Annotated in this window: 103 protein-coding genes and 4 pseudogenes (1 of these 107 running past the window's edge); 58 read left to right on the forward strand and 49 right to left on the reverse strand. The window is 54.6% G+C overall.

Annotation, left to right across the window (positions count from 1 at the left end):
- A partial coding sequence (locus CTZ24_RS21440) for a transposase (protein WP_208723593.1) occupies positions 1-278 on the forward strand: 278 nt, incomplete at its 5' end.
- Between the two features lie 27 nt (positions 279-305).
- Here the strand turns inward: CTZ24_RS21440 and CTZ24_RS21445 are convergent.
- A pseudogene (locus CTZ24_RS21445) lies at positions 306-663 on the reverse strand (Fic family protein); the annotation flags it as partial.
- Between the two features lie 272 nt (positions 664-935).
- On the opposite strand from CTZ24_RS21445, the gene CTZ24_RS21450 reads away from it, so the two are divergent.
- The gene (locus CTZ24_RS21450; RefSeq protein WP_244634072.1) at positions 936-2903 is read left to right on the forward strand and encodes an acyltransferase family protein; all 1968 of its coding nucleotides are present in this window, start codon (positions 936-938) and stop codon (positions 2901-2903) included.
- A gap of 342 nt (positions 2904-3245) precedes the next feature.
- On the opposite strand, the gene CTZ24_RS21455 is transcribed toward CTZ24_RS21450, so the two are convergent.
- The 3 genes from CTZ24_RS21455 to CTZ24_RS21465 all read right to left on the reverse strand — a co-directional run bounded on the left by CTZ24_RS21455 (position 3246) and on the right by CTZ24_RS21465 (position 6460).
- On the reverse strand, positions 3246-4706 hold the full coding sequence (locus tag CTZ24_RS21455) for an MFS transporter (protein ID WP_208726437.1): 1461 nt from the start codon (positions 4704-4706) through the stop codon (positions 3246-3248).
- A gap of 80 nt (positions 4707-4786) precedes the next feature.
- Positions 4787-5479 (reverse strand): RraA family protein, encoded by a 693-nt coding sequence (locus CTZ24_RS21460; RefSeq protein WP_208726439.1) that lies wholly within the window; start codon positions 5477-5479, stop codon positions 4787-4789.
- Between the two features lie 3 nt (positions 5480-5482).
- On the reverse strand, positions 5483-6460 hold the full coding sequence (locus CTZ24_RS21465; protein ID WP_208726441.1) for a hydroxyacid dehydrogenase: 978 nt from the start codon (positions 6458-6460) through the stop codon (positions 5483-5485).
- A 493-nt stretch (positions 6461-6953) separates the two neighbouring features.
- Between CTZ24_RS21465 and CTZ24_RS21470 the strand changes: the two genes are divergently transcribed.
- From CTZ24_RS21470 to CTZ24_RS21495, 6 genes are read left to right on the forward strand one after another with little or no spacing between them, the layout of a single operon-like run.
- Positions 6954-7352: a DoxX family protein gene (locus CTZ24_RS21470; protein WP_208726444.1), complete on the forward strand. Its 399-nt coding sequence runs from the start codon at positions 6954-6956 to the stop codon at positions 7350-7352.
- A gap of 49 nt (positions 7353-7401) precedes the next feature.
- On the forward strand, positions 7402-7878 hold the full coding sequence (locus tag CTZ24_RS21475) for a GlcG/HbpS family heme-binding protein (protein WP_208726446.1): 477 nt from the start codon (positions 7402-7404) through the stop codon (positions 7876-7878).
- Positions 7879-7893: 15 nt separating this feature from the next.
- Positions 7894-8550 (forward strand): sugar dehydrogenase complex small subunit, encoded by a 657-nt coding sequence (locus CTZ24_RS21480; RefSeq protein ID WP_208726448.1) that lies wholly within the window; start codon positions 7894-7896, stop codon positions 8548-8550.
- A 26-nt stretch (positions 8551-8576) separates the two neighbouring features.
- Positions 8577-10169 (forward strand): GMC family oxidoreductase, encoded by a 1593-nt coding sequence (locus CTZ24_RS21485; RefSeq protein ID WP_208726450.1) that lies wholly within the window; start codon positions 8577-8579, stop codon positions 10167-10169.
- A gap of 3 nt (positions 10170-10172) precedes the next feature.
- A complete protein-coding gene (locus tag CTZ24_RS21490) occupies positions 10173-11567 on the forward strand; it encodes a c-type cytochrome (protein ID WP_208726452.1) in 1395 nt (464 codons plus the stop codon).
- Between the two features lie 45 nt (positions 11568-11612).
- Positions 11613-12080, forward strand: a complete 468-nt coding sequence (locus CTZ24_RS21495; RefSeq protein WP_208726454.1) for a GlcG/HbpS family heme-binding protein — start codon at positions 11613-11615, stop codon at positions 12078-12080.
- Between the two features lie 35 nt (positions 12081-12115).
- Here the strand turns inward: CTZ24_RS21495 and CTZ24_RS21500 are convergent, their stop codons facing one another.
- Both CTZ24_RS21500 and yefM read right to left on the reverse strand, forming a co-directional pair.
- On the reverse strand, positions 12116-12370 hold the full coding sequence (locus tag CTZ24_RS21500; RefSeq protein ID WP_208726456.1) for a Txe/YoeB family addiction module toxin: 255 nt from the start codon (positions 12368-12370) through the stop codon (positions 12116-12118).
- Positions 12367-12618: a YoeB-YefM toxin-antitoxin system antitoxin YefM gene (yefM, locus tag CTZ24_RS21505; protein ID WP_208726458.1), complete on the reverse strand. Its 252-nt coding sequence runs from the start codon at positions 12616-12618 to the stop codon at positions 12367-12369. The genes CTZ24_RS21500 and yefM overlap by 4 nt, the downstream gene beginning before the upstream one ends.
- Before the next feature lie 217 nt (positions 12619-12835).
- Between yefM and CTZ24_RS21510 the strand changes: the two genes are divergently transcribed.
- Complete coding sequence (locus CTZ24_RS21510; protein ID WP_208726460.1) at positions 12836-14776, forward strand: methyl-accepting chemotaxis protein; 1941 nt, start codon at positions 12836-12838, stop codon at positions 14774-14776.
- A 41-nt stretch (positions 14777-14817) separates the two neighbouring features.
- Here the strand turns inward: CTZ24_RS21510 and CTZ24_RS21515 are convergent, their stop codons facing one another.
- Positions 14818-15810, reverse strand: coding sequence for a class I SAM-dependent methyltransferase (locus tag CTZ24_RS21515; RefSeq protein ID WP_208726462.1), 993 nt, complete (start codon positions 15808-15810; stop codon positions 14818-14820).
- Positions 15811-15868: 58 nt separating this feature from the next.
- On the opposite strand from CTZ24_RS21515, the gene CTZ24_RS21520 reads away from it, so the two are divergent.
- Positions 15869-16813: a helix-turn-helix domain-containing protein gene (locus CTZ24_RS21520; RefSeq protein WP_244634073.1), complete on the forward strand. Its 945-nt coding sequence runs from the start codon at positions 15869-15871 to the stop codon at positions 16811-16813.
- Here the strand turns inward: CTZ24_RS21520 and cybB are convergent.
- A complete protein-coding gene (cybB, locus tag CTZ24_RS21525; protein ID WP_208726464.1) occupies positions 16805-17344 on the reverse strand; it encodes a cytochrome b561 in 540 nt (179 codons plus the stop codon). The genes CTZ24_RS21520 and cybB overlap by 9 nt on opposite strands.
- A gap of 80 nt (positions 17345-17424) precedes the next feature.
- The gene (locus CTZ24_RS21530; protein ID WP_208726466.1) at positions 17425-17919 is read right to left on the reverse strand and encodes a MarR family transcriptional regulator; all 495 of its coding nucleotides are present in this window, start codon (positions 17917-17919) and stop codon (positions 17425-17427) included.
- A 105-nt stretch (positions 17920-18024) separates the two neighbouring features.
- On the opposite strand from CTZ24_RS21530, the gene CTZ24_RS21535 reads away from it, so the two are divergent.
- From CTZ24_RS21535 to CTZ24_RS21545, 3 genes are all read left to right on the forward strand, one after another.
- A complete protein-coding gene (locus CTZ24_RS21535; protein WP_208726468.1) occupies positions 18025-19179 on the forward strand; it encodes an MFS transporter in 1155 nt (384 codons plus the stop codon).
- A 72-nt stretch (positions 19180-19251) separates the two neighbouring features.
- Positions 19252-19758, forward strand: a complete 507-nt coding sequence (locus tag CTZ24_RS21540; RefSeq protein WP_208726470.1) for a DUF1543 domain-containing protein — start codon at positions 19252-19254, stop codon at positions 19756-19758.
- A gap of 64 nt (positions 19759-19822) precedes the next feature.
- A complete protein-coding gene (locus CTZ24_RS21545) occupies positions 19823-20242 on the forward strand; it encodes a nucleotide triphosphate diphosphatase NUDT15 (RefSeq protein WP_208726472.1) in 420 nt (139 codons plus the stop codon).
- Here CTZ24_RS21545 and CTZ24_RS21550 read toward each other — a convergent pair.
- Both CTZ24_RS21550 and CTZ24_RS21555 read right to left on the reverse strand, forming a co-directional pair.
- Positions 20219-20680, reverse strand: coding sequence for a GNAT family N-acetyltransferase (locus CTZ24_RS21550; RefSeq protein ID WP_208726475.1), 462 nt, complete (start codon positions 20678-20680; stop codon positions 20219-20221). The genes CTZ24_RS21545 and CTZ24_RS21550 overlap by 24 nt on opposite strands.
- A 38-nt stretch (positions 20681-20718) precedes the next feature.
- On the reverse strand, positions 20719-21141 hold the full coding sequence (locus CTZ24_RS21555) for a DUF2000 domain-containing protein (protein WP_208726477.1): 423 nt from the start codon (positions 21139-21141) through the stop codon (positions 20719-20721).
- Positions 21142-21278: 137 nt separating this feature from the next.
- On the opposite strand from CTZ24_RS21555, the gene CTZ24_RS21560 reads away from it, so the two are divergent.
- The 3 genes from CTZ24_RS21560 (at position 21279) to CTZ24_RS21570 (ending at position 24090) form a co-directional block, all read left to right on the forward strand.
- Positions 21279-21755, forward strand: a complete 477-nt coding sequence (locus CTZ24_RS21560; protein ID WP_208726479.1) for an Lrp/AsnC family transcriptional regulator — start codon at positions 21279-21281, stop codon at positions 21753-21755.
- Positions 21756-21837: 82 nt separating this feature from the next.
- A complete protein-coding gene (gene rluF, locus CTZ24_RS21565) occupies positions 21838-22710 on the forward strand; it encodes a 23S rRNA pseudouridine(2604) synthase RluF (protein WP_208726481.1) in 873 nt (290 codons plus the stop codon).
- A 228-nt stretch (positions 22711-22938) separates the two neighbouring features.
- Positions 22939-24090 carry a glycosyltransferase gene (locus CTZ24_RS21570; RefSeq protein ID WP_208726483.1) on the forward strand — a complete coding sequence of 384 codons (1152 nt, stop codon included), beginning with the start codon at positions 22939-22941 and terminating at the stop codon, positions 24088-24090.
- Here CTZ24_RS21570 and CTZ24_RS21575 read toward each other — a convergent pair.
- Positions 24087-24956, reverse strand: a complete 870-nt coding sequence (locus tag CTZ24_RS21575; RefSeq protein ID WP_208726485.1) for an aldo/keto reductase family oxidoreductase — start codon at positions 24954-24956, stop codon at positions 24087-24089. The genes CTZ24_RS21570 and CTZ24_RS21575 overlap by 4 nt on opposite strands.
- Positions 24957-25052: 96 nt before the next feature.
- Between CTZ24_RS21575 and CTZ24_RS21580 the strand changes: the two genes are divergently transcribed.
- The gene (locus tag CTZ24_RS21580; RefSeq protein WP_208726486.1) at positions 25053-25961 is read left to right on the forward strand and encodes a LysR substrate-binding domain-containing protein; all 909 of its coding nucleotides are present in this window, start codon (positions 25053-25055) and stop codon (positions 25959-25961) included.
- Positions 25962-26058: 97 nt separating this feature from the next.
- Positions 26059-27243, forward strand: a complete 1185-nt coding sequence (locus CTZ24_RS21585; RefSeq protein ID WP_208726488.1) for a pyridoxal phosphate-dependent aminotransferase — start codon at positions 26059-26061, stop codon at positions 27241-27243.
- Positions 27244-27376: 133 nt separating this feature from the next.
- Here CTZ24_RS21585 and CTZ24_RS21590 read toward each other — a convergent pair whose 3' ends face one another.
- The 4 genes from CTZ24_RS21590 to CTZ24_RS21605 form a co-directional block, all read right to left on the reverse strand.
- The gene (locus tag CTZ24_RS21590) at positions 27377-28849 is read right to left on the reverse strand and encodes a pyridoxal phosphate-dependent decarboxylase family protein (RefSeq protein WP_208726490.1); all 1473 of its coding nucleotides are present in this window, start codon (positions 28847-28849) and stop codon (positions 27377-27379) included.
- 14 nt (positions 28850-28863) lie between these two features.
- A complete protein-coding gene (locus CTZ24_RS21595; RefSeq protein ID WP_208726492.1) occupies positions 28864-30249 on the reverse strand; it encodes a diaminobutyrate--2-oxoglutarate transaminase in 1386 nt (461 codons plus the stop codon).
- A 211-nt stretch (positions 30250-30460) separates the two neighbouring features.
- Positions 30461-31216, reverse strand: coding sequence for a prepilin peptidase (locus CTZ24_RS21600; protein ID WP_208726494.1), 756 nt, complete (start codon positions 31214-31216; stop codon positions 30461-30463).
- A gap of 170 nt (positions 31217-31386) precedes the next feature.
- Positions 31387-31596: a hypothetical protein gene (locus CTZ24_RS21605; protein ID WP_208726495.1), complete on the reverse strand. Its 210-nt coding sequence runs from the start codon at positions 31594-31596 to the stop codon at positions 31387-31389.
- Positions 31597-32062: 466 nt separating this feature from the next.
- On the opposite strand from CTZ24_RS21605, the gene arnB reads away from it, so the two are divergent.
- The 7 genes from arnB to arnF are packed head-to-tail and all read left to right on the forward strand — an operon-like array spanning position 32063 to position 39412.
- Positions 32063-33199: a UDP-4-amino-4-deoxy-L-arabinose aminotransferase gene (arnB, locus tag CTZ24_RS21610; RefSeq protein ID WP_208726497.1), complete on the forward strand. Its 1137-nt coding sequence runs from the start codon at positions 32063-32065 to the stop codon at positions 33197-33199.
- Between the two features lies 1 nt (position 33200).
- Complete coding sequence (gene arnC / locus CTZ24_RS21615; RefSeq protein WP_208726499.1) at positions 33201-34184, forward strand: undecaprenyl-phosphate 4-deoxy-4-formamido-L-arabinose transferase; 984 nt, start codon at positions 33201-33203, stop codon at positions 34182-34184.
- Positions 34181-36160 (forward strand): bifunctional UDP-4-amino-4-deoxy-L-arabinose formyltransferase/UDP-glucuronic acid oxidase ArnA, encoded by a 1980-nt coding sequence (gene arnA / locus CTZ24_RS21620; RefSeq protein ID WP_208726500.1) that lies wholly within the window; start codon positions 34181-34183, stop codon positions 36158-36160. Before arnC ends, arnA begins: the two co-directional genes overlap by 4 nt.
- A complete protein-coding gene (gene arnD / locus CTZ24_RS21625; RefSeq protein WP_208726581.1) occupies positions 36160-37056 on the forward strand; it encodes a 4-deoxy-4-formamido-L-arabinose-phosphoundecaprenol deformylase in 897 nt (298 codons plus the stop codon). Before arnA ends, arnD begins: the two co-directional genes overlap by 1 nt.
- A gap of 6 nt (positions 37057-37062) precedes the next feature.
- On the forward strand, positions 37063-38712 hold the full coding sequence (arnT, locus tag CTZ24_RS21630) for a lipid IV(A) 4-amino-4-deoxy-L-arabinosyltransferase (protein ID WP_208726503.1): 1650 nt from the start codon (positions 37063-37065) through the stop codon (positions 38710-38712).
- Positions 38709-39041: a 4-amino-4-deoxy-L-arabinose-phosphoundecaprenol flippase subunit ArnE gene (gene arnE / locus CTZ24_RS21635; RefSeq protein WP_208726505.1), complete on the forward strand. Its 333-nt coding sequence runs from the start codon at positions 38709-38711 to the stop codon at positions 39039-39041. The genes arnT and arnE overlap by 4 nt, the downstream gene beginning before the upstream one ends.
- Positions 39038-39412 (forward strand): 4-amino-4-deoxy-L-arabinose-phosphoundecaprenol flippase subunit ArnF, encoded by a 375-nt coding sequence (gene arnF / locus CTZ24_RS21640; protein ID WP_208726507.1) that lies wholly within the window; start codon positions 39038-39040, stop codon positions 39410-39412. Before arnE ends, arnF begins: the two co-directional genes overlap by 4 nt.
- Positions 39413-39415: 3 nt before the next feature.
- Here the strand turns inward: arnF and CTZ24_RS21645 are convergent, their stop codons facing one another.
- On the reverse strand, positions 39416-40039 hold the full coding sequence (locus CTZ24_RS21645) for a helix-turn-helix transcriptional regulator (protein ID WP_208726509.1): 624 nt from the start codon (positions 40037-40039) through the stop codon (positions 39416-39418).
- Positions 40040-40128: 89 nt separating this feature from the next.
- Between CTZ24_RS21645 and CTZ24_RS21650 the strand changes: the two genes are divergently transcribed.
- Both CTZ24_RS21650 and CTZ24_RS21655 read left to right on the forward strand, forming a co-directional pair.
- Complete coding sequence (locus CTZ24_RS21650; protein WP_208726510.1) at positions 40129-41097, forward strand: threo-3-hydroxy-L-aspartate ammonia-lyase; 969 nt, start codon at positions 40129-40131, stop codon at positions 41095-41097.
- A gap of 17 nt (positions 41098-41114) precedes the next feature.
- Positions 41115-42257: an alanine racemase gene (locus tag CTZ24_RS21655; RefSeq protein WP_208726512.1), complete on the forward strand. Its 1143-nt coding sequence runs from the start codon at positions 41115-41117 to the stop codon at positions 42255-42257.
- A gap of 11 nt (positions 42258-42268) precedes the next feature.
- On the opposite strand, the gene CTZ24_RS21660 is transcribed toward CTZ24_RS21655, so the two are convergent.
- Positions 42269-43426 (reverse strand): alpha-hydroxy acid oxidase, encoded by a 1158-nt coding sequence (locus CTZ24_RS21660; RefSeq protein WP_208726514.1) that lies wholly within the window; start codon positions 43424-43426, stop codon positions 42269-42271.
- 212 nt (positions 43427-43638) lie between these two features.
- Positions 43639-44649, reverse strand: coding sequence for a GntR family transcriptional regulator (locus CTZ24_RS21665; RefSeq protein ID WP_208726516.1), 1011 nt, complete (start codon positions 44647-44649; stop codon positions 43639-43641).
- A gap of 324 nt (positions 44650-44973) precedes the next feature.
- Here CTZ24_RS21665 and CTZ24_RS21670 point away from each other — a divergent pair, with 324 nt between their 5' ends.
- The 9 genes from CTZ24_RS21670 (at position 44974) to CTZ24_RS21710 (ending at position 53020) form a co-directional block, all read left to right on the forward strand.
- Positions 44974-45849: a polysaccharide deacetylase family protein gene (locus CTZ24_RS21670; protein ID WP_208726518.1), complete on the forward strand. Its 876-nt coding sequence runs from the start codon at positions 44974-44976 to the stop codon at positions 45847-45849.
- 105 nt (positions 45850-45954) lie between these two features.
- Positions 45955-47319 carry an MFS transporter gene (locus tag CTZ24_RS21675; RefSeq protein WP_208726520.1) on the forward strand — a complete coding sequence of 455 codons (1365 nt, stop codon included), beginning with the start codon at positions 45955-45957 and terminating at the stop codon, positions 47317-47319.
- A gap of 9 nt (positions 47320-47328) precedes the next feature.
- Positions 47329-48105: an SDR family NAD(P)-dependent oxidoreductase gene (locus CTZ24_RS21680; RefSeq protein ID WP_208726522.1), complete on the forward strand. Its 777-nt coding sequence runs from the start codon at positions 47329-47331 to the stop codon at positions 48103-48105.
- Between the two features lie 9 nt (positions 48106-48114).
- On the forward strand, positions 48115-48861 hold the full coding sequence (locus tag CTZ24_RS21685) for an SDR family NAD(P)-dependent oxidoreductase (protein ID WP_208726523.1): 747 nt from the start codon (positions 48115-48117) through the stop codon (positions 48859-48861).
- An 11-nt stretch (positions 48862-48872) separates the two neighbouring features.
- Complete coding sequence (locus CTZ24_RS21690) at positions 48873-49157, forward strand: hypothetical protein (RefSeq protein ID WP_208726583.1); 285 nt, start codon at positions 48873-48875, stop codon at positions 49155-49157.
- Between the two features lie 9 nt (positions 49158-49166).
- A complete protein-coding gene (locus tag CTZ24_RS21695; RefSeq protein ID WP_208726525.1) occupies positions 49167-50189 on the forward strand; it encodes a CobW family GTP-binding protein in 1023 nt (340 codons plus the stop codon).
- Between the two features lie 4 nt (positions 50190-50193).
- On the forward strand, positions 50194-51387 hold the full coding sequence (locus tag CTZ24_RS21700; protein ID WP_208726527.1) for an ABC transporter substrate-binding protein: 1194 nt from the start codon (positions 50194-50196) through the stop codon (positions 51385-51387).
- Positions 51388-51549: 162 nt separating this feature from the next.
- Positions 51550-51801, forward strand: a complete 252-nt coding sequence (locus CTZ24_RS21705; protein ID WP_208726529.1) for a helix-turn-helix domain-containing protein — start codon at positions 51550-51552, stop codon at positions 51799-51801.
- Positions 51791-53020 carry a type II toxin-antitoxin system HipA family toxin gene (locus CTZ24_RS21710; RefSeq protein WP_208726530.1) on the forward strand — a complete coding sequence of 410 codons (1230 nt, stop codon included), beginning with the start codon at positions 51791-51793 and terminating at the stop codon, positions 53018-53020. The genes CTZ24_RS21705 and CTZ24_RS21710 overlap by 11 nt, the downstream gene beginning before the upstream one ends.
- 157 nt (positions 53021-53177) lie before the next feature.
- Here CTZ24_RS21710 and malG read toward each other — a convergent pair whose 3' ends face one another.
- Genes malG through malE form a run of 3 tightly spaced genes read right to left on the reverse strand, consistent with a single transcriptional unit; the run spans position 53178 to position 56861 of the window.
- Complete coding sequence (gene malG / locus CTZ24_RS21715; RefSeq protein WP_208726532.1) at positions 53178-54068, reverse strand: maltose ABC transporter permease MalG; 891 nt, start codon at positions 54066-54068, stop codon at positions 53178-53180.
- Positions 54069-54077: 9 nt separating this feature from the next.
- Positions 54078-55610, reverse strand: a complete 1533-nt coding sequence (gene malF, locus CTZ24_RS21720; RefSeq protein ID WP_208726534.1) for a maltose ABC transporter permease MalF — start codon at positions 55608-55610, stop codon at positions 54078-54080.
- Positions 55611-55670: 60 nt separating this feature from the next.
- Positions 55671-56861: a maltose/maltodextrin ABC transporter substrate-binding protein MalE gene (gene malE, locus CTZ24_RS21725; RefSeq protein WP_208726536.1), complete on the reverse strand. Its 1191-nt coding sequence runs from the start codon at positions 56859-56861 to the stop codon at positions 55671-55673.
- Positions 56862-57225: 364 nt separating this feature from the next.
- Here malE and malK point away from each other — a divergent pair, with 364 nt between their 5' ends.
- The 3 genes from malK to malM all read left to right on the forward strand — a co-directional run bounded on the left by malK (position 57226) and on the right by malM (position 60682).
- Positions 57226-58335: a maltose/maltodextrin ABC transporter ATP-binding protein MalK gene (gene malK, locus CTZ24_RS21730; protein ID WP_208726538.1), complete on the forward strand. Its 1110-nt coding sequence runs from the start codon at positions 57226-57228 to the stop codon at positions 58333-58335.
- Between the two features lie 43 nt (positions 58336-58378).
- The gene (locus CTZ24_RS21735) at positions 58379-59680 is read left to right on the forward strand and encodes a maltoporin (RefSeq protein WP_208726541.1); all 1302 of its coding nucleotides are present in this window, start codon (positions 58379-58381) and stop codon (positions 59678-59680) included.
- 84 nt (positions 59681-59764) lie between these two features.
- Positions 59765-60682, forward strand: a complete 918-nt coding sequence (malM, locus tag CTZ24_RS21740; RefSeq protein WP_208726543.1) for a maltose operon protein MalM — start codon at positions 59765-59767, stop codon at positions 60680-60682.
- A gap of 128 nt (positions 60683-60810) precedes the next feature.
- On the opposite strand, the gene malQ is transcribed toward malM, so the two are convergent.
- Both malQ and malP read right to left on the reverse strand, forming a co-directional pair.
- Positions 60811-62841, reverse strand: a complete 2031-nt coding sequence (malQ, locus tag CTZ24_RS21745) for a 4-alpha-glucanotransferase (protein ID WP_208726545.1) — start codon at positions 62839-62841, stop codon at positions 60811-60813.
- Positions 62842-62849: 8 nt separating this feature from the next.
- On the reverse strand, positions 62850-65237 hold the full coding sequence (gene malP, locus CTZ24_RS21750; protein WP_208726547.1) for a maltodextrin phosphorylase: 2388 nt from the start codon (positions 65235-65237) through the stop codon (positions 62850-62852).
- A gap of 278 nt (positions 65238-65515) precedes the next feature.
- Here malP and malT point away from each other — a divergent pair, with 278 nt between their 5' ends.
- The 4 genes from malT (at position 65516) to CTZ24_RS21770 (ending at position 71522) form a co-directional block, all read left to right on the forward strand.
- Positions 65516-68218 (forward strand): HTH-type transcriptional regulator MalT, encoded by a 2703-nt coding sequence (gene malT, locus CTZ24_RS21755; protein WP_208726549.1) that lies wholly within the window; start codon positions 65516-65518, stop codon positions 68216-68218.
- A 126-nt stretch (positions 68219-68344) separates the two neighbouring features.
- Positions 68345-68668, forward strand: coding sequence for a DUF3302 domain-containing protein (locus tag CTZ24_RS21760; RefSeq protein ID WP_208725604.1), 324 nt, complete (start codon positions 68345-68347; stop codon positions 68666-68668).
- Positions 68669-68672: 4 nt separating this feature from the next.
- Entirely contained in the window at positions 68673-69809 is a 1137-nt protein-coding gene (locus tag CTZ24_RS21765) for an HlyD family secretion protein (protein ID WP_208725605.1), read from the forward strand.
- Positions 69810-70124: 315 nt separating this feature from the next.
- A complete protein-coding gene (locus CTZ24_RS21770) occupies positions 70125-71522 on the forward strand; it encodes an ISNCY family transposase (protein WP_208725606.1) in 1398 nt (465 codons plus the stop codon).
- A 122-nt stretch (positions 71523-71644) separates the two neighbouring features.
- On the opposite strand, the pseudogene CTZ24_RS21775 reads toward CTZ24_RS21770, so the two are convergent.
- A pseudogene (locus CTZ24_RS21775) lies at positions 71645-72343 on the reverse strand (IS3 family transposase); the annotation flags it as partial.
- On the opposite strand from CTZ24_RS21775, the pseudogene CTZ24_RS21780 reads away from it, so the two are divergent.
- Together CTZ24_RS21780 and CTZ24_RS21785 are read left to right on the forward strand one after the other, a co-directional pair.
- Positions 72341-72910, forward strand: a pseudogene (locus CTZ24_RS21780) (ISNCY family transposase); the annotation flags it as partial. The pseudogenes CTZ24_RS21775 and CTZ24_RS21780 sit on opposite strands and share 3 nt — an antisense overlap.
- 393 nt (positions 72911-73303) lie before the next feature.
- Positions 73304-74314: a glycosyltransferase family 9 protein gene (locus CTZ24_RS21785; RefSeq protein ID WP_208725607.1), complete on the forward strand. Its 1011-nt coding sequence runs from the start codon at positions 73304-73306 to the stop codon at positions 74312-74314.
- Here CTZ24_RS21785 and CTZ24_RS21790 read toward each other — a convergent pair.
- From CTZ24_RS21790 to CTZ24_RS21805, 4 genes and pseudogenes are all read right to left on the reverse strand, one after another.
- Entirely contained in the window at positions 74304-74648 is a 345-nt protein-coding gene (locus CTZ24_RS21790; RefSeq protein WP_244634055.1) for a DUF1493 family protein, read from the reverse strand. The two genes, CTZ24_RS21785 and CTZ24_RS21790, sit on opposite strands and share 11 nt — an antisense overlap.
- On the reverse strand, positions 74648-75709 hold the full coding sequence (locus tag CTZ24_RS21795) for a glycosyltransferase family 9 protein (RefSeq protein ID WP_208725608.1): 1062 nt from the start codon (positions 75707-75709) through the stop codon (positions 74648-74650). Before CTZ24_RS21795 ends, CTZ24_RS21790 begins: the two co-directional genes overlap by 1 nt.
- Positions 75710-76176: 467 nt before the next feature.
- A pseudogene (locus tag CTZ24_RS21800) lies at positions 76177-76473 on the reverse strand (PcoE/SilE family metal-binding protein); the annotation flags it as partial.
- Between the two features lie 212 nt (positions 76474-76685).
- Positions 76686-77204: a hypothetical protein gene (locus tag CTZ24_RS21805; RefSeq protein WP_244634056.1), complete on the reverse strand. Its 519-nt coding sequence runs from the start codon at positions 77202-77204 to the stop codon at positions 76686-76688.
- 281 nt (positions 77205-77485) lie between these two features.
- Here CTZ24_RS21805 and fliD point away from each other — a divergent pair, with 281 nt between their 5' ends.
- Complete coding sequence (fliD, locus tag CTZ24_RS21810) at positions 77486-78898, forward strand: flagellar filament capping protein FliD (RefSeq protein ID WP_208725609.1); 1413 nt, start codon at positions 77486-77488, stop codon at positions 78896-78898.
- A 46-nt stretch (positions 78899-78944) separates the two neighbouring features.
- On the opposite strand, the gene CTZ24_RS21815 is transcribed toward fliD, so the two are convergent.
- The gene (locus CTZ24_RS21815; protein WP_208725610.1) at positions 78945-81305 is read right to left on the reverse strand and encodes a glucose/quinate/shikimate family membrane-bound PQQ-dependent dehydrogenase; all 2361 of its coding nucleotides are present in this window, start codon (positions 81303-81305) and stop codon (positions 78945-78947) included.
- A 318-nt stretch (positions 81306-81623) separates the two neighbouring features.
- On the reverse strand, positions 81624-82265 hold the full coding sequence (locus tag CTZ24_RS21820) for an HD domain-containing protein (protein ID WP_208726588.1): 642 nt from the start codon (positions 82263-82265) through the stop codon (positions 81624-81626).
- A 115-nt stretch (positions 82266-82380) separates the two neighbouring features.
- Between CTZ24_RS21820 and CTZ24_RS21825 the strand changes: the two genes are divergently transcribed.
- Positions 82381-83361 (forward strand): GlxA family transcriptional regulator, encoded by a 981-nt coding sequence (locus CTZ24_RS21825; RefSeq protein WP_208725611.1) that lies wholly within the window; start codon positions 82381-82383, stop codon positions 83359-83361.
- Here the strand turns inward: CTZ24_RS21825 and CTZ24_RS21830 are convergent.
- The gene (locus tag CTZ24_RS21830) at positions 83291-84214 is read right to left on the reverse strand and encodes a LysR family transcriptional regulator (protein WP_208725612.1); all 924 of its coding nucleotides are present in this window, start codon (positions 84212-84214) and stop codon (positions 83291-83293) included. The genes CTZ24_RS21825 and CTZ24_RS21830 overlap by 71 nt on opposite strands.
- Before the next feature lie 117 nt (positions 84215-84331).
- Between CTZ24_RS21830 and CTZ24_RS21835 the strand changes: the two genes are divergently transcribed.
- Positions 84332-85114, forward strand: coding sequence for an alpha/beta fold hydrolase (locus tag CTZ24_RS21835; RefSeq protein WP_208725613.1), 783 nt, complete (start codon positions 84332-84334; stop codon positions 85112-85114).
- Positions 85115-85137: 23 nt separating this feature from the next.
- On the opposite strand, the gene CTZ24_RS21840 is transcribed toward CTZ24_RS21835, so the two are convergent.
- Complete coding sequence (locus tag CTZ24_RS21840; RefSeq protein ID WP_208725614.1) at positions 85138-85647, reverse strand: GNAT family N-acetyltransferase; 510 nt, start codon at positions 85645-85647, stop codon at positions 85138-85140.
- A 63-nt stretch (positions 85648-85710) separates the two neighbouring features.
- On the opposite strand from CTZ24_RS21840, the gene CTZ24_RS21845 reads away from it, so the two are divergent.
- Positions 85711-86289 (forward strand): XRE family transcriptional regulator, encoded by a 579-nt coding sequence (locus tag CTZ24_RS21845; RefSeq protein WP_208725615.1) that lies wholly within the window; start codon positions 85711-85713, stop codon positions 86287-86289.
- A gap of 1 nt (position 86290) precedes the next feature.
- Here the strand turns inward: CTZ24_RS21845 and CTZ24_RS21850 are convergent, their stop codons facing one another.
- The gene (locus CTZ24_RS21850; RefSeq protein WP_208725616.1) at positions 86291-87406 is read right to left on the reverse strand and encodes a metallophosphoesterase; all 1116 of its coding nucleotides are present in this window, start codon (positions 87404-87406) and stop codon (positions 86291-86293) included.
- A 292-nt stretch (positions 87407-87698) separates the two neighbouring features.
- Here CTZ24_RS21850 and CTZ24_RS21855 point away from each other — a divergent pair, with 292 nt between their 5' ends.
- Complete coding sequence (locus tag CTZ24_RS21855; RefSeq protein WP_013511579.1) at positions 87699-88499, forward strand: MetQ/NlpA family ABC transporter substrate-binding protein; 801 nt, start codon at positions 87699-87701, stop codon at positions 88497-88499.
- Positions 88500-88543: 44 nt separating this feature from the next.
- On the opposite strand, the gene CTZ24_RS21860 is transcribed toward CTZ24_RS21855, so the two are convergent.
- From CTZ24_RS21860 to zinT, 5 genes are all read right to left on the reverse strand, one after another.
- On the reverse strand, positions 88544-89857 hold the full coding sequence (locus CTZ24_RS21860) for an MFS transporter (RefSeq protein ID WP_208725617.1): 1314 nt from the start codon (positions 89855-89857) through the stop codon (positions 88544-88546).
- A gap of 286 nt (positions 89858-90143) precedes the next feature.
- A complete protein-coding gene (locus CTZ24_RS21865; protein ID WP_208725618.1) occupies positions 90144-91541 on the reverse strand; it encodes a cytochrome c in 1398 nt (465 codons plus the stop codon).
- On the reverse strand, positions 91538-93193 hold the full coding sequence (locus CTZ24_RS21870; RefSeq protein WP_208725619.1) for a GMC family oxidoreductase: 1656 nt from the start codon (positions 93191-93193) through the stop codon (positions 91538-91540). Before CTZ24_RS21870 ends, CTZ24_RS21865 begins: the two co-directional genes overlap by 4 nt.
- A gap of 28 nt (positions 93194-93221) precedes the next feature.
- Positions 93222-93788, reverse strand: coding sequence for a sugar dehydrogenase complex small subunit (locus CTZ24_RS21875; protein ID WP_208725620.1), 567 nt, complete (start codon positions 93786-93788; stop codon positions 93222-93224).
- A 323-nt stretch (positions 93789-94111) separates the two neighbouring features.
- A complete protein-coding gene (gene zinT / locus CTZ24_RS21880) occupies positions 94112-94762 on the reverse strand; it encodes a metal-binding protein ZinT (RefSeq protein WP_244634057.1) in 651 nt (216 codons plus the stop codon).
- Between the two features lie 523 nt (positions 94763-95285).
- Here zinT and CTZ24_RS21885 point away from each other — a divergent pair.
- Entirely contained in the window at positions 95286-95591 is a 306-nt protein-coding gene (locus CTZ24_RS21885; protein WP_013511572.1) for a YdgH/BhsA/McbA family protein, read from the forward strand.
- 75 nt (positions 95592-95666) lie between these two features.
- On the opposite strand, the gene efeB is transcribed toward CTZ24_RS21885, so the two are convergent.
- The 5 genes from efeB to CTZ24_RS21910 all read right to left on the reverse strand — a co-directional run bounded on the left by efeB (position 95667) and on the right by CTZ24_RS21910 (position 103355).
- Entirely contained in the window at positions 95667-96929 is a 1263-nt protein-coding gene (efeB, locus tag CTZ24_RS21890; protein WP_208725622.1) for an iron uptake transporter deferrochelatase/peroxidase subunit, read from the reverse strand.
- A gap of 3 nt (positions 96930-96932) precedes the next feature.
- A complete protein-coding gene (gene efeO / locus CTZ24_RS21895) occupies positions 96933-98147 on the reverse strand; it encodes an iron uptake system protein EfeO (protein ID WP_208725623.1) in 1215 nt (404 codons plus the stop codon).
- Positions 98148-98160: 13 nt separating this feature from the next.
- Positions 98161-99762 carry an iron uptake transporter permease EfeU gene (gene efeU / locus CTZ24_RS21900; protein WP_208725624.1) on the reverse strand — a complete coding sequence of 534 codons (1602 nt, stop codon included), beginning with the start codon at positions 99760-99762 and terminating at the stop codon, positions 98161-98163.
- Positions 99763-100221: 459 nt separating this feature from the next.
- Positions 100222-101229 carry an ABC transporter substrate-binding protein gene (locus CTZ24_RS21905; RefSeq protein ID WP_208725625.1) on the reverse strand — a complete coding sequence of 336 codons (1008 nt, stop codon included), beginning with the start codon at positions 101227-101229 and terminating at the stop codon, positions 100222-100224.
- A 14-nt stretch (positions 101230-101243) separates the two neighbouring features.
- A complete protein-coding gene (locus tag CTZ24_RS21910) occupies positions 101244-103355 on the reverse strand; it encodes a TonB-dependent receptor (RefSeq protein WP_208725626.1) in 2112 nt (703 codons plus the stop codon).
- 173 nt (positions 103356-103528) lie between these two features.
- On the opposite strand from CTZ24_RS21910, the gene CTZ24_RS21915 reads away from it, so the two are divergent.
- From CTZ24_RS21915 to CTZ24_RS21925, 3 genes are all read left to right on the forward strand, one after another.
- On the forward strand, positions 103529-104599 hold the full coding sequence (locus CTZ24_RS21915; protein ID WP_208725627.1) for an ABC transporter substrate-binding protein: 1071 nt from the start codon (positions 103529-103531) through the stop codon (positions 104597-104599).
- Positions 104568-105281, forward strand: coding sequence for a substrate-binding domain-containing protein (locus CTZ24_RS21920; RefSeq protein WP_208725628.1), 714 nt, complete (start codon positions 104568-104570; stop codon positions 105279-105281). Before CTZ24_RS21915 ends, CTZ24_RS21920 begins: the two co-directional genes overlap by 32 nt.
- Before the next feature lie 352 nt (positions 105282-105633).
- Positions 105634-107733, forward strand: coding sequence for an FUSC family protein (locus CTZ24_RS21925; protein ID WP_208725629.1), 2100 nt, complete (start codon positions 105634-105636; stop codon positions 107731-107733).
- Between the two features lie 87 nt (positions 107734-107820).
- On the opposite strand, the gene CTZ24_RS21930 is transcribed toward CTZ24_RS21925, so the two are convergent.
- Complete coding sequence (locus CTZ24_RS21930; protein WP_208725630.1) at positions 107821-108705, reverse strand: LysR family transcriptional regulator; 885 nt, start codon at positions 108703-108705, stop codon at positions 107821-107823.
- 98 nt (positions 108706-108803) lie between these two features.
- Here CTZ24_RS21930 and CTZ24_RS21935 point away from each other — a divergent pair, with 98 nt between their 5' ends.
- Complete coding sequence (locus CTZ24_RS21935) at positions 108804-109319, forward strand: GNAT family N-acetyltransferase (RefSeq protein ID WP_208725631.1); 516 nt, start codon at positions 108804-108806, stop codon at positions 109317-109319.
- Here the strand turns inward: CTZ24_RS21935 and CTZ24_RS21940 are convergent.
- Positions 109290-110192 carry a LysR family transcriptional regulator gene (locus tag CTZ24_RS21940; protein ID WP_208725632.1) on the reverse strand — a complete coding sequence of 301 codons (903 nt, stop codon included), beginning with the start codon at positions 110190-110192 and terminating at the stop codon, positions 109290-109292. The two genes, CTZ24_RS21935 and CTZ24_RS21940, sit on opposite strands and share 30 nt — an antisense overlap.
- Positions 110193-110291: 99 nt before the next feature.
- Between CTZ24_RS21940 and CTZ24_RS21945 the strand changes: the two genes are divergently transcribed.
- Positions 110292-110798, forward strand: a complete 507-nt coding sequence (locus CTZ24_RS21945) for a phenolic acid decarboxylase (protein WP_208725633.1) — start codon at positions 110292-110294, stop codon at positions 110796-110798.
- On the opposite strand, the gene CTZ24_RS21950 is transcribed toward CTZ24_RS21945, so the two are convergent.
- Positions 110795-111436: a TenA family protein gene (locus CTZ24_RS21950; RefSeq protein WP_208725634.1), complete on the reverse strand. Its 642-nt coding sequence runs from the start codon at positions 111434-111436 to the stop codon at positions 110795-110797. The genes CTZ24_RS21945 and CTZ24_RS21950 overlap by 4 nt on opposite strands.
- A 2-nt stretch (positions 111437-111438) precedes the next feature.
- On the reverse strand, positions 111439-112281 hold the full coding sequence (locus CTZ24_RS21955; RefSeq protein ID WP_208725635.1) for a BtpA/SgcQ family protein: 843 nt from the start codon (positions 112279-112281) through the stop codon (positions 111439-111441).
- Between the two features lie 24 nt (positions 112282-112305).
- On the opposite strand from CTZ24_RS21955, the gene CTZ24_RS21960 reads away from it, so the two are divergent.
- The gene (locus tag CTZ24_RS21960; protein ID WP_208725636.1) at positions 112306-113184 is read left to right on the forward strand and encodes a PfkB family carbohydrate kinase; all 879 of its coding nucleotides are present in this window, start codon (positions 112306-112308) and stop codon (positions 113182-113184) included.
- Between the two features lie 16 nt (positions 113185-113200).
- Here CTZ24_RS21960 and CTZ24_RS21965 read toward each other — a convergent pair whose 3' ends face one another.
- A complete protein-coding gene (locus CTZ24_RS21965) occupies positions 113201-114148 on the reverse strand; it encodes an ABC transporter substrate-binding protein (RefSeq protein ID WP_208725637.1) in 948 nt (315 codons plus the stop codon).
- Positions 114149-114441: 293 nt separating this feature from the next.
- Between CTZ24_RS21965 and CTZ24_RS21970 the strand changes: the two genes are divergently transcribed.
- A protein-coding gene (locus CTZ24_RS21970; RefSeq protein WP_208725638.1) for a LacI family DNA-binding transcriptional regulator crosses the window boundary here: on the forward strand, positions 114442-115343 show its 5' portion. It continues 121 nt past the right edge of the window; the window shows 902 of its 1023 coding nt (coding positions 1-902); the start codon lies at positions 114442-114444; the stop codon falls past the right edge of the window.

The following is a 115343-nucleotide window of genomic DNA, read 5'->3' on the forward strand; positions in this document are numbered from 1 at the left end:
GTGTGGTACCGGTGGAAAAAACGTCCGGGAGCTCAGTCAGGGGGCGTGCGCGGATGTCAAAAACAGGCCCGGCAGACGTAAGGGCGAAACTGTATATGGCGGCGATCGTAGCGATCAGGTGGAATGCCCCGGCGAAGGCGCTGTACCAGAGGCTAATCGCGAAGGGCAAAGCCAGCAAGGCCGCGCTTGGAGCGGTGATGCGCAAGCTGGTTCATCAGTGCTTCGGGGTGCTGAAAACGCGGATGAAGTGGGATGAAAATTACGCAGCTACCGCTTGACGTTCAAGACGGTAGCTACGTTTGGTATCAATCTGAATATTTTATCTGATAACGGGTGCTGCGACCGCCTCCTGGCAACCTTTCCAGACCTAAATTCGGTGGCACGATGAACCAACCAAAAAAGCGCTTTATTTTGCGTGCGCGTTACTGCATGCAATGCCTGTTCAAGGCTGTCATTCAACACTTCCAGAAACCACACAAGCCAGGATGTGACATCCATTCCTCCGCGCTGCGTCTCTTGCAGGATACGGTAATAGTCGGAGCGTCGTGCCAGAATTGATGCTGACATGGCATACAAACGAATACTTTGGCTATCCGACTGTGCCAGTGCCAAATCGGTTAATGCACGGGTAATGCGCCCATTCCCGTCATCAAAGGGATTTATGGCGCAGGAAGGGCGATAGGGCAGCAGGGGCGCGATGGGGAACATTGCGGCCTTTTCCGATTATCTCCTCACAACTCATGATGTGAAAAAAATCACCGCCGCGCCGTATTATCCATCGCCATCTGGTTTTGCTGATGAAATCTTTAGATAAAACTCAGGAATTCAGTTCCGGCAAAAATAAACCCACGGAAACAAAATGAAATAACTCTCTTGCTTCGCATCGGTGGCAAATTTACGATTTTAAAATACACAAATTGTATGGACGATTCCGTATGAATTTCCGTGCTGATATTAATGGCCTGCGTGCTTACGCCGTGATCCTGGTGCTGCTGTATCACGTTGGTGTTAGTGGTATCAGCGGGGGATTTCTTGGCGTGGATATCTTCTTTGTCATTTCTGGTTATTTAATGACGGGGATTATTCTTTCGCGCTTGCAACAGCAAAGGTTTTCGCTGTCAGGTTTTTATGCATCCCGTTGTCGCCGTATTATTCCTCCGCTGATGGCGATGTGCGCCATCTTGCTGATGGTGGGTTATTTCCTGATCCCGCCCGATGAATATAAAACCCTCTCCGGGCATATTGCCGCCAGCCTGAGCTTTATTTCTAACCTCGTTTATTTTAAAGAAGCCGGATATTTTGATGCCGGTTCGATGTATAAATGGCTGCTACATACCTGGTCGTTAAGCGTAGAGTGGCAGTTCTATCTGCTGCTACCGCTGGCGCTGATGTTTACCGCCCGTTATCTGCGGCGTCAGTTTGGCTGGGTGATGGCAATGGGTGCGTTGCTGTCATTTACCCTGGCGCTGGTGGTGACGCATTTGCATGACACCCTGGCGTACTTTATGTTGCCAACCCGCGCATGGGAGATGCTGGCGGGGGGGCTGGTATATCTGGCACCCAACAGTCGGCTCACCGGGCAGCGTTGGGTGATATTGCCTGCGCTGTTGGGGTTAATTGCCAGCGCGATGTGGATTGATGCAGGAACCACATGGCCTGGCGTGATGACCCTCATCCCGGTAGTGCTGACCGCGTTAATTATTCACGTTACAGCGAACGATAGTCCGTTGCTTAATAACCGCGTGGTGCAAGCTATTGGCAAAGCATCCTATTCCATTTATCTGTGGCATTGGCCGTTGTGGGTGTTCTGGCATCTGGCGGATTTGCCGGTAACACCGGTCAGCCAGGCCGTGTTGATCGCCTTGTCGTTGTTGTTGGGTGGATTATCCTGGGCGCTGGTTGAGAATAAAGTGGGTTTACTCAGTGCAACAACACCAGTGGCCATAGGGAATGCCGCGTTGGTACTGCTGGCCGCCCTGTTAATTGTCGCACAACAGGGATTTCCGGCCCGCGCCCCACAGAGCGTTAGCCAGATTAGTCAATACGCAAAACAACGTTTTACCGCTGCGCGTGGGTGTCTGGTGGTGAACAGTAAACAGTCACCGCAATGTACTTTCGGCGAGGGCAATGAAGTTAATCTGGTAGTGTTGGGCGACAGCCATGCTAATGCGCTTTTATCTTCGGTGGTCGCCAGCGGTAATGCAGCCTCTGATGCGGTGGTATTTATCGCGCAGTCGGGTTGTCCGACGGTGCCGGATATTAACCGACCGGGACGACCTGATTGCGGGGATTTTGTTAAAAATGCCCTCACCACCATTGAAGAGAAATATCCCCAGGCCTCGGTGTTGATCATCAATCGCTTTTCACTGTATTTACATGGTGAAAATGGCAGCAGCGACGATACCCCACAATATACCTTCGCCAATGAAGTCAGTTCACTGACAAGTTTCCAGAAACATTTCACCCGAGCAGTGAAGAAACTGGCTACGCACCGCAAAGTATTCATCATGACGCCGGTACCGGAATTTGATTACGACGTTATTTACCGCATGACACGCGATGCGATGCGCGGAAAGCCTTTCGCTATCCAGTTACCGCGTGAGGAATATCTGGCGCGTAATCAGGATGCGTTGAGGATGTTGCATCAGGTGGTGGCGGAGATACCCAATGTCACGCTACTTGATAGCGCGCAGGCGCTGTGTGATAACCATTTCTGTTATGGCGCGCGCGGTGAGGTGCCGTTGTACCGTGATAGCAATCATCTGTCGGAGTTTGGCAACAAAATGCTCGGGGAGATTTTTGCCGGGATGTGGCGGAGAATTAATGGTGAGTCCACTGCGAAATCGTCACCGCAATTGACCGAGGTTGGAGATGTAGCGGGTCGATTTACCGCGCAGTTTTAATCAGATAATAAATTTGCCGGAAAAGGCGCGATTTATCGCGCCGATACGGAGTGTGCGTTATCGCTGTCATCAATGCGTAAACAACGAAAACGTGCCTGCGTAGTAATGCACCATCCACGCGACATAGACCAGCCATACCACTAACACGCCTGCCAAAGTTACTTTAGTTGTCATCTTCGTATCCTCTTGTTATGTGGGTGTGAAGACCCTGTGAGGAATAAGCTGACAGGAGACGCGAGGGAGGTTATTGCGCTGGATCAAAAAAGGGGATGCAAGCATCCCCTTGATGTTTTAATTGCGATCAAATCAGACAATTTGCGCAGCTTTTGCCAACACACGCTGTCAGGTGTTGATCTCTTCAAGACGACGATTCAGAGTACGCGGGCCGAAAACGCCAATGGTAAACACCACAATCGCCATCGCAATCGAGATCACCATAAACACCGAACCTACACCCATCTCATGCAGTACCCAGGCGATAGTAAAGCCCGACAACATGCCACTGATCCGGCTGACTGAATAAACCATACCGATGGCTTTGGCACGAAAACGCGTCGGAAACAGCTCGGCCTGATAGGCGCGATAGGAGAAGGTCATGCAGGTGCTGGCGAGTGACAGCAACAAGCCAAGGGTCACCAACATTACCGGCTGCGACTGCCATGAGAACACCGTGCCAACCAGCGCAATTGCCAGCGCTGAACCGCTCACCAGCCATTTACGTTCGATGCGATCGGCGAAGGTCATTGCCAGCAGCGGCCCCAGTGGGCTGGCGAAGGCAATCAGGAACGAGTACATCAGGCTGTGGGTAAAGGTTACGCCTTTCGCCGCCAGCAGCGTAGGGATCCAACTGGCAAACCCGTAGTAGCCAATCGACTGGAAGAAGTTAAACACCAGCAGCATGATGGTGCGGCGGCGGTAAGGGGGACGCCACATCTCATTTTTCAGCGCCGGGACGTGCTCTACCGGTTTCAACTCTGCCATCTCCACTGGCGGCAGAACCGCGCCGGTGGATTTCGCCACGCGCGCTTCCAGACGTCGCACAATATCTTCCGCTTCCTTGTAGCGCCCCTGTTCGACCAGCCAACGTGGGCTTTCCGGCAGGCCCATACGGATCAGCCAGACCACCACCGCGCCGATGCAGCCAAACAACACCACCCAGCGCCAGCCGGTCAGGCCGAATGGCGCCAGCGGCACCAGTTGCCAGGATAAAAAGGCGATGGTGGGAATCGAGGTGTATTGAATCGCCTGGACAAAGGCGTAGGAGCGACCACGCAGACGGGCAGGAATAAACTCCGAAACGTAGGCATCGATAGTGACCAGCTCCGCACCGACACCAATCCCGGAGACAATGCGCCAGAACACGATGGCATAAGGATGATGCTGAAACGCCATAATGCCGCTGGCAATGGCGTACACCAGCAGCGCGATAATAAATACCTTACGTCGACCCATGCGATCGGCAAGGTTGGCAATCAACAGGGTGCCGAGAAACACGCCGAGGAACATCGCGGCCACAAAGGCACCGAGACTGCCGGGATCGAAAAAGTTATGGCTGCCGTGGGTGAAGATCCCTTCACGCACCATACCCGGTCCGACATAAGCGGTGAGAAACACATCATAGACTTCAAACCAGCCACCCAGCGCCAGTGCGAAAATGATCAGCCATAACGGACGTGCGGCAGGTAACCGCTCCAGTCGCGCGGAGAGCTGCGCGCCAAAGGCTTTCCCTTCTTCTGGTGTGAAGTTATCACGCCAGGTGATCGGGGGCGGTAACGACTCGCTCAGTGAAATTTTCTTAAGCACGGTAGGGTACTCCAGTTTTTATAATGTTCGTGCAGGTGTAGCGGCGCGGTTTATCGCGCCGCGATCGGTCAATCAGGACGTTATAACGGGCAACCTTTGGCGCGCAGGATCGCGTTAAAGCGCTCGGGATCGTTGGTCCCAGCCATATTACTGGCGCGGATCTTCTCTTCACGCTGCGCATGTTGTTGCACGCGCGGCAGCAGCACGCTCAGTTCGTCATGCGGGATGGCAATCACGCCATCGGCATCAGCCACGATCAAGTCGCCCGGTGATACCACCAGACCGGCGCAGTGCACCCTGGTGTTGACTTCACCCGGACCGTCTTTAGAAGGACCACGCAGGGTATTACCGCGCGCCCAGACGGCTACGCCACCTTCGGCCCATTCGTTGAGGTCGCGCACCGCACCGTCAATGACAAAACCGGCGATTTTCTTCGCCACCGCCGAGGTGCGCATCAGGCCGCCAATCAGTGCCTGAGTAAGATCGCCGGATCCATCCACCACAATCACATCACCGGGCTGAGCCAGCTCGATCGCTTTGTGGATCATCAGGTTATCGCCCGGACGTACCTTCACCGTCAAGGCCGGGCCACACAGCACCAGTTGCGGATCGTTGTGATAGGCCGTCAGGCCCAGCGCGCCAACGCTACGGCCCATCGAGTCGCCAATATTGGGGACCGGCAGTTGGCGGAATGCCGCCAGTGTCGCGTCATCAATCTGTGGGCCGCGTTCGCCAATAAAATAGCCAATCGGCCAGTCACTTCGCATCGTCATAAGTTAACTCCGGTTAAGCACCTGCGGATTCACGCAGGCGGGAAGGTAAATGTGTTGATTATCGAGCCAGGCCAGACACTGACGTGCTGCGCTTTGCGCCACCGCGTCCAGCGCTTGTGGGGTCGATCCGCCGATGTGTGGGGTGATAATCAGATTCGGGAGGGTACGGAACGGGTGATCGGCAGCCAGTGGCTCCTCCGCCACGGTATCCAGTGCGGCGGCCCGCAGTTGTCCGTTTTGTAGTGCGCTTGCCAACGCCGCTTCATCCACCAACTCGCCGCGCGCGGTGTTAATCAGGATGGCGCCTGGTGGCAGCAGGGCAAGCGAGTGCGTATTGATCATCTGGCGGGTTTTCGGTGTCACCGGGCAGTGCAGGCTCAGTACATCCACCAGCGGCAGCAGTTGCTCCAGCGATGTACAGCGCTGCGCGTCTGCCACATCCGCATCGGCGGCAAGGGCCGGATCGAAAAAGGCCACTTGCATCCCCACGGCGCGAGCCACACGGGCGACCCGACGACCAATTTCACCAAAGCCCACCAGGCCGAGGGTTTTGCCCTGCAACTCTTCACCATCACCGCTACGCGTCCAGCGTCCGGCGGCCACCTCCTGCTGGAAAAACGGCAGGCGGCGCGCGCAGTTGAGCATCAAGGCCAGCGTCAGTTCAGCCACGGATTGCGCATTGGTGGCTGGCGTGGTGAGTACCGGAATGCCGTGTTGCGTGGCGGCATCGACATCGATATTGGTGACGCCAACGCCATGTTTGCAGATGATTTTCAGTGTCGGGCAGGCGGCTATCGCTTTGGCACTCAGCTCAACGGTACGCGAAATCACCGCGTCATAGGGCACGCTGCTCATGCGGCGTTCAACTTCCGCCGCATCGTTGGCGTTATCCAGGTAATCCACGGTGCATTTTGCGTCAGCGAGTAACGTACGGCCTCCCTGGCCGAGGCTCGTGGTGGTCACGAGAAAGCGATAAGTCATGATGGTTCTCCGATAGGGTTTAGCGTCATCCTGGCATCGGAAACCGATAAAAAATATTCTGTGTTAGTTATCAATTCATTCCTGACAGGAATTTATGCCACTTTTTCTGCTCCTGGCTTTGGGTAAAAACCCGGCAAACGCATCGCCATACTGTGTTAACAACTTGTTCACTTTCTGGTGACACCGGCAGAGGCACAGTGGATAACCATCTTTGCTGGATGATCGCGCGCCAACGCTTCTGATGACGCTGTTACAGACCCGCACACCCTCAACCTTAACCCTGAGTTCATAGTGTGATCGGCTTCAAACTATGACCTCAAGCATCTGTAACAAAAGAAACAATTTCTTACTTCCCCGTGGGCAAAATTGTGCCACCCGCGCGATCGCGCAAAAAAACAGCAGCTTTTTCAGCCGCACAAATTGGTAAAAGTTAGTAAAGATTTAAAATGTACTGTCTGGTTCGTTAACAACTACATATCAGAATGGTTACATCATGAATCAGTCCAAAGATTTCGTTTCTGTCCTCGTCCGGGTGATGGCCGTGGGTCTGTTTTTTACCTCCGGTCTGGACAAGATTTCGCACTACAGTGACAACCTGCAACTGATGGCCGACAACCATGTGCCGGGTTTCTTCCTGCCGTTGGTGATCCTGCTGGAAGTGGGCGGTGGCGCGGCGATCGCCCTTGGTTTCCTCACCCGTTTCACCGCCATTTTTATGGCGGTTTTCTCGGTGGTCGCCGGTTTTCTGTTCTATCAGGGCTACAGTCATGCGCACCTGATGGTGTGGCTGAAAAACATCTCCTGTGCAGCCGCGTTCTTGCTGTTGTGTCTGCATGGTGGCGGCAAATGGAGCCTCGATCATCTGATTCAACGCCGTCTCGCACGTCGCTGAGTACGCTAAATAGTTAATCCCTCTAACCCATTTAATTCAGGACTACACCATGAAACTGATTCCAGGCGCACTGCTGTGTACCGGGTTGTTCTGTGCCGCTGCGCAGGCTGCCCAACCGGTTAACCAGGTATCCGTACTTACCCACCAGCAGGCTCAGGCGCTGGTGAACAAAGCCGAACAAATCATCCGCAGCCACCAGATTGGCGGCGTGGTGGCGGTGGTTGATCCCTTTGGTCAGTTGATCAGCTTTGACCGTCTTGATGGCGCAACCCTGGCAAACAGCGAACTGGCACCGAAGAAAGCCCATTCCGCTGCCGCATTTGGTGTGCCTACTGCCAGTTTCCAGCAGAAGATCGCCGCCGGAAATATCGGAATGCTGGGTAACCCGGCGGTGGTGCCGTTGCCTGGCGGTGAGCCGGTCAAACTGAATGGCGTGGTGGTTGGCGCGATTGGCGTCAGCACCCCGGATGGCAACGTTGATGCTGAAGCGGCCAAAGGGGCGTTGTCGGCCCTGAGTGCGGGCTAGCGCGAGAAACTGACGATGGAAAGACGACACTTTTTAAAACTGATGATGGCGACGCCGGTGATTGTTGCCATCCCCATGCAGCCACTGCTGGCAGCGCCGACAGACAGCAGCGCGGCGCTGCTGCTGCGCGCCAGTGAATTGCTGACCGGACGTCGCGGCCTGGATATCGGGATTACCGAGCGCCTGTGGACGCTGTTGTGCCAACAGGACAGCACGTTTCCCGCGCAGCTCGCCAGTCTGATGGCGCGTCTGAATGCGCTGCACAGCGAAGACCGTGAGCAGATCGTCGCCCAGTTAAGCGATGACGAAGTGAAAACCGCGCTGATGATTATTTCGCCGTGGTATCTCGGCTACACCGGCCATCCGTCCACCACCAAAGCGGTGGATGACGCGCACTTTGTGACCTTCCTGTCGGCGTTAATGTATGAACCGACGAAGGATCACACTATTCGTCCTACTTATGCGCGCGCCGGGGGAGATTACTGGGCGGAAGTCCCGCCCGGCGTTACCGCGCCGACCATGCCTGCGGAGATCCGCGCCTGGGGCGATCGCTCGCCGCTGGCCGCCAGCACCATCAAAGAACCGGAAGCCCCCTGGCTGCTGATGATTCAGGGCAAAGCCAAAACCCTCGTGGAAGCCGAGGCGTTACTGGCGCAGCACAACAACACATAACAAGAACGTGAGCAGGAAAGACAAAAATGAGCGAATTTGATGCTGATGTGGTGATCATCGGCTCGGGCGCCCTCGGCGCCAATGCCGCTTACCAACTGGCGAAAGCCGGTAAGTCGGTGATTATGCTGGAAGCCGGACCCTATATCCCGCGCTGGAAAGTGGTGGAGAATTACCGCAACGGGGCCAGCAAGCGGAACTGGTGCGCACCGTATCCCAATCTGCCGTGGGCGCCCAACTCCTACACCGAAGGCTATATCGATGCCAAAGGGGATGACGATTTCGAATACGTCACCAGCTACCTGCGCGTCGCCGGAGGCAGTACCCGCCACTGGGCCTCGGCCTGCTGGCGTTTGTTACCCAATGATTTCAAACTAAAAAGCGTTTACGGCGTGGGTCGTGACTGGCCGTTTGAATACAGCGAGCTGGAACCCTGGTATCTGCAAGCCGAACGTGAAATTGGTGTGGTCGGTACCGGCGAAGAGGATCAGAGCGGCCAGGGACGCGGTCATTATCCACCACGTTCAGCGGCGTATCCGCTGCCGCCCGAGGCAAAACCGTATATGGTGCAGCGCATGCAGGCCAAACTGGGGCCGATGGGCTACCAGGTGGTGCATGAACCGCACGCCCGTGTCTCTCGTCCCTATGATGGTCGTCCGGCCTGCGCCGGTAATAACAACTGCGAACCGATCTGCCCGATTGGTGCTATGTATTCCGGCGATATGCATGTGGACAAAGCGGTGGCGCTGGGCGTCAAACTGATCACCGAAGCGGTGGCCTGGAAGCTGGAGAAGGGCGCAGGCAATAAAATTGTCGCATTGACCTGGCGTAAGCCGGATGGCAAGGACAGCCGGTTGACCGCCAAGGTGTTTATCGTTGCCGCCCACGGGCTGGAAACGCCGAAGCTGCTGTTAATGAACAACGTCGCCAACAGTTCGGATCAGGTGGGCCGCAACCTGATGGATCACACCGGGTTGAGTCTGACCTTCCTCGCCGATGAACCGCTGTGGACCGGTCGGGGTTCGGTGCAACACGGCACCATCGCCAATCGTCGCGATGAAGCGAGTCGTTCGCAGCATTCTGCCATTCGTTACTCACTGCGTAATCTGGTGCCCAACGTTGATGTCACGGTGCCGCTGTTGAAGCAGGGCATGATGGGCCAGGCGTTGGATGACGCAATCCGCGATCGCGCTTCACGCATTATGAACATCAGCACCATGAGTGAAACGCTACCCAGCCCGACCAACCGTGTGGTACCGAATTACGATCGCAAAGATTCGATTGGCCTGCCAATGCTGAAGGTCAATTATCACCTCGACAGTTATGTACGTGGCATGCGACCGCAGGCATACAAGGATTTTGCCAACTTTTTGCAGGCGTTTAACGGTGAAGTGATTGAAGCGCCGACCGGTTGGCGTAACCAGTACCACATTATGGGCACCACCATTATGGGCGATAACCGCAAGGACTCGGTGGTTGACGCCGATTGTCGTAGCTGGGATCACCCCAACTTGTTCCTCGCCACCACCGGCGTGATGCCGACGTCGGCGACCGTTAACCCGACGCTGACCGGCATCGCACTGGCGATCCGCATGGCGGCGACCATTGCCAGGGAGGTGTGAACGATGCGCTTACATCAGTTGTTCAGCCTCACCAGCCTGCTGCTGGTCAGCAGCCTGAGTCTGGCGCAGGACGCCTCACCGGATCTGGTCAAACGCGGCGAATATCTGGCGATTGCCGGAGACTGCTCCGCCTGCCATCGCAACCCGGAGAGCGGTCAACCTTTTTCTGGTGGTTACGCCATTCAGTCACCGATGGGGATGATTTACGGCTCGAACATCACGCCATCGAAAAGCGCCGGGATTGGTGGTTATAGCCTGGCGGATTTCACCGCAGTGATGCGTGAAGGGAAAGCGCCGGGTAATCATTATCTTTATCCGGCGATGCCGTACACCGCGTTTGCTGGCATGTCAGATGATGACATCCATGCGCTTTACTCGTACCTGATGTTGGGTGTGCCCGCGGATGACCATCCGGCACCGGAAACCCATCTGCCATTCCCGTTCTCTTTCCGTCCGGTGATGGCGATGTGGAACCTGATGTTCCTCGATAAAAGCGCGGTGCCGGGGAGTACGGCCGCACCAGGTAGCGCCGAACGCGGCGAGTATCTGGTACGGACTCTGGCGCACTGTTCCACCTGCCATACGCCGCGCAACAGCATGATGGCGGAGCAGGGCGATCGTTTCCTGTCCGGTGGGAAGGTGGGTAGCTGGAGTGCGCCGAATATCACGCCAGATGCACAGGCCGGGATTGGTGACTGGAGCGAAGCGGAGATTGAAACCTACCTGCGTACCGGCGCGCTGCATGGCAAAGCGATTGCCGCGGGCGAGATGGGGACGGCGGTGCAGAATTCGTTCTCAAAACTCGATGACAGCGATCTCCAGGCCATTGCCCGCTACCTGAAACAGGTGCCCGCGATTGGCGGAAGCGATCGCAAAGCCCCTGGCGTGGCGCCCGCCAGCACGCCGCTGTCGGCAATCGAAACCGGGATGAAAGACGACATCAACGATTACGTTTCGGCGGATGCCATGAGCGGTGCGCAGTTGTATAACGGTGCCTGCGCCACCTGCCACGCCAGTGATGGTCGCGGTACTCATGATCAACAGCGTTTTTACCCGTCGCTGGTGGGTTCCTCTGCGGTGCTCTCCAGTGATCCGGCCAACCTGATCATGACTATCGCCGAAGGGGTGGACCGTCAAACCCCGGCAGGTCACGCCTTTATGCCGGAGTTCCGCACCCAGTTCAGTCAGGCACAACTGGCAAAGGTAGCGAATTATGTCTCCACCAGCTTTGGTAACCCGCAACACACCATTTCTGGTGATGACGTGCGGCAAACGTTGCACGGGGAAAGTGGCAGCTGGCTGATTCGCTATGCGCAACCTCTAACTATTGCTGGCGCTGTTATCGCGCTGGTGGTACTGCTGTGGTTAGTTTATATCCTGCGTCGTCGACGCGGTTAACTTCCGGGAGCCGCGATCTGGCTCCCTTATTATGGAGTGATTGAAATGAAAAAGATCCTGTCTCTGGCGCTGCTGAGTGCTGCCCTGTTTAGCGCAGCGGGTGCCCAGGCTGTCACCACCCAAACCATCCTGACGCAGGCGGATGCACAGAAGCTGATTGCAGCTGCGCAGGAAAAAGCGCACGCACTGAATGCCAACGTCTGCATCGCGGTACTGGATCAATCCGGGGAATTGCTGGCATTTCAGCGTATGGACAATGCGCCGGTTGGTTGTATCGATTCGTCAATCCTGAAAGGACGCGCTGCGGCGCTGTATCGCACCCCGACCGACAAATATATGGATCGTGCCAACGGTAAAGAACCCGCTATTGCCACACTGCCGGGCGTGATCCCGCTGGGCGGCGGCTCACCGGTGGAGTGGCGCGGTAACACGCTGGGTGCGGTGGGCGTGAGCGGTTCGGCTAACCCGAATGAAATCGCCATCGCGAAAGCGGCGAGTGAGAGTTTTAAATAAATGGCCGGGGCCGGGCGTATGCCTGGCCTTGAACCTCAGTAGTGATAACGACAGGCGGCAATTAAAAGTGCTCCCTCGTTCACTGAATAGACTAAACGATGTTCTTCCGTGATTCTTCGTGACCAGAATCCCGCCAAATTATGCTTTAAGGGTTCTGGTTTTCCTTTACCTTCAAAAGGCGTTCTTTTGGCGTCTTTGATGAGTTCATTGATTTTTTTGACCATTCTTTTGTCTGTATCCTGCCAGTAGAGATAGTCATCCCACGCTTCCTGCGACCATGTTAATTTCACTCATCAATATCCTTTTCAATGGTGTTCCCATTACGCAAGCTCTCAATCGAGTTCATCAATCGTTTGGCATTGGCGGGTGAACGCAGAAGATAGGCTGTTTCTTCCAATGAATTGTATTCTTCCAACGACATCAAGACACAGTCGTCGCCATTCTGTCGGGTGATCAAAATGGGGGCACGATCCTCTACCGTTTTCATCATCGTTTCCGAAAGATGCTGTCTGGCTTCACTATAAGTTATGGTACGCATGTTTTATTCCTTCGAGTTGACCCAGTCATTGTACAATGATGATGTAAATTTAACCACCGGTGTTTTAACTTCATTGCTACCATGCTGCTCACTTACTGATCAGACCTGCTGACCCATCAAGTTCCCCCTCAACGCGCCGATAGATTACCTGAAGGAATGTGAGAGCACAGGGAGTGGTTCTTTTTACCGAAAAAGTGTCGACCCCAGGAGCGCCAGCATGGCCAAACGACTGTCTGATAAGAAAAAGATGAGTACCCGCACGCAAATGCTGCTGACGGGTGCCTTAACCATTACCCTTGGCTTTACCGTCACCATTGGTGTGCTTAACTGGCAATCCAGCCACGAACAAAAATCCCTGGCCGAAAATTATCTGCAACAGATAGCGCAGAGCCAGGCGCTGCAAATCCAGCAGGATCTCAGCTATGCGCGTGATGTGGCGCATAACCTCGGTCACAGCATTATCGCGCTGCCGGGCGCGGGTGTGCAGGATCGAAAAGTCATCGACAAGATGATGGAATCTACGCTGCGTGACAATCCCAGCTATCTTTCTGTCTCGGTGATTATGGAAGAGAACGCCTTTGACGGGCGTGACGCCGAGTTTGCCAGCCAGGCAGGACAGGCTCCGAAAGGCCGCTATGCCTGGTTTGTTGACCGCGATCAGTCCGGCAATTTCGCCATGCATCCGCTCACCTCGATTTTTACACCGGGCCAGGGTGACTATTATTTGCTGCCGCAGAAAAGCCAGAAAGACACGCTGATTGAGCCTTACAGCTACGCCTACAATGGCGTGCCGACGCTGCTCACCTCAGTTGCGGCACCGATTGTCAGCCAGGGCAAACTCTGGGGCGTGGTGACGTCTGATATTTCGCTGGCGTCATTGCAGGATCGGGTGAATAAAATCAAACCCTGGGAAGGCACGGGCTACGCCATGCTGCTCTCCAGCGCCGGGAATGTGGTTTCTTACCCGGATAAAAGCCAGACCACCAAAGCGTGGAAAGGTAATACCAACCACTTCAGCAGCGCCGTCAGTGAGGGTCATGACGCCATTCTCGGTGAAAATGCCCTCATGACCTGGCAGCCGATCGTCATCGGCAACAGCGACCAGAAATGGTATCTCGGTGTGGTGGCCCCGGTCAGCGAAGTGATGGCGGCAGCCAATCGCCAATTGGTCAACGCCATCGTGCTGATGGTCATCAGCATCCTGTTGGTCAGCGCTTTGCTGGGTATCCTGTTTAGCCGCAAGGTGTTGAAACCGATTGGCGGCGAGCCGCTGGAAGCCGCCACCATCGCGCTGGCTGTGGCGGATGGCAAACTGGATAACGCGATTGCCGTGAAAAACCGCGATACCAGCAGCCTGTTCTATGCGCTGAGTACCATGCAGGACCAGTTGCGCGATATCGTTGGCCAGATCCAGGATGCCAGCGCCTCGGTGCGCCAGGGGGCGGGTGAAATCGCCAGCGGTAACCTGAATCTGGCGTCACGCACGGAACAACAGGCCGCCGCCCTCGAGCAGACTGCTGCCAGCATGGAGCAGATTACCGCGACGGTGAAACATAACGCCGCCAATGCGCATCAGGCGACCACCCTGACCGACAATGCGACGCACATTGCCAGCCGTGGCGAGGCGCTGGTCGGTGAAGTGGTGCAGACTATGGCGCAAATTGACGATAGCGCGAAAAAGATTGGCGACATCACCGCCATCATCAACAGCATCGCTTTCCAGACCAATATCCTGGCGCTGAACGCCGCGGTAGAAGCGGCGCGGGCCGGCGAGCAGGGGCGCGGATTTGCGGTGGTGGCTTCTGAAGTGCGTAACCTGGCGCAGCGCAGCGCCAATGCGGTGAAAGAGATTGCCGCGTTGATTGAGGAGTCCAGCCAGCGTGTCGACAGCGGTGTGCAGTTGGTGCGTGATGCCGGGAAAACCATGCAGGAGATGACTCAGGCAGTACATTCGGTACGCACCATTATCGGCGAGATCGTCACCGCGTCGGATGAGCAGGCGCGCGGGATCAGCCAGGTCACTATCGCGGTCAATGAGATGGATGGCACCACCCAGCAGAACGCCGCGCTGGTGCAGCAGATGTCGGCTGCCGCCAGTTCGCTGGAAGATCAGGCTGCGCAACTGGCGCAGACCGTCGGACGTTTTCATCTCGCCTGATGCGGAGTCGTAGCGGCGCGATTTATCGCGCCGCTACACATTTAGATTCTCGCTTTGCGCGCCAGATGGACATCAAGCGGCGACATCGGGAAGGGTTGCATCCGCTGAATCGCCTCAATGATAAAACCCGCCTGCTGCAATTCCCCACTCAGCACGCCCTGTTGCGTGACAGTGTAACCTCGCATCATTAATGGTGTGAAGAACGGTAGCACCTGACGTGCTTCCACCGGGTCGGCAGGCACCTCGGCATGCGCACTGATCAACAGCCCTCCCGGTTTCAGGCGGCGGTACAACTGCTGCAACATCGCCTGGCGATCCTCGACAAAATACAACAAGGAGGAGCACCAGATAATGTCGACCAGCTCGCTTTCCGCCAGTTGTGAACAGGCGCTAAAGCGCCCGCCTAATCCGGCACGTTCAATATTTTGCTGTGCCACCGTGGCGGTTTTGGGCAGATCAAGCACCACACCGGACAGCTGCGGGAAACGCTCAGCCAACGCCAGAGTGATCAGGCCTGGCCCGCCGCCCATGTCCAGCAGGCGCGCCGGACGCTGAAAATCAGCCAGCGTGCTGGCAATGGCGCAGGCGGTCGCGCCGCTCAGTGCCCGCTGCTCCTGGGCAATCTGGCTCATCGCTGCATCAGCCCAGGCAGTTTCAATCTCCAGCGGGTCCTGCCAGCCGGGGGTGCTGCGCTTCAGCAAGTCAGGCAGTTTGCGGGCAAACTGCTGCAACAGTTGCTGACGATAATGCCAGGCGTCACCGATATAATGTGTTCCGCTATGGCACAGATACGGTTGTGCTGTTTGCGGCGTGTGGTATTCCACCCCACGGCGCTGCAACAATTCCCCGCTCCACAGCAGGCGCAGCCAGTGCTCCACCGGTTCGGGCTGCCAGCCAAAATGATTTGCCACCTGCGTGGCATCCGCCTGCCGGGTCAGGAAATCGAATAATCGCTGTTCAAACGCCAGCGCCACAGCGCCACTCAGGGCATGTTGTGCCAGCAGGTTATCGAGAAAAGGTAACGGGGATGTCATGGCTGTCTCCAGAGCGAAGGTGATAGCAACAGACTAGCGTTTCAGACAGCAGACATTTATGCTCGTTGGTCTGCAAAACGGTGATTTGACTCTGCGCGAGGGCGAAAGCATGCAAAACCAGCCAAACGGCGACGACACGCCCTGGGTTGAACATCAACCAGGTATTGGTGTATTTCGCTCACGTCAATTCACGCTGTCAGGTGGCATGCGGCTGGTGCAGTCCGACTATCAACCCCTCACCGCGCTGGCCGAAGTTTCGCGCCCTGGAAGTTCGTTCCCCCAGTTGGTGCTGACCTTTGGCTTGTGTGGCAGTTCGCGGTTTCGTGCCGATAGCGGCTGTGAAGTGCTGTTTAACGCCGGGCATCTTACCGTCACCAGCTTTCAGCACAGCAGCGGAGAACGCCTTTATCGCGCCGGTGAACGGGTACAGCAGCTCCGTCTGGTGCTCAACGCCGACAGCGCGCAACGTTATCTGGGAGCCGAGACGGCAGAAATGTTGCTGCACCAGCCGCAACTGAAGCGTCATCTGTTCAGCCCTTTTGGTGGTGCCACTGCCGCCCAACTTAATAACGTGCCGACCGATCCACTGCTACGTGAAATCCAGGCGTTAAATTTGCTGGCGCTGCATCGTCATCAGTTGCAACCGCAGGTTGTTCCGGAAAAAAAACGCCATCCTCAGGATCTTGAACGCGTTGAGCAGGCGCATAGCTGGATGCTGACCCATCTGGCGGAACCTTTTACCCTGGCAACGCTGGCGTTGGCTGTCGGACTCAGTGATTACCAGCTCAAGAAAGGCTTCCAGCAGCATTTCGGCTGTACCCCCGGAGAGAAATTACTGGCGTTACGCATGCAGAAGGCGCATCAGTTGCTGGAGGAAGGGTACCAGGTCGCCCAGGCGGCGTGGCAGGTGGGGTATCAGCATCCACGCAATTTCAGCGTGGCGTTTCAACGCTACTTTGGACGCCCGGCCAGTCAGGTTGCCGGGCGTGGTCAGTCAACGTGAACGACGTGCGGGCATCATACGCAGCAGGGTGTTGTCTTTGATCAGGTAATGATGCACCAGCGCGGCGGCAGCGTGTAGGCCCACCAGCCAGTAACCGTAAGGGGCGAGGGTTTCATGCCAGCCACTGAGGGTATCCGAGAAATCTGGATCGGGATCGCTGCTGACGGGCATCGGGATGCCAAACAACCACCAGGTACGGCCAAGATAGAAACGCGACAAAATGCCGAGAATCGGCAGCACGATAAAAAACAGATACAGCGCCAGATGCATCAGATGCGCCAGCCCGGTTTGCCAGTGCGGCGGTTTGGGTACGATGGCTGGACTGCGATGGCGAAAACGCAATAATACACGCGATAGCATCAGCACCAGCACGCAACTTCCCGCGCTGAAATGACCAATGATCATGGCAAACCCCTGCCAGGAACCCCGCGTCGCCAACCCGCGAAATTCCATGGTGCAATACGCGGTGACGACCAGTAGAAATGTCAGCCAGTGGAGAAAAACCTGCGAGGGGGCGAATTTGTTCTGCATATCTATTCCGTTAAAAAGTCTGGCAAACAAATAAGATAACGGAAAAGTGTGAGTGTGAATTCATATTTTGACACAAGGTTTTACGTTTCCTGTTCACAGGCAGTGAGCAACTGACTCAGCAACGCCGAAAGCTGTTGCTGTTGTGCCGGTTGCAGCGCGGCCAGTAACGCGCTTTGCGTTTGGGTATGCACCTGCAACGCTTGCTCAATTTTCTCCTGCCCGGCGGTGGTTAATGCCACCAGCGTGCTGCGTTTGTCTTGTGGATCGGCCACGCGGGTGATTAGCCCGACCTGTTCCAGCCGATTCAGTCGATGGGTCATCGCTCCCGAGGTGACCAGCAGCGACTTATACAGTTGGGTGGGCGATAAACAGAAGGGGTTTCCTGCACGGCGCAACGTCGCCAGCACATCAAATTCCCCCTCGTGAAAACCAAACGGGGCCAGCGCCTCGCCTCGCGTTTTCGCCAGATGTTTCATAATGCGCAGCATCCGGCCAAAAACGGCCATCGACGATGCATCCAGCTCCGGCATGGCGCTGGCCCATTGTTGTGTCACGAAATCGACGTGATCCGCCACTTTTCCCCTCACTTGTTGTGGTTACCGTGTTGTTTTGTGCGCATGGTCTACTCCGTCATCATGATTTATCTTAACGTTAAGATAAATCAGCAATGGAGAAGCACTGTGAAACGTACCTTACCTGCAATCGGCTTATTTACCTTTATGGTTTTTATCGTCGGTCTTAATCTCAGGCCGGTGATGGCCGCAATCGGGCCACTTTTTACCCGGATACAACAAGATATTCATCTCACGGCGACCCAGGTCAGCCTGCTCACCAGCTTACCGGTGATTATGATGGGCCTGGCGGCGTTGGCGGGACCCTTGCTGCTGCGGTGGCTGGGGGAGGTCAAAGGGATTGCCAGCGGATTAATTCTGCTGGTACTGGCCTGTCTGGCTCGCGGAGTCAGCCAGCAGGGGTTGATGTTAATTGCCAGTGCCTTGTTGGCCGGGATCGGTATTGGACTGATTCAGGCGCTGATGCCTGCACTGATTAAACGGCGCTTTACGCGCCATGCCGGTACGCTGATGGCGCTATTTACCACCGGGATTATGGCCGGTGCGGCACTGGCGGCCGCCAGTGCCGCACCGCTGGCCGCACGCTCGGGCTTAGCGTTGACGCTGGCGTTGCCGGCATTGCCAGCGTTACTGGCTTTGCTGCTCTGGCGTCAAATGCTGCGTTCTCACGAGCCCGTTGAGGTACAACCCCGCGTCCAGGCGATCAATCCGCGACGTACCTGGCTGTTGCTGGTGTTCTTCGGTATCGGTACCGGTGCTTACACGCTGGTACTGGCATGGCTGCCCGCGTTTTATCAGCAACATGGCTGGAGCGCCCGACAAAGCGGTTTTCTGCTCGGCGCATTGACGCTGACGGAGGTGGTGGCTGGTTTTGTACTTTCCGCGCTGATCCATCGTTTTCCCGATCGTCGCCGTCCCCTGTTACTGGTACTGCTGCTTATCCTCGCTGGCCTGATCAGCCTGATGATGTTGGGCGGCGAACAGGCCTGGCTGCCCACGTTACTGCTGGGGTTAGGAATTGGCGCGTTGTTTCCCCTGTCGCTGATCGTCACTCTCGATCATGCCCGGACAGCGGAGCAGGCGGGTGCGCTGCTGTCGATGGTGCAGGGCGGAGGTTATCTGCTGGCGGCATTGATGCCGTTGATCGCCGGCATGGTACGTGATCATGCTGCCTCCTTTGATAGCGCCTGGGCGTTGATGAGTGTCGGGATCGTGCTGTTGATGGGGATGGCCCTGCGTCTGCGCCCTCAATTGATGACCTGATGAAATAATTGTATCGCTGTATATCATGATTTATAACGCATACCACTTGACCTACAACACAAGGAAAAATGCATGAACCTGTTTATGTTTTATGTTGGTGGTAATGCCGGGAAATCGAATATTGAAGTCCATGATATTCAATTTGTTGCGGCTGACCAGCCGCAGGATGCCTGGCCTGCGTTACGTGAAGCCTGGTTTGGTGACGCGGATAAAATTCATATCGATGGCTACGCACGTATTACCTGGGCGGATGGCTATCGCGTGTCGCTGTCGCCAGAACCGGCAACCGGTGGCGAGCACTTGTTCTTTGTGAATGCCGGTGCCTACCATCCTTCAACCCTGGCGGAACTGCATGCCTTTGACTTGTTTGTAGCGCAGGATGCCGCGCAAGCAAAAGCCAGCGCGCTGGAGCGGTTGCTGAAAGGGGCAGATCAGCAACACAAGGACAATCTGAAAGAGGTGGATGATTGTCTGCTGCTGGATAAGATAGGGAACTTATATGTGCACCTGACCCCGGATGCAAACGGCCAGCCGTTTCAGCCAGAGTGGCAGGGATATCAGCCGATAGGTGTTGAGTAATCGTTATTTGTCCGTTGCGGCGCGATAAAGCGCGCCGCAATGTATGAACATAAAGGTGATGTGTATGTCTCCCAAAATTGGTGTGGGTGTTCTGATTTTCCGTCACGGGAAATTGTTGCTGGGGCGGCGCAAAGGTAGCCACGGTGCGGGCGACTGGTCAGCGCCTGGCGGTCACCTGGAGTTTGGTGAAACGCCGGAGGCGTGCGCGCGGCGGGAAACGCTGGAAGAAACCGGGTTACAGCTGCACAGCCTGCAAAATGGCGCTTTTGTCAGCGATGTGTTCCCGGAAGTCCAAAAGCATTACATCACGCTGTTTATGGTGGCGCTGCATGCGGAGGGGGAGCCACAGTGTCTCGAACCTGAGAAATGCGAAGGCTGGCAGTGGTTTGCGCCGGAAGCCTTGCCGGAACCGCTGTTCGCTCCGCTCCGCACGTTGATTGCGCGCGATGGGCTGGCGGCGTTACAGCCGGAGCATCATCACTGAAACCCGGTCACCATCCACTTCGCGCTGTTCCACGTCCTGCCAGCCGAAGCGCTGGTAAAGCGCCTGTTGGTCCGGGGTATACAGCCACAGCGCGGAGATATTCCGCGCGCGGGCTTCCGTAATCATCCGGCTGATTAGCGCGCTGCCGACCCCTTTGCCGCGATGTTCAGGGGCGGTAATCACTTCACCCAACCAGAACTCACGCTCGACAACATCGGTTAACTCATGCTGGATCAGGCTGGCGGATGCCATCAAAGCGCCATCGGCTGCGGTTGCCACCAGTGTCAGGGTCTTGACCGAGGGCAGATTGCGTGCCTGCAAACGCGCCTCGATCTGCCCCGGATTGTTCCAGTTGGGATACGCCGCCCATTCGCGAAATAACAGTTGCGTTAGCGGCGTGATAAGGGCGGGCTGCTGTTGCAGCGAGCTGATTTGCATGGCGTTTCCTTAGATGTTTTCTCCCGGAGAGAGACAGTCTAACGATAAAGCTTCAGATTTCCCGTCAGCCGGGTAATTTTTTTCTTTGGTCCGATCAAGCCGATCGCCACCAGCTCGATATGATCGCTGTGCGCTGAAGCAATGCGTTCACCATATTCATCATAGGTTTTGCAGGACTGCGCCAGGGCGCTGAACGGCATGGTGAAAATCTCCGCATCATTGGCACAGTTTTGCTGCAATTCGCGCAAATAATTCCCCTGCGCCAGTAACACCGGCAAAGGCGCATATATCACCCCCGGATAGTATTCACCGTCCTGGCTGTGCATATCCGGCCCTACCAGATTATCAATCCATTTGCCAAAGCTGATGCCAATCACGCTGGCAGCATTCATCGCCAGCCCGACGGGCAATTGCTGGTCAATCACCAGGGTACAACGGTGCACATTGGCGTCAAATTTCATACTTTTCTCCTGCGGTTGCTGTGGCAGATATTGTGCGCGACGCGCAGAGAAAAGTGCTTGCTGTTTAGCAGACTATTTCCTTAAGTTAAGGCAGAATTAACCCTAATGCGATATTTAAAAGAAAGGATATTCCCGCAATGAGTTTGACCAGGACAGATATCAAAATTCTTACGCAGTTGCAGCAGGATGCACGCATCACCAATCAGAACCTCGCCGATGCGATTGGCCTGTCGCCTTCGCCTTGCTGGCGCAAAGTCCGCAAGCTGGAAGAAGATGACGTGATTCAGGGGTATCGCGCGGTGCTGAACCGCAAGAAGATCGGCCTCAATATGATGGTGTTTGTGCGTGTCACTATCGACAGCCATAGCGAGGCAGAAGCGCGGAAGTTTGAGGCGGAAGTTGCTGCGCTGGAGAACGTGGTTGCCTGCTATAGCATTGGCGGCGATGCCGATTTCTTGTTGCAGGTAGTGGCGGCAGATATGGATCGCTATGCCGATTTTGCTATGTCGGTAATTCGCCGCTTGCCGGGCATTAAAGAGATGCAAAGCATGTTTGTGCTGAAAGAAATCAAAGCCCAATCCGTCTGGCCGATTCAGGCCACAGACCACAGTTAGCTTTTGTGTTACAACTTTTGCGCAAAGCACTCACAGAATGTCAAAGGTTGATGTATAGTCCGCTTCTTTTTTCGGAGGAACCATGCTGACCAACTCATCCACCCGCCTTAATAAATACATCAGCGAGAGCGGTATTTGCTCACGCCGTGATGCCGATCGTTATATCGAACAGGGCAATGTTTTTATCAACGGTAAACGCGCCAGCGTGGGTGCGCAGGTGTTTGCTGGTGATGAAGTTAAAGTGAATGGTCAGCTGATTGAACCGCGTGACGCAGAAGATTTGGTGTTGATTGCGTTGAACAAGCCGGTGGGCATCATTACCACGATGGAAGAGGGCGAGCGCGATAACATCAGCGACTTCGTCAACCATAGCAAACGCGTGTTTCCGATTGGCCGACTGGATAAAGACTCCCAGGGGCTGATTTTCCTGACTAATCATGGCGATCTGGTGAACAAAATCCTGCGTGCCGGGAATAACCACGAGAAAGAGTACGTCGTGACGGTGGATAAACCGATCACCGATGAGTTTATTAGTGGCATGGGGGCCGGTGTCCCCATGCTCGGCACCGTGACCAAGAAATGCAAGGTGAAGAAAGAGTCGACCTTTGTGTTTCGTATCACGCTGGTCCAGGGGCTTAATCGGCAGATTCGCCGCATGACCAAACATTTTGGTTATGAAGTCACTAAGCTGGAACGTACCCGCATCATGAACGTCAATCTGAAGGGAATACCTTTGGGGGAATGGCGTGATTTAACGGACGATGAGTTAATTGAACTGTTTAAGTTGATCGAGGATTCCTCTTCGGAAGACAAATCGACGCAAAAAGCGCAGGCGAAAAAGAGCAGTGCGAAAAAACCAGCTGCCAGCGGGCCAAAGAACGGTGAAAAACCGGGCAGCAATCCTGGTGCGCGCAAACGCTTTACCCAACCCGGTCGTAAAAAGAAAGGTCGTTAATTGGGCTGAAAATACCCGGCGACGGGTATTTCTAATTATTACTGGCACATCCAGCATTGAAATACATTGACATGATTTAACAATGTCAGTTTTTTAATGCTTCTTAAACGCCGCGCTATTACTAATCCTATTTTTCATCAAACAACTTTACTCGCGAAGAATTTATTTTATAACTATCTTACTGACATTTTTAATTCCACCGAACTCGTTTCGTGTTTAGGAGGATTGATGAATATTGTAGTCAGTAGCGACGGCTACCCAGAGAAAAGGAACATAATGGTTGATCCTGAAAACAATTATGTAAACCTAAAGAAGAAAAACATCTATCTCTATATCAATACCCTGCGACAGAAAGTTTTTAAAAAGAATAAGATATTCATCTTTCAGCCTTTCCCCGGCATGATTTCTGATAATGGGGATATTATTCATCTTTTTAATGAAGTGGCTCGTACATCCTCCCGATGGGTATCGACATTCGAGACTGAAATCCCGCGCGTATTACCGGTTGCAGGCATCGCGAAAACCCAAAACCCGGAACTCCATGCCTTAATGCGTTTGGCCGCGCGCAAGGAATGTGTTCGTCTGATCGCCATTTCTGAAGCTACTCACCGTATTCAACTCAAGCTGTTGGATGCTTTCCCTACGCTGAAAGACAGTATCGCCGCTAAGCTGTGCGTTATGCATCCTCCACAGCCCCTGTTGACCGACAAAGTGCGCAAAGCCACAGATACGCTGATCACCTTTAGTTTTATTGGAAATGAGTTTTATCGCAAAGGTGGGGCGGAAGTGGTGATGGCATTTACTGAGTTAGCCAATGAGGGGTTGATTGATCCACAAAAAATAAAGGTGAATCTTATTGGTGACCTCGGGCGACGACATAATATTGCTCATCACCATTATCAGGATAATGATAGTTTCCATCATCAAATCGAGGATCTGATCAATAAGTGGTCCTTTTTCCATCATGCTTCTTCTCTACCCAATACATCCGTAATTGAATTGCTCAAACAGACCGATGTCGGGCTGCTGCCTACCTGGCAGGATACCTATGGTTTTTCTGTACTGGAAATGCAGGCCTGTGGCTGTCCGGTGATCACCACCAATGTCAGGGCGCTGCCGGAAATTAATCCTTCTTATGCCGGTTGGCTTATTGAGCACAAACTCAATGATATGTTTGAGTTTACGGTTGATTCTGACCAGACGAAGCAAAAAATCAGGAATACCATTATCAGCCAGCTGAAAGGGTATATTACCGATGTGGTGCATGATCCGGGCAGTATTAACCGCCGTTCCGAGCAGGCATTAACGAGGATCCGCCGGGAGCATGATCCTCGCTGTTTTCAGGAAAGGTTAAAGGATATCTATTTATCAGTGGGTTAGTCTGAGTTGTTACTTAATCCCTCCAGTCGCAAAACAATCTCTTTGGACAAGTTGAGCGCCGAACTGGCCAGATTTTGTTGCAGATGTGCTGGCGAAGAGGTGCCTGGAATCAACAAAATATTGGGTGAGCGTTGCAATAACCACGCCAGCGCAACTTGTAATGGTGTGGCATTCAGCTCATTTGCTACGGCGCTCAGCTGCTCCGACTGCAATGGGGAAAAACCGCCAAGCGGGAAGAAAGGAACATAGGGGATGCCCTGATGAGCCAGTTGGTCAATCAGGGCATCGTCCTGTCGGTTAGCAAGATTGTAGAGATTCTGCACACAGGCGATAGGGCTGATGGCCTGGGCGTCTGCCACCTGTTTTGGTGTGACGTTGCTCAAACCGATGTGCCGGATCAGGCCGCGCTCTTTCAGTTTAACCAGCGTTGCCAATTGCGTCTCCAGTGAGCCTTCCGCCGGACCGTGGACATCAAACATGGCACGTAGATTCACCACATCGATCACCTCAAGCCCCAGATTGCGCAGGTTATCTTCCACCGCCGTCGTTAGCTCAGCGGGGGAAAACGCGGGTAGCCAGCCCCCTTGCTGGTCACGGCGCGCGCCAACTTTGGTGACAATCACCAGATCCTCTGAGTACGGATGCAGCGCTTTTTTAATCAGCTGATTGGTCACATGGGGGCCATAGAAATCACTGGTATCGATATGATTGACGCCAGCGGCGATGGCATCGCGCAGCACCTGTACGGCGCGTGCTTCATCTTTTGGCGGGCCAAATACCCCCGGCCCGGCAAGCTGCATGGCACCATAACCCAGACGGTTAACACGACGATGGCCAAGGGAATACGTCATTTCAGGATGAGACATGGGAACCTCCTTCTTAGGCTGTCTGATGATTGTAATGACGTATTGGCTGTGCAACTATCCGCTGAAATCAGGACACAGTGTACGGAGTGACGCACAATGTCATTAGATATTGCTTTGCTGCATGCGGTGGTGGCGGTGGCAAAAGCAGGCGGTTTTCGTGAAGCGGCTCGCATGACGGGTAGCAATCCTTCCCGTCTCAGTGATGCCGTACGTCGCGCTGAACAACAACTGGGTGTGCGGCTGTTCAACCGCACCACGCGCACCGTGGCGCTAACCGAAGCGGGCAGGGCATTGATGCTGCGCCTGCTACCCGCAATGAATGAAGTGGATGCTGCGCTTGATGCGCTTAATCGTTTTCGCGATACACCGGGCGGCACCTTGCGCCTGAACGTCCCCGTCAGCGCCGCGCGTCTGGTGCTGCCCGCAATCATCCCAGGATTCCTGGCGCGCTATCCCGATATTCAGTTGGAGGTGGTGGCCGAAAGCAATGTTCAGGACATCTTTCGCGACGGTTGCGATGCGGGCATCCGCTATGACGATCATCTGGAGCAGGACATGGTCGCGCTCCCCATTGGCCCACGTATCCAGCGTTTCGCGGCAGCGGCGGCACCGGGATATCTGGCGCAATATGGCATACCGCAACATCCACGCGAGCTGATGCAGCATCGTTGCCTGCTGGGGCGCTATGCCACCGGGGTGATGGCTGAATGGGAATTTGCCCGTGCGGATGAAACCGTGCGGCTTCAGCCGAAAGGGCCGTTAACCTGTAGCATCGGGGCGGCGATGGATTTAACGGTGCAAGCGGCGATTGCCGGTACCGGGATTGTTTATCTGTTTGAAGATTGGCTGCGACCGGCTCTGGTGAACGGGCAGCTCCAGGCGATACTCACGGAGTGGTGGCTGAGTTTTTCCGGCTTGTGGCTCTACTACAACGATCGTCGTTTAATTCCGGCACCGCTCCAGGCCTTTATCGATTATGTCCGTGAGTTGAATACAGCCAGATGAAATTGCTATTCCTGAACTTTTCCCCGGCGTGATATACCAGGCAGGTGCTATGTATTGAAATAACAGTTAAACAGGGATCATCGTTGGAGGTTTTTTCATGCAGTCTTCTTTTCCCCTCGTTTCGCGCGCCACTATCAGCCAGATTTCACCCTCGCTTATCCGCGAAATTGCCAATGAAGGGATGGATCGTCCCGATATGCTCGCCTTCTGGTTTGGCGAGTCGGACAAACCGACACCACAATATATCACCGACGCCGCAATCACCTCGCTACAACAGGGGGAAACGCGGTATATCCAGAACCTTGGGCGGCCTTATTTGCGCCAGGCGTTGTCAGATTACCTCGGCCAGTTACATGGACGCCCCATCGGTAGCGAACAACTGGCGATCACCAGCGCGGGTATCAACGGGCTGATGCTGGTGGCGCAAACGGTGCTGTCACCGGGAGATAAGGTGGTGGCGATCACCCCAGTGTGGCCAAATGTGGTGGAGATCCCGCAGATCCTCGGCGCAACCGTGGATCGTGTCGCGCTGACGGTGAAGGAGGGGGCGTGGGCGCTGGATATGGATCAATTGCTGAGTGCGTTGCGTCCTGATGTACGGATGTTGATCATCAACTCGCCGGGTAACCCGACGGGCTGGACGATCACCAACGAAGAAGTACAAACCATCCTCTCGCACTGCCGCAAACACGGCATCTGGATCCTCAGTGATGATGCTTATCAACGGCTGATCTATGCCAGCGATCGTCACTATGCACCGTCGTTCCTTGATTACGCCACACCGGACGATCGCCTGATTTCGGTGAATACCTTCTCCAAAGCCTGGCTGATGACCGGATTTCGTGTGGGCTGGGTGGTCGCGCCACCATTGATTATCGAAGCGTTGGGCAAGTTGATTGAGTTCAACACCAGTTGCCTGTTTGAACCCTGCCAGCGCGCGGCGCAAGCGGCGTTGTTGAGCGGTGAAAGCGGCATTATCAGTTTGCGTGCCGAGCTGGCGCACAGCTATCAATTTTTGGTCAATGGACTGCGAGAATTGCCGGGCGTGACGGTGCCAGAAAGCGGCGGGGGGATGTATGCGTTCTTCCGAATTGAGGGCTTCGCGGATACCACCCTGCTGACCAAACGACTGGTACGGGAAAGCTCACTCGGCCTGGCACCCGGTGCGGCATTTGGTCCGGAAGGCAATGGTTGGGTTCGCTGGTGCCATGCGGTGTCCTCCACCGATAAGTTGCAGCAGGGCCTGGCGCGTCTGGGTGAGTTTTTAGCGCGTAATCGTTAATGGCTTCCATTCGTAGCGGCGCGATTTATCGCGCGGGTTTTGGCTACGGCGGTAAAAAGGCGCGATAAATCGTATAGATAAAAAAAAGCCGATAACCGTTGCCAGTTATCGGCTTTTTCGCTTTACGCAAACATTATGCGCTCAGCAATTGATCCGCGGTCTTTTCCACCAGCGCCAGCAGGATTTTAACATCCTCCAGCGTCACGGTTGGGTTCAGCAACGTCAGCTTCAGGCAGGTGATGCCATCAGCCTCAGTCACACCCACGTTAGCGCGACCTGACTCCAGCAGTGCATCACCGATGCGCTGGTTAAACAACGCTACGGCCGCATCGCCGCTGGATGCCAGCTGCTCAGGGCGGAAACGGAACAGAACGCTTGCCAGCTGCGGCTGCATGACCAGCTCAAAACGCGGCAGGTCGCTGACGTATTGCGCAACTTCCTGCGCCAGGGTCACACCGTGATCGATAATCGCGGCGTATTGTTTCTGACCCAGAGCTTCCAGACCCATCCACAGCTTCAGCGCATCGAAACGACGGGTGGTTTGCAGTGATTTGGAAACCAGGTTTGGCACGCCCTGCTCTTCATCGAACTCAGAGTTCAGGTACGCCGCCTGATAACGCATCAATTCATAATGACGCTCATCTTTCAGCAGGAACGCACCACAACTGATGGTCTGGAAGAACTGCTTGTGGAAGTCCAGGGTGACAGAATCCACCAGCTCAAGGCCATCCAGGTAATCGCGATACTTCTCAGACAGCAGCAGTGCGCCGCCCCATGCCGCATCGACGTGAACCCAGATGTTGTGCTCAGCAGCAATGCCGGCGATTTCACGCAGCGGGTCAATGGCACCCGCATCAGTGGTGCCAGCGGTGGCAACAATCGCCAGAATCTGCTCGCCGTTAGCTTCGGCCTGTGCCAGTTTGGCTTTCAGGTCGTTAACATCCATGCGGGCAAAACGGTCTGACTGCACCTGCACCACAGATTGATAACCGTGGCCCAGCAGCGCCATGTTCTTCTGCACTGAGAAGTGGGCGTTTTCCGAGCACAGCACTTTAATCTTACGCAGATCGCCAGTGATGCCATCCTGCTGAACCGAATGACCCTGACGCGCATAGAATGCATCACGCGCCAGCATCAGACCCATCAGGTTGCTTTGGGTACCGCCACTGGTGAACACGCCAGCGTCACCGGCCGGATAACCCACTTGCGCACGCAACCATTCAATCAGTTTGATCTCAATGATGGTGGCAGACGGACTTTGGTCCCAGGAATCCATGCTCTGGTTAGTGGCGTTGATCAGCACTTCCGCGGCCTGGCTTACCACCAGGCTCGGACAATGCAGATGCGCCACGCACTGCGGATGATGCACCGACAGGCTGTCTTTCAGAAAGTATTCAATCGCGCGCTCAATCGCGGCCTGGTTACCCAGGCCATTCGGATTGAAGTCGAGCGTAATACGCTCACGCAGTTCAGCAACGGTTTTGCCCTGGTACATTTCAGGCTGCTTGAGCCACTGCACCACGGCGGCGCTGCTCTGCGCAATCGCCTGCTGGTACGCTTCAATGCTTTGTGCAGAAGCGGCCAGAATCGGGTTTACTTCAGTCATCTAACTCTTCCGAATCAAACTGGTTTGATGCCAGCGCCAAGCAGCGCCTGCTCAAATTTATCAAGGAAAATCTTCAGTTCGTCGTTGCTGATCAGCAGCGACGGCAGCAGACGCAGTACCGCGCCATGACGGCCGCCACGCTCCAGAATCAGGCCCGCTTCGAAGCATTTCTTCTGCAACAGGGCAGAGAGTTCGCCATCAGCCGGGTAAGCACCCATATGATCAGCCGCTTCGTTCGGTTTCACGATCTCGATACCGATCATCATGCCCAGACCACGAATGTGGCCGATTACCGGGTAGCGCTTCTGCATTTCTGCCAGCTGCGCTTTCAGCCATTCGCCCTGTTCTGCCACTTTGCCCGCGATATCCTGTTCTTTCAGGATTTTCAGCGTAGTCAGGCCGGTAGCCATTGCCAGCTGGTTGCCACGGAAGGTGCCGGTGTGATGGCCCGGTGACCAGGCATCGAACTGCTTTTTGATACCCAGAACCGCCAACGGCAGACCGCCGCCTACGGCTTTTGACATCACGATGATGTCTGGCTCAATGCCTGCGTGTTCGAAGGCGAAGAATTTGCCGGTACGGGCAAAGCCAGCCTGCACTTCGTCGAGGATCAGCAGAATGCCGTGTTCCTGGGTTACTTTACGGATGCGCTGCAACCACTCGATCGGAGCCGGGTTCACGCCGCCTTCACCCTGAACGGCTTCGAGGATCACCGCAGCCGGTTTACGCACGCCACTTTCAACGTCGTTGATCAGGTTTTCGAAGTAGTAGGTCAGAGCTTTCACGCCCGCTTCACCACCGAGGCCCAGCGGGCAGCGGTACAGGTGCGGGTAAGGCATGAACTGAACTTCTGGCATCATACCGTCAACCGCTTCTTTCGGTGACAGGTTGCCGGTGACTGACAGCGCACCGTGGGTCATACCGTGATAACCGCCAGAGAAGCTGATAACGCCGCTACGGCCAGTGACTTTTTTCGCCAGCTTAAGGGCGGCTTCAACCGCATCGGCACCGGAAGGGCCGGTGAATTGCAGGCAATACTCTTTACCCTGACCCGGCAGCAGAGACAGCAGGGCTTCAGAGAACTGATCTTTTAACGGAGTCGTCAGATCAAGGGTATGTAACGGCAAGCCGCTGGTAATGACATTTTGGATGCTTTGCAGAACTTCCGGGTGGTTATGACCCAGTGCTAAAGTTCCTGCGCCAGCCAGGCAGTCAAGATATTGTTTATTCTCAACATCGGTAATCCACACGCCATGTGCTTTCGCAATTGCTAAAGGCAATTTACGTGGATAACTCCTGACATTCGATTCGAACTCAGCCTGACGGGCTAAGAACGCGTCGTTGTTTCCGTGGAATGAGTTGGCACCAAAATTATCAATACGGACTTTATCCGTCATCATATCTCTCCTCAACCGGGGGCAGGAAATGCGCGCCGATTGGTTAATTGAACAAAAAACTACCACCTGTGAAAAAAGCGCCGCCAATATAGAGCCTTTTACCCTGGGGGGCAATGATTAATTTTGTTTAGAATTGTTTATTACTTCTATATACGAATCAGGGCTTTGCTGAAGAATTGTCCGATTATTTTAATGTGGTTGTATGACGTGCGTATTAAATAATCGAGTGAATAAAAAGACTTATGCCTGCGAGCGATAACCACGGGCCAAAAGCGATGGCCTGATTCAAGCGTTGCTGCCACAAAATTCTGGAAATTAAGGCAAATAAAATGCCGCTACTACAGGCAATAATGAGCACAATCGGTAAAGCCTCCCAGCCTGTCCAGGCCGCGATCGCCGCCAGCAATTTTGCATCTCCCATTCCCAGTGCGTGCTGGTGGCGCAGCCAGTGATAGCCATGTGCAAGCCCCGCCAGTGAGATATACCCAATCACCACGCCCAGCACCGCATCCGTCAGCGAACCGGGCATAAGCGCCAGACAGTGCAATAATAAGCCGACCCACAATAACGGCAGCGTGACCGCATCAGGTAATAAATAATACCGGATATCGATGAGCGACAATGCCAACAAGGAGCCACAGAAAAATAATGTCGCCAACAACAAAGGGATATCCGGTAAAAATTTGCTCAGAACCAGACTGATGACAGCCATAAGCAATTCAATCAATGGGTAAATTATGCTTATCGGTTGGTGGCAATTGCGGCATTTACCCCGCAGCAACATCCAGCTTAAGAGAGGAATATTGTCGCGCCAGCAGAGCGAATTAAGGCAATTCGGGCAGTGTGATGGGGGAAACAACAAGCTCAGCTGTTGATCCGGTTGCATTAATCGTAGCGGCAAATGATAGACCACGACATTAATAAAGCTGCCGATGCTCAGGCCCAGCATTAACCAATAACACCATTCCATGTGTTTATCCTCGCAGTATTCTCCGGATACTTTATGCCGGCAGGGATAAACAAGGCGAGGGTAAATGAGCTATTACAACAAGTTGCACAAAGTTTTCAGCGCTGCATTCATAAATTTGCGGGTGTAGGGCGGTTGTCTGATTTTATTGCGATTAGTCGTGCGCTATTTAATTACTGCTGACGCTTAAACATCTGGATCGCTTCCTGCACGTTGCTGGTTTCAAGCTGCATCACGTACGCGTTATTGAGGAAAACATCATAATGCCCGGCATTATAGCGGAAGACATAGAGCGCCCCACGAAAGCGTAACCCTTTGGTTTTAACACCAATATGATGACGGCGCAGTGCGGCCTGCGAGAGACGGTCAGTTTCAGTTTTCACAGTTCACCTCCATGCCTGAAATTAAGTAAAAAACCAGGTAAATCAGCATAATGCCATTACCTTAGTTTTCCCTTAAGAAGAGTATAGTTAATCCTTTAATTTCAGGATTTGCAGGGAATTAAAGATTGTGAATCCCGCATCAAAGAGGCATATCCCCGTCAACCAGAATATCTGCCGTGATGTTCTACCAATCCTCAACACCAGACAGAAACAGTCTCACTTCTTCGTGTCATTTAATGTTCCGTTAAGTTTTCCGCCGTATTTTGTTTTTTAGCGAAACAACCCAGTGTGTCTAATGCTTTCAAAATGTGAGAAAAATTTGATTAGTGCATCATGCTGTACTAAGTGTTTATGCAGATGATAATAGGATTTATAACCCGTTAAAAACGTTGTTTACACTAGATAATTCTGGCAGTTAACCAGCTAATTTTAAGCAAAAGGCCTTAAACATTAAGGAATCTAATTTATGTCCTTTCTTCCGTTCTCGCGCCCGTCACTGGGCGAAGACGAGTTAGCAGCAGTCAAAGCGGTTTTTGAATCTGGCTGGATCACCACCGGGCCACAAAACGCCGCACTGGAACAAGCCTTTTGCCAGTTAACCGGCAATCAGCACGCGGTTGCCGTCTGTTCTGCCACCGCCGGTATGCATGTGACGCTGATGGCGCTGGGAATTAAGCCGGGTGATGAGGTGATTACGCCGTCGCAGACCTGGGTTTCCACCCTCAACATCATCACTTTGATGGGCGCAACGCCGGTGATGATTGATATCGACCGCGATACCTTGATGGTGACGCCGGAGTTGGTGGAAGCCGCGATTACGCCGCGCACCCGCGCCATTATTCCGGTGCATTATGCGGGTGCGCCCACCGATATTGATGCGATTCGTGCCGTGGGGGAAAAGCATGGTATCGCGATCATTGATGATGCGGCCCACGCGCTGGGTACACACTACAAAGGTCATCAGGTCGGGCAACGCGGCACGGCGATCTTTTCCCTGCACGCCATTAAAAATATCACCTGTGCTGAGGGTGGCGTGGTGGTGACTGATGATGCCGCGCTTGCCGATCGCATTCGCAGCTTCAAGTTTCATGGCTTAGGTGTGGATGCTTACGATCGCCACACCCACGGTCGCCGCCCGCAGGCCGAGGTCATTACCCCGGGGTTCAAATACAACCTGCCGGATATCAGTGCCGCGATTGCGCTGGTGCAATTGCAAAAACTGGATGCCATCAATGCACGCCGCCGTGCGATTGCTCAGCGTTACCTGACCGAACTGGCAGATACACCTTTCCTGCCATTGTCGCTGCCCACCTGGGCGCACCAGCATGCCTGGCATTTGTTCATCATTCGTGTGGATGAAGCCCGGTGCGGCATCAGCCGTGATGGATTGATGGAAGCGTTAAAAGCACAAGACATCGGTACTGGCCTGCATTTCCGCGCGGCGCATACCCACAAATATTATCGCGAGCAATACCCGCAACTTTCTTTACCTCATACCGAATGGAACAGCGACCGTATCTGCTCAATTCCACTGTTCCCTGATATGACCGATGACGACGTTACCCGTGTCGTCAAAGCGCTGCACGCGCTGGCCGGAGGCTGAAATGCTGGAAGAAAAACCGATTCGTAAAGTGTCCGTGGTGATCCCGGTCTACAACGAAGAAGAGAGTCTGCCTGAGCTGGTACGTCGTACCCATGCCGCTTGCGACTTGTTCAAACTGGATTATGAAATTTTGCTGGTAGATGACGGCAGCAGTGACCGTTCCGGCGAGATGATCGCTGATGCCGCCGATATGCCCGACAGTCATGTGGTGGGGGTGTTGCTGAATCGCAATTACGGCCAACACTCGGCAATTATGGCGGGCTTCAGCCATGTCACCGGTGACCTCATCATTACGCTGGATGCTGATTTACAAAATCCGCCGGAAGAGATCCCTAATCTGGTGGCGGCAGCGCAGCAGGGCTATGACGTGGTCGGTACGGTACGCCAGAATCGCCAGGACAGTTGGTTTCGTCGTCGCGCCTCGCGCCTGATTAATAAACTTATTCAACGCGTTACCGGCAAAGCTATGGGTGATTACGGTTGCATGCTGCGTGCGTACCGTCGCCACATTGTTGATGCCATGCTGAATTGCCATGAGCGCAGCACCTTTATCCCGATCCTCGCAAATACGTTTGCCCGACGCACCATCGAGCTACCGGTGAAACACGCGGAGCGCGAATTTGGTGATTCGAAATATAGCTTTATGCGCCTGATCAACCTGATGTACGACCTGGTGACCTGCCTGACCACCACGCCGCTGCGTTTGTTAAGCGTGGTGGGAAGTGTGATTGCGCTGGCGGGTTTTGCCTTCTCACTGATTTTGGTGGTGTTGCGCTTATTCCTTGGCGCAGCCTGGGCCGGTGATGGCGTGTTTATGCTGTTCGCCGTGCTGTTTATGTTTATCGGCGCACAGTTCGTCGGTATGGGTCTACTGGGTGAATATATCGGCCGTATTTACAACGATGTCCGTGCCCGCCCTCGCTACTTTATTCAACGTGTTATCCCTTCGCATAAAAATGCATCTGTACAGGAAATTGAACAATGAAAACCATCGTCTTCGCCTACCATGACATGGGCTGTGCCGGCATTAATGCGCTGCTACAGGCTGGCTTCGAGATCAGTGCCATCTTCACGCACCCCGATACGGCCGGTGAAAATCACTTTTTTGGCTCGGTGGCGCGCATTGCCGCAGAGCAGGGCATCCCGGTGTATGCCCCGGATGATGTGAATCATCCGTTGTGGGTCGATCGTATCAAAGCGATGTCACCGGAGATTATTTTTTCCTTCTATTATCGCAACCTGTTGAGTGATGCCATCCTCAATTGCGCCCGACGTGGTGCTTACAACCTGCATGGTTCGCTGCTGCCGAAATACCGTGGCCGCGCGCCGCTGAATTGGGTGCTGGTCAACGGCGAAACCGAAACCGGTGTGACGCTGCATCGTATGGTGAAGCGTGCAGATGCGGGCGATATCGTGGCACAAACCCGTGTAGCGATTGACGCGCAGGACAACGTGCTGACGCTGCATCGCAAGCTGGTACAGAGCGCGGCACAGCTGTTGGAAGACGTCTTGCCTGCCATGAAGCGCGGTGAGATTCGGGCTGTCCCGCAGAATGATAACGATGCCACCGTGGTAGGGCGTCGCACGCCGGAGGATGGCCGTATTGACTGGTCGCGTCCGGCGACCGAGATCAATAACCTGGTACGTGCAGTGACCGATCCCTGGCCGGGCGCGTTTGCCTATGCCGGAACGGTGAAATTTATCGTCTGGAAAGGACGTGTGCACCCAACCGCTCATGGTTCAAAACCGGGTACGGTGTTATCCGTCGATCCGTTCCTGATTGCCTGCGGAGAGGGTGCGCTGGAAGTGGTCACTGGCCAGAGCGATAACGGCGTCTATATGAATGGCAGCCAGTTGGCTCTCAGCCTCGGTATGGTGCCCAGCGCGCTGTTGTATTCACAACCGGTCGCCGCCGTGAAACGTCGCACCCGCGTGCTGATCCTCGGCGTGAATGGTTTTATCGGTAACCACCTGACCGAACGTCTGTTGCAGGATGATAATTTTGAAGTTTACGGCCTGGACATCAGTTCCGATGCCATCAGCCGTTTCCTCGGCCATCCGGGTTTTCATTTTGTTGAAGGTGACATCAGCATTCACTCGGAATGGATTGAATATCACATCAAGAAATGCGACGTGGTGTTGCCGTTGGTGGCCATCGCCACGCCGATTGAGTACACCCGCAATCCGCTGCGCGTGTTCGAACTGGATTTCGAAGAGAACCTTAAAATCATCCGAGACTGCGTGAAGTACAAAAAACGCATCATTTTCCCATCGACATCAGAAGTTTATGGCATGTGTACCGACCGTCATTTTGATGAAGATAACTCGAACCTGGTGGTGGGGCCAATTAACAAACAGCGTTGGATCTATTCCGTTTCCAAACAACTGCTGGATCGGGTGATTTGGGCTTATGGTGAAAAAGAAGGTCTGCGCTTTACGCTGTTCCGTCCATTTAACTGGATGGGACCGCGTCTGGATAACCTCAACGCCGCGCGTATCGGTAGCTCCCGCGCCATCACCCAGTTGATTCTTAACCTGGTTGAGGGCTCGCCGATCAAACTGATTGACGGTGGGGCGCAGAAACGTTGCTTTACCGATATCCGTGATGGCGTTGAAGCCTTGTTCCGTATTATCGAGAACAAGCAGAACAACTGCGACGGCCAGATCATCAATATCGGTAACCCGGAAAACGAAGCCAGCATTAAGGAATTGGCTGAGAAGTTACTGGCAAGTTTCGAGCGCCACCCGTTGCGCGATCAGTTCCCGCCGTTTGCCGGTTTCCGCGAAGTGGAGAGCAGCAGCTATTACGGCAAAGGCTACCAGGATGTTGAGCACCGTAAACCGTCAATCAAAAACGCCCGTCGCTTGTTGGGCTGGACACCGGAAGTGCAGATGGATACCACCATCGACAACACGCTGGATTTCTTCCTGCGCACCGTCGAGTTACAGGCTGAGCAATGATGAAAAAAGTCGGCTTGCGCGTTGATGTCGACACCTGGCGCGGTACGCAACAAGGCGTACCCGCGCTGCTGGAGCTGTTCAGCCTGCATCAGGTGCAGGCCAGCTTCTTTTTCAGCGTCGGGCCGGACAACATGGGGCGCCACTTGTGGCGCCTGCTAAAGCCGCGCTTTCTCTGGAAGATGCTGCGCTCGCGCGCTGCCTCCTTATATGGCTGGGATATCCTGCTGGCCGGTACGGCCTGGCCGGGTAAGGAGATCGGTCGTGGACTGGAAGAGATTATCAGCGCCACCGCCGATCACCACGAAGTGGGTCTGCACGCCTGGGACCACTTTGCCTGGCAGACCTGGGCGGGGGTTTGGCCGGAGCAGCGGTTGATAGAGGAAATTGCCCGGGGTAAGCAGGCGCTGGAGGCAATCATAGGTGACACTGTCACCTGTTCGGCTGTGGCCGGATGGCGTGCTGATGGCCGGGTTGTTGAGGCTAAACAACGCTTCGGTTTCCGCTATAACAGCGACTGCCGGGGTACCGGCCCCTTTCTGCCGCGCCTGAGTGACGGCAGTCTGGGAACGGTGCAGATTCCGGTCACGTTACCCACCTGGGACGAGGTGGTTGGCCCCAGGGTGGGTGTCCACGAGTTCAACGACTTTTTGCTTAATCAGCTGAGTCAGGCCGACGAAATGGCGGTTTATACCATTCATGCCGAGGTGGAAGGGATTGTCGGACATCAGGCGTTTAGCCAATTGCTCAGCCGGGCGGAAAAACAGGGCATTCAATTTTGCCCGCTGAGTGAGTTATTGCCTGAAGATCTCAATACACTGCCCATCGGCAACGTCGTACGCGGACAGATTCCCGGACGTGAAGGCTGGCTCGGCTGCCAGCAACAACAATACAGGTAACCACGGATGCGAACTGGTACTAAAACAGCGCTGCTGCTGTTTGTATTTGCGCTTTACTACCTTATCCCTATTGAATTCCGCGCCTTATGGCAACCTGATGAAACCCGCTATGCGGAGATCAGCCGTGAAATGCTCGCCAACGGTAACTGGGTGACGCCGCATTTTTTCGGTCTGCGTTATTTTGAAAAACCGATTGCCGGTTACTGGATCAATGACTTCGGACAGTTGTTGTTTGGTCACACTAATTTTGCCGTGCGCGTGGGGTCTATTTTCAGCACCACCCTTACCGCGCTGCTGGTGTTCTGGATGGGTACCCGCCTGTTTGCCAGCCGTACGGTGGCGTTAAGCGCCAGTATTATCTTTCTGACCTCGCTGCTGGTCTACGCAGTAGGCACCTATGCGGTGCTCGATCCGATGCTGACGCTATGGATGGTGGCCGCGATGGCGAGCTATTACCTGGCGGTACAGGCCAGCACGTCACGTCAGCGTTTGCTGGGCTATGTCTTGCTCGGTATTGCCTGCGCTATGGGCTTTATGACCAAAGGCTTTCTGGCGTTGGCCGTTCCGGTTCTGGCTATTCTGCCGTGGGCGGTAGCGCAACGCCGCTTTGGTGAGCTGTTACGTTTTGGCCCGTTGACGGTGTTGGTGGCGGTGCTGGCGAGTGCTCCGTGGTCGCTGGCGATTTATCATCAGCAGGGGGATTTCTGGCACTATTTCTTCTGGGTTGAGCATATTCAACGTTTTGCCGAGTCGGATGCTCAGCACAAAGCTCCCTTCTGGTATTACCTGCCGATTTTGTTGGCGGGATCGTTGCCGTGGTTGGGACTGTTGCCAGGATCGTTGATTCAGGGCTGGCGTCAGCGTGGACAGCAACCAGGTTTGAGCTACTTGCTCAGCTGGACGCTACTGCCGCTGCTGTTTTTCAGTATTGCGAAAGGTAAGTTGCCGACCTACATCCTGCCGTGTTTTGCCCCGCTGGCGCTGCTGATGGCGCACTATGCTCACAGCATGACGCCGCAGGTGATCAAAGCCATGAAGGCCAACGCGTGGATCAATATGTTTTTTGGTGGCGTTGCCGCCGTGGCGCTGGCGGTGGTGCTGGCTCCCTGGGGGCTGGCGCATCGTCCGCCATTTGGCGTCACTGAACATTACAAACTGATGCTCGGGATCCTGGCGTTTGGCGGCTGGACATTGTTTGGTGCTCTGAGTCAGAAAAACTGGCAACTGGCTGCCTTATGCCCGTTGGTACTGGCGTTGGTGATTGGTTTTGCTATCCCGGATCGGGTCCGTGACAGCAAACAACCACAAAACTTCGTGGCGGCGGTATCCGGGCAGTTGGCTGACAGTCGCTATATCCTGGCGAATGATCCCGGCATTGCGTCTGCGGTGGCCTGGGAGATGAAGCGCGCTGATATTCTGTTCTATGAACGCAAGGGCGAAGTGGGATATGGTCTGAGCTATCCCGATGCTGCGCATCGCTATGTTTCTGCGGATGCCTTTGCCGACTGGCTGGCACAGCATCGCAAGCAGGGCAAGGTGTCACTGACCATGATCATGTCTTCGACCGGTACAAACCCGGATGCACGCCTGCCGAAACCTGATTTTGTTTATCGTCAGGGACGGTTGTTGTATTACGGCTACGATCAGCAGCCATGAATCTTCTCCTGATCCTGCTGGTAAGCCTGCTGAGTTGTGCCGCGCAGTTGTGTCAGAAGCAGGCGGCCTGGATCGGCAGGCGCGAAGGTAAAGCGCGCCTGTTGATGTGGATCGCGCTGAGTATGTTGCTGCTTGGTCTCGCGATGCTGCTGTGGCTGGTGGTGTTGCGTCTGGTGCCCGTTAGCGTCGCTTATCCGATGCTCAGTCTCAATTTCGTGTTGGTGGCGCTGGCTGCCCGGCTGATTTGGCGCGAGAGTTTTAGCCTGCGGCAGATAATCGGCACGCTGTTGATTGTTGCAGGCGTTGCCCTGATGGGAAGCCACTTATGAAAGGGTATGGACTGGCATTATGCAGCGTGATGTTGGTGTCGCTGGCGCAACTCCTGTTGCGCGCCGGGATGCTGCATTTTCCCGGGTGGCAGGCCATCTTTGACGGTGAACTTTGGCAGCAACCGTTGCCGTTGATCTTGCTGTTTATCGGTTTAAGTGCCTACGCATTGTCGATGCTGTGCTGGATGCTGGCATTACGTCACCTGGCGCTGAACCGACTCTATCCCTTACTCAGCATCAGTTATGTGCTGGTATGGCTTGCCGCGATTTCGTTGCCGATGTTTGACGAGCCATTCCGTTGGAGCAGCCTCGCCGGAGTGGGGTTGATTGCTGCCGGATTACTTTGTGTATCGCTACCCGGCAGAAAATAGTCATTATTCTTTGGCGTAGAGATACACCGAAGCACGCGAAACGCCCAGTTGCTGTGCAATCACCTCCATTGATCGCTTTACCTCAAGTAACCCGCTGGTGCGCAGTTCCTGCATCAGCGTCTTACGATCGGCCGCTTTTAGCGCGCGCGGCGTGGTCGCCAGACGCGCGGCGAACTGTTCAATCCGCTGCCGTAAGGCTTCTGTACCTGCCGGTTCCAACTGCTCTGTAATATCACGGGTGGCAATCTGGGTGAACTGCGCCAGTGCGCTTTGCATACCGCGAAACAGCGTCATATCCACATTCAGACACAGCGCCGCCACATAGTTCCCTTCGGCATCTTTCAGACCAATCGAGGTGCTCTTTACCGCACGTCCGTCAGCCAGCTGATTCGCATAGTTTGTCAGAAGCGAAGGAAATTCCGGCGAGGCAATACGCGCCAGGCCCAGTTCGGTAGTCGGTTCACCGATTTCCCGTCCGGAAAGATTGTTATAAATGGCAAGAATGGAGTGTTCTGGATTTTGTAAATCGTGCACCACCACCTCGCAAAACGGGGCAAAAGTGGCGCTCAGTCCTTCGGCGATGGTGGTCAGCTGCGCCAGCAGCAAGGCATTTTGCTGATCGGGCATCGTGGCTCTCCAAAATGGCTAGATTATTTGTCTAATTTTATATATTTTGTCATTTCAATGCAAAGTCCTTCACCTAAAAGGTTAACCGCATGACTGAGTTTACTTTGCCGACTTATGATGACGTCGCAGCCGCCACACAGCGTATCCAGCCCTATATCAACCCGACGCCGGTCATGACCTCGCGCAGTCTGAACGAGGCGTTAGAGGCCGAAGTTTTCTTCCAGTGTGAAAACTTTCAGCGCATGGGAGCGTTTAAATTTCGCGGTGCCCTCAACGCGTTATTACAGTTCACCCCCGAGCAGCGTAAAGCCGGGGTGGTGGCGTTCTCCTCCGGCAACCATGCGCAGGGTGTCGCGCTGGCGGCAAAATTACTCAGCATTCCAGCCACCATCGTGATGCCGTTGGATGCCCCGGCGGCCAAACTGGCCGCGACCAGAGGGTATGGCGCTCAGGTGGTGACGTATGATCGCTACAGCGAAGACCGGGAACAGATTGGTCGCGATCTGGCGGAAAAACACGGCCTGACGCTGATCCCTCCTTATGATCACCCACATGTGATCGCCGGACAGGGTACCGCCACTCAGGCATTGCTGGCGCAGACCGGCCCGTTGGATGTGCTGTTAACACCACTCGGCGGCGGCGGATTACTGGCAGGCAGCGCGTTGGCAGCACGTCATCTCAGTCCGGGTATCACCATTTATGGTGTGGAACCCGCAGCCGGAAATGACGGTCAGCAGTCGTTACGCGCGGGAAAAATCATCCGCATCGAGACGCCCAAGACCATCGCCGATGGTGCACAGACCCAATATCTTGGTCGCTACACTTTCCCGCTGATTCAAAGCCTGGTCGACGATATTCTTACCGCCAGTGATGAACAGCTGATCGCGGAAATGCGTTTCTTTGCCGAGCGCATGAAAATGGTGGTGGAACCGACCGGCTGCCTGGGGCTGGCCGCGGTGCGGGCTGATAAAGCGCGTTTCCGTGGGAAACGCATTGGCATTGTGATCAGTGGTGGTAACGTCGATATCAGTCGTTTCGGCACCTTGCTGGCTAACTAATCGCGCAGGAGACGTGTGTGAAATCGCTTCCCGAGTGGCTTACGCAACTTGAAACCCCGTTTTTATTGATCGATGAAGCGCGTTATCAACGCAATATCGACCGTTTATACCAACGCGTGGCGCAGCTGGGTAGCCAGGTGCGACCGCATCTGAAAACGCTGCGTTCGGTGGAAGCTGCCGCGTATCTGTTGCCGCAGGCGGATCATCCGGCCACCGTGTCCACCCTGGCAGAAGCGGAAGGCTTTGCCGCTGCCGGTTACCGCAATCTGTTGTATGCGGTAGGGATTGCGCCGCATAAATTGCCGCGTGTGGCGCAACTGATGCGTCAGGGTGTCCAGCTACACATTCTGCTGGATACGCCAGAACAAGCCCTGGCGGTCACCGAGTTTGCCCGCCAGCAGCAACTGACCTTTTCGGTTTTTATCGAAATCGACTGCGATGGCCATCGCGGCGGTATTCCACCTGACAGCGAGACGTTGCTGCAACTGGCGCAGCAACTGGAAGGACAAGGTGCGACCGTCACCGGACTGATGGCCCATGCTGGTGAATCTTACAACTGCCGTAGCGAAGAAGCGATTCGCGCTGCTGCACGCGCTGAGTGTGACGCCATTCGTCTGGCGGCACAGCGGGTGCGGGCGGCGGGCATTGCCTGCCCGATTCTCAGCGTTGGCGCAACGCCGACCGCGCATTATGCCGCGGAGCTGGAGAGCATCAGCGAGGTGCGTGCCGGGGTCTTCACCATGTTCGATCTGGTGATGCATAACGTGGGGGTATGCCAGAAGCAGGATATTGCTCTGTCGGTGGTAACCACCGTGATCGGCCATAACACGGCAAAGAACTGGGTGTTTGTTGATGCGGGTTGGATGGCGATGTCACGCGATCGCGGCACCGCGGCGGGGCCGGTCGATTATGGTTATGGGCTGGTTTGCGATATGCAGGGTGCCCCGTTGGATGTATGCCTCAGTACCACCAATCAGGAACACGGCATCATCAGCCTGCCTGAGAACGGTACGCTGACACCAGCGGATTTTCCGGTGGGTTCCCGTCTGCGCATCCTGCCCAACCACGCCTGCGCCACCGCCGCCATGCATCAGCATTACCAGGTATGGCAGGCAGAAAGCGAACAGCCGCGCGTCTGGTCACGCATTATGGGATGGTGAACGTGACGCCGTCACTGAATAAAACGCAGATGACGGCTATCAAGATGCGCCAGTGAGGCAACGCCCAGCATACCTAAATCACGGCTGACTTCGCTGGTGATCAGGTCAATCGCCAGATGCACGCCTTGCTCGCCACCAACGGCGCAGGCGTAGTTAAATGGCCGCCCAATAAAACAGGCTTCGGCACCGAGTGCCAATGCTTTGATGGCATCGGTGCCCCGGCGGATACCGCTATCCAGCATCACCGTCATTTCACCCGCGGCAGCAACGATTTCCGGCAATACATGGATGGGCGCGATGCTGGTATCCAACTGCCGTCCCCCGTGGTTCGACACCACGATCCCGTCAATGCCAATTTCTTTACAGCGTTGCGCATCGCGCTGGCTGAGGATGCCTTTAATCACCATCGCGCCAGACCAGCGACGGCGGATATGTTGAATATGTTCCCAGGTGAGATGGCTGCGGCCGCTGAAATCCCTGACCGCATGTTTGGAAAACAGCGGAGCACCGCGCACCGCCTGATTGTTTTCAAACCACGGCATGCCGCGTTTTAGCAGGGTTTTGATTAAGGTGCCGGTCAGCCAGCGGGGATGGGTGAGGCCCTCATATGCCAGTCGCAGGCTGGGTCTGAACGGGGTGGCAAACCCGGCGCGTACGTTATTCTCACGGTTAGCTTTCACCGGGGTATCCACCGTCACTACCAGCACCGGAATACGCGCCCGCGCCACGCGGTCGATCAGCAGATCAATCTCTTCATAGCTTTTTGGCAGGTATGCCTGAAACCACATCGCCGGATTGGCCTCCGCGACTTCTTCCAGCCGCATCAGCGAGGAGCCGCTCATAATAAACGGGATATTTTTCGTCGCCGCCGCTTTTGCCAGCGTCAGATCGCCTTCAAAACCAGTGATGGCGCTGATCCCCATCGGCGCAATCCCCACCGGAGCGGCATAGCGATGACCGAACAGCGTAACTTCGGTATTGCGCTGTGACACATCCACCATATTGTCCGGTATCAGGCTGTAGCGTGCGTACGACGTGAGGTTATGGTCGCGAGAAAGGTTGTCCTCGACACCACCGGAAACATAGGCGAACAACGGGCGTGGCAGATGTTTTTGGGCGTACTTCTCGAAATCATTTAACGACAGGCAGCGGTTGGCAAGTTTGCGCATTTCTTCAGGGGTTTAGGTCAGGAAGGCAATAAAAATCAATGCTATGTGCATCACCCGGCGATCACAAATGACAAAAACGGTAATGCTATGCGGAAAATCGCATAAGCGACATCATATCTGTAGCGGCGCGATTTATCGTGCAATTTCCTGCGTGGAGCTAGAAAACCCCGCGCGATAAATCGCGCCGCTACGTAATGGGAAAATGGATTTTATTAAATTCGATCCATAAATGAGGGCAGTGCTGGCACCGGCAGCACCGACAACACTTTCAGACGTTGCAGGGTGCGTACCTGTGCACGTTCCAGATGGTCACGCAGGCAGCCAGCAGCCAGCTCCCAGTTACCTTTCAGCAGCATCTCATACACCAGGCAATGCTCTTCCAACATCGCGGTTTCCACCGGGATGGACAGCAGATCATAAAAGATGCGCGTGACGATAAACGGCGACTGGTTTTGCCGCAGAATTTGCATCATCAATTTATTGCCTGCGGGTTCCAGGCAACGTACATGCAAATCCTCCTCCAGTAACTCCAGTTCGGCGGCGCTGAGTTGCTGACCTTTATAGCGTTGCGCTTTTTCCAGTGATGCCGTCAGCCACTCGACCGGCAGCAGGCGACCCGCTTTGCGGAGCGCGGTGGGTTCGAGGCTGGCGCGAATTTCGAAGTGGTCAGCAATTTCGCGTGCGGTCAGGGGACCGGTCAGCCATTGGGAATAGGGTTCTTTTTCCACCAAACCTTTATCACGCAGGCGCATCAGGCTTTCCCGAATAACCGCGCGGCTGACGTTGTAGTGCTGTGCGGCCAGTTGTTCGTCGAGTTGATAGCAGCCAAACACCATTGCCGTCGAGAGCACCACTTGCAGGTTATCCAGCACCTTTTCGCCGGTGCTGCGGGTATCCACCAGCGCCTCTTGTTCATCCAGACCCAGCAGTTCACGCGTCAGTCCGGCGCGTAACGGTTCTGGTTCCTCGTCCTCTTTCGCCACAATAAAGCCGCGACCTTCAAAGCGCGCGATTAACCCTTCTTCATGCAGCAGGCTCAGGGCGCGGCGTACCGGGACACGGCTGGTGCCAAACAACTGTGCCAGCGGCCCCTCCAGCAAGACCAGACCTTGCGGAACTCGCTTCTGTATCAATACGTTATGCAAAACCTGTCGGATCACTTCATAGCGCGCAGAACCGGTTTCTTCCGTCGCTGCCGGGGTGTTGTTTGTCAGCATTCTCATGTCATCGGCCCTGTTTTCATCGCGCTACATTATCACATCCGGGCGGGCTGCAAAGTCGCGTAATGGCGAAGCACAATTATGGTGCAGCTCGCACAATAACGGATCATATTTATAAATATACATCTTAAGGACGAGCTGGAGAGACTCGCAGCGTTTTCTTTCAGATGCTGACGATGATCATGTAACGAATTGAAAACACGTAGTTAACCGGTATTTTTCTATCTTATCAGGTGATCAATTCCTCCCGGCGGCAAGATCCTGGCATGAGCATTGCAATTAACAAATGGATATTATTTTCAAATATACATTTATGGAGTTGCAGATATGGCCAAAGAAATCCTTTGCGCATTTGGTGTAGACGTCGATGCTGTTGCCGGTTGGTTGGGTTCTTACGGCGGCGAAGATTCCCCTGATGATATCTCTCGCGGCTTGTTTGCCGGTGAAGTCGGCGCGCCACGTCTGCTGAAGATGTTTGCCGAGCAGAATCTGCGTACCACCTGGTTTATTCCCGGCCACTCGATTGAAACCTTCCCCGAGCAAATGAAAGCGGTGGTGAATGCCGGTCATGAAATCGGTATTCACGGCTACAGCCATGAAAATCCCATCGCCATGACGCCAGCGCAGGAAGAGGCGGTGCTGGATCGCAGCATCGAACTGGTGACCCAACTGGCAGGCAAACGTCCGACCGGCTATGTCGCCCCCTGGTGGGAATTCAGCAACGTCACCAACGAGTTACTGCTGAAGAAGGGTATCAAATATGACCACAGCCTGATGCATAACGATTTCCGTCCTTACTATGTGCGCGTCGGCGATAGCTGGACCAAAATCGACTACAGCCAGCACCCCGATAGCTGGATGAAGCCGTTACAACGCGGAGCAGAAACCGATCTGGTGGAGATCCCGGCCAACTGGTATCTCGACGATCTACCGCCGATGATGTTTATCAAAAAATCCCCCAACAGCCACGGTTTTGTTAACCCGCGTCATCTGGAAGAGATGTGGCGTGATCAGTTTGACTGGGTTTACCGCGAGAACGACTACGCGGTGTTCACCATGACCATCCATCCCGACGTGTCTGGCCGCCCACAGGTGTTGCTGATGCTGGAGCGTCTGATCCAGTACATCCGTAGCCACGAAGGCGTCCGTTTCGTCACCTTCGATGAGATTGCCGACGACTTTAAACAGCGCCAACCGCGCTAAGTACGCATACCGTCCCGTAGCGGCGCGATTTATCGCGTGAATGGCAGGACAGCGCGATAAATCGCGCCGCTACGGAATATGAACCCCTGACAGAGTGATAGCGCTATGAGCATCTTTAAGAAAATCTCCGTAAATGGCTGGCAGCCGCAGCAGTTGACCATCAGGGACGTAAAATTTGCCACCTGGATTGCTTTTTTCGCCTGGGTTTTTGCTGTTTATGATTTCATCCTGTTTGGCACCCTGCTGCCGGAAATCGGCGGCCATTTCGGCTGGAGCGAGGTTGAGCAGGCGGAAATCGCCACCTGGGTGGCGGTCGGCGGAGCGGTGATTGCACTGGCAATTGGCCCATTGGTCGACCGTCTCGGTCGCCGCATGGGGATTGTGGTCACCGTCGGGGGCGCGGCGATCTGCTCGCTGCTGACCGCTGTCGGTGGTGCCTGGGGTAAAGGCGCGCTGACCGCGATTCGTTCGGTGGCGGGGCTGGGTTATGCCGAGCAGACCGTCAATGCAACCTACCTGTCTGAGCTTTACACCGCCATCGACGACCCGAAACTCAATAAACGCAAAGGTTTTGTTTACAGCCTGGTGCAGGGCGGCTGGCCGGTAGGGGCGCTGGTGGCCTCGGCGCTGACGGCGATTCTGATGCCGATCATCGGCTGGCAGGGCAGCTTTATCTTTGCCGCGCTGCCGTCACTGGTGATTGCGGTTCTGGCGTTGAAACTGAAAGAAACTCCGCAATTCCAGGTCCAGAAAAAGATCCAGCAACTGCGCGCTGAAGGTAACGATCGCGATGCCCGCCAGGTTGCAGACGATTATCAGGTTTCATATGAAGAACAGCACAACGCCGGTCTGGCTGCTGCCTTCCGTGGCCCGTCACTGCGCGCCACGCTGGTGTTAGGCGGTGCGGTGTTAATCAACTGGTTTGCCATCCAGATTTTTAGCGTACTCGGCACCACGGTGATCACCAAAACCCATGACGTTTCCTTTAACAACTCGCTGCTGATCCTGATTCTCTCTAACCTCGTGGGCTACTGCGGCTATCTCGTGCACGGCTGGCTCGGCGATCGCATTGGCCGTCGCAACACCATTGCGGTTGGCTGGATGCTGGGCGGCGTCTCCTTTGCCGCGATGCTTTACTGCCCGGATAACTTCGCCACTATCGTTGCCCTGTACAGCATCGGCCTGTTTTTCCTGATTGGCCCCTACGCAGCAGCGCTGTTCTTTATCAGTGAAAGTTTCCCGACCGCCATCCGTGCCACGGCCGGTGCGTTGATTGGTGCGATGGGACCGGTCGGCGCGATTATCGCCGGTGTCGGTACGACCAGCGTCCTGAGTAGTGGTGGACACTGGCAGGATGCTGCGCTGTGGTTCGGTGCTGTCCCGTGCTTTATCTCCGGCATCATTATGTTTTTCGCTCGCGCACATGCACCACAACGCGCGGGTGTCAGTTCAGCGGTCACCACCGCTTAAGGAATGGTTATGCACCTTACGTCCTCAACTCAACCGGTTGCCGCTATCAGCGGCGCCGCCAGCGGAATTGGCCTGGCGCTGGCTACGCTCTACGCCCAGCGTGGCGTTAACGTGATCGCCGGTTACTATCCCGCCGATCCGCACGATCCGGCCTTAGCGGCGGCGCAGGTAGAAGCCGCCGGGGGCAATGCCCTCTGGCTACCGCTGGATGTGGCCTCGACTGACTCGGTAGATGCGTTTATCGCGCAGGGCGTGCAGCACTTTGGTCGTCTCGATTATATGGTGGCGAATGCCGGTATCCTGCGTCGCGCGCCGATTGAAGAGATGAGCGACGCACGCTGGGATGACATGTTAAACGTCGATCTGACCGGCGTGATGCGCTGTTTCCGTGCGGCCACGCCGCATCTGCACGCCGGAGCCAGTCTGGTGGCGGTTTCCTCCATTGCCGGTGGCGTTTACGGTTGGCAAGACCATGCTCATTATGCTGCCGCCAAAGCGGCAGTGCCGGGCATCTGTCGTTCGCTGGCGGTGGAACTGGCACCGCGCGGCGTGCGCTGTAATGCCATCATTCCCGGCTTGATCGAAACGCCGCAATCGCTGGATAAGCAGAACTCTCTTGGCCCGGAAGGGTTGGCAAAAGCAGCCAGCGCTATTCCGCTGGCGCGGGTGGGGCGACCGGAAGAGATCGCCAAAGTGATTGCCTTCCTTACCAGTGAAGAGAGCAGCTATCTCACCGGACAAAGCCTGATTGTTGATGGCGGTCTGACGGTACGCTGGCCGGATTAAGGAGCCACTATGCAATTGCAGAATAAACGTTGTGTGATTACCGGCGCGGCCAGCGGCATTGGGGCGGCGATTGCCGTCCTGTTCGCCCGTGAGGGGGCGAGGTTGATATTGACCGATCGTGACGCCGATAAACTGGCGTGGCAGGTGACGCAATGCCAGCAGCTCGGTGCGGAGTGTCACGCGGTGGTGGCGGATGTTGGTGAGATCAAGGGTGCCACCGCTGGCGTAGACGCCTGCCTCACGCGTTTTGACGGTATTGATGTGCTGGTCAATAACGCCGGGATGTTAACTCAGGCGCGTTGCACGGAGATCACCCTGGCGATGTGGGAAGAGATGATGGCGGTGGATCTGCGTAGCGTGTTTCTCGCCACTCAACGGGCGCTGCCCGTCATGCAGGCTCAGCGCTGGGGCAGGGTGATTAACATCGCCTCGCAGCTGGGGATCAAAGGAGGCGCGGAGTTGTGTCACTATGCCGCCGCCAAAGCCGGTGTGATTGGGTTTACCAAATCGCTGGCGCTGGAAGTCTCGGCGGATAACGTGTTGGTCAACGCCATCGCCCCCGGCCCGATTGAGACGCCACTGATTGATGGCATCAATCAGGCATGGAAGCAGGCCAAAGCGGCTGAATTGCCGCTGGGACGCTTTGGTCGTGCTGAAGAAGTGGCACCGGTAGCGCTGCTGCTCGCCAGTGAACCCGGCGGCAACTTGTTTGTCGGCCAGACGCTGGGACCCAATTCTGGCGATGTGATGCCCTGACGGAGGCAATGATGTGTGGAGTCTGCGGCCTGCTGGATAACGGGCCGCAGTGGAGCGATCCACTGCGCCAGGATATCCCCCAACGTCAGCTACGTTTGCAACAACTGGCGCTGCTTAACCGCGCGCTCAAGCCGTGGCGACTGACGTTAACCGAGTTTCACAACAGTTGGCTGTTAGCCAGCCCAACCGGACAACAAGTGCTGGTGAATTCTCTGGATGTACTGTGGCAGGAAGCGGAAAAGATGATCCGACGTCCTGTCGATCCACTGGATGATAACTGGCTGAACGTGCTGTAAGGAGAGCGGATGGATTATCAGGAAAAGTTACCCTTACACGTACTGAGCGGCTTCCTTGGCAGCGGTAAAACCACCTTGCTGAAAGGCTGGCTGGCGCAACAAAACCTGAATGAGGTCGCGTTGCTGGTCAATGAGTTCGGCGAAGTGGGTATTGACCACCATTTGCTGAATGAAGTGGCACCGGATACCGTGCTGCTGCCGAGTGGCTGCGTCTGCTGTCAGATCCGTGGCGAGTTGAAAACCGCGCTGCTCGATCTGTTTGAACGTCGCACGCGTGGCCTGCTGCCACCGTTTAAGCAGGTGATTCTGGAAACCACCGGACTCGCCGACCCCTCGCCGATTCTTTCAACGCTGCTGCACGATCGACAACTCCAGCATCATTTCATTCAGGGCACGCTGGTGACACTGGTGGATGCGGAACATGCGCGTATGCAGGCGGATGTACAACCTGAATGGCTGGCGCAGGTTAGCGCGGCAGATAAATTGCTGATAAGCAAAAGCGATCGCATCAACCCATCGCAGCAGACCTTGCTGGCTGACTGGCTAGGTCAGCTCAACCCACTGGCACAACTTAGCGATACGCGTACGGCGCTGAACGACCCGCATAGCCTGTTTCTCCTGCCGTTACGCAGCGGTTCACGCCAACAGCGTTTTCGCTGGCTGGGTGCCTGCGCGAATGATGGCTACCGGCTGGCACCGACGACGCACAGCGTTTCACATCCGGTTACGCAAACCTGCGTGATCACTCTGCATCAGTCGTTAAACTGGCCAGCATTTGCTATCTGGCTGTCAATGCTATTACATTGCCACGGTCGCACGGTGCTGCGGATGAAGGGCATTTTACGTGTCAGCGACAGCAGCACGCCGATTGTTATCCACGGTGTGCAACACACCTTACATCCGCCGGTACATCTGCACGACTGGCCCGGTGAGCTGGAGAGTTCAAAACTGGTATTTATTTTGCGCGGTCTGGAGGCCGATCGCCTGCAACAGGCGTTCAGCCGCTACCTGCGGGCGTTTGAGGAGCCATAACGGTATGAATTCTGCGGCAGTGGTCAACGACCAACTGACCTTACGCGTGCTCGGAACCTCCGTCACGCTGCTGGAGATGCTGCGCGTGCGCGCGGAGCAGGATCTCGGCATCAAAATTGAATATATGCTGCGCAGCGTCGAAGATGCGCAGCGCATCGCGGTGATGCATCCCGAAAGTTATGACCTGTACGACCAATGGTTCCACAACATCGATTTTGTCTGGCCTGCACGCGCCATCCAACCGCTGGAGATTAAGCGGCTGACCTGGTGGGACGAAGTCAATGCCCTGGCAAAAACCGGCACCCTCAACACCGATGGGGTGCTGGCCGATGGCAGCGTGCCATCGCAACGCTTATATGTGCAACGTGATTTGCACCTCGGTAGCCAGCCAAGCGATCACATCAGTATGCTGCCGCTGACCCACAATGCGGATAGCTTCGCTTATCACGTTGACCGGCTGCCTGCGGCCTTGCAGGGCGCAGAGGAGAGCTGGGGGTGGTTGCTGCATCCGGCGCTTACCGGCCAGGTCGCGTTGCAGGAAGATGCCGCGATGGGGGGACTCGATGCGGCGCTGGCGATGCAGGGCGCGGGGCTGGCGCGGTTTGCCAACACCGGCAACCTGACGCTGGAAGAGATTGATGTGCTGACGCAGGCGCTGTCGCGCCTTAATCGCCACGGGCATTTCGCCGCGTTCTGGGCCACCCAGGAGCAGGCGTGTGATTTGATTGAAAACCGTCAGGTGGAGGTGCAGAGTCTGTGGGCACCGATCTACTTCCGTCACCACTTCCATCAACGTGGTTATAAGATGGCGCATCCGCGCGAAGGCTATCGTGCATGGTATGGCGGCATGTCGTTGTCACGTTGCGCCACCGGCAGAATTAAAGACGCGGCTTACGCTTACCTGAACTGGTGGCAATCCGGCTGGCCGGGAGCGGTGATGGCGCGCCAGGGCTATTACATCTCTAACCCGGAGCGCAGCCGCGCGCATCTCTCTACCGCCGAGTGGGATTTCTGGTATGGCGGCAAACCCGCCGCAGAAATGCTTTACGACGCATGGGGCGCACCGTTGATACCGGAAGGCGAAAGCCGTGACGGCGGCAGCTATGAACAACGGATGAGCCATATCGCGGTGTGGAACTCGGTGATGGATGAACACAATTATCTGACACGCCGCTGGCAGGATTTTTTGCGTTCGTAATCATTTTACCAATGCGCGATAAATCGCGCCGCTACAACCAGCAAAAACAAGCGTAGCGGCACGATTTATCGCGCTTTTCTTTTAAATGGATCTTGTAGTCATATGGTGACAAAATTATATTAATAGATACTTTGTCACTATATGGATACATGCGGAGGGGTTATGTTGCCAGGTATGAAAGCCATCGGCCTGAAATGTCGCGAACGGCGCAAAGCCAAAGGCTGGACCCAACAGGTCGCGGCCTCACGCGCGGGCATTCATCGCACGCTGGTTTCAGAGATCGAGAACGGTGCCTACACTGGCTCGCTCAAGGCGTTTACCCTTTATCTCACCGCGATGGATTTGATGCTGACGGTACAAACCGCGGGTTTACCGCAGTTGGATGAGCTGGAGGCGTTGTTTGATGATGACTGATCTGAGCCAGCTCTCCCGACCCATTCGTCAGATTGAGGTCTATAACGGCGGTGAATACAGTGGCAGGCTGTTGCATGAACACGGCAGCTATAACTTCACCTATGCCAGTCCCGCCAGCCGTCGCGTGTCGCTGACCATGTTGCCGGATAACCGTATGGGTTATAACGCCAGCCGGTTGTTTAACATCTTTGAGATGAATATCCCGGAAGGGTACGTGCGTTACCATATCGCGGAGCGCTTGCGTCGCTACGTCGGTAGCATCTCCGACATGCTGTTTCTGGCATTGCAGCAAGATACCGGGATTGGCGCGCTTTCCTGCGTCAGCGATATCAATTTACCGCGTCCCACACCGGAGAAGCTGGAGGATTTACTGCGTTGGGATCATAAAGAGAGCGCCTTCCAGTATCTGTTGAACAAATATCTACTGCAAACCACCATCTCCGGTGTGCAGCCGAAAGTGATGATCAGCAGTGAAAGCCGGGGCACGGTGCTGTATCCCAATCTGATTGCGAAAACCGGTGATGAAGAGTATCCCCGCCTGGCGGAGAACGAGTTTATCTGTATGTCTCTGGCGCGCGCCTGTGGCTTGCCGGTAGCGGATTTTTGGCTATCAGATAACAAAGAATTGTTCATAATGGAGCGCTTTGATATTCAGGGAGAAAAGCGGCTGGCAATGGAAGATTTCTGCGTGCTGGCGGGTAAGACTGCGGATCATAAATACACGGGTTCATATGAAACCGGTGCCAGAATTGTCAGCCTGTTCACCCGCGACCAGGCGCAGGTCGAGCTGTACTGGCGCTATGTGTTGTTCAGTTGCATGGTGGGCAACGGTGATGCGCATCTGAAAAACTTTTCGCTGGTTTATCAGGCGGAAGGGGCAGCAATGCCACAACTCTCGCCATTATACGATGTGGTCAATACGCAGATTTACCCAACCAACGATAACGAACTGGCGTTAAAACTGAATAAAAGCAAACAATTTCCCGATCGGGACAACCTGATTAAATTTGGCCGCGAGTTAAAAATCATTCATCCCGAGCGAGTGCTGGAGGAGTTTGCCGATGTCATCAGCACCCAACTGACGCATTGTGCTGACTTCCCTGAATTGCAGGCTGCCATTGGACGCTCGCTGACCCGCAGCGGCGCAACTAACAACCTGTTCATGAATACCGATGTGAAAAGGCCGAAGAAAAGAAAGACCGATGTATTGCTGAAGTGAGGCGATAAAACGTATCTATATAGTGACAAAAATGAATTTTCCATCAATTTGTTGTTATATGGTGACAATAAAAGAGGCGGCCCGCAGGCCGCCGAAGCATCTCAACTCTCAATGGCAGTGAACATTGAGGAAGCAGTGGCAACACAATGATGAAGTCTTAACCCTTGACACCCCCGGCGGTCAGACCGCTGACCAGCCAGCGCTGCGCCAGCAGAAACACCAGCGTAATCGGGATGGCGGAAAGCACCGCCGCAGCGGCGAAGTCACCCCACAGGTAGTTCTGTGGATTGAGATATTGCTGCATCCCCACCGCCAGCGTGTAGCTGTTGACGTCGCGCAACAGCAACGAAGCCACTGGCACCTCGGTAACGGCTGCAATAAAGGCGAGGATAAACACCACCGCCAGGATCGGCACCGACAGCGGCAGTAACACCAGACGAAACGCCTGCCACGGCGTCGCGCCATCCAGGGCGGCGGCCTCTTCCAGCGAACCGTCAATGGTTTCGAAATAGCCTTTGATGGTCCAGACGTGCAGGGCGATGCCCCCCAGATAGGCAAAGATCACGCCACCGTGGGTATTCAGGCCGAGGAACGGCAGGTACTGGCCCAGACGATCAAACAACGCGTAAAGCGCCACCAGCGACAACACCGCCGGAAACATCTGGAAGATCAGCATGCCTTTCAACAGGCTGGCGCGTCCGGTGAAGCGCATACGGGCAAAGGCATACGCACAGGTGGTGGAGAGCGCCACGATGCCGAGTGCGCTGATACCGGCAATTTTGACCGAGTTCCACAGCCACAGCAGCACCGGGAAGGGCGGGGGCGTCACGCTGCCATCGGCGTGCTCGACGCTGAAGCCGAGCGCCAGCCGCCAGTGTTCCCACGACACCTGATCCGGGATTAAACTCCCGGTGGCAAAGTTTCCGGCACGCAGCGAGATCGCCACCACCATCAGCAGCGGGAACAGGATTGCCGCGATAAAGGCCAGCAACACCAGATGCGTCAGCAGCAGGCGCAATTTCTGCGATTTGGGTTGTACCATCGCCATAACGTCTCCTTAATCGAATTTCATCCGCACGGCTTTCAGGTTAATCACCGCCAGTGCGCCCACCAGCAGGAAGATCAGGGTGGCTATCGCCGCCGCCAGACCAAAGTCCTGACCGCCGCCGCCTTCAAAGGCGATACGCCAGGTGTAGTTAACCAGCAGGTCGGTGTAACCCGCCGGGGTGGTGGTGCCAAGCCGGTCGGGGCCACCATTGGTCAACAATTGCACCAGCACGAAGTTATTAAAGTTAAAGGCAAAGCTGGCGATCATGAGCGGCATCAACGGCTTCAGTAACAACGGCAGGGTGATCAAAAAGAAATTCTGCAACGGCCCGGCCCCGTCCATCGCTGAGGCTTCATAAAGATCGTCCGGGATCGCTTTTAACAGCCCCATGCACAAGATCATCATGTAGGGATAGCCCAGCCAGGTATTGACGATCACCAGCATGGCGCGCGCCAGCGTCGGATCGCTGAACCACGCAGGTTGAAAGCCAAACAGCGTCTTCAGCATCACGTTGATTTCGCCGAAGCTCTGATTAAACAATCCTTTAAAGATCAGGATCGAGATAAATGCCGGAACGGCATACGGCAGGATCAACATCACGCGGTAGACCGCTTTGCCGCGCAACGCTTCCCACTGCACCAGGCAGGCCAGCACCATCCCCACGGCGACCGTGAGCACCACGGTCAGCAGCGAAAAGATCAACGTCCAGCCGAAGATCGCCAGGAATGGTTTTTGGATCCCTTCATCGGTAAAGACGCGGATAAAGTTTTTCCAGCCGGTATTTACCGTAAACCCGGGACTGAGTTTCTCGCTGCCCCAGCTACCGTCGGCATTGACGCTCTGATAAAAACCGCTCAGCCCGTTGGCGCGATAGAACACGCCGCTTTGTTGGTTTTTCAACCGCCCATCATCACTCAGCAGATAAAGCGGGCGTGTACCGGAAAACTGGCGCAGGGAACTCATCACCAGTTGACGTCCATCCGGCAGTTCCGCATGGATTTGACTGAGCGCCTGACGATGGGTGGTGATAACACGCAAATTGGCACGTTCACCGGCAGGCGGCGTGGCGACCGTGAGTTTCAGTGACTGTTCACCCCCGAAGGCAAACGGCGCTGAAACGTAGGTTTGGCCGCTATCGGCCTCGGTCAGTACCAGCTGCCAGCGGTCACCTGCTGCAATCAGGTTGAAATTTAACCCAGCACCGTCCTGATACTGGCGACTCAGCAACACCTGCTGCGCACGTTCCAGCGTCAGTTGGTTGGTGCTGCTGTAGTTGGTAAACGCAATGGCGACGGTACAAACCAGCGGGAACAGCACAAACAAACCCATCCCGGCGATACCGGGATAAACGTAGCGCCAGGCATACGCACGGCGGTTGGCATAGATCCAGATACCAAGCGCACTGATAACCAGCGAAATCAGGGCAAACAGATATTCACCCTGGATATACATCAGCACCAACAGGTAGCCGACCAGCAGACAGCAGATCCCGACGAGAAGGCCCTTCAGCAACGTGCTTCCCGTTTGCGGTTTTCCTGACATGATCCGGTTTTCCTTAACAGCCAGTGACGAGCCGGATTGCTCCGGCCCGGCGAGTGGAAATTACTTATTCAGACGTGCTTTGGCATCTTTCAACGCGGCATCAACCGTCTGACGGCCGCTCAGGGCGTTAAGCGTGGCGGTGCGCATCGCGTACCAGAAGGCCGCCATCTGCGGGATGTTCGGCATAATGTCGCCGTTCTGGGCGTTACTCATGGTGGCGGCAATACGCGGATCTTTCTCGAGCTGCTGCTGGAAGGATTTGAGCGCCACGGCACCCAGCGGCTTGTCTTTATTCACCGCCTCCAGTCCGGTATCGGTCAGCAGATAGTTTTCGAGAAACTCTTTCGCCAGCTCTTTATTCGGGCTGGCAGCATTGATCCCGGCACTCAACACGCCGACAAAGGCTTTCGACGGCTTGCCATTCAGTGTCGGCAGCAGGGTGACGCCATATTTGATGCCGCTTTTGTCAATATTGCTCCATGCCCAGGGACCGTTAATGGTCATGGCGGTCTGGCCCTTGTTAAACGCCGCTTCCGCGATGGAGTAGTCGGTATCGGCATTGAGGGTTTTGGCTTTGACCTGATCCACCAGGAACTGCAAACCGGCTTTTGCCCCGGCGTTATCGACACCCACGTCTTTCACGTTGTAATGGCCGTCGGCGTATTTAAAGGCGTAGGCACCGCCTGCCGCCAGCAGCGGCCAGGTGAAGTAGGGTTCCTGGAGGTTGAACATCAGGGCGCTTTTGCCTTGTTTACGCATTTGCTTGTCGAGCGCGGCGATCTCTTCCCAGGTTTTGGGCGGGGAGGGCAATAAATCCTTGTTATAAATCAGCGACAGGGCTTCAACTGAAATTGGGTAACCGATCAACTTACCATTGAAACGCACCGCGTCCCAGGTGAACGGGAAGAGTTTTTCCTGAAAATTTTTATCCGGGGTGATTTCCGCCAGCAGGCCCGATTCGGCATAACCGCCAAACCGGTCGTGCGCCCAGAAGATGATATCCGGGCCGTCACCGGTCGCCGCCACCTGCGGGTATTTCTCTTCCATTTTGTCCGGGTGTTCCACCGTCACCTTGATGCCGGTCTCCTGCTCAAACTTTTTCCCCACCTCAGCCAGGCCGTTATAGCCTTTATCGCCGTTGATCCAGATGACCAGTTTTCCTTCTTCGATTTTTGCCATCGCGGTTGCCGAAAATAAAACGGCAGAAAGGGCTGATAAGGCGAGAATGCGTGCGCCGGTTTTCATCGTCATAACTCCATCCTGTTAGCGGTAACGAAAATTTCTGTTGTCGCCACATTGTGTGGATTCAGGTTGCGTTCTCATCCTCCTCCCCTCTACGCCCGTCGCGCGTCCAATGTGATCGCCGTTGCAAAACTGCCCGGTTATCACGGTCTGGCGCACAAAAATGGCGCTGTCAGTTTGTATTGCCGATCACAAAAATGCCTGGCGGCCCCGTCACCCCTGACTGTCAGCCATGATCTCCTCCTCCCGTCTCCTCCCCCATAAATCCGCCCGGTGTGGAGGATGTTACCGGCGTCAGCCTTGCCCATAGTGGTCGCCGGAGTCTGCCCGCCGTGATACGGGCAAGGATTAGCAAGCTGAGAGGAAAAGCATCATGGCGAGCGTCGCGTTACGCAATGTCACTAAGACCTGGGGCGACACCGAGGTATCGAAAGATATCAATCTGGAGATCGGTGAAGGGGAGTTCGTGGTGTTTGTCGGCCCATCAGGCTGTGGTAAATCCACGCTACTGCGCATGATCGCCGGGCTGGAAACCATCACCCGCGGCGAGTTGTTGATTGGTGATCAACGCATGAATGATGTACCGCCTGCCGAACGTGGCGTTGGCATGGTGTTCCAGTCCTACGCCCTCTATCCCCATCTTTCCGTGGCGGAAAATATGTCCTTCGGCCTGAAACTGGCCGGGGTGAAAAAGGCGGAGATTCAACAACGGGTAAATCAGGTGGCGGAGGTGTTGCAACTGGCGCATCTGCTCGACCGCCGCCCCAAAGCGCTCTCCGGCGGGCAGCGTCAACGCGTCGCCATTGGTCGTACGCTGGTGGCTGAACCCCGCGTGTTTTTGCTGGATGAACCGTTATCCAATCTCGACGCGGCACTGCGTGTGCAGATGCGCATCGAGATTTCCCGTCTGCATAAGCGACTGAAACGCACCATGATTTATGTCACCCACGATCAAGTCGAAGCCATGACGCTGGCTGACAAAATCGTGGTACTTGACGCCGGACGCGTCGCCCAGGTCGGTCGTCCACTTGAGCTTTATCACTATCCCGCCAACCGCTTTGTCGCCGGTTTTATTGGCTCCCCCAAGATGAATTTTCTGCCGGTGAAAGTCACCGCGACCTCGATTGAGCAGGTTCAGGTACGGCTGCCCAACGATCAACTGGTGTGGTTGCCGGTGGACAGTGCCGGGGTGCAGGTGGGTAGCAACATGTCGTTAGGCATTCGTCCCGAACATCTGATTTCCAGCGATATCGCCGATGTCACCCTCGAAGGTGAGGTGCAGGTGGTCGAGCAACTCGGTTTTGAAACGCAAATTCACATCCAAATCCCCGCCATCCGTCAGAACCTGGTTTACCGCCAGGAAGACGTGGTGCTGGTAGAAGAGGGCGCCCTGATGGGCATTGGCCTGCCGCCAGAACGTTGCCATCTGTTCCGTGAAGATGGCAGCGCCTGTCGCAGGCTGCATCAGGAGCCTGGTGTTTAGCCCCGTAAAAACAAGAAAAGCAATGACCTCAGGAGATAAAAACATGTTAACTCTGCGCAAACTCCCTCTCGCGGTTGCCATCGCGGCGGGTACGCTCTCTGCCCCATCGATGGCGGTGGATTTCACCGGCTATGCCCGTTCCGGCATCGGCTGGACCGGCAGTGGTGGTGAACAACAATGTTTTCAGGCAACCGGTGCGCAAAGCAAATACCGTCTGGGTAACGAATGCGAAACCTACGCTGAATTGAAACTGGGCCAGGAAGTGTGGAAAGAGGGCGATAAGAGCTTCTATTTCGACACTAACGTGGCCTATTCGGTATCACAGCAAAACGACTGGGAAGCGACCTCCCCGGCGTTCCGTGAAGCCAACGTCAAAGGCAAGAACCTGATTGATGCCCTGCCGGGCGCCACCATGTGGGCCGGTAAGCGCTTCTATCAACGCCATGACGTCCATATGATCGACTTCTACTACTGGGATATCTCCGGTCCGGGAGCGGGTCTGGAAGATGTTGATCTCGGTTTTGGCAAACTCTCCTTCGCTGCCACGCGTTCGTCAGAATCCGGCGGTTCTTACACCTTCTCCAGCGATCAAACGCGTGATTACGCCACCGCCACGGCCAACGATGTGTTCGATATCCGTCTGGCGGGGCTGCAAACTAACCCGAATGGCGTACTGGAACTGGGTGTTGATTACGGACGTGCCAATGAGCGTGATGGCTACCATCTGGAAAATGGCGCGTCAAAAGATGGCTGGATGTTCACAGCTGAACATACCCAAAGCATGCTGAAGGGCTACAACAAGTTTGTGTTGCAATACGCCTCCGATGCCATGACCTCACAAGGCAAAGGGCTGCCACAGGGCACCAGCCTGAATAACAACGGTAATATGTACCGGATCCTCGACCACGGGGCGATTTCGCTGGCGGATCGTTGGGATCTGATGTACGTCGCCATGTACCAGGACATCGATCTCGACAATAACCGTGGTACCGAATGGTACACCGTGGGTGTGCGTCCGATGTACAAATGGACGCCGATCATGAGTACCTTGCTGGAAGTGGGCTACGACAACGTCAAGTCACAACAGGCGAATGAGCGCAACGGTCAGTACAAAATCACCCTCGCGCAACAATGGCAGGCTGGCGACAGCATCTGGTCGCGTCCGGCACTGCGTCTGTTCGCGACTTACGCCAAATGGGATGAGAAGTGGGGCTACACCAAAGACTCCTCTGCCGATATCACCTCTTTTGCCGCAGCGGATAGCAGCGGTAACGGCATCCTGACCAACAGTCGCGGTAATAACGACGAGTGGACGTTTGGTGCGCAGATGGAGATTTGGTGGTAATTCGCTAGTTTATCGATCGTTTATTCGGCAGCGGCGGCCATTGCCTGGTTCCGTCGCTGCTGATCTGCTCATAAGGCCAAAACAATGAAAATGACAAAAACACTGGCGGCGCTCTGCCTGAGTGCTGCGCTGCTGGCGGGGCAAAGTCTGCCAGCCTATGCCGATATCACCCTCGTACCCCAGGATCTCTCTGCGGCACCGACATTCCCAACCGCCAGCCTGCAACAATTGAGCTGGCTCCCGGTAGATGCTTCGCGCACTCAGGTCAGCAAATTGTCGAACAGCGCTATCCCGACCGGTGCCGCCGGGGTAACGGGCGCAGTGGCAGCCTATAGCCTGCCTGCCAATATCGGTGAACTGAACGTCACTTTAACCAGCGAGGTGGAAAACAATCAGGTGTTCGCACCGAACGTTCTGGTGCTGGATGAAAACCTGCGTCCCGCTGCCTGGTTTCCGAGTAAGTTCTTTACCTATCAGCAACCGGGTGTGATGACACCGGATCGACTGGAAGGGTTGATGAGGCTGACGCCGGTGCCCGGCCAGCGCAAGATTTACTTGCTGGTGTTTACTACCGAGCAGGATCTGACGCAAACCACCACATTGCTGGACCCGGCCAAGGCGTATGCCAAAGGCACCAGCAACGCGATACCTGATATTCCTGATCCGATCGCGCGCCACACCGGCACCGGTACGCTGAAGCTGAAAGTCAAAACCAGTTCTGGCTCGTCAATCCTGGTGGGGCCGTTATTTGGTTCGTCCGGCCCGGCACCGGTGATGGTCGGCAGTACCCAGGCGGCAACGCCGGCCGTCGTGACAACGTCACCTGCACCGAAAAGCGCGCCGATTATGAATGACACCGAGAGCTACTTTAATCAGAACATCCGCCAGGCGGTTGAGCAGGGCAACATTGATAAAGCGCTCAAACTGCTGGATGAGGCCGAACGGCTGGGATCAACCACCGCACGGCCAACGTTTATCAGCAGTGTTAAAGGCAAGGGGTGATGTTACCCCGGCAGTGCTGAGTTGCCCCACCTGGTGCGCTACGGCGCACCTTTTTTATGCGTGCAATAATCGCGTGATAAATCACGCCGCTACGGAACGGCCCGTAGTGGCGCGATTTATCGCGCAAACTAACTGATCTGCCGCCGCTGGTGGATATCCGCCAGCAAAGCATTGACATGCGCATCGCGAAACAGCGTTTCCAGCGTGACGCGCAATTTACGCCGCCAGTTGGGATACTGATCAGTGGTGCCCGGTATATTCACCGGTGCGGCCATATCCAGCCAGTCCTCGGGTTGCAGTCCAAGCAATGCGCTGCTGCTGTCGGCCAGAAAGCCGTGCATTGCATGGTTCAGCGTGGTGTTCATCACGGTCTGACGGATAAATTTCGCCAGGTAGCCAGTGCGGCGCAGGCTGCGCACCAGCGCCTGTTTAGCCGCCCGCCGCTGTTGATGCAACCCGGCGAGGATAATTTTGTCAGGATACAGTCCCAATTTGCTGCCGGTCGTCAGGTCATCACTTTGCCACCAGCCACGCAGCGTCGGCATATCATGGGTGGTGGCAACTGCCATCGCCTGACGCAACCATTGGCGCGGTGGGCGGAAACCCGTTGCCGAGGTTTGCTCAAAATAAAGCACTTTGTAGGAATACACCCCGGCGTCACGCAGTTTGCCAATAATCGCGTCCGGCACGGTTCCCAAATCTTCGCCAATCACCATACAGCGATGACGCTGGCTCTCCAGCGCCAGGATGGCCAGCAGGTCGTCAATCGGATAGTGGACATAGGCACCCTGGGCCGCGTTGCCGTCGCGCGGGATCCACCACAGACGCAGCAGCGCCATCACATGATCAATGCGCAATGCCCCGCAGTCGCGCATATTCGCCCGCAGCAGGGTAATCCAGGGTTGATAGGCTCGCGCCTGCATTACTTGCGGGTCCATCGGCGGCAATCCCCAATTCTGACCAAGCGGGCCAAGAATATCCGGCGGAGCGCCAACGCTGGCTTGTAAACAATACAGATGGCGATCGCCCCAGGTTTCCGCGCCACCTTGTGCCACCCCCACCGCCAGGTCACGGTATAACCCGATTGGCATTTGCTGTTGCTGGCACACCTCCCAGCAGGCGGCAAACTGGCGGGCGGCCAGCCACTGAAGCCACAGGTAAAAATTCACCTCATCGCTGTGTTCAATACGAAAGGCGCGTACCGCTGCGCTGTCAGGATGCTGCCAGACCTGCGGCCACACCTGCCAACCATAATTGCCCTCGTCCTGCGCCAGCAACGCCGCATGTAGCGCATCAAACACCCCCTGAAGTTGCAAACTTTCACCGCCGGCGGTGACGAAGGCTTCAAAGGCATTGACGTCGGGATCGGCCAGGTCGCGCTGGCAGAAATGTGCCCAGGCGAGACGCAGCGCGGTCAGTTTGAGTTGCGTTACGGCACGATAATCCACCCAGTCGCAGGCACGCACGTCCTGCCATATCTGCCGCGTCGCGGGGGATTGCCACCAGCTTTGTGCATCCTCGCTCCGGATAAAATCGTCCACCGCATTCACATCGATATAAATAACATTTAACCAGCGGCGTGATGAGGGGCTGTAAGGGCTGGCGCTCTCCGGCATCCCCGGAAACAGGGCGTGCAGGGGATTCAGACCAATGAAGGCACCGCCACGCTGCGCCACTTGCTGAAGCATCAGTTTCAAATCGCCAAAGTCACCGATGCCCCAGTTATGCTCTGATCTCAGAGTATAGAGCTGGACGCAGGCTCCCCACAGCGATTCACCGTTCAGCAGTTCGCCCGGCTCATAACAACGTGACGGTGTCACGATAATCTTGCAGCTAAAGCTGTTGCCGGCTGATGATAGCGTAAGCTGATGATATCCCTCTGGTAAAACGGGTAAACGTAGCGATTGGTCCGGGACGCATTGTCCTGACCACTCATCGCCGCTTTCGCTTTGCAGCCGCCAGAGCGCCGGACCGGTCAGGGTTGGTGATAACTCCAGCGGCTGACCGTGCTGAAACACCCTCACGGCGGGTAACGGCGCTCGCTCAGCAACAGCGGGTTGCATGGCCGCCAGCAGGCGCTGGCGGGTATCGGCGGAAATAGTTTGCGACTGGCCGTGGGCATCAATGTAATCCAGCGCGATGAGATTGTGTGGTTTCATCGGATTCCTCAGCGTTCCGCCTGCCAGATACGTTGCTGATAATCACGGATCGACCGATCGGAGCTGAACATGCCGCAACGCGCGGTATTCAGGATCGCGGCACGCGTCCAGCCTTCCTGATCGGCCCACAACGTTTCCGCCTGTTCCTGAGCCTTCAGGTAGTGACGGAAGTCAGCCAGCACCAGATATGGATCGCCGCCCTGCGCGTTAAGGCTGTGCAGCAATTCGGCAAAGGCGTGGGTATCGCCATCGCTAAAGGTGCCATCTTCCAGCGCCTTCAGCACCTGATCGAGCTGACGATCCTTCTTGCGCCACACGGCGGGAGCGTAACCCTGTGCTTTCAACGCGTTAACCTGTTCTACGGTGTGACCGAAGATAAAAATATTTTCGCTGCCAACCTGCTCCGCAATCTCGACATTTGCTCCGTCAAGCGTGCCGATGGTCAGAGCGCCGTTCAACGCCAGCTTCATATTGCCGGTGCCGGACGCTTCTTTGCCGGCGGTGGAGATCTGCTCAGAAAGATCGGCGGCAGGGATCAGGCGCTCCGCCACCGAGATGTTGTAGTCGGGGATGAACACCACCTTTAACCGGTTACCGACACGCGGGTCGTGATTGATGACGTGCGCCACTTTGTTGATGGCGTAGATGATGTTTTTCGCCAGCGCATAGCCCGGTGCAGCTTTGGCACCAAACAACACCACACGCGGCGCGAGATTCGCCTGCGGATCGCTGACCAGCGTCTGCCACAACGCGATGATGTGCAGCAATGTCAGGTGTTGGCGTTTGTATTCATGCAGACGCTTAATCTGCACGTCAAACATCGCTTCAGGATTAATAGCGATGCCGGTGCGCGCCAGAACCCAATGCGCCAGCTCAACTTTATTGTGTTGCTTGATGGCGCGATAGTGCGCGCGGAAGTCGGCATCATCGGCAAAGGCTTCAAGGCCCTGCAACGCATCCAGATTGTTGATCCAGGGTTGCGCTAAGGTGTCGCTGATAAGCCGCGCCAGTGCCGGGTTGCATTGATTAATCCAACGCCGGGGGGTGATACCGTTGGTGACGTTATGGAATTTCTCCGGCCACAAGCTGTGATATTCAGGAAACAGATCCTGTACCACCAGTTGTGAATGCATCGCCGCGACGCCGTTCACTGCGAAGCCGCCCACCACGCAGAGGTTTGCCATCCGCAGTTGGTTGTTATGCACCAGCGCCAGCTTCGCCCAGCACGCGTCATCGCCCGGCCAGCGCGCATCGACCTGCTTTTTAAGCTGGGTATTGAGGGTATTGATGATCATCATATGGCGCGGCAGCAGGGCGCGTACCATACGCACGTCCCAGCACTCCAGCGCTTCCGGCATCAGCGTATGGTTGGTGTAAGCAAAGGTGCGGCGGGTGATCTGCCAGGCCTGTTCCCAATCCATCTGATGCTCATCCAGCAACAGACGCATCAGCTCAGGGATCGCCAGTGTGGGGTGGGTGTCATTGAGCTGAATCACTTCGTAATCTGGCAACGTGGCGATGGGGTGTCCGGCCTGATGGTGGCGGCGCAGGATGTCCGCCAGCGAGCAGGCACACTGAAAATATTGCTGCATCAGACGGAGCTTTTTGCCTGCTGCATGATTGTCGTTGGGGTAGAGAACCTTGGTCAGTTTCTCGGCATCAATGCCGGGCTGCTCGGCACGTAAAAAGTCGCCATCGTTAAAGCGTTGCAGGTCGAAAGGCTGTGCATGCTTTGCCTGCCACAGACGCAGCGGTTGCGTGATGCCATTTTCAAAACCGACCACCGGCAAATCCCAGGCTTCACCCTGCAACAGGAACGCCGGTTGCCAACGTGCATTGATCACCTTGCCACCAATGCCAACCGTGACGTTTAACGCGGCGTTATGGCTAAACCACGGATAGCGATCGCGCTGCCAGTCATCCGGCAGTTCCTGTTGCTTACCTTCGACAAAACGCTGGCGAAACAGGCCATATTGATAATTCAGGCCATAGCCGATTGCCGGTTGTCCCACGGTGGCCATCGAGTCAAGAAAACAGGCAGCCAGACGGCCCAGCCCACCGTTGCCCAATGCCGGATCGGTTTCACATTCCAGCACCTCACTCAGATTAATGTCCCACTGTTTCAGCGCATCGTTAACGGCGTCATACCATCCCAGATTCAGCAAGTTGTTCCCGGTCAGACGCCCAAGCAGAAATTCCATCGAGAGATAGTTAACGTGACGTTGAGGTGTGCTGCGGGCGTGAGCGGGAAGATCAGCCAGCATATCGGCCAGTGCACCACTCAGGGCATGCCACCACTGATGTGGTGTCATATCGCGTGCATCGCGTAAACCAAGACGTTGCCACTGGCGGGTGAGGGATTGCATAAAACGTGAACGATCAAAAAGCTGTGTCATAACCGGATGTCCTGTGAGAGCGAATAAAGTCTGCCCGCCAGTGTGCCTGTGGCTGGCTATACGCTCCTCCTCCTGCGGTAAATTCACCAGGGAGGATAAGCAGGGTGGAGAGGGTGAGGGGAATCTGAAAGTGTGTCAGGAATGTGATAACTGCCGCTTTTGTAAAGATTACTTAATGAGTTTGCTTGCAATCACTCCGCGAATAATCGAAGTTGTGTGAATAATAATTTCGAAGCGTAAAAAAATAATCGCTAAATGTAAGGGAGATGCATGCGTCTATGTTAATACCCTCGAAACTCAGTCGCCCTGTCCGTCTGGAAAGCACCGTCACGCGTGACCGCCTGCTGCAAAAACTCACCGCGGCCGGTAATTATCGGCTGGTGTTGGTGACCAGCCCCGCAGGCTACGGTAAGACCACGCTGGTTTCACAGTGGGCGGCGGACCAAAGCAATCTGGGGTGGTATTCACTGGACGAGGGGGATAATCATCCCGAACCTTTTGCTGATTATCTGATTGCTGCGTTGCAACAAGCTACGCAAGGGGGGTGTCCCCGCAGCGAGTTGCTGGCACAAAAGCGTCAGTACATGAACCTCAATGCATTATTTGCGCAACTGTTTATTGAGCTGACGGAGTGGCAAAAACCGCTGTGGCTGATTGTCGATGATTATCATCACATCACTAATCCCGCCATTCATGAGGCAATGCGCTTCTTTTTGCGCCATCAACCCGACAATCTCACGGTGATTCTGCTGTCACGTAATTTGCCGCAACTGGGTATCGCCAATCTGCGGGTACGTGAACAAATGATTGAACTGAGTAGCCAGCAGCTGGCCTTTACCCATCAGGAGGCGAAGCAGTTTTTTGATGGGCGTCTGACGGCACCGCTCGCCTGTGAAGAGAGCAACCAACTGTGTGATGATGTAGCAGGCTGGGCCACTGCCTTGCAGTTGATTGCGCTCTCCGCCCGTCAGGGGGCCAGCTCCGCCCAGGATTCTGCGCGTCGCCTTTCCGGCATCAACGCCAGCCATCTTTCGGATTATCTGGTGGAGGAGGTGCTCGACAACGTTGACGTCGCCACGCGTCATTTTCTGTTGAAAAGTGCGCTGCTACGTTCCATGAACGATGCGCTGATTACTTGCGTCACCGGGGAAGAGAACGGACAGATGCGGCTGGAAGAGATCGAGCGGCAGGGGTTGTTTTTACAACGTATGGATAATTCCGGGCAATGGTTTAGCTATCATCCGTTGTTTGGCAGTTTTTTGCGGCTGCGTTGTCAGTGGGAACTCGCCGCCGAGTTGCCCGCTATTCATCGCGCCGCCGCAGAAAGCTGGATGGCGCAGGGGTACCCGCGCGAAGCTATTCATCATGCGCTGGCGTCCGGTGATGCAGGGATGTTGCGTGATGTGTTACTCGTCCATGCCTGGACGCTGTTTAATCAGAGCGAATTAACGCTGCTCGAGGCATCGCTCAAAACCTTGCCGTGGGAGACATTGCTGGAGAATCCTCGTCTGGTGTTATTACAGGCGTGGTTGATGCAAAGTCAGCATCGTTTTTATGAGGTTAACAGCCTGCTGGCACGCTTTGAAGCGGCGTGTTGTCGCGATATCGACGAGGCATTACGCGGGGAATTTAACGCGGTTCGTGCCCAGGTCACCATCAACAATGGCAACGCCGAGGAAGCGGAACATCTGGCGATGCTGGCGCTGGAGAGCCTGCCTGAAAGTTGTTATTACAGCCGTATTGTCGCCACGTCGGTGCTGGGTGAAGTGATGCATTGTAAAGGCGACCTGGTTAATTCACTGAAGCTGATGCGTCAGACGGAGCAAATGGCGCGACGTGACGAGACCTGGCACTACGCGCTGTGGAGCCTGATTCAACAGAGTGAAATTCTGTTTGCTCAGGGTTTTTTGCAGGGCGCGTATGAGACACAGGAGCGGGCGTTTGTGTTGGTGAATGAACAACACCTGGCGCAATTTCCTCTACATGAGTTCCTGTTACGCATCCGCGCGCAACTGATGTGGGCATGGGGGCGGCTGGATGAGGCCGAGCAGGCGGCTCGCGCGGGTATCCGGGTGTTGAAAGGGTATCAGCAGCAGCAACAAATTCAGTGCCTGGGCCTGCTGGCACAATGCTCGCTGGCGCGGGGCAATCTGGATAATGCCCGCAGTCACCTGAATCGGCTGGAAAACCTGCTGAATAACGGTAACTGGCACAGTGACTGGATCGCCAATGCTGACGAGGTACGGGTGATTTACTGGCAGATGACCGGGGATAAACAAAGCGCCAATACCTGGATGCGCCAGACGGCGAAACCGGCGTTCGCCAATAATCATTTTCTGCAAGGCCAGTGGCGCAACGTGGCGCGGGCACAGATCATGTTGGGTAATATGACGCAGGCAGAGGTGGTGCTGGATGAATTAAATGACAACGCGCGCGCACTACGATTGATGAGTGATTTGAATCGCAATTTGCTCCTGATGAATCAAATCTACTGGCAAACTGATCGTAAAGTTGATGCGCAGCGAACCTTAATTGAAGCCCTGAAGTTGGCACGCAGCACGGGGTTTGTCAGCCATTTTGTTATTGAGGGTGAGATGATGGCGCAGCAATTGCGGCAACTGATTCAGCTCAATATTCTGGATGAGCTGGATAACCACCGGGCGCGACGTATCCTTGATGAACTGAATAAACATCACCGCCATAAATTTGCTCATTTTGATGAGGGTTTTGTCAGCCGTTTGTTAAATCATCCTGATGTTCCGGAACTCATTCGCACCAGCCCATTAACGCAGCGGGAATGGCAAGTGCTGGGACTGATCTATTCTGGCTACAGCAATGAACAGATTGCCGGTGAGCTGGCGATCGCGGCAACAACCATTAAAACGCACATTCGGAATCTGTATCAAAAGTTAGGGGTGTCTCATCGTTCGCAAGCGGTGAATCAGGCGCAGTCAATGTTAAGAATGATGGGGTATGTTTAATGATTTAACCCGTTAAACTCAGTGCCAATAATAAGCGTAGCGGGTGATTTTTTTTATTATCTTTCTTTCTCGTCCTGGTGATGACGTCTATATTTATCAGCAGACTGGCTTCATATCGAGGCAGATATGTTTCTAAACTACTTTGCACTGGGCGTTCTGATCTTTGTATTCCTTATTATTTTTTACGGGATAATTATCCTGCACGATATCCCTTATCTTATTGCAAAATCACGTAATCATCCTCACGCCGATGCGATACATGTGGCTGGCTGGGTGAGCCTTTTTACGCTTCATGTTATCTGGCCATTTCTCTGGATATGGGCCACCCTGTATCGCCCGGAACGGGGTTGGGGAATGCAAAGTCAAAATGATTCGCTGGAACTACTTAAGTTACGCGTTGCTGAACTGGAGCGAAAACAGGGTATAAGTAACGCTCCTCCTGCGGAGTAATCGTATGGATTTACTGATTATTTTGACCTATGTTGCGTTTGCGTGGGCCATTTTTAAACTATTCAAAATACCGGTTAATAAATGGACGGTGCCAACAGCCGCATTGGGTGGCGTTTTTCTGGTAGGCGCACTTATCCTGTTGATGAACTATAACCATCCCTATACTGCTCTGGCACAAAAAGCGGTGATATCCATTCCTATTACGCCGCAGGTCACCGGTATTGTTAAAGAAGTGACCAACAAAACGAACACTGAAATTAAAAAAGGAGAGATGCTTTTTCGCCTGGACAGTACGCGTTATCAGGCGCGAGTGGACAGATTAAAGGCAGATTTAGCGACGGCCATTTCAAATATTCAGACGCTGAAGAGTCAATTAGATGAGGCCATTGCGAATACGAGCAATGTATCAGCAGAACGCGACCGTTTATTAAAAGACTACCAGCGTTATTTACAGGGAAGCAAAGCAAAGGTTAATCCATTTTCGGAAAGTGATATTGATCATGCGCGCCAGAACTACTTAGCCCAGGATGCATTGGTAAAAAGTTCGGTGGCGGAACAGGCGCAAATCAAAAGCCAACTCGATAGCACGGTTAATGGAGAACAATCACAAATTGTCAGCCTGCGCGCGCAACTGGCAGAAGCGCAGTACAACCTGGACCAAACCATCGTTCGGGCGCCGAGCGATGGTTATGTTACCCAGGTGCTGATCCGTCCCGGCACCTATGCCGCAGCCTTGCCACTGCGACCAGTAATGATTTTTATTCCTGAGCAAAAACGACAGATCATTGCGCAATTCCGACAAAATTCATTGCTACGTCTGGAGCCGGGAGATGAAGCTGAAGTGGTATTTACTGCTATTCCGGGTCAGGTCTTTCCCGGAAAATTGACCAGCATTCTTCCGGTAGTCCCTGGCGGCAGCTATCAGGCACAGGGGACGCTACAATCGTTGACCATCACACCTGGCTCTGATGGTGTCCTGGCAGTGATTGAACTGCAACCGAATGCTGATGTGGATGCATTACCCGATGGCATCTTTGCACAAGTTGCTGTTTATTCAGATCACTTTACACACGTATCGGTGATGCGGAAGGTGCTGCTGCGAATGACCAGCTGGATGCATTATCTCTATCTGGACCATTAAAACCCAGCAGGCGTCGCTACGTGAATTCTGAGAGAAGCGCAGGGGGATTGGGCGGGAGATTTTGCGTAGCGCTGCCAGGTGTGTTCCGGTTATTTCGTAGCGGCGCGATTTATCGCGCATCATCCAGCAGTGGTGACGTAAAACCTGCGCGATAAATCGCGCCGCTACGGGATGGGGTGGCGTTGCGGGGTTAGCCGGATATCGCATTTAACATAATTCACGTTATGTGTACTTGTGTTATAGAAGCAAAGCTGACTTAGCCGTTATGAGCTAAACTAACCTGGCCGCTTCGGGCTACCTGCTGAGGAACCTGATATGGCGGCTTCTGGTGCGGAGTTTTTTACGATGAACGAAGTTAACCGGCTTAAAATGATCCAGGACGTTATTGACCGGCGGCTCACTACCCGTCTTGCCGCAGAACGCCTCGGGATCTCCGACAGACACTGCCGCCGCCTGCTTCAGCGTTACCGCGAAGACGGCCCGCTCGGCATGGCTGACCGGCGGCGCGGCAAGCCCAGCAACTATCAGCTGCCTGAAGGCCTTGCTGAACATGCCATCCAGATCATCCGCGAACGTTATGCCGACTTCGGTCCGACGCTGGCCTGCGAAAAACTGGCCGAGCTTCACGGCGTGGTGTTATCCAAAGAGACAGTGCGTAAGCTGATGATACTTTCCGGTCTCTGGATCCCCCGCAGACTGCGTGCACCGAAGATCCAGCAGCCACGCTGCCGACGCGCCTGTGTCGGCGAACTGATACAGATCGACGGCTGTGACCACCGCTGGTTTGAAAACCGTGGCCCGGCCTGCACGCTGCTGGTTTACGTCGATGACGCGACCAGCCGCCTGATGCAGCTCCATTTTGTGAAATCAGAGTCCACGTTTACCTATTTTGAAGCCACACGCGGCTATCTGGAGCAGCACGGCAAGCCGCTGGCGTTTTACAGTGATAAAGCCAGTATCTTCCGCATTAACAACAAAAACGCGGCCGGCGGTAAGGGACAGACTCAGTTCGGACGTGCAATGAACGAACTCAACATCACCGGCATCTGCGCCAACACCAGCTCAGCCAAAGGACGCGTGGAACGCGCCCATCTGACATTGCAGGATCGCCTCGTTAAAGAGCTGCGTCTGCGCGGCATCAGCACGCCGGATGCGGCCAATGCCTTCGCAGATGAGTTCATGGCCGATTACAACCTCCGCTTTGCGAAGGCTCCCCGGCATGATTTTGACGTTCACCGGCCTCTCGATGCAGACGACGATCTTGAGGCGATTTTTACCTGGCGTGAGCCGCGCAAGGTCTCAAAATCGCTGACGGTACGTTACGATAAGATGCTCTGTCTGCTTGAAGATAATGAGCAGAGCCGCCGTGTCATCGGTAAATATCTGGACTCCTGGCAGTATCCGGACGGTCACGTCGAACTCAGAAGTAACGGAACGGTACTTCCCTACTCTGCTTACGATCGCCTGTCTGAAGTTGACCAGGGGGCCATCATTGATAATAAGCGGCTGGGTCACGCGCTTGCGGTGGCTAAGCTGATGCAGGATAAGCGCGATAACACGCGCTCACAGGCACTTCCTGCCGGAACAGGCCCGGGCCGGAGGGTCGGGAAGAAAGACCCGAACAAAAAACGGCAGCGGGCAATAAACGAAGATGATTTACTGGAAGCCGTGAATGATTTACAGACGCGCGGTAAAGAGATATTTGGCGGTTAAACCCTGTGTTTAACCTGAACAACGGACAACTCAGCTTGGCCTGAACCCGGTCATCTGTGCTTAGGTTCAACACAATGTGTTACTCCAAAGCGCTAAGGAGATGCGGATGTTTTCCTGGACTGTTATGTTGTGATCCCCAGATGCTCCCGGTAATTCACCGGACTCATTGCACCTAATGAGATCTTGATTCGCTTCTCGTTATACCAACGTATGTACCTGTTCAGGAAGCACATAAAATCTTCCAGCGTTGTGCTCGCCCAGTTTCTGCCGTAGTACATTTCATTTTTGACCCGCCCGAAGAAGCCCTCGCACGCTGCGTTATCCGACGAACAACCTTTGCGCGACATAGACCTTACAAGACCCGACCTGTTGATACGATCCAGCCAGCCCGGCCATCGGTAATGACTGCCTCTGTCACTGTGTATCACCGGTCTTTCATTTTCCCTGAGCGTATCGATCGCATCATCGAGCATGGCATTGACCAGTTTTGCGTCCGGACGTGTCCCTATGGCCCAGCTCACCACTTTGCCATCAAAACAGTCGATGACTGGCGACAGATAGACCTTGCCTGCCGGAAGATGGAACTCGGTAATATCGGTCAGCCACTTCTCATTTGGCCGGTTGGAACGAAAATTTCTGGCGAGGAGATTTTCTGGGGCCTGACCGATTTCTCCGCAGTAAGCGCTGTATCGCCGGCGCCCGGCACGCTTAACAATCAGCTGTTCTTCAGCCATCAGTCTGCGGACGACCTTTTCTGAGATGTATGTGTTGTTTTCACGGAGCATCGCATGGAGGCGCCGGTAGCCATAGCAGCGATAATTGAGACTGTCCGCAACTGGATGATCTCAGACGGACTCTGGCGGCCGCATTCACGGCGTCAGGCTCACATTTATCAGCCACGACACCGGCGCGACTGTCTCGGCGAACTGGTGCAGCTGGACGGATCTCATCATGCCTGGTTTGAGGATCGGGCACCGAAGTGCTGCCTGCTCGTGTACGTTGACGATGCCACCGGCCGCCTGATGCACCTGCGCTTCTGCGATTCGGAGTCAGCATTCGATTATATGACAGCAACACGGGAGTATATTGATTTACATGGAAAACCCGTCGCATTCTACAGCGACAGGCACGCCGTTTTCAGGGTTAACGGTACGGACGCACGCCGCAGCGGTACCACACAGTTTGGCCGTGCACTGCGCGACCTCAGCATAGAGCGCATCTGCGCCAACAGCAGCCAGGCCAAAGGCCGCGTGGAGCGCGCCAACCAGACACTGCAGGATCGGCTGGTGAAGGAGCTGCGGCTGCACAACATCAGCTCCATCAGCGAGGCGAACCGCTGGATTACGGGCTTTATCGACGACTTTAACCGCCGTTTTGCACGACCTCCCAAGTAGATGACACTTTAACTTAGCCACTGAGACGACATCTTAATAATGGATAGACATGTGTTATAGAGGCAAAGCTGACTTAGCCGTTCTGGAGATGCGGATGTTAGGATATTTGAAAATGCCTGTTTTTAGTCAGTTCATAATATGCCCTGGTCATTATGCTGTTATTTTAAGCTATATAAAAAACGTTTTCTTTTCTCATACAAAACGCAAACCTTTTAAAGTTCAAATTAAGCCATCCGCCTTTTCCGGTTATCCGATCTATTGAACCAACCTCGCTGTTTGCTGACTAATATGTTAACTTTTGCCGTCATGTTAACGTTCTTAAGATGTTAACGGTGCGCGCCTAATTTTCGACCAGCCAGAGCAGTCTGTGCGCAGAGGATACCAGATATGAAGGTTTTAATTATTTGTCGGGATAATATTGGCGACACGCTACTGACGACGCCGCTTTTAAGTGCGCTCGCACAGTCTGGCCAGCATCAGGTCGATGTGCTAACCAATAATTATGCGGCACCGGTATTAAAAAATAATCCCGATATACGACAACTTTTGTATTACACCAAACTACATCACCGCGACGAAGGTCAGGGTCGACTGAACTGCCTGTTCCAACGATTGATGCTGATGATTAACCTGAAAAAGCAGAAGTATGATGCGGTGGTCCTCGCAAAAAGCCGCTGGGACCAGCACGGACTGAAATGGGTAAAAATCATACGTCCTGGCAGAGTCATTGCTTTAGGCGAAGAGTCACATCCGCTGATTACCGACCTGCTTCCACCGGCCAGTCAGTCTCAGCAACATATCAGTGAAATCCTGTTCAGCCTTGGACGACCGTTTAATCTCAGCGCCACTGCGCCAGGTAAACTGACGCTTTTGCCGGATGCTGAGAGTGCAAACAACCTGCGTAACAGCTACGCCATCGATCCCTCTCTCCCGGTTTATGCATTACAAATTAGCGCCCGCAAGCCAAGCCAGCAATGGGAGGCCGCCCGGTTCGCTGAACTGGCAGACAAAATTGCTACCCGGCATCGTTGTCAGATTATGCTGCTGTGGTCACCCGGTAGCCGAGACAATCCACGCCATCCGGGTGATGACGACAAAGCTCGCGAAATTATGGCACTTTGTACGCACCTGCCGGTGAAAGCGGTGGCGACAACCACCCTGCCACAGCTTATCGCGGCCATGTCCTTATCTCGCGGCCTTGTAAGCAGTGACGGCGGCGCGATGCATATTGGCGCTGCGCTGGGACTTCCGGTTGTCGCGCTATTTGGTGACAGTGACCCGGCATGCTGGCATCCCTGGCAGGTGAAGCATAAGGTATTGCAACCAGCCTCGCGCCATGTCAGCTCGCTCAGTACGGATGAGGTCTACGACGCATTCCTGCAAACCATCATTCAGTAACCACCTCAGGCCAGTGTCCAAGTCTGGCCGCTTCGCATAGCAGTGCAACCGTCAAGGGGTGATAAGAAAACCCCTTCCGACGGGTAAACAAAGGGAATTGCAGGCGTGTTGCCGGAAAATAGCGTGCATCATCATAATGCTTTGAACTGACTGCAAAAGTGATAAAAAAGTCATTCATCAGATCTGCAAATTCAAACTCATTCAGGGGTAACCTTTGCACGTAAAAGTTGGGGTGATCAACTTTCTTAAACCAACCTAGCGCGGTTGGCTTGTTATGATATTCGATTAGAGCAATCACCGCTGCCAGCATGGAGGGTTGTGGCGTGTTAGTCATTATCCCACCAGTTTCACTATGGCTTGTTCGACCTCTTCAACGGTGATCGAAGTCATGGGATGTTGCGAGTCATCTTCAGGCGGGCGGTGAATAATGATATGACGGTCACTGTCCTGACAGGGGCCGGTATAACGAGGATTGGCGGTAGAAAAGAGGCTGACGGTACGAACCTGCGCAGCGACCGCAATATGCATCGGTCCTGTATCACCCGTTACCAACAGATCCAGGCTGCGGATCAAGTTAATCAAGCCGCTGAGATTGGTTTTACCCGCCATCGGCGTAACATTTTTTCGGTAATGCAGCGGCAGGCTATCAATAAACTCCTGTTCAAGATGCTGCTCATGCGGCGCACCGGTCACGATGATTTCACAGTCAGGCCAACGAGTAAGCAGCGCTGCCACCAACTGGCAGAATGATGTTAGTGGCCAGCGACGAATATCTTTAGATGCACCTAACTGAAATCCAATACGCAGGTGGTCACCTGATCTCGTAACGCTGCTTTCCGATTCCGGCAGATGCATCCGGGTCTGATGCGACTGCGCACCGAGCGACTCAATCAATTTAAGTTTGCGTTTAATGGTGTGATCGTCGAAATAACCCGAGTAATGGTCCAGATGTTTATTAAGAAGTGGCGACTCGCTGCCGTAATGGTCGCGCACAATGACCTTACTGCCAGTTAATACTGCGCTCATAACATCGTACGGAAAATGGCCGTGTAATATCACCGATAAGTCGGGTTTCTGCCGGCGCAACTTGAAGAACAATGGCAGGTAATTCAGTAACTTATTGTCCCATATATAGATTTTATCAAACCACTGATAGCGGCTAACTAAATCCTTATTCTTCTTACTGGAAACCAAAATGAATTGACTGGCAGGGAAGCGATTTTTAAGGCTCCAAATAGCCGGTGTATTCATCAGAAAATCGCCCAGTGCAGTGGTGGAATAGATCACCACAGTTTTGGGATTAAGATCGTGTAAGGAAGGTGCTGTTTCCCTGCTAAAAAATCGCGAGTAAAGCGTTAAAATTTGGTCTATGAGATATAGTTTTTTTTTCTTCACGTTTGCAGCACCCTAACTGTATAAAAAATACTCAAAAAAGTCTTTTATGGATATTTAGAGGTTAATCCGGGGATTAAAGTTCATTGCGAAAGCACATTTTCATCCGGTTAACCTCAGATTAACTGGACAGGCTTCAGTTTGGCAATCTTCTCTAATGTACAGGGATGATGATTATAGCCCAGCAACATCACAGCATCACCTGATCCGAAGGGGTTATCATTTACTTCAAGCCACCGATTCTGGCTGCGCTATCACCCTTCAAACCCGGCCTGAAAAACGACCTCACTCCCCTTTCCTTTTCATCAGAAAACAGTAGCAAGTGACATTCAAAACCGGGAAATCAGGGTGACATTATCAACATGGATAGACAAAATCTACCGATTGGTTAGGTTAAAGAATCTGTGTGCCGCTGGATTGCTGTTTCCTTTCTCATAACCTCGGAGAATTCAGAACGGTCTTGTTGTCTAATTCGTTGTTCCTTTTTGTGATTTCATCATTTTTTTGTGCATTTCAGTCATATTTTGGTGTGCCATAGCGCTGTTGTTTTGCATCATTTGATGAGACATAGCAGCCTGGTCATGAGCGCCCATATCCATCATTTTCATGCTTTCTCCCTGGGTGGTGCTTTTATCAGAGGAAGACTGAATCTGGTGGGCTGGAGCCTGCGCATTATTTACCATGTCGTGGATATTTATTTTTTCTGCTGCCCAGGAATATGAGGTAAAGGTCATAATGGCAACAAGCGATACAAGGATTTTTTTCATAGTGGATCTCCGGTTTAAAATTCCCCATGCAGCCAACAACTTAAATTCCAATAAGTGGTTGATATCTGACCTGGGTGGTGGTTACTCAGAAAACGGTGTGAAACTTCTTTTCCACTCTGTTCCTGATTTATAGTCATTATAAAAAACCACCTCTGTTCATCGCATGACTAAATCATGACATTTATGTCACCAGAAGCGCACCCGCCCCAGGGTTACCGGAAACTCCACTGCACAGTGATAACAAACACGCTGGGAATGATAATCCCCGTTTCGATGCCAAAATAAGAAGTGAAATTATATTGAAAGCCATGATAAATATAAGGTGAAAATCCAATGCCAGTTGCCTTTTTAAAATCATGATAAGAACCGTGATCACCACAATTTTTAAATGCATCGAAAAAGAACTCGCCGGTATATCCATATACGCCTTTGAACACCCACCCGTTATCCCAGGAGGCCCAGTCCCTTCTCACGCCCATCGCAAGACAACGATCGTCGAAACTATTTTTCATTGTGCCAAGTAACACGCTGTATTTCGAATCTTCAGAGAGTTTACGCTCAACAGAAAAAAAGTTATTTTCGAAATTCTCTGTGTATTGCCCGTGATTCCCGGTCAGATGGTAAACAAAAGAACCGGTATTGACTGAATAGAGATTTATTTCACTGGCATGACACCAGAAAACCACAACGAGCAAATGATATCCTAATGTTCGGATTATTAATTTATGCATTTTAATATCCAACTTAATAAGAAAGGAAGTCGAACAATTCCTGCACACTTACCCACGTTTTGGTTTTACATGAAGGCTTGCTGTATCCAAGCATAGCCCATTACGCCCTTCCTCCCCTGCCTTATAGCTCAAATTTTAACCTTACCTGCCCGCCATTACGCTATATACCGGGAAAAACACCGCATTATGTAAGGATTGCGTAAGCCTATCGATCATAAAATCCCATTTCTCTGTAATGATTGAGAGTGTAAATGTAATAAAATATTAACAGGAGGAAGGAAATGGTAGGGATTTCAACGTTAGGAATAGGCTCTGGGCTAAAACTTGATGAAATTCTCGACAAGCTCACCAGCGCCGAGAAACAGGTTCTGACACCCATTTCAAAGCAACAAAGTGCGGCCACAGCGAAGCTGTCGGCCTATGGCAGTCTGAAAACAGCCATCCAGAGTTTTCAGACTGCCAACAGTAAATTGCAGGAAAGTGGGCTATATACCCAGACCAGTGCAACCAGTAGCACCACCGCCTTTAGTGCCGACTCGGGTGGGAGTGCCATCCCCGGAAAATACACCATCAGTGTGACACAACTGGCGCAATCCCAGACGTTAACCAGTGCGGCAAAGAGTGATTTGAAGTTACCACTGGGTAGCGATGCTGATAGTCGGACGCTGAAAATTCGCATGGAGGATGGCAAAGAGCACAGCATCACCTTAAGCAAAGATCAAACTTCGCTTTCTGCGCTGCGCGATAGCATCAATAAGGCTAATGCCGGTATCAGCGCGAGTCTGATCCGCGTATCCGATAAAGAGTATCGCCTCTCACTGACTGCCACCGAGACAGGGACCGGTCATGCGGTGAAAGGTATTGAGGTGACTGGCGATGACACGTTGCAGGATTTTATCGGTTACGACGCGGCAGTCACCACCAAAGGGTTGACACAGAATGTTGCGGCGCAAAACGCGCTCCTTAGCATTAACAATGTCAGCATAGAGAGCAGCAGTAATGTTATTACCGATGCGGTTGAAGGTGTAACGCTTAAGCTAAATGACCAGACATCCGGCACGCAAACGCTCAGCATTACCAGCGATAATTCTAAAGCGAAAACCGCCATTACCGACTGGGTCAATGCCTACAATTCGCTCCAGGATACGATGAGTAACCTGACCAAATATACGCCCGTCGATGCTGGTCAGGATCAAGATACAAAAAATGGTGCGCTATTAGGTGACGGCACGCTGCGAATAATCCAGACGCAATTAAAAGGCATTCTGGCCAATGGCTCGGGGTCGGCAACGTTTAAAACCCTCACCCAGGCGGGTATCACCACCGATCCTCAAAACGGCAAACTGAGGCTTGATGCCGACAAGCTCAGTAATGCTATCTCTGCCACACCGGACGCAGTGCGGGATATCTTCACCGGAGATGGTAAAACCACCGGCGTGGCGACCGGGCTGGGAACCGGATTGGCAGCAATGCTGAATAGCAAAGGTGTTCTGCAAGGAGCGACGGACAGCATCAGTAAAAAGCTAAATGCGCTGACCGATCAATATAATAACGCCAGTAAAAAAATAGATAACACCATAGCCCGTTATAAAAGCCAATTTACTCATCTGGATACCATGCTTAACGCATTAAATAATACCAGTACTTATCTCACCACACAGTTCGAAAATATGCAGAACAGTAATAATAAATAATAAAAACGCCCCCAAATGGGGGCGTTTTCCGTCTGACGATTACTGATTACGGCAGTTTATATGCAATCACATAATCACCCAATTTGGTGCCAAACGAGCCGTGACCGCCCGCCATAATCACCACATATTGCTTACCATCAACCGAGTAGGTCATTGGCGTGGCTTGCCCACCGGCTGGCAGGCGCGCCTGCCACAGCAACTCACCATTCCGCACGCTATAGGCGCGCAGGTAGTTATCCAGCGTACCTGCCACGAAGAACACATTGCCTGCGGTGGTCACCGGGCCACCCAACATCGGCACACCCATTTTGAACGGCAGCGGCACTGGAGCACTGTCACGTACCGTACCGATACGTTTTTTCCAGACAATCTGGTGATTTTGCAGATTGATCGCCGAGACGAAGCCCCACGAAGGTTGCAGACAAGGCAGGCCAAACGGCGACAGGAACGGATTCAGCTCCACGCCATAGGGCACACCGTACATATGTTGCACGCCAGACTCAGAACCTGAGCCAGCGGCACCATCGGCACCTGGCTCGATTGGGTTACCCGGCCCGCGCGGGATCAGTTTCGAGATAAACGGCATCGCCATCGGGTTGGCAATTGCGATCTGACGGTCGGTATCCACCGCAATGCCACCCCATTCGAACATGCCGAAGTCACCAGGGAATACCAGTGTCCCCTGCTCTGACGGCGGCGTGAACGGGCCTTCATAACGCAGACGATGGAACATCACGCGGCACACCAGTTGGTCAAACATGGTGGCGCCCCACATATCCTTGCCCTGCAATTTCTGCTGAGGACGGAAGGTCAGTTCAGAGAACGGTTGGGTTGGATTCAGATGATCGCCCTGCGCTGGACCCTGTGGTACCGGGGTTTCCGGTGCCGGAATCACCGGCTTGCCGGTTTCACGATTCAGTACAAAGATGTTGCCGGTTTTCGCCGGTACATACACCACCGGAACGGTGTTGCCATCTTTATCGGTGATATCCGCCAGCGTCGGTTGCGACGGCAGATCCATATCCCACAGGTCATGATGCACCGTCTGATAGAACCAGGCCAACTTGCCGGTTGACGCGTGCAGCGCTAACAGGCCGCTGGCAAAACGCTCCTGCTCCGCCGTGCGGTTGCCACCCCAGATATCCGGTGTGGAGACGCCCATCGGCAGATAGATAATGTCACGTTTGGCATCATAAGCGGCAGGTGCCCAGGAGTTCGGTGAGTTAGCGGTGAAGGTTTCACCATCCGCAGGCAGCGCATTGGGATCTTTAGCACCCGGGTCAAAGGCCCACACCAGTTTGCCACTGTTGATATCGAAACCACGAATGACGCCAGAAGGCTCGTGGGTTGACAGGTTATCCGTGACTGAACCTGCGATGATCACCATATTATCGGTGACAATTGGCGGAGATGTCGGTTCGTAGCCACCCGGATAGGCATTTGGCTGCTGATGTTGCAGATTCAGTTCACCATTGTTGGCGAAGCTCTGGCAACGTTCACCGGTCTGAGCATCCAGCGCAAACAGACGGCCATCATCCACCGGCAGGAAAATGCGGCGCGCGCAGATGGCAGGCTGGCTGGCGTTGCTCGCTGCGGCCGTTGGCATTTCATGGTACGACACGCCACGGCAGGTGATGTGCTGGAAAGTCGGGTCTGACTTCAGCTGCGGGTCAAAACGCCACTTCTCTTTGCCGCTGGCAGCATCCAGCGCAATCAGAATTTGATGTGGGGTACACAGATACAGCATGTTGCCGATTTTCAGCGGGGTCACTTCATTGGTGATCTCGCCAGGATCATTCGCGGTTTTGTGGTCACCCGTTTCGAACTGCCACGCAACCTGAAGATCCTTGACGTTGTGTTCATTGATCTGTTGCAGCGGTGAATAACGGACGCCTTCCTGGGTACGGCCATAGGCTGACCAGTCTTCCGCCGGAACGGTGGATGTCGCCGGGGCTTTATCGGTCAGCGGCAGCTCACCGTTGATTTCCTGGGGATCGTGCAGTGCAGAACCGGCCAACAACGCCACATTAACCAGCAGCGCGACCAGCATCGCCCCCAACGGTTTGTTGTTGCTGACAGAGAATTGACGGTAGCTGAAAGGCAGAATTAACCAGATACCCAGCAACACCCAGATATCCAGACGTGGAACCAGCGTCCAGTAATCGCTCCCGGCTTCATGCCAGGCCCAGATAGCGGTAAAGAACAGAATCGCAGCGTAGAGGTAAAGCGCACTGCGCTTTCTCTTCAGCAATAGCCAGCTAAACGCTGCCATTGCCAGGCCGCTAATCAGGTAATAAGCACTGCCGCCCAGCGACAGTAACCAGACACCACCAATCAGCAGCCATGCAGCGCAAACCACTGAAAAGAGTAGCGTTAACAAATTTAGAATTCGGGAAGCCCGTGACATTTTATTAACCTTGAAGGAAAAAACGTGACAACTGTAAAGAAACTACAGCATTAGTGTAATCGTTATCACAATGTTGCTACATTATAATTCCGTGCGATATTTTTAAGAAAAGTCACTTACTTGTTAAAATACATAAAGTTAAATAAATTCCGCGAGTTGAAGATAAATATTCGGTATTATTCCGCTGATGTGGAAAAGGGAAGCAAAAGCACAGGTTGTGGAAGCGATACCACTAAAATAAAAGAGCGGCCAAACAGGCCGCATTGTTGCCGGACAGAGGATGCCAGAACGCGGTGTCGTATGTTGTAATTAAGATGTTTATCCCTGCCAGCGCGACTGCCGGATAATGTGACAGAAATTCATCGGCTGAAACGCGGGATCCTTATCCTTCAGGACATCGGCTTTCACATTGCCAAAGGTGGTTTGCGGACGATGTTTGATACCGTCATAGAATGCCTGAATGATCTCTTCCTTGAAACTGGCGCTACGCGGATGTTGTGCCACCACGGCCTCCCGGTCATCCGCCGCAAACCCTTCATAGCCGATCCCCAGTACGTCCATCTCCACGCCTGCCGTGACCAGCGCAATTTCCGGGGCCATAAACTCCGGAATGCCAGGGGTGGTATGTAACGCAATGCCCGTCCAGACTTTATCGATTTCGCCCTCTTCCACCCCATAACCGCGTAAAAACTCACGCGCCGCATTGGCTCCATCCACTTCAAAACGCTTATCGCAGCTGCAATGTTCATGGGTCAGCCCGATATCGTGGAACATGCAGCCAACGTACAGCAACTCATGGTCGACTTTCAGATTGCGTTGCTGGCCTGCTAAAGCCGCCCAGTAATAAACCCGGCTGGAATGGTTGAACAGCAGGTCAGATTCAGTGTCACGGATAAAAGCGGTTGCGTCTCGCATCATCTGCGTATCGGGAATGCGAATGCCTTGTACGGTGAAGTTCATCATGTGTCTCCTGTTGGATGTCTGGCTGCCATTCTAAAAGGATGCGAGAATGTCTACATTAGTCCTGAATTGACGATTTCGGACATTGCGATATAAACAGACTCAGGAGATGAAGATGGTGCATAACGTCGTGATATTGGCGGTGCCTGGCGTCCAGCTGCTGGATGTGGCAGGCCCACTGGATGCATTTGCTGAAGCCAACCGCATTCTGCATCGTCAGGTCTACCAGCCGAGGGTGATGTCATTAGCGGGTCGGGAGATTGTGGCCTCTTCCGGTGTCAGACTCTCCGCCGATTGCCAATTGGACACTCCTGTTCCTGAAGGCGCGATGAGTTTTCTTATCGCAGGTGCCCCAGATGCCGAGAATTTTTCCCTCAACGCGATACAACTTGCCGCCATCACCCCACTCTGTCTGCACAGCCAACGTTTTGGCTCGGTGTGTACTGGCGCGTTATTGCTGGCACAAACTGGCTTGCTGGATCATCGCAGAGTCACCACCCACTGGTCGGTTGCCAAAACCCTGACGCAACGCTACCCGGCCATTGCGCTGGACGCTGATGCGCTCTATGTCGCGGATGGCCCACTGCGCACGGCGGCAGGCGTCACGTCGGGCATGGATTTAGCCCTGCGCTTTATTGAAGAAGATGTGGGGCGTGAAGTGGCGCTGGATGTTGCGGCGAATCTGGTGATGTTTTTCAGGCGGCCTGCCGGACAAGGGCATTTCGTACGTAAACAGCAGACCTCTCTGGACGGTCGTTCAGCATTGCAGGATCTGCAACGCTGGACATTATCGCATCTGGCTACGGTAAAAAGTGTTGCGCAGATGGCCGCGCATATCCAACTCAGCACCCGTCATCTGAACCGCCTGTTTCATCAGGAAATGGGCGTCAGTTCCGGTGAGTGGCTGGAGGAATCCCGCATCACCCTGGCGCGCGAGCTGCTGACCGCCAATCACCCGGTAAAATCTATCGCCGCGCTCTGCGGGTACAGCAGTAGCGATGTGATGCGGCGAGCATTCATTAAAGTCACCGGTTTAACGCCGGCGGTGTATCGGAAGATTTATGCGGGGCCAGAGCCTGTTGCAGATAGCCAATAAACAATCGTGTTTTGGTATTGACGTATTTGGCGTTAAGCGTAACAGCAAACAATGAGATCACCGGACAACGATAATCCGGCAACACCTCGACCAAATCGCCTGTCTGTAAATGCGGTTGCACCACAAATTCAGGTCCATAGACAATTCCGGCATGTTGTAAGGCCAGTTCAACCATTATGCCGGTGTTGTTGGCGAGAACGCGACAGCTGGGCACGATTTGACTCACCTCACCGCTGGCGGCGCTAAAACGCCACGGCGATGTTGTCATGGTACCCGAGTAACCTATCAGGACGTGGTGATACAAATCCTCCGGCAACACCGGCATACCCGCCCCCGCCAGATAACGAGGCGTGGCACAGGCTAATAAGCGATAATCGATGATACGTCGGGCAACCAGATCCGAGTCAGGCAACTGGCCGATACGAATCGCCAGATCAACCCCCTCATCAACCAGATCGATAAAGCGATCAAGAAGCTGCAACTGAATATCGACCTGCGGATAATCACGCATAAACGCAGCAATTAACGGTGCCAGATACAGGGTGCCAAAGGTGACCGGGGCCGCGATGCGCAGGCTTCCCTGCGGGGAAATATGTTTCGCTGTGGCTTCCTGCTCCGCTTCACGAATATCGTTCAGGATACGTTTTGCTTTTGCAAAGTAGGATGCACCGGCATCGGTGAGGTTTAACTGATGGGTGGAGCGTTCCAGCAACCTTACCGATAGCGCTTCCTCAAGCGCGCTGAGGTAGCGCCCCGCCATAACGGCGGAGAGACTCAATCGGCGCGCCGCGGCCGCGATGCTACCCTCTTCTACCGCGGTGACAAATACTGACATGCTAACGAGTCGGTCCATCCTGCCCTTACCTTGTATATATTTTTAGTACTTACCATAGCTATTTTCTCGCTGATTCCAAACCATTACGTTGTTGCAGATACTGTTGCTGACGATTTCTCAGACGACGAGGCAACAATGAAAATAGTCAGCAAGGGTGTAGAACTGCATGTAACCGATAACGGCAGTGGCGATATTGCATTGGTTTTTATGCATTTTTGGGGAGGTTCTTCTGCAACATGGTCTTCGGTGATCAATCTCCTCAGCCATACATTCCGTTGTGTCGCGATTGATGCACGCGGTTCAGGAGAGTCAGCGGTTGGTGGGCAGGGCTATCGCACTGCTGACCATGCCGATGACGTTTACAATGTGATCAAAGAGTTAAACTTGAAACGGGTGATTTTAGTTGGACACTCAATGGGTGGGAAGACGGCCCAACTGCTCGCCAGCCGTCTGAATCAGGAGGTCGAGGCTCTCGCGCTGGTGGCTTCCGCCCCGCTCGCCCCGATGAACATCAGTGAAGAACAGCGCAGCCAGATGCGTATGGCTTACAGCAGCCGTGAATCGGTGCTCTGGACACTGGAAAACGTCTTAACCGCAGGGCATTTGACGGCTCAGCAACAAGAAATGCTGGTCCGGGATGCGCTTCGCGTCAGTGACGACGCGGCAGATGGCTGGATCTTTACGGCATCGCGTGAGGACCTGCGTGCTGCCGCCGAACACATCCATCTGCCAATCATCATTATGGCGGGTGAGCACGACCGGGTAGATCCTCCCGCAGTGGTTCAACAGGCGATCGCCGGACTTTATCCCTGGGCTGACGTCCATATCATCCCCGGTAAAGGCCATCTGCTGCCGGTGGAAGCCGCGCAAACGGTGGCAAACCATCTCAGCACCTTTGCCAGCTCAATACAGGGTTAACCCTGCCCCTGACAGCCTGCCTGTCAGGGCTTTTCCCGTTGATCGAGGTGCAACTGGAGAAAGGTCAGATCCAGCCAGCGGCCAAATTTGTTACCCACCTCACTGACGCGACCGGCATCGCGAAAACCGAGTTTTTTATGCAAAGCAATCGAGGCTGTATTTTCCGACTCGATACCCGCAACCATCACATGTTTTCCCTGTTGCGTGGCGTGGGTGATGAGCGCATGCATCAACGCTTCCCCAACGCCTTTGCCACGCGCAGTTTTCAGCACGTACACCGAGTGTTCCACGGTAAAGCGGTAACCATCCCACGGACGCCAGTCACCATAGGAGGCGTAGCCAAGCACCGCCTCATCAGCATTAACCGCCACCAACACCGGAAAACCGGCGTGCTGACGGTCAGCCATCCACTGCACACGGTTCGCCACATCGACCGTTTTATCATTCCAGATTGCCGTGCTGTGCAGCACCGCGTCGTTATAAATGTCGGCAATCACTGCCGCATCCTGCTCCACTGCCGGGCGTATATTCATTCTGGACACCTCATGGTTCTGTCACTAAAGTAGATGGTTCGTTCACTATATTATTTATCTACTATGTCAGACGAAAAATCCAGTAAAGAAGACAGCATAAATATCCGTATTGGACAAAAAGTAAAAGCCGAGCGGGAAAAACGCGGCTGGTCACTGACCGATTTGGCGGATAACTCTGGGGTTTCCCGCGCCATGATCCACAAAATTGAACGCGGCGAAAGCAGCCCGACGGCGACCCTGTTGGCGCGACTTGCCGGTTCTTTTGATATGAGTATGTCGCAGTTGATCGCCCTGAGCGAAGTGCAGACCGGCACCCTGATCCGACAGGCGCAGCAACCGGTCTGGCAGGACCCAGAGACCGGTTATATTCGCCGTCATGTCTCACCAGGTCAGATACCTGTGGATCTGGTCAGTGTCGATTTACCGGCCGGGGTGAGCGTGCCAATGCCAGCGATATCCTATCTGTCACGGCGTCAGTTGATTTGGGTGCTGGAAGGAACGCTGAGTTTTCAGGAAGGGGATCATACCTTTGAAATGCAGCAAGGTGACTGCCTCGAACTGGGGGATCCCAGCGACTGCATCTTCAGCAACACCACAACGCAGCTCTGCCGCTATGCCGTGGTGGTGCTGAAAAATGCGTAATCTATTTCGCGGGCTGAAGCGTGATGCGCGTCAGCTCGGAAGGACGACCTAAGCGCACCGCCATCCCCGGCCACAACGCCGTGCCGTTGTTAACGTACAACTGCATCCCTTCCACCGCATACAGGCCCGAAACATAGCCGCCATTGGGTTTGGCAAACAGGCGATCAAACCCGGCGATTAACCCGCCGTGGGTATGCCCGGAAAGCTGCACGTCAGCCCCCTGCGCCGCATTTTGTCGGGCATTGCGCGGTTGATGATCCAGCAACACGACCGGGGCACGCTCCGGCGCGCCCACCAGCGCACGCGCCAAATCCGGACCAGGAGCACCTCTGCCCGGAGCTGAAGCATCGGTCACCCCGGCAATCACCAGACTGGCTCCATCACGCGCCACCACCGTATGGCTATTGAGCAACGGCTTCAGCCCCAGCGAGGCGAGGTGATCGGTCCAGGCCGCCTGCTCAAAGAAATATTCGTGATTGCCGGTGATGGCAAACACGCCATCCGGGGCGTTAAGGCCGCGCAGCGGTTCAACATCAGCGCGCCGATTTTTCAGAGTGCCATCAATGACATCGCCGGTGATCACAATCAGATCAACATCAAGCGCCATCGCTTTTTTCACCATCTTCGTGGTCCACCGGGCATTGAACAGCTTGCTGATGTGCAAATCCGTCAGTTGCAGCAGTTGGTAGCCCTCAAATTCTGGCGGCAGGTTTTTGATGTTAAACACCACATCCTTGACCGGCGGCACGCGTATCGCCTGATGCACGCCGACCGCCGCCAGCAACATGGCGACGCCCCCTGCGCCATAACGCAACGCGGGAGCTATCGTCAGCGGATGTCCCAACAACAGCGCAAGCAACGCCGCCGCATCCATCACCACCTGCAACATGGCGAGGAACAGCACCGCACAGAAGGCCCAGTTGAACAGGATGATCACCGGACGCGGCATTTCTGGCGACATGATACTGCCGGAGGTGAAGCGACTGAAAAACAGGTATTGCGTGGCGAGCAGCACCACGGCAGAAAACACCAGCTTCACCGCGAGTGGCAAGGCAAGGGGCGCAATAAAGCGCGCGATAACATACCAGCCGGGAATGCTGAAGATCAGGTGAAACATCGTGAGTCCCTGGGAATTGAATAAGGTTAAGGCAGCACAGTATCCAACAAAAAAAAGACAGCGGCTTTTCAAAACAGGCGGTTTCGGTTACCTCCCGCGGCGCTGCAATTTGCAGCAAACGATCTCCATCCGGATGTACAGACGTCTGGATGTAGATTATAGTGCGTGCGCAATGTAGCACCGCGATTTATCGCGTAATCGTGCGGAAAAGGTCAAAATCCGCGCGATAAGCCGCACCGATACGCGAGAAATGCGCACCAGATTATCCAGATATGCTGAAGGGAACGTCGTTATGAATAAAAAATTACTCTCCGTACTGTTGGCCGCATCCGTTACGCTGCTCAGCGCCTGCAATAAAGACAACGACAACAGTGTCAAGGTGGCGATCAACACCGGACCAGACCAGGCGCTGTGGGACACCGTTAAGCAGGTGGCGCATGACAAATATCATCTCGACGTCGATGTGGTGGCTTTTAACGACTACGTCCAGCCTAACGAAGCGCTGTTCAACAAAGATGTCGACGCCAATGCCTTCCAGAGCCTGCCGTATCTGGAAATGCAGTCCAAAGAGCGTGGCTATCATTTTGCCGTGATCACCAATACCTTCGTGTTCCCGATTGCCGGTTACTCACGCAAGATCAAGTCATTAAAAGATCTGCCGGATGGCGCGACCATCACCATTTCCAATGAAGCTACCACCCTGGGCCGCAGCCTGCTGCTGTTACAGGCGCAGGGGCTGATTAGCGTGAAACCGGAAGCGGGCCTGCTGCCAACGACGCTGGACATTACCGCTAACCCGAAAAACCTCAAGTTTGTTGAAGTCGATACGCCGCAACTGGCGCGCACCCTCGACGATCCACAGGTCTACGTTTCGATCATCAACAACAACTTCGCCGCGCTGGCGAACCTGTCAGCCTCGCGCGATGGCATGTTTATGGAAGGCAAAGCATCGCCTTACGTGAACGCCATCGTGGCGCGTGAAGATAATAAAGACAGCCCGAATATTCAGAAGCTGAAGGAAGCCTTCCAGTCACCCGAAGTGCTGAACAAAGCCAACGAGATTTACAAAGGCGACATTATCAAAGGCTGGTAAGCATTGAGGACGCCGCGCAGCCCAACGCCTGCGCGGCCACTGACTTAATGTTTCAGGGTAACCAGATTATCCTGCTCGCTGCCATCACGTCCGACAGACGGATTACGGTCACAGGCTTTGGGTAATTGTGTGGTAATCAACCCCGCGACTACCAGCGATCCGGCCAGCCAGCACACCGCCACATTTTGTCCGTACAGCATGGTCATCATCCCGACCAGATACGGCCCGCAGAATCCGCCCAGATTACCCAACCCGTTGATCACCCCGCGCGCACTTCCCGCTACTTCCGGCGCAGCGATACGCCCGGGAATCGACCAGAACGGGCTGGTAGCGGCCTTGAGGAAGAAACCACACACCACCAGCGCGATGTAGGCGGCGACCACGTTATGATGCAGCACCACCGAGGCCAGCAGCGCCGCAGCAAAGCAGAACAACGACACCATCACCCACAGACGGCGCTTACCGGTACGATCGCTCAGCCATGAGATGGCATAGATACCGAGCAGCGTGGCGACGAAGGGCAAGGCCGCCAGCAGACCGATACCGGTCATATTCGAACCGGTCAGGTTTTTCAGGATGCTGGGCAGCCACAGGGTGTAACCGTAATCGCCGGTCTGATAGAAAAAGTTCAGCGCCACCAGCTTCATCAGCCCCGGATTGCGGAACACTGCTTTTAACGGCGCTTTGCTTACCGGTGCCACAGCGCGCGCAGCCGCACGTTCCCGATGCAGTTCGCGCAGCAGCCACTCCTTTTCGCGCTCCGGCAACCAGCGTGCTTCTTCAGGGCGGTCACTTACCACCAGCCACCACACCAGCAGGATCACCGCCGACAGCCCACCTTCGATAATAAACAGCCAACGCCAGTCCAGCGCATTGATGATGTATCCAGAAATCGGTGCGGTGAACATACCGCCCAGCGGCGCGAACATCATCACAAAAGCATTCGCACGCCCTAACTCTTTTTCCGGGAACCAGTTACTGACCATCGTTAATACAACCGGCAGCATTCCCCCTTCCGATACACCCAACACAAAACGCAGCGCCAGCAGCTGATAGTGGTTAGTGACAAAACCGGTCGCCACCGACACCACCGTCCATGCTACCAGCGACCAGGCGATAAACCGCTTGCCGCTGCCATTAACCGCAATGCGCCCACCCGGCACCTGCAAGAAAAGATAACCAATGAAGAAAATACCGCTGATGATGCCCGCCATCTGGCTGGTAATGGCGAGATCCTGATCCATGCCACCCGGCAAGGCAAAACTGATGTTGACGCGGTCCATGAAGGAGATGATGCAAACAATTAAAATCGGCGCAATAACGCGATACCAACGTGTTCCGGGAATAGAGTCCTGCATAACGCCCCCTTCGAATAGATGCTTAGCACTGCTATCTATTAAAGAGAGTCTGGAAAATATTTTTGCGACCAACATCACTGCAAAACGTGTTAACAAAAGGTGTTACACGCAGCGTGATGAGGCAATGAAATCAGCGCGATAAATCGTGCCGCTACAACAAAATAACGGTTTAAACATGGCGTAGCGGCGCGATTTATCGCGCGAATCTTGCGACAAGTCACAACGGCTGTAACACATCGCCGTAACAAAATGGGCCAGGTGATCAGCCTGGCCCTATTAATCACAACTATTTTTTGCCTTTACGCCGCAGCATCACACTCAGCGCCACCCCGGCCAGCACCAGGATAATCACCCCAATGATGCCCGGCACCACCAGCGGTTGCAGGCGGACCAGCAGTGGCGGATGACCGCCTTTCCGCACCCAGGCCACATCGCCTGCCGTCACGGTGACGTCAGGGTTGCCGTAGTTTTTCAGCACAAAGTTGCTGATATCGGCTACCTGTTGATCACTCAACTTATCAACATAGGATGGCGAGCTGAAGCCCGGCATCAATACCTGATGGTCGGTGGTATCACGCTGAACACCAAACAGAATCGCCGCAATCAGGTTGTTGGGATTGCGCATACCGGTTGCGGTGTTGTGGAACAACGAGGGATAAGCCTGGTTGGCACTCCCCGCCCCATCCGGCTGGTGACAGCTGGCGCAGTTGCCGCTAAACAGCGCGGCACCGTTGGTCAGCGAGTGGTTAGCGTTATTCGGGTTGCGTCCACGCAGGCTGTTTTCCACATCCATCGGCGCGCCGTAGCTGAAGGCCGGTTGCGTTTCTCCCTCATCACGCAGTGGCGTCGTGCCTTTGAGGTAAACCGCAATGGCGTGCAGATCGCTGTCCGGCAGGTATTGCAGGCTGTGCTCCACCGCCTCCGCCATACCGCCCGCTGCCTGGTTTTTCCCTGGCGCACGTCCGGTTTTCAGATACTGCACCAGCTCGTCATCACTCCAGCCGCCAATGCCGCTGATCGGGTCTGAGGTGATATTCGGCGCATACCAGCTTCCTAATAGACCACCAGCCAGCGGGCGATCCTGTTGTTCCTGCATCATAAAACCGCGCGGCGTATGGCAGGTATTGCAGTGCGCCAGTCCGTTAACCAGATAATTGCCCCGATTCCATTCGGCGCTTTTGCTGCCATCGTTTTGCCACATTTTGTCGTTAGCAAACATCATGTTCCAGAACCGCATACTAAAACGCAGACTGAACGGGAAAGGCAGATGGGTTTGTGGATTCTGTTTTTCCACCGGCTGTACGCCATGCATCAGGTAGTAATACAGGGCGTGCACATCGGCGTCGGTCATCATGCTGTAGGAGGTGTAAGGCATTGCCGGATAGAGCTGCGCCCCATCGGCACGCACACCATGACGCACCGCCGCTGCGAACTCGGCTTCACTGTAGTGACCAATACCGCTTTGCGATGGGGTGATGTTGGTGGCGTATATCACCCCCATTGGCGACGCGATGCCATAGCCGCCGCTGAACGCGGTTTTACTGCCGGGTGCGGTATGGCACGCCTGGCAGTCCGAAGCGATGGCAACCTGCTCGCCCTGCTGCAACAGATGGGTATCGAGCGATGCGGCCTGAACGCCAAACGTCACCAGGGCCGCCAGGCTGCTGGCAATTAATCTCTTCATGCCAGTGTCCTCATACGCTGCGCGATATCATGCGCGGCTTTCAGTCCCAGTGCCGCCATAGTCAGGGTGCTGTTCACAACGCTCGCGGAAGGAATCGCCCCGCCGCCAGGCAACCACAGGTTTTCATGGTCAAAGGCACGACAATTACCATCCACCACCGCGTCTTTACCGCTTTTACCCATAATCACGCCACCCATAATATGGTTGTTGGCGTTGAGGCCCTTGCTGATGGTGAACTCTTTACCGTTGAACAACTGCCCGATATGTTCCAGTTGCGCATGCGACACCTCGGCCCCTTTACGCACATAATCACCGACATCGTAATAAATATCCGGGCACGGCAGACCGTGAGGATCATTGCGGGTTTTGCTTAACGTCAGACGGTTTTCCGGGTCCGGCAAAGGTTCGAGGCTGATAGAGATATCCACGCTGTGAATCGAGCGATAGCGAATTTCCTCATCCAGCGCTTTGCCCACCAGACCTTTTTTCAACGCCTGCTGCGTTGCCGCCACCACGCGTGAGATGTTATTGAGGATCATTTTGTTCGCCGAATAATCACGACGAAAATCGCCATCGCGATAGCCCACCATGCAGCTACTCTGCGCCGGGCCACGTCCCAGCCAGACCGGTTCTTCAGTCAGGAAGGAACAGTGGAAGCCGGAGTGGTCCATCATGTTGCGTCCCACCATATCTGATGCGTTGGCGATGCCATTCGGGTTACCGCCGTTGGCTGCCATCAACAACAGACGCGGGGTTTCGATGCCGTTACAGGCCAGGGCAAAGGCTTTGCCGGTGGCCTTGTGTGAGGCACCGGAACTGTCCTTCCAGTGCACCGCCGTCACCCGGTTGTTGTCATCGGTATCGATTCTGTAAACCACCGCTTCCGCCAGCACCACCGCACCGTTGCGCTCCGCACGTTCAATATGGTGAATACCGTTGTACATCGCCCCGATCGGGCAAATCGGCTGACAGTTATTGTTGCCGCAGCAGGTAGGACGCCCCTGCCACGGACGGGTGCTGCGTCCCTGGGGGATTGGCACCAGATTGTAACCATGCGGGTTCACCACGCTGGCAAAGTAGTTATCACCGTGGGCAAACGGCACCATCTCCATCGGATAAGGCTGGCTGCGTTCAGACGGGGATTGCATCGCCACATTGTTCGGTCCCGCGACGCCGATTTCGTTTTCCGCCCGACAGTACCAGGGTTCCAGCTCGTCATAGCTGATCGGCCAGTCGCGACCCACGCCATATTTCGACTGCATCACAAAATCGCTGGGATGGTGACGCCAGCAGGATGCCGCCCAGTGCCAGGTGGTGCCGCCGACGGTACGCAGGTAGCCCTGTTGAAAACTGGCGGCGTTAGGGCCGGTGACGTTGACATAGTTATTCGGCGGGAAATAGAGCGGTGCCGGGGCAAACTTTGACTGCGGATATAACCCCTGAAAATCGGAACCGGCGCGATTGGCAAAGGGCATGTTGCGCCAGTTTTCCACCGCCTGTGCACGATCGATACGTAAACCTGCTTCCAGTACCAGTACGGAATAGCCCTGACTGACCAGTTCATTGGCCATCAAACCACCCACCACACCGGAGCCCACAATAACAATGTCTGCGGAGGCATCGCCCTGCGCAGAGAAAATCGGTTTTTTCATGGTTTTCTTCGTTTTTTATAAGGAGTGTTTACAGCGAGTCAATCAGCCCATTGCGTTCTTCCGGCACCGGGGCCGTCCACCAGATCGGACCGTTGCCACAATAAGTCGGCACCACCAGACCATCGCTGACGGTTTGGTACATCAACGCCTGCTTATAGGCGACCAGCGTGCCGTGATAGTCATCACCCACGGTTCCGGTGTACCAGGCGGTGACGATTTGATAGAGGAAATCGTGCAGACCTGCGCTGTCGGCTTTCGCCAGCAGTTGTTGCGCAGACATACCGGGTTGTAACAACAACGCAAGCTGTGTCAGGCGGGGAGCGAACTGCGCATCGCGCTGACTAAAAGCGGCAAAAAAACGCGACGCCAGCACCGTATCCAGATGCTGATGTTCCGTGATGGCCTGAGAGAGACTGACAAACTGCTTCACCGCATCGCTACCACTGACAACGTTGGCGGCAAACGCCCTGCCCGGCAGGCTTGCGACGACACCGGTCAGCGTTAAACCCAGGGTCGCAAAGAGAAATTCCCTGCGACTGGAACCGGTTCCATTTTTGCTGACAGAAACGGTTTCAGTTGGAAAATGTCGTTTCATGGGATACCTGATGTTGAGAAGAAAGGAGCACCAAAGTTACGGGTAACATCCTACCGTTTAAGTTTCAAAACTGTTATCAGGTTTTTATCAGATTCCGTACTTTTGTCGGGGAGATAGCACTAAATGATAAAGAAATGTGAAATTGGTTAATAAAAAAACATCAGCAAGTTATGACGTTTTTTATTACCGTTTCGAATTTAAACCACGCGCGGCAGGCGTTGTAGCGGCGCGATTTATCGCGCAATTGTTTGCATGATGCCGGATAACCTGCGCGGTAAACCGCGCCGCTACGAATAGGCCTGAGATGACTGAATCAACGCATTTTAATGGTGCAGCATCTCCTCCACGACCTCGGCGGTCTGCATTTGCCAGGGATAGTAAGTGGGCCAGTTATCCATCTCACTCAACAACGCTTCCTGGGAGGTGTTGCCGGTAAAGATATGGAAATGCGACGATTTTCTCGGGCCGATGATGTGATCGCTGAACTGAACGAATTTCGGCGCCGGGCTGTTAGCATCCTGACAGGTGAACAGGTAGCGCACGCCCTTCTTCCCGGATGTATAGGTCAGAATTTTGTGTCCGTCGTAGCGGTAGTGGCAGGAACTGGACTGCGCACCAATATGGAACTCCATCACACCGTCTTCGATGCCGATGGTATCAACCTGCGTGACATAGCCTTTGCGGTAATACGCTTTGACGTCGGCAAAGGTTTTGCTGGGATCTTTTTCCACCTTCTTACGCAGCACCGGATCGAGAGCGCCGTTAACCAGTAACGGATAAACCGATTGCCATACACCGTCCCAGTCAGAGAGGGTGCGGTCTTTAACATCCTTATCGGCAAATACGCCCTCTGCCGCTTTCTGCTCCATTTCCGTAAGTGGCTTACCGTGCGCATGATCCCCATGCGCCAGTACCGATGAACTCAGGCCAATTAATCCCAGAGATAACACGATTTTTTTAATTTTGCTTACCACAACCAGACTCTCCATTGGTTAAAATGGATATGTTATATCATAACAATTTGTAACGCAAAGTGTATGCGGCCAAAGGCGTTAACCAGAACGAACAAGGTTTTTTCAGGGAACGACAAAAAGAAGCCCAAATTCATTTGGGCTAATCGGACGTGAAGAAGGTTTATTATGATGTGGCATAGAGAAGTCATTGCCGGCTTCTCGTCAGGCAGGCTCAGAGTAAACCAATCCTTAACATGTTATTTATAATCTGGTGCGAAGATCTGTACCGGGCGCCCCCATCGCGACACAAATGTAATCAAATGAAAAAAAATTCGCGTAAAGTTAATGGAGTTGTGGCAGAAGTTTGCCTGCATGTTAATTAGCAGTTAAAGCTAAAATTCAGTTGGCTAAAAGGTATTTATTATTCCTAACGGTGGTGATTACCTGCCGTGCGCAACCGTCGATATTTATCAACGAAGATTAAACGACAACAACCCATCGTCATACGTATAACTGGCTTACCAGTCACGTTGAGGAGTCAGATATGAAAGCTTTAGTTAACGACATCATTTCTATTTTTACTGAAAAGACAATTAACCCGGTACTGGTCCGTTCAGGATTATCTCACCGTGAAATTGCCTCGATCCACCCGGTTGGGGTTACCAGCGTCAGTTGGGTGACCTCTATGGAAGAACTTAATGACGCCTTTGTGAAAAAGGCGCTGGAAGCGGGTGCCGTGGGCTACCACATCACCAATGTCGATTCCCATCAGCCGGGCAATGATGGTCAGCATGTGATGGCGGCGACTGCAACCCTGTATCATATTAATGACAAAGTGGCTTACGGTTAAAACGTGGATTACCGAACAATCTGGCACACAGCAGGCACATCGCCAGGCACCATTCCCCTGGCGATGTGCATTTAATCAGGTGAATAATTCCGCCCCGATATATGAACCTTCAGCCGGTGCCGGTGGAATAAAGAAAATGGCTGAACCAATATGGGAAATATATTCATTCAACGCATCTGCCGCGCCCAGTTTAGCCTGTAAGGTTTCAAAATGTGCCGGATCATTCTGATAACTGATAAACAGCAATCCCGCATCGAGAAAGCCGAGATTATTTAAGCCATCGGTATAATTATAAGAACGTCGCAGGATACGAATACCCTGATTATTCTCATGTGCCGCCAGGCTGATATGCGCCGTAGCCGGAATAACCCGTTCACCGCTTTGATCCTTGACCTCAAAATCAGGCTGATCAAACTCTTTATGACCGCTCAGCGGAGCACCGGACAGCTTATGGCGACCAAAGATATTATTTTGATCGCTGACGCGGTCCACATCCCAGTTCTCGATGTGCATCCGAATTTTACGTACCACCTGATAGCTACCCTGCTGCTGCCAGGCCGGACCCTCATTAATCCACACATGGCGTTTGAAATCGGCTTTCTCGGTGATATTGCGCGTACCATCCTTAAAACCAAACAGGTTGCGCGGCGTGGATTGCCCCTTACCTGCGGAGGCGCGGCCAAATCCCAACACCGACCAGCGTGTCGCCGCAGTGCCCGTCGCCTTGGCGATACGTGCCAGGTTACGCACCGCGTGATACGCCACCTGTGGATCATCAGCACAGGCCTGAATCGAGAGATCGCCCCCGGTCAGTTCCGGATCAAAGTTGTCGCTGGGTAGCTGAATCAACTCGCGCATCAGCGGCGGCTTCTTCCCTGCCAGGCCCATTGCTTCACTGAAAATACGCGGCCCCAGACCAACGGTGACGGTTAACGAGGCGGGCCCCAGATCCATCGCTTCGCCGGTATCGCCCCCCACTCCGCTGTTGCGCGCGGGTTCAATCTGACCAATGGTTTCGCCGCGCATCATCTGCGCGATGGCGGATGACCAGCGCGCCAGCAAAACCTGGAGATCGCGCGGATTCTGCGAGGTCAGGTCAAACGCCATAAACATAATATGGCGCTGCGGGGGTGTTTCGATACCCACCTGACCACCGGTGCCATAAAAAGCATGCTCGCGCGACAGGTCAACACGATCTTCGGGATTATGCTGCGCTTCAATCTGTCCGTGCGCCGAACTGACTGCCGGAATCGTCAGGGCGCTGGCGACCGCCCCTTTCAATAAATCTCGCCGGGTGAAATTACCGGCCTCCCTGGCCGGTTTGGACTTATCGTTCATCGATTATTTTCCGCTGGTTGCGACTTTTTCAGCGATTTTGGACAACGGTTCCTGCAACGCCTGTACAGCACGGCTCAGTTTGGCACCCTCTGAGGCCTTCAGTTCGGCGGTGTAGTACTTGTAGCCACCCGGAATCGCCGGGTCGCGGTAAGTTTCCAGTAACGCGCGCACTGCCGCGAACTGCTCGGTGACACGCCTGGTCAGATCGGGATCGATTTTTTCCAGACCCGGTTTCAGGAAGGCGAATGCCTGCTCAGCACCTTCGATGTTACCGGCGAAATCGATCAGATCGAGATGGCTGAAGGCTTCTTCTTCGCCACTGATTTTGTTGCTCTGAACTTCTTCCAGCAGATCCGCAGCACCGTTTGCCAGGTCTTCCGGTTTGTAAGTCAGTTGCTTAACCTGCTCATCCAGTTTGTGTACGTTGGTTTGCAGTTCAGCCGCCAGTTGTTTGGTTTCCGGCGTAATCGCTTTTTTGCTGAACAGCTCACGTTCAATGGCGTGGAAACCGTGCCAGCCCACTTTCGGGTCGATGTTGGACGCACGCATGTCGACTAAGTAATCAAGGTTGCCTGCATTATCGGTGGCTTTAAAGCCCGGTAACACGAAGCCGCTGACGTCAGATTCGATACGTTCGTAGAACGGACGCGCTTTGGCGTAGTCTGCTTTGGCTTTTTCCAGATCGCCCGCATCAATGTCTGCCTTCAGACGATCGACCGCCACCACCATGGCATCCACTACGCCGTTAACATAGCTGGCATAGCCTTTGGTGCCCTCTTCCAACAGCGTCGCGACGCTGCCGGTCGGTGCTGCCGCCGCTTTACCGGTGACAGTAAAGTTAGTCAGCTCTTGTTTCGCTCCCGGGCAATAAATCTGGTAGGTGCCGCCGTCCAGCGTGACGGTGAATTTCACCGCAGGCAGGCCCGGTGCGAGGTTCTCTTTTTCGCCCAGAATACGGTTGTCGCTTAACAGTTCCAGCTCAGTCAGTGAGGTCGCGGTTTTATTGACCACGGTGAAGGTGACCGGACCGGCTTTCGCCGAAGTATGGTCGATATGGCAGGTGCCATCGCCTTCACTGGTCATGGTGATGTTGACCTGTGAAGCGCCGTTTTTCACCGGCGCTGCCGTAGCCGCCTGCGCATCCACGGACAGCATTAAAGCCGCAGAAATCCCTGCTGCAATCAGCGCGTATTTTGTAGAGAACGGTTTTGTCTTCATCGTGCCTTCCTGTTTATTTTTCAGGCAGTTGGTGAGTTGAACTGTCCAGCAGTCCCTGTTTGCTGCGTCCTCGGGCACGAACACCTTTCAGCCGCCGGAACTGGCGACTGGCTGAGAAAAAGCAGGTGAAGGCCAGAATGGCAAAAAGTGAAGGTAAAATAACGGCCCAGAAGTGCCAGATATCATGAGCAACAACCGCATCACGCAAGCGTTGTTCAATATCCTGTGACCAGGTCGGGCTGATCTGCCAGTCGCACCCGGCTTCTGCGTTACGCGCCCGCGCGCTGATGGTGCGGGGAGACTGGAGGCCACCGCCCGATAACGTGATAAAGGTGCCGGCCTGAGATTCCGCGCTCACCAACACGCCACGCCTCATGGCGGCATCAACACGGCAATTCACCGTCCATTTGGCGTCATAAGGACCGGGATGTTGTGACGGACTTAAGCCAACCGGGATGCGGTTGCCATAGGCGGCCATGACCTGGTCGAGCGTCAGCGGTGAACTGGCATCGGCGGGTTCATAGCTGAAACTCGCCTGCCACTCCTGACGCCCCGAGGTGCTGACGTTGCTGAGCTGATCGGCAGGCACCACCAGCGTTTCCGCTGCCTGTCCCTCAAGCGTCACGGCAAACTGTTTGCCCGCGCCTGGCTGGCTGCTGATATGGCCGACCGGTTGCTGCGAGGTGCGGCTGACCAACGGAATTTGATCGGGAATGTCCACATCCGGTGCCGGATAGCCAAAGAACAGTAACAACGCGGTGATCGTCAGGCCCGCACCGGTCACGGTGGTGAACTGTGCGGCTCTTTTTGGTGTCGGTCTTAAGTGGGCAGGCCAGTAGATCATCGCCGCGACCACCACGATATAGATAATCCAGCCTGCGAATTCCACCAGACGCGGATCTGCCGGAATACCCAGCACGCCGGTAATCAGCGCCGATTGCACGGTGCCGGGAGTAACCAGCCAGCTCAGGTCAACAATGCGTTGTTGTCCGGTGTTTAACCATCCCGCTTCATGCGCGCTACGTAACGCGGAGATAATTAAACCGGCCGCAACCAGGATCAGGAACAACCCGGTAAGACGGAAGAAACGCGACAGGTTAATACGGATGCCACCGACATAGATGCCCCATCCTACCAGGACGGCAGCCAGTAACCCCAATACGGCACCCACCGCCGCCCAGGCAGCCGACTGTGAAGCGGAAAAAGTCGCCAGCAGAAATACGCTGGTTTCGAAGCCTTCTTTCAGTACCGCGAGAAACGCCATGCTGGTCAACGCCCAGGCGCTGGAATGGCTGATGGCTTCTGCTGCTTCGGTTTCCAACTGACGCTTGAGGTTGTGCGCATGATTGTTCATCCACATCACCATGCCGGTGACAAAAAACACTGCCACCAGACCGATAATGGACTCCATCATCTCCTGACGCGCCTGTGGTAACGCGTTTTCGGTCAGGTTCAGCACAAAACCCACGCCAAGGGAGAGTATCACCGCACAACCGACACCCAACCACATCGCGGTGAGCGAACGGCCATTTTTGCGTAAGAAAGCGGCGATAATGCCTACGATTAATGCGGCTTCAAGGCCTTCGCGCAATGCGATAATGAACGTGGCCAGCAAGTAGAGTGCTCCCAAAAGTGGCTAAAAGCGAAATGATAATAATTATTAGTATCACTCCCCGTGAGAATAATAAACATTCCCGCTAACCAGCATAGTAAAAAAAGGAAAAACTCTATTTGCCCGTGACATTGCCAGATATTATTTTGCTTCCTGATGTGAGCCACATCTCAACATTAAGTTAACCTTAAGAATTAAGGCGACTCCGTTAAAAGACACAAGGTAGCGGCGCGATTTTAACCCTAAAAAAAACAGCGCGATAAATCGCGCCGCTACGCAACCGGGGAGAGATGCCGCCATCCCCGGTGCTTATTTCGTTGATTGTAGAGATATGTAAAGGGAACAGCTTGATATGTCTTGTAATTTTATTTAACTGCTGAATTATTGGCACCAACAGGTGCGGCTTTCTTGCATGCTTAAAATTGTTGATTTATTTGCTGTAGCATTTTATTCACTGCGGTTTTAGGTTGCAGGCGGCAGCGCCTGTAAGATGCGTCCGGCCTCAGCGGCGCTCAATGGATACGCATAAAACTGGCGATAAAAATCGCGCGTGGCGTCGACGATATTCAGATCGGGAAACAGCTCAGGATGCAATTTGGCTGCGGCCCATTGAATCTGGAGCGCCACCTCGGTGCCATAGCGATCCCACGGAAACACCCCTGCCGGATTCTGCCACACCCGATGATTTTTCACCGCATTGACGCTGCCAAACAGCGCAGCGTAATCGGAATCCGCCAGGGTTCCCGCACCGGCACCAATAATGATCACATCCGGGTTCCAGCGAATCACCTCCTCTGGGGAGATCGGCTTCATATTGCCTTCAATGCCCGCCGCAACATTGCGTCCTCCCGCCAGCGAGATCCAGCTATCAATCAAGGTATCGCGGCCATCCACTTTCAACGGATGCAGCGACTGAATATGCAGCACGCGAGGACGCTGACTGGCACTCAACCCCTGTGTTTTCGCCTGAATGCGGGTAATTTGCTGATCGAGATAATGGTTATACGCCACCGCGCGTGCCTCGGCCTCAGCCGTACCGACCACCTGCGCGGTGGTGGTGAGGGAGCGGCGCAGCGAGGAAAAGTCATCAAATTGCATCTCCAGCACCGGGATCCCCGCCAGCCGGTAAGACTGGGCATCAGGATCATGGGCCGGAACGAAAATCGCATCGACATGACGCGCCACCAGCGCTTCGCTGGCGAAGGTTTTACCGTGCGCCTGTAACGCCTGAAACAACGTTGGCTGCACCTTAAACATCCAGGGGCGATCGGTCGGATGATTCACCGTCGCCACAATACGGTCCCCCGCTCCCAGCGTCATCAGCAACGAATGGTGAGCGAACCAGGCATCGGCGATATGCGTCACCGGATGGCTAATTGCCACCTGCTGACCCACATCGTCCGTCACCGTTTGGGCCTGAGCCACAGCGCTAATTACCAGCAGCGCCAGCCCGCAGAAAGGTTTTAACATGGCCTTGCTCCCGATCAGAAATTGAGTTGCATGGAAACCTGAACCATACGCGGTTCGCCCAGTTGCGCGCTGGCATAGCCAGAACCGCTGTAGCCGTTTAGCCCACCCGGCACGATATTGGTCCAGTAGTGGCGATTGGTCAGGTTAGTGACATCAAGGCGGAAGGTGGTGGCGGTGTTGAACAGTTGCGTCTTCCACGCCGCCCCCGCATCCAGCGTGGTGTAACCGCTGACCCAACCTTCGTTCTGGTTGTCGGTACTACGACGCCCGACATAATGCATGCCGCCGTGAATATCGGTACCGCTCAGCATTGGCAGGTCGTAAGCGGCAAACAGGCTGGCAACATAGCGCGACAAACCGACGATTTGTTTATTCTCCGTCTGCGCGCTGGCGGTTTTCAGCAGACGCGGGTCCAGCCAGGTCATGCCACCATAGACGTGTAAACGCTCGGTGACATCGCCGTCGGCCATCAGCTCAATGCCCCGGTTACGCTGCTCACCGTCCACCGCATAGTCACCGTTGGCGTTGGTATAGGCATAAGGACGCTTGATCTGAAACAGTGCGGCGGTCAGCAGCAACTTATTGACCGCCAGCTTGCTCCCCACCTCAACCTGACGGCTACGATACGGCGCCAGGATGTTGCCTGCGTTGTTGGCGGTGGCGGGTGCGGTGTCGCCCTGTTGCAGGCTGTCGGCGTAGCTGACATACAGTGTCAGCGGATCCACCGGCTTATACATCAGGCTGGCTGAGCCGCTAAAACCACTATTTGACGACTCGCTGCTGCGGCTGCCGGTTTTGCTGTAGTTGGCCGAGCTAAGCAGGCTTTCGCTGCCCGCCAGCAGCAGGCTCCACTGCGGAGAAAACGCCAGATTATCGCTGAGCAAAAACGCATGTTGGGTGGCGGTGGCTGAGTGATAGCGATCGGTAAAATCGGGATAGTCCGGCTCGGCAAATGCCTGGGGATTATCCAACGACGCGCTGCCCAATGTGCTGGTGCCACCGGCTTTCGGGTTCATATTTTTCCAGACGAACCCCCGTACCCCGGCGGCGATTTGATGGTGGATCCAGCCGGTATCTACTTCACCATTGAGGTTTGCCAGGTAACTGTTGATGGTAAAACGGCTGGCAGTGGCGGATGAGGTGGTGGTGGTGTAATGCCCCTGGTTATCGGTAAAGGTATTGGTCACCGCTGTTGACTCACGGTCGGCAATTTGACGCAGCACGGCCACCTCGCCTTGCCAGTTTCCATCGAAATCGTGTTTCAGATGCACGCCCGCCGTCAGGGTGTGGTTATTGTCCCCGGCGTAGGATTGACCGAGATGGGCGGTTTTCGGATCCGGCGCTGCCGGAAAGGTCAGACCGCTACCCAGCGCGAATTTACCCGGCAGCCCTTTGTCGTAAAAATGGTAGTAGCTAAAATTGGTTTCCAGCACCGTCTGATCGGTGAGATTGGCATCCAGCGCGAAGCTGACCAGTTGGCGGCGCTTTTTGCTGCCTGTGACGTAGCCACTGCCTTCATCATCCAGCAGATTGAGGCGATAACGCAGCCGATCGTTATCATCCAGTGGACCGCTAAAATCCCCCGCCAGCAAATGGCTGATACCGGTTCCCGCGCCGATAGTGACGCTATGTTGTGGGGAATCGGTGGGACGTTTGCTGACAAAATTAAATAATCCCGCCGGATTAGCCGGTCCATATAGCGAACCGGCCAGACCATTCAGCACTTCCAGATGGTCAAACTGCGCGGCGGCGTAATCCGTGGTGGAGACGACATTCAATCCGTCAATCATGCTGTTCTGCACCACGCTTCCTTGCATACCGCGCGTTTGCGGTCGGGCACCATCCCCCTGCACCGAAGGCATATAGCGATAAATATCGCTGATACTTTTTAGCTGTTGGCGTTTCATTAATTGCGGTGAAACCGTTTGCACTGACCAGGGCGTATTCCGGATTTCCTGGCTGCCTGAATTACCTAACGTGGCTTTTTTCTCGACCGATGACGGGGTGTTATTCGGGTTTGCGGTGACGGTCAGAGCGGGTTGTTCCGCCGCCTGGGCGTGAATCGCCATCAGTATGCTGACGCTAATCAGACTGATAAGCGGGGTGTTACGCGATTTAATTTCCATTACCTTGCCATTGCCTGGATTAATAAAATATTTACTTATGATATTGTTTTGTAAGGTTATTATTATCGTTGTGTAAATTATTATATATCGATAAAAATTAAAAGGGCAATGCTGTATATCCCCTCCACCTCCATCGCTATATACTTCCGCACATATCGAAACCAGGAGTTATTATGAATCGCCCTTTTTACCGTTACGCCCTGGCGGGCGTGTTATTGCTTACCTCTTTATCCAGTTTTGCCAGCCGGGTCGTCACGGACCAGATTGGCCGTCAGGTGACCATTCCCGATCAGGTTGACCGCGTGGTGGTACTGCAACATCAAACCCTCAATTTGCTGGTGCAACTCAATGCCACCGACAAAATCGTCGGTATTCTCGCCAACTGGAAACAACAACTTGGCGATGGCTACGCCACGCTGGTGCCGGAACTGAATCACAAAGCGATGCTCGGCGATCTCACTCACGTTGATATGGAGAGCCTGGTGGCGCTGCACCCGCAGGTGGTGTTTGTCACCAACTACGCGCCGAAGGAGATGATCGATAAAATTTCCGCGCTGGGCATTCCGGTGATCGCCATCTCGCTGCGCCATGATGACGCCGGTCAGCAAGGCAAAATCAACCCTGCCATGCAGGATGAGGAACAGGCCTACAATCTGGGGATTAAGGAAGGCATCACGCTGATTGGCGACGTGGTCAACAGACAAGCGCAGGCCAAAGCCTTGATTGCCGCCGCGTTCGCCGGTCGTCAGAAGGTCACCGATCGTCTGCGTTCCGTGCCTGAGCAACAACGGGTACGGGCTTATATGGCGAACCCGGATCTCACCACCTACGGTGCCGGAAAATATACCGGGCTAATGATGTCTCACGCCGGGGCGTTGAATGTCGCCGCTGCCACCATTCTGGGTTTCAAACAGGTGAGCATGGAGCAGGTGATTGCCTGGAATCCGCAGGTCATTTTTGTGCAGGACCGCTACCCACAGGTGGTGGATGAGATCACGCACAGCGCGCAATGGCAGAGCATCGATGCGGTGAAGCACCATCGTGTCTGGCTGATGCCGGAATATGCCAAAGCCTGGGGTTATCCGATGCCGGAAGCCATCGGGCTGGGTGAGTTGTGGATGGCGAAGAAACTCTACCCGGAAAAATTCCGCGACATCAACATGCAGAAGGAAGCCGATCGTTGGTATCAACAATTTTACCGGACACATTATCATGACACCGCTGCGCGTCCTGGCAGCAGGTAGCCTGCGGCCCGTCTGGCCAGCGTTAGTGGCGGCCTGGGGATCACCGGTCAACACTGATTTCGGCCCGGCGGGTTTGCTGCGTGAACGTATTCTGGCCGGGGAAAGCTGTGACCTGTTCGCCTCTGCGAACACCGCCCACGCGGAGCACTTGCGGCAATGCGGGCTGGCGCAACAAACCGGCCGCTTTGCCGCCAATAGCCTGTGCCTGACCGTGAAGCGCGATCGGGTCAGACCGGGAGAGGATTGGTTAACCGTGCTGACTCGCCCTGACCTGCGACTCGCCACCTCCACGCCGCATAGCGATCCTTCCGGCGACTATACCTGGCAATTGTTTGCCGCCATTGAACAGCGGCAGCACGGCATGGGTCGCTTACTGGAGAACAAAGCCCGTTGCCTGGTCGGTGGGCCACAAAGCCTGATCGTGCCACCCGGCGAGTTGGCTGCCCGATGGCTGCTGGCTCAGGATCATGCGGATATGTTTATCGGTTACACCAGCTACGCACCGCGCCTGGCCGTATGTCCTGAGCTGCACATCTTCACCATTCCGCCAGCCTGTAACATTCGGGCCGAATACGCCTGGGCGCTTTGTCAGCCGTCAGCACAGTCACTGGCAGATTTTCTGCAATCCCCTGTCGCCCAACAGATTTTAAGTCAAAACGGATTTTTGCCCGTAATGGCTTGATCTGGCGCAGGGAAACGCCGCCTTCAGCGCGAAATTATTTTATGGTTATTGCGCGCTGAAGGCGCTTTTACGGAAAAACATGATCCAGATCACATTTACCACACTGATGACCGAGGGGGCTTAAAACCCCACAAAGGCTGCAAGATGGACAAAATAGCGGCTAATCGGCCCGTTCCCCTGCCTTTTATGCTCCATCCCGCATTAGGCAAATTTAATAATTAGCCCTCAATAGATCACCCCGTAAAAACATCTTTTTTTATTACGAAACAATTTGTCGTATTTATCGAGGTGAGCAGTTTTTTTATTCTGGCAGGATACGCCGCACTTAGCGTCTCCTGGTCTTATTACTGTCATGCCGTGGTTTTCAAAAAACGCCGTTTTTTTTGCTGTAAAAACCTGTCTGGCCGCCTTTCTGGCATTGTATTTTGCACTGGAACTGAATCTGGACAAACCGGCCTGGGCACTGACCACCGTGTTTGTTGCGTCGCAACTCTATTCCGCCTCGACCATCTCCAAATCGGTGTTCCGTCTGCTCGGTACGCTGCTGGGTGGGGTGTTTATCTTTTTTATCTTTCCGCTGACGGTTGAACACCCGTTGCTGTTCAGCCTGTGCGTCTCGCTGTGGGTGAGCGTCTGCCTGTATCTGTCGCTGCACGACCGCACCCCGAAAAGCTATGTCTTTATGCTGGCCGGTTACAGCGCGGCGATCATGGGGTTCCCGGAGGTCACCACCCCGCTAGGGATCACCAGCACGGTGTTGTCACGTATTGAGGAGATTACCCTCGGCATCGTCTGTAGCAGCCTGGTGCATGGTTTGTTGTTTCCGGTGTCGATGCGCAGCCTGCTGGAACAAAGCGTCAGCCAGTGGTATCTCAACGCCCGTAAGCTGTGCGGCGACCTGCTCTCCGGTATCCCGACTGCGAAATCACCGGAACGTGACGATATTCTGATCCGCATGGCGACCAACCCGCAGCAGGTGGAGATTTTGATCACCCACTGCGTGTATGAAGGGAATGCCGCACGCCAGTTGATTCGCCTCGTCAGCGTGCAGTACCAACATCTGTCGTATCTGATCCCGACACTGATCGCCATCGAGATTCGCCTGCAACGCTTAGCAGAACTGAGCATCACCTTCCCGGAAAATGTGGCGCAAACCTTTCGCCAGTTTTTGCTGTGGTTGCATGATGGAGAAGCGGTGGGCGACACCCACGACATTCAGCAAGCGCTGGCCGCCTGTCAGGCGGAACTCAACCAAGCCTGGCGACAAGGGGAATTACCCACCGAATCCTGTCTGTTGCTGACCGGCGTGCTGGAGAGGTTGACGGATTTTGTTCGCATTGCCGGGGCGTATCAAAGTGTGGGAGGGCTGGTCAGCGACCTGTCCGGCGACACCTCGCTGGCACGCGGCAAACGCACCCATCGCTTTTATGACAAGGGTTTAATTCGCCTCTCGGCGTTAACCGCGTTTTGCGCCACCTTCGGCTCCTGTCTGCTGTGGATGGCAACTGGCTGGCGTGATGGTGCCTCCGCGCCAGTAATGGCGGCAATCCTCAGCTCCTTTTTTGCCAGTCTCGATACCCCGCTCACCTCGATGAAGCTGTTTGTGCGTGGCGTGATCGTCGCCATCATTATCAGCGTGGTGTATGTGGCAATTCTGCTGCCCCAGGCCACCTCATTTGAGGCGCTGATGATTTGTCTGGCGCCCGGCCTTATTCTGCTGGGAATGATGATTGCCCGTCCCACCACCAATATGATCGGCCTGAGCGTCGCCATCCAGATCCCCGGTTTTATCGGCCTCGGTCACCATCTGCGCCCCGACCTGGTGGCGCTGTTTAACACCGCCATCGCCTCAATGACCGGGGTGTTGTTTGCGGTGATCCTGACGGCGATTATGCGTAACAAGCGCCCGTCCTGGACCGCGCGTCGTGCGGTACGTATCGGTTTGCGTGAGCTGCTGCGCTTTATCAAAGAGACGGAGCGAAATGGTTCTTCTCTGCTCGGACGTCAGCGCTATATCGGCCTGATGCTGGATAAGCTGAACGTGGTGCTGCCGCGTCTGCGCCTCGATCCGCAACCGGATATGACCGCTGCCGGCATGTTATTGACCGAGGTGTGGCTGGGGGTAAACAGTTTTGACTACTACGCGCGCCATAAGGATCTGCTGGCAAAATATCAGCTCGATAGTGGACAGATGTTTCACGAACTGGGGCTGTTTTTGAAACGCCGCCTCAAATCGCTACAGACTCCGCCGCACCCGGACCTGCTGGATGAAATCGATATCCTGCTGCTGATGCTGGAACGGTTGGCAATGTGGGATGAAAGCCTGCTGACGCCGCTGTTCCATCTCGCCAGCGTACGTCTGTATCTGTTCCCCCACCAGGCGTGGCCGGTGATGAACAGCCGCCAGGCAGAGTTGATGCAACAGAAGATGTACCGACTGCCCCTGCGTTAAGCGCTGGACGCAGAATTCGGTAGCGGCGCGATTTATCGCGCGGGTTTGAACGTCAGCGCGCAGGTGATTGCGCGATAAATCGCGCCGCTACGGGCCTGTACATGCATGACGTAACAGCTCCAGCACCGCCGTCATGCCACGGTTGACAATGCGGTCCTGGCGCATCACCGTACCCAGCGTACGCTGTAAGGCGGGCTGCGGTTCCAGCACGCACAATCCCGCCCGATCCTCCGGTTGTGCCAGCGCCATAGCCGGCACCAGGCTGTAACCCAGCCCGGCTCGAACCATCCGCTTGATCGCCTCAATGCTACCCAACTCCATCACCGGCGTGGCGCGCACCCCGGCCTCGCGAAACCAGCCATCAATCACTGCGCGTGTACCGCTACCCGGTTCGAACACAATCAGGGGCAACGGGGCCAGTTCCGCAGGCTCGACCGCCGCTGCACTGTCGCGCGCCATAATTAGTCGGAACTTTTCATCGTACAACGCGCTGACATGCACGCTCTGGCTGGCGACCGGCAGCGTCACCAGGCCAATATCCACCTGATTTTCCTCCACCGCACGTATAATGGCCGCGGTGTTGCCGGTGCGCACATCCACTTTTAACTGCGGGTGCTGCTGGCGCAGTTGTTGCAGCAAGGGCGGCAGCAGATGAATGCAGGCGGTCGCGCCCGTCCCGATGATCACCGTCCCGCTGATTTCCTCCGCCTGCTGCGTCACCGCCGCCAGCGCGGCAGCGATAGCGCTGGCAATATGTTCGCCATGTTCGAGCAACGCCAGCCCCGCCGCCGTAGCGCGCACCCCGCGCCCGGTGCGTTCAATCAGCCGGGTTTGTAGCGATTGCTCCAGTTGACGAATTTGCAGACTGACCGCCGGTTGCGACAGGCCGAGCACATCGGCGGCACCGGAAAAACTTCCCCGGCTAATCACTAACCGGAAGGTGTCCAGATGATCAAGATTGAGACTGGCCATCTCTAAAAATTCCTTATAGCGCGCATAAGCAGGTCGCGCTGCCATTGAGTAAGCCAACAGGGTAGCCTGAAAGCAGATAACAAACGAGAGCGGTAACGATGGAAATTTTGCAGGCAGAAGAACAACATATCCCCGGCATCCAACAAATTTATGCCCACCATGTCCTGCATGGTTGCGCCACTTTTGAAACCGATCCCCCCGATGATGCCACCATGCTGGCGCGCCTGCACAACATCACGGCCGCCGGACTGCCTTGGTTGGTGGCGGAGGAAGATGGCGTGGTACTCGGCTACTGCTACCTGTCGCGCTGGCGTGAACGCTTTGCCTATCGCTTCAGTCTGGAAGATTCGGTGTATATCGACCAGCGCTTCACCGGACGCGGCATTGGCCGTCAGCTGCTGGCGCGGGCACTGCAATGGGCCGAGCAACAGGGGTATCGTCAGATGGTTGGCGTGATCGGCAACAGCGAGAACAGCGCCTCTATCGCCCTGCACCGCTCTGCCGGCTTTACCGTGACCGGCACCTTACACTCGGTCGGCTTCAAACATGGCCGCTGGCTGGACACGGTGATTATGCAACGTGCCTTAGGTGCCGGTGACAGCACCCTGCCCTGAACAATAACGAGTGAACAGGTTAACCAAGGCGATCACCTGATCATCCAGCGGAATCAGCTCCTTTTTTACAATCAGATGCATTGGCGTACTCCGGCGGCCCCCGTGATTGAGCGGCAACGGTTGCAGCACGCCAAGCTGCAACGCCTCGGCGATGCGCCCCTGTGGTAGCCAGCCGTACCCCACCTGATGCATCACCGCCTCAATGGCGGTATCCACCGTGGAAAAAAACCACTGCTCGGATTGCCCCACCGAGGCATGCGGTGCCTGCGAACGCGAAGTACCGATGCGAATTTGCGGATAGCGCGACAGATCATACTCGGTGAGCGGCTGCGGCAGCGACAGCAGCGGGTGATCGCGGTGGATCACCGCCAGAAAATCGACGTTCATCAGCCATTGTCCCCGCCCGGAGACATCTTCACGTCGCGTCATCACCATCACATCCGCATCGGGAACGGCGGGATGCAGGGGATCGTCATATTCCAGCACTTCGGTAAGCTGAATTTGTGTGGCCGGATAGTACTGCTGGAACTGCTGCAACACCCGGAACAACGTCTGGCGCGGGAAAATATTATCCACCACCAGTTCCAGTTGGGTGCGCGCTCCGTTATGCAGGCTGGCCGCGCGCACTTCCAGCGCGTGAAAAGCATTGAGCAACGGGCGCACCTGCGCCAGTAAGGTTTCGCCTTGTGCGGTGAGCAATGCCCGGCGCCCTTCGATACGCAACAGCGCAATGCCCAGACGCTCCTGCAACAGCGAAAGATTGTAGCTGACGGAGGACTGGCTGCGGTTCATCGCCTCTGCCGCCTGATTAAATCCCCCCAGTTCCACCACCTTATCGAGGATTGCCCACTGCTCCAGCGTGGTTCTGAACATAAACACATCCAATTTTTAGATGAAACTCATCCAAAATTAGCGTTATTCATTCAATTTTTACAGCGATATCGTAGGTGCATCAACTGAAGGAGATCAACAATGAGCAATTTCAATAAAGAAGATTTGAGCGGTTTTATCGGTAAACATCTGGTCTACACCTACGACAATGGCTGGAACTATGAGATCTACGTGAAAAATGCCACCACACTGGATTACCGCATTCACAGCGGGCTGGTGGGTAACCGTTGGGTGAAAGGTCAGCAGGCGTATATCGTGCGGGTGGCGGCTGACGTGTATAAAATTTCCTGGACGGAACCGACCGGCACCGACGTCAGCCTGATTGCTAACCTTGCTGACCGCGTGTTCCACGGCACCATTTTCTTCCCGCAATGGGTGATGCTGAATCCGGAAAAAACCGTCTGTTTCCAGAACGACCATTTGCAAGAAATGGCGGCGTATCGCGAACAGGGACCGGTTTATCCCACCACCGTCATTGACGAGTTTGCCACCATTACCTTTGTGCGCGACTGCGGTCCTGATGACGACAGCGTGATTGCCTGTGCGGCGAGCGAGCTGCCCGCCGACTTCCCGGCTAACCTCGGTTAATCACCATAGGCGGCGCTGTGAAAATCGATTTCCCAGCGCAGCACATCGGCATACAGCGACGACAGTCGCTGTAGTTCGCTTTCCGACAATGTCAGCGCACAGGCATCCAGTTCCGCTTTCAACCAACTGGCCTGTTGGTAAAACGCCTCTTCCGCATGCAGTTCGACCCAGCGGCGGATATCCGTATCGCGTTGATGTTGTTGCGCCACCCGTGCGCACCAGTGGTAATACATCCACTCCGCGCCAAACATGATGGTGATGATCTCGGCATAACTTCCCTGCTGCGCTGTGTGTAACATCCCGGCGTCAAAGCGTTTCACCCCCGGTACGTCTGCGGGTACGCTGGCGGGATCAATAGCGCGCCGGGTATACACCTCTTCGAACCAGGCAATCTGCGTATCCACCAGTGCGTTTAACACGGTGATCAACCAGCGCTGCTGACGGATATCCGGGGCTTTACTGATACCCAGCGCAAAGATGGCAATCGCGGTGGCGACAAAGTTGCCTTCAAACACCAGATAACGATTGAATACCGCGCTATCCAGCTGATCCTGTTCAATATCCAGCACAAAGCGATGCTGCTGCATCGCCTGCCATAACCCCTGATGCTCCTGTAATAAGCGGTCAGTGAATGACATGGTTATTCCCCCAATGCCGCTTTCGCAATGCCCATAAAATGCTTCACGCGCGCCAGTTCCACTTCGTTCCACCATACGCCGTCCCGCTTCAGCGCACTGGCGACAATCACCCCCTGAGTACGTCCGAGGATTTCGCACACATTACCCGGTGTCACGCCCGACCCCACCAGCAGCGGCAGCGAGGTGGCGCTGCGAATTTCGTCGATCTCGCTCAGGGTGGCACTATCGCCGGTGCGTTGCCCGGTAGCAATCACCGCATCCGCCTCAAAAAATTCCACGTCACGGGTAAGCTCGGGGATGGAACGATCGGCAACAATGGCGTGGCTGCCGTGTTTGACATGGCTGTCAGCAAACACCCGGATATGCTCGGCACGTAACTGGCTACGATAACGTAGCGCTTTCGCGGCAGCCCCTTCGATCAATCCTTCGTTGGCCACATAGGCATTGGCCCACTGGTTAACCCGGATAAAATCGGCCCCGCCCGCCAGTGCCGTAGCCAGCGCCGGGATGGCGGCATTCGCCAGCACGTTAATACCCAACGGCACGCCAAAGCGGCTGCGAATCTTTTCAGTAATCACCGCCATCAGCGCCGAGGTTTCCGGGCCAATATCTTCGGGCTTAGAAAACGGAATATCGCCATGATTCTCAACAATCAAACCATGCAAGCCGCCGGAGAGATAATTATCTGCATCACGCAACGCGCGATCAATAATATCACCCACTGACGATCCGCGATATTTTGGCGTGCCGGGAAAAGCATCGCAATGAATAACGCCAATCACTGCTTTTTGACGCGAAAATATCGCTTGTATTGCATTACCCTTTTCTGCTGAGATAACTGCCATCTTAATCACCTTTTCGAGAAAACCATGCATATTTACGTATGCGGTAATATTACCGTCGATGAATTCTGGCAGGTTGATCATTTTCCTGCCGAGGGCGAATCCGCCCTGGGAAATAAAGTTCATAGCGATGTTGGCGGTAAAGGTGCCAATCAGGCTATGATATTATCCCGCTGTGGTCTTACCACGTCATTAATCACCGCGACCGGCGAAGATTCGCAGGGTGAATGGTTACGCCAACGCGCCAGTGATGAAAATCTGCTGTTATTACCTGCCGTTGCCAGTGTTCCCTTCAGTGATAACTCGGTTATTTTCACCACCGCTAACGGTGATAACGCCATTATGACCAGCAACGCCGCGGCAAATAGCCTGACGCCGGAACGGGTCAGCGACTGGTTAAAGGCCGCACAACCCGGCGATATTTTTCTGCAACAGGGCAATCTCAGCGCACCCACCACGCTGGCGCTATTCCAGTTGGCAAAATCGCGTGGCATGACCACGGTATTCAACCCCTCCCCGGTCAACCCGGCGTTTGTGGATTGCTGGCCGTGGGTCGATATCGCCGTGGTTAACCAGGGCGAAGCGGCGTTGCTGAAACCCAGGCTGCCACCACACGGCAGTCTGATCATCACCCTTGGTGCATCCGGTGCCGAATTACAACGTGACCAACAGCACTGGCAGGTGCCTGCCATTCAGGCTGAGGTTGTTGATACCACCGGCGCAGGTGATACCTTCCTCGCCGTGCTGCTTGCTTCCAGCCTGCTGCGGCAAACCGCGCCGGATAGCCTGGCGTTACACCACGCGACTGCCGCCGCCGCCATTACCGTCAGCCGACGCGGCACCTGGCGTGCCTTCCCGACACGCGCAGAACTGCAAACCCTTCTTTCCGACCGCCACCCCTCGTAGCGGCGCGATTCAGATCTTATTTAAACATTGAGCGGTAGCTGCCAACGTTCTCTTTGGTGACGACCGTCGCCGGAACCTGGATCTGTTTGGCTACCGTCTTACCCGACGTCAGGGTATTGAGCGCCTTCACCGCTTCCTCACCCATTTTTTCCGGGTCTTGTTGCAGCACCGCCACCACATAACCCTGGTCGATGCCGTTGATCGCGCGCGCGGTCAAATCCCAGCCAAACACCTTGATATCCTTCTGGCGGCCCTGGTTCTCTACCGCCGCAATCGCGCCCAGCAGCGCCGGTTCACCGGTGGCGTAAATGGCGGTCAGATCCGGGTTGCCGGTGATCAGGTTTTCCGCTGCCGTCATCGCGTCATCCTGGATGTTGCGGCCATCGACCACATCCGCCACGCTGATGTTTTTATTACTTTTAATCGTATCTTCAAAGCCTTTCTGGCGAGCGTTCTGGATGGCGGAGTTCAACGCGCCAACCACGCCGACTCGTGCTTTGCCGCCCATACTTTTGTCGACATAACCGAGGAAATATTTACCGAGGATCTTACCGCCTTCGACGTTATCCACCCCGACCTGCGCCGCTTGCGGGCCTGCCGGTAATACCGCATCGATGGCAATCACCGGAATATTTTTCGCCGCCGCTTCTTTAATCGCTGGCATAATGCCATTGACATCGATGGCGTCCACCATAATGCCTTTTACGCCCTGCTCGATATAGTTTTCGATGGCATCATTTTGTGAAACCGGATTATCGTTGGCATTAAAGATAACGACATTTTTACCGCTGGCCTTGGCCGCTTCCTGCGCACCTTTATTCATCAGATTAAAAAATAGCGCCTGCTGGTTGATTTGCACCAACGCATAATCTGCTGATGCCGCCAGCGCGGAAGTGGTGATTAATGAAGAGAGAAGCACAACACAGGAAAACACATTTTTCTTGCTGGTGTTAAATAACATCATCGTTGCCCTCGTCAAAAAGAGTCTGCACCCCAAGTGGGTAAGTTTTTTGCGGGACAAATATCTTTAACAGCAAAGAATAACTTTGCTGCCTGCACAGGCGGCCTTTATTACTTTTCCGTCATGAACTCCGTTCAGTGAGCGAGTGAAAAGCGCTAAAGGAAAAACGACATCGGGTAAACTGGCTAATAACATTCTCTGAACACCAAACAATGTCAAGTAAATATTTTGTATTAAAACGCTGTCGCTGGCAGGGAAAAATGTGTTAATGCTGTGCCGATAAAAGGTGTGCATTCATGACAAAAAAACGCGTATTACTTTCCGATGTCGCGCAACTGGCCGGCTTATCCAAAGCCACCGTGTCGCGTTATCTTAATCATTCGCTGGTGCTGCCGCAGGATACCGTCACACGTATCGAAAATGCGATCCGCCAGCTCGATTATCGTGGCAACTCACTGGCGCGTCGCCTGAGCAAAGGCGGCAGCGAAACCCTGGGCCTGGTGCTGCCCGATATTACCAACCCCTTCTTTGCTGAACTGGCGGATGCCGCCGAAGAAGCCGCCTCACAGCATGGCTACAGCCTGGTGCTGTGCATCACCCGCAACAATCCCGACAAGGAGTGCCAGTTTATTCGCTGGCTGGATACCTGCCAGGTGGATGGCCTGCTGTTTACCACCAACCGCCCGGATAACGGCCTGCTGCGCAAAGAGGTGCAGCGTCAGCAGCGAATTGTGTTACTCGACGAAGATATCCCTGGCAGCAGCGTACCCAAAGTGTTCGCCGACAACGTGCAGGGCGGCAAGCTGGCAACCGAACAACTGATCGCAGCCGGCCATCGTCATATCGCCTTTGTCGGTGGGCCGGATGCGCTGATGAGCGTGCGCGAACGCTACCAGGGTTTTTGCGCCGCCATGCAGCAAGCCGGGCTGGAAGTGGTGCCGGAGTGGGTATTGTTTGGCAAATATGAACGCAGTTTTGGTGCCCAGGCGCTGCACCACTTCTTTGCCGCCGAACAGCGTCCCACTGCGGTGTTTGCCGCCAGTGACTACCTGGTGCTTGGCCTGCTGGATGGGTTACGTGAACAGGGCTTACGCGCCCCGGACGCATTGTCGCTGGTGGGTTTCGATGACGCCAGCTATGCCGAATTCACGCAACCGCGCATCTCCACCATCCGCCAGCCCGCACGCGAAATGGGGCG

It is taken from the genome of Pantoea phytobeneficialis, assembly GCF_009728735.1.
Classification (GTDB): Bacteria; Pseudomonadota; Gammaproteobacteria; order Enterobacterales; family Enterobacteriaceae; genus Pantoea; species Pantoea phytobeneficialis.

What these genes read in the sequence shown, in the direction of transcription:
- CTZ24_RS21450 (WP_244634072.1), top strand. Translation starts at nt 936, where the DNA reads ATGAATTTCCGTGCTGATATTAATGGCCTGCGTGCTTACGCCGTGATC.
- CTZ24_RS21460 (WP_208726439.1), bottom strand. Translation starts at nt 5,479, where the DNA reads ATGACGATGCGAAGTGACTGGCCGATTGGCTATTTTATTGGCGAACGC.
- CTZ24_RS21465 (WP_208726441.1), bottom strand. Translation starts at nt 6,460, where the DNA reads ATGACTTATCGCTTTCTCGTGACCACCACGAGCCTCGGCCAGGGAGGC.
- CTZ24_RS21470 (WP_208726444.1), top strand. Translation starts at nt 6,954, where the DNA reads ATGAATCAGTCCAAAGATTTCGTTTCTGTCCTCGTCCGGGTGATGGCC.
- CTZ24_RS21475 (WP_208726446.1), top strand. Translation starts at nt 7,402, where the DNA reads ATGAAACTGATTCCAGGCGCACTGCTGTGTACCGGGTTGTTCTGTGCC.
- CTZ24_RS21480 (WP_208726448.1), top strand. Translation starts at nt 7,894, where the DNA reads ATGGAAAGACGACACTTTTTAAAACTGATGATGGCGACGCCGGTGATT.
- CTZ24_RS21485 (WP_208726450.1), top strand. Translation starts at nt 8,577, where the DNA reads ATGAGCGAATTTGATGCTGATGTGGTGATCATCGGCTCGGGCGCCCTC.
- CTZ24_RS21490 (WP_208726452.1), top strand. Translation starts at nt 10,173, where the DNA reads ATGCGCTTACATCAGTTGTTCAGCCTCACCAGCCTGCTGCTGGTCAGC.
- CTZ24_RS21495 (WP_208726454.1), top strand. Translation starts at nt 11,613, where the DNA reads ATGAAAAAGATCCTGTCTCTGGCGCTGCTGAGTGCTGCCCTGTTTAGC.
- yefM (WP_208726458.1), bottom strand. Translation starts at nt 12,618, where the DNA reads ATGCGTACCATAACTTATAGTGAAGCCAGACAGCATCTTTCGGAAACG.
- CTZ24_RS21510 (WP_208726460.1), top strand. Translation starts at nt 12,836, where the DNA reads ATGGCCAAACGACTGTCTGATAAGAAAAAGATGAGTACCCGCACGCAA.
- CTZ24_RS21515 (WP_208726462.1), bottom strand. Translation starts at nt 15,810, where the DNA reads ATGACATCCCCGTTACCTTTTCTCGATAACCTGCTGGCACAACATGCC.
- CTZ24_RS21520 (WP_244634073.1), top strand. Translation starts at nt 15,869, where the DNA reads ATGCTCGTTGGTCTGCAAAACGGTGATTTGACTCTGCGCGAGGGCGAA.
- cybB (WP_208726464.1), bottom strand. Translation starts at nt 17,344, where the DNA reads ATGCAGAACAAATTCGCCCCCTCGCAGGTTTTTCTCCACTGGCTGACA.
- CTZ24_RS21540 (WP_208726470.1), top strand. Translation starts at nt 19,252, where the DNA reads ATGAACCTGTTTATGTTTTATGTTGGTGGTAATGCCGGGAAATCGAAT.
- CTZ24_RS21545 (WP_208726472.1), top strand. Translation starts at nt 19,823, where the DNA reads ATGTCTCCCAAAATTGGTGTGGGTGTTCTGATTTTCCGTCACGGGAAA.
- CTZ24_RS21550 (WP_208726475.1), bottom strand. Translation starts at nt 20,680, where the DNA reads ATGCAAATCAGCTCGCTGCAACAGCAGCCCGCCCTTATCACGCCGCTA.
- CTZ24_RS21555 (WP_208726477.1), bottom strand. Translation starts at nt 21,141, where the DNA reads ATGAAATTTGACGCCAATGTGCACCGTTGTACCCTGGTGATTGACCAG.
- CTZ24_RS21560 (WP_208726479.1), top strand. Translation starts at nt 21,279, where the DNA reads ATGAGTTTGACCAGGACAGATATCAAAATTCTTACGCAGTTGCAGCAG.
- rluF (WP_208726481.1), top strand. Translation starts at nt 21,838, where the DNA reads ATGCTGACCAACTCATCCACCCGCCTTAATAAATACATCAGCGAGAGC.
- CTZ24_RS21570 (WP_208726483.1), top strand. Translation starts at nt 22,939, where the DNA reads ATGAATATTGTAGTCAGTAGCGACGGCTACCCAGAGAAAAGGAACATA.
- CTZ24_RS21575 (WP_208726485.1), bottom strand. Translation starts at nt 24,956, where the DNA reads ATGTCTCATCCTGAAATGACGTATTCCCTTGGCCATCGTCGTGTTAAC.
- CTZ24_RS21580 (WP_208726486.1), top strand. Translation starts at nt 25,053, where the DNA reads ATGTCATTAGATATTGCTTTGCTGCATGCGGTGGTGGCGGTGGCAAAA.
- CTZ24_RS21585 (WP_208726488.1), top strand. Translation starts at nt 26,059, where the DNA reads ATGCAGTCTTCTTTTCCCCTCGTTTCGCGCGCCACTATCAGCCAGATT.
- CTZ24_RS21590 (WP_208726490.1), bottom strand. Translation starts at nt 28,849, where the DNA reads ATGACTGAAGTAAACCCGATTCTGGCCGCTTCTGCACAAAGCATTGAA.
- CTZ24_RS21595 (WP_208726492.1), bottom strand. Translation starts at nt 30,249, where the DNA reads ATGATGACGGATAAAGTCCGTATTGATAATTTTGGTGCCAACTCATTC.
- CTZ24_RS21600 (WP_208726494.1), bottom strand. Translation starts at nt 31,216, where the DNA reads ATGGAATGGTGTTATTGGTTAATGCTGGGCCTGAGCATCGGCAGCTTT.
- arnB (WP_208726497.1), top strand. Translation starts at nt 32,063, where the DNA reads ATGTCCTTTCTTCCGTTCTCGCGCCCGTCACTGGGCGAAGACGAGTTA.
- arnC (WP_208726499.1), top strand. Translation starts at nt 33,201, where the DNA reads ATGCTGGAAGAAAAACCGATTCGTAAAGTGTCCGTGGTGATCCCGGTC.
- arnA (WP_208726500.1), top strand. Translation starts at nt 34,181, where the DNA reads ATGAAAACCATCGTCTTCGCCTACCATGACATGGGCTGTGCCGGCATT.
- arnD (WP_208726581.1), top strand. Translation starts at nt 36,160, where the DNA reads ATGAAAAAAGTCGGCTTGCGCGTTGATGTCGACACCTGGCGCGGTACG.
- arnT (WP_208726503.1), top strand. Translation starts at nt 37,063, where the DNA reads ATGCGAACTGGTACTAAAACAGCGCTGCTGCTGTTTGTATTTGCGCTT.
- arnE (WP_208726505.1), top strand. Translation starts at nt 38,709, where the DNA reads ATGAATCTTCTCCTGATCCTGCTGGTAAGCCTGCTGAGTTGTGCCGCG.
- arnF (WP_208726507.1), top strand. Translation starts at nt 39,038, where the DNA reads ATGAAAGGGTATGGACTGGCATTATGCAGCGTGATGTTGGTGTCGCTG.
- CTZ24_RS21645 (WP_208726509.1), bottom strand. Translation starts at nt 40,039, where the DNA reads ATGCCCGATCAGCAAAATGCCTTGCTGCTGGCGCAGCTGACCACCATC.
- CTZ24_RS21650 (WP_208726510.1), top strand. Translation starts at nt 40,129, where the DNA reads ATGACTGAGTTTACTTTGCCGACTTATGATGACGTCGCAGCCGCCACA.
- CTZ24_RS21660 (WP_208726514.1), bottom strand. Translation starts at nt 43,426, where the DNA reads ATGCGCAAACTTGCCAACCGCTGCCTGTCGTTAAATGATTTCGAGAAG.
- CTZ24_RS21665 (WP_208726516.1), bottom strand. Translation starts at nt 44,649, where the DNA reads ATGAGAATGCTGACAAACAACACCCCGGCAGCGACGGAAGAAACCGGT.
- CTZ24_RS21670 (WP_208726518.1), top strand. Translation starts at nt 44,974, where the DNA reads ATGGCCAAAGAAATCCTTTGCGCATTTGGTGTAGACGTCGATGCTGTT.
- CTZ24_RS21675 (WP_208726520.1), top strand. Translation starts at nt 45,955, where the DNA reads ATGAGCATCTTTAAGAAAATCTCCGTAAATGGCTGGCAGCCGCAGCAG.
- CTZ24_RS21680 (WP_208726522.1), top strand. Translation starts at nt 47,329, where the DNA reads ATGCACCTTACGTCCTCAACTCAACCGGTTGCCGCTATCAGCGGCGCC.
- CTZ24_RS21685 (WP_208726523.1), top strand. Translation starts at nt 48,115, where the DNA reads ATGCAATTGCAGAATAAACGTTGTGTGATTACCGGCGCGGCCAGCGGC.
- CTZ24_RS21690 (WP_208726583.1), top strand. Translation starts at nt 48,873, where the DNA reads ATGTGTGGAGTCTGCGGCCTGCTGGATAACGGGCCGCAGTGGAGCGAT.
- CTZ24_RS21695 (WP_208726525.1), top strand. Translation starts at nt 49,167, where the DNA reads ATGGATTATCAGGAAAAGTTACCCTTACACGTACTGAGCGGCTTCCTT.
- CTZ24_RS21700 (WP_208726527.1), top strand. Translation starts at nt 50,194, where the DNA reads ATGAATTCTGCGGCAGTGGTCAACGACCAACTGACCTTACGCGTGCTC.
- CTZ24_RS21705 (WP_208726529.1), top strand. Translation starts at nt 51,550, where the DNA reads ATGTTGCCAGGTATGAAAGCCATCGGCCTGAAATGTCGCGAACGGCGC.
- CTZ24_RS21710 (WP_208726530.1), top strand. Translation starts at nt 51,791, where the DNA reads ATGATGACTGATCTGAGCCAGCTCTCCCGACCCATTCGTCAGATTGAG.
- malG (WP_208726532.1), bottom strand. Translation starts at nt 54,068, where the DNA reads ATGGCGATGGTACAACCCAAATCGCAGAAATTGCGCCTGCTGCTGACG.
- malF (WP_208726534.1), bottom strand. Translation starts at nt 55,610, where the DNA reads ATGTCAGGAAAACCGCAAACGGGAAGCACGTTGCTGAAGGGCCTTCTC.
- malE (WP_208726536.1), bottom strand. Translation starts at nt 56,861, where the DNA reads ATGACGATGAAAACCGGCGCACGCATTCTCGCCTTATCAGCCCTTTCT.
- malK (WP_208726538.1), top strand. Translation starts at nt 57,226, where the DNA reads ATGGCGAGCGTCGCGTTACGCAATGTCACTAAGACCTGGGGCGACACC.
- CTZ24_RS21735 (WP_208726541.1), top strand. Translation starts at nt 58,379, where the DNA reads ATGTTAACTCTGCGCAAACTCCCTCTCGCGGTTGCCATCGCGGCGGGT.
- malM (WP_208726543.1), top strand. Translation starts at nt 59,765, where the DNA reads ATGAAAATGACAAAAACACTGGCGGCGCTCTGCCTGAGTGCTGCGCTG.
- malQ (WP_208726545.1), bottom strand. Translation starts at nt 62,841, where the DNA reads ATGAAACCACACAATCTCATCGCGCTGGATTACATTGATGCCCACGGC.
- malP (WP_208726547.1), bottom strand. Translation starts at nt 65,237, where the DNA reads ATGACACAGCTTTTTGATCGTTCACGTTTTATGCAATCCCTCACCCGC.
- malT (WP_208726549.1), top strand. Translation starts at nt 65,516, where the DNA reads ATGTTAATACCCTCGAAACTCAGTCGCCCTGTCCGTCTGGAAAGCACC.
- CTZ24_RS21760 (WP_208725604.1), top strand. Translation starts at nt 68,345, where the DNA reads ATGTTTCTAAACTACTTTGCACTGGGCGTTCTGATCTTTGTATTCCTT.
- CTZ24_RS21765 (WP_208725605.1), top strand. Translation starts at nt 68,673, where the DNA reads ATGGATTTACTGATTATTTTGACCTATGTTGCGTTTGCGTGGGCCATT.
- CTZ24_RS21770 (WP_208725606.1), top strand. Translation starts at nt 70,125, where the DNA reads ATGGCGGCTTCTGGTGCGGAGTTTTTTACGATGAACGAAGTTAACCGG.
- CTZ24_RS21785 (WP_208725607.1), top strand. Translation starts at nt 73,304, where the DNA reads ATGAAGGTTTTAATTATTTGTCGGGATAATATTGGCGACACGCTACTG.
- CTZ24_RS21790 (WP_244634055.1), bottom strand. Translation starts at nt 74,648, where the DNA reads ATGACTAACACGCCACAACCCTCCATGCTGGCAGCGGTGATTGCTCTA.
- CTZ24_RS21805 (WP_244634056.1), bottom strand. Translation starts at nt 77,204, where the DNA reads ATGCATAAATTAATAATCCGAACATTAGGATATCATTTGCTCGTTGTG.
- fliD (WP_208725609.1), top strand. Translation starts at nt 77,486, where the DNA reads ATGGTAGGGATTTCAACGTTAGGAATAGGCTCTGGGCTAAAACTTGAT.
- CTZ24_RS21815 (WP_208725610.1), bottom strand. Translation starts at nt 81,305, where the DNA reads ATGTCACGGGCTTCCCGAATTCTAAATTTGTTAACGCTACTCTTTTCA.
- CTZ24_RS21820 (WP_208726588.1), bottom strand. Translation starts at nt 82,265, where the DNA reads ATGAACTTCACCGTACAAGGCATTCGCATTCCCGATACGCAGATGATG.
- CTZ24_RS21825 (WP_208725611.1), top strand. Translation starts at nt 82,381, where the DNA reads ATGGTGCATAACGTCGTGATATTGGCGGTGCCTGGCGTCCAGCTGCTG.
- CTZ24_RS21830 (WP_208725612.1), bottom strand. Translation starts at nt 84,214, where the DNA reads ATGGACCGACTCGTTAGCATGTCAGTATTTGTCACCGCGGTAGAAGAG.
- CTZ24_RS21835 (WP_208725613.1), top strand. Translation starts at nt 84,332, where the DNA reads ATGAAAATAGTCAGCAAGGGTGTAGAACTGCATGTAACCGATAACGGC.
- CTZ24_RS21840 (WP_208725614.1), bottom strand. Translation starts at nt 85,647, where the DNA reads ATGAATATACGCCCGGCAGTGGAGCAGGATGCGGCAGTGATTGCCGAC.
- CTZ24_RS21845 (WP_208725615.1), top strand. Translation starts at nt 85,711, where the DNA reads ATGTCAGACGAAAAATCCAGTAAAGAAGACAGCATAAATATCCGTATT.
- CTZ24_RS21850 (WP_208725616.1), bottom strand. Translation starts at nt 87,406, where the DNA reads ATGTTTCACCTGATCTTCAGCATTCCCGGCTGGTATGTTATCGCGCGC.
- CTZ24_RS21855 (WP_013511579.1), top strand. Translation starts at nt 87,699, where the DNA reads ATGAATAAAAAATTACTCTCCGTACTGTTGGCCGCATCCGTTACGCTG.
- CTZ24_RS21860 (WP_208725617.1), bottom strand. Translation starts at nt 89,857, where the DNA reads ATGCAGGACTCTATTCCCGGAACACGTTGGTATCGCGTTATTGCGCCG.
- CTZ24_RS21865 (WP_208725618.1), bottom strand. Translation starts at nt 91,541, where the DNA reads ATGAAGAGATTAATTGCCAGCAGCCTGGCGGCCCTGGTGACGTTTGGC.
- CTZ24_RS21870 (WP_208725619.1), bottom strand. Translation starts at nt 93,193, where the DNA reads ATGAAAAAACCGATTTTCTCTGCGCAGGGCGATGCCTCCGCAGACATT.
- CTZ24_RS21875 (WP_208725620.1), bottom strand. Translation starts at nt 93,788, where the DNA reads ATGAAACGACATTTTCCAACTGAAACCGTTTCTGTCAGCAAAAATGGA.
- CTZ24_RS21885 (WP_013511572.1), top strand. Translation starts at nt 95,286, where the DNA reads ATGAAAGCTTTAGTTAACGACATCATTTCTATTTTTACTGAAAAGACA.
- efeB (WP_208725622.1), bottom strand. Translation starts at nt 96,929, where the DNA reads ATGAACGATAAGTCCAAACCGGCCAGGGAGGCCGGTAATTTCACCCGG.
- efeO (WP_208725623.1), bottom strand. Translation starts at nt 98,147, where the DNA reads ATGAAGACAAAACCGTTCTCTACAAAATACGCGCTGATTGCAGCAGGG.
- CTZ24_RS21905 (WP_208725625.1), bottom strand. Translation starts at nt 101,229, where the DNA reads ATGTTAAAACCTTTCTGCGGGCTGGCGCTGCTGGTAATTAGCGCTGTG.
- CTZ24_RS21910 (WP_208725626.1), bottom strand. Translation starts at nt 103,355, where the DNA reads ATGGAAATTAAATCGCGTAACACCCCGCTTATCAGTCTGATTAGCGTC.
- CTZ24_RS21915 (WP_208725627.1), top strand. Translation starts at nt 103,529, where the DNA reads ATGAATCGCCCTTTTTACCGTTACGCCCTGGCGGGCGTGTTATTGCTT.
- CTZ24_RS21920 (WP_208725628.1), top strand. Translation starts at nt 104,568, where the DNA reads ATGACACCGCTGCGCGTCCTGGCAGCAGGTAGCCTGCGGCCCGTCTGG.
- CTZ24_RS21925 (WP_208725629.1), top strand. Translation starts at nt 105,634, where the DNA reads ATGCCGTGGTTTTCAAAAAACGCCGTTTTTTTTGCTGTAAAAACCTGT.
- CTZ24_RS21930 (WP_208725630.1), bottom strand. Translation starts at nt 108,705, where the DNA reads ATGGCCAGTCTCAATCTTGATCATCTGGACACCTTCCGGTTAGTGATT.
- CTZ24_RS21935 (WP_208725631.1), top strand. Translation starts at nt 108,804, where the DNA reads ATGGAAATTTTGCAGGCAGAAGAACAACATATCCCCGGCATCCAACAA.
- CTZ24_RS21940 (WP_208725632.1), bottom strand. Translation starts at nt 110,192, where the DNA reads ATGTTCAGAACCACGCTGGAGCAGTGGGCAATCCTCGATAAGGTGGTG.
- CTZ24_RS21945 (WP_208725633.1), top strand. Translation starts at nt 110,292, where the DNA reads ATGAGCAATTTCAATAAAGAAGATTTGAGCGGTTTTATCGGTAAACAT.
- CTZ24_RS21950 (WP_208725634.1), bottom strand. Translation starts at nt 111,436, where the DNA reads ATGTCATTCACTGACCGCTTATTACAGGAGCATCAGGGGTTATGGCAG.
- CTZ24_RS21955 (WP_208725635.1), bottom strand. Translation starts at nt 112,281, where the DNA reads ATGGCAGTTATCTCAGCAGAAAAGGGTAATGCAATACAAGCGATATTT.
- CTZ24_RS21960 (WP_208725636.1), top strand. Translation starts at nt 112,306, where the DNA reads ATGCATATTTACGTATGCGGTAATATTACCGTCGATGAATTCTGGCAG.
- CTZ24_RS21965 (WP_208725637.1), bottom strand. Translation starts at nt 114,148, where the DNA reads ATGATGTTATTTAACACCAGCAAGAAAAATGTGTTTTCCTGTGTTGTG.